We start from the raw sequence: 115,343 nt of genomic DNA, 5'->3' as shown, positions 1-115,343 counted from the left end.
CAGAAATCCGCATTGATCTAAAGTCGTTGGGGCTGGACCCAAGGCAGCTGGAGCGCAACGGGCTGGAGCTGGGGTCTGCGAAGACGTTCAACATCGTTGACCTGGGCAAGGACGGCTATGGCATGGTCCAGCTCAACGACACTGGCGCACGCGGCATCAGCTCTCCTAACCTTGCGCCACCGATTGAGCCCGGCCGCGCATTGACGCCTGCAGAGGCGGGCCACCCGGACCATGCCATGCATCAGCAGATCCGAAGCAAGGTGGAGCAGTTGGACGCCGAGAATGGCCGCACGTTTGACGCCACCAGTGAACGAATGACAGCCAGTCTGCTGACGCTAGCCAAAGACAATGGGCTAACCCGGGTGGACCACGTACTGCTCAGCGAAAAGACCGAGGATCTTCCTGCTGCACAAACGGTGTTCTTGGTGCAGGGCAGACCGGATGACCCCGCGAAATTGCGTGCGCATATGCCCACCGTCGAAGCAGCCCAACGCCCGGTACAGGAAAGCTTTTCGCAACTGGAATCCGTCAACCAACGCCTTGAACAAGACCGCGCGCGGGAACAATCGTTAGAACAGCAGCGTTCACAGGAACAGCAGCCGCTTGGGCCCACTCCGTCGCTGTGATGCGCAGGCTTAACACCAGAGTTAGGCCGAGCCGCGTAGCCAACAACATGGCAAGCTCTACCTGCTATGTTTGTTGGCGTAACGAAGCGAGTTCGGCTTGAACGAATTGTTAGCCCCCAGCGCGACGGACCAGTGTTGATGGATCTTGTCGATGATGGAACACCGCAATGACAAGAAACTCATCACCGTGAACGCGATAAACCATTGAGAACGGGAACCTGCGAAGCAAGACGCACCGGCAGTTACCCGCAACAGCAGCGAACGTTTCTGGGCTGCATACCGCTGCGGTTACGGTAGCATCCAAGGCCCAAGCAAACTCAAGGCCAAGTCCGGCAGCGCGAGACTCTTACCAGGCCTGCGCCTCAAGAGCCTCAGCCCTGGCTTGAGGCCGAAAGAGGGCACGCATTAGTGATTGCGCTGGAATAGCTCAGCGCGGACCTGATCCCAGGGCACCGCAGTCGCCGGGTCTAAGTCGTGCTCTTGCAACCGAGCTTGCACTGCCTGGAGCTGGGCGGGTGTCAACGCCGCAGACTCTGGACTCTCAGCAGCAATACTGTCCCAAATGTCTTCCACAAGCTGGATATGCTCGGCCGCGGAGAGCTTGAGGAAGTCCGGTCTGGGCTGGCGCATAGTGGGAAATATAGACCAATGCTCTTCTGGGGCTAACGCCTGAACTAAGCCGAGCCGCGAAGCGGCGTCGGCTTGAATGAATTGTCCTGATTAGCCCTGACCCTCAGCCATCAGTCGCAGGATCTGCGCCGCGCTTTGTGGATGCTGCTGTCACCTGAAGCCAACGAGGTAGCGTGATGAGCATCAATGCCGTGCAGTTTCAAGCGGGATTGTCGATGTCCGAGTTCTTCGCGTCCTACGGCACCGAGGCCAAGTGCTATCGCGCGCTCTACAAGTGGCGTTGGCCGCAAGGCTTTCGTTGCCCTGTTTGTGCCGGGCGCGTGCGCTCGCGTTTCAAGCGGAGTGCTGCGATCTACTCCCAATGCAGCGCGTGCCGGCATCAGACCAGCCTGATTGCAGACACGATGTTCGAAGGCGCCAAGCTGCCGCTGCGCACCTGGATGCTGGCGTTGCACCTGCTGACCTCGACCAAAACCAACATAGCCGCACTGGAGCTGATGCATCATCTGGAGGTGAACTACAAGAGCGCCTGGCGGATGAAGCACAAGATCATGCAGGTCATGGCCGAGCGCGAAGCCACGCGGAAATTGGCGGGTTTTGTGCAGATCGACGATACCTATCTCGGCGGCGAGCGTAACAGTGGCAAGGCCGGACGCGGATCAGAGAACAAACAAGCGTTCCTGATTGCGGTGCAGACCGATGCCACCTTCACCGCGCCGCGCTTTGTGGTGATCGAGCCGGTGCGCAGCTTCGACAACACCTCGCTGCAGGACTGGATTGCCCCGTCGTCTGGCGCCCGAATCCGAGGTCTACACCGATGGGCTGGCCTGCTTCCGTCGCCTGGAAGACGCAGGCCACGCGCACACCACGCTGGACACTGGCGGTGGTCGTGCCGCGACCGAAGCGGCCGGTGCGCGTTGGCTCAACGTGGTGCTGGGCAATCTCAAACGCGCCATCAGTGGCGTATATCACGCCATCGCGCAAGGCAAATACGCAAGGCGTTACCTGGGAGAAGCGGCCTATCGTTTTAATCGTCGATTCTGCTTGCGCGACATGCTGCCGCGACTTGCCACGGCCATGATGCAATCCAACCCATGTCCAGAGCCGGTTTTGCGTGCGGCGAGCAATTTTCATCGCTGAAAGTCAGGGCTAATCACATAATTTTTTGATACTATTGTCAAAATAGAAGTTCAAAGTGTATAGCGATGCGAACAATCAAAGAAATTGGAGTGGCGGTTGCTCGCCGGCGGCAGGATCTAAAAATTAAGCAAGGCGTCGTCGCGGAGAAGGCAGGAATTACGCAGGAATGTCTGTCGAGATTTGAACGAGGACGTACTCCCGAACTCGGGTCTCGCAAACTCCTCGCGGTCCTCGCTGTGTTGGATATGGAGCTTGAGCTTCTGCCTAGTTCGACCAATCCGATAGCTGGTGAACTAGGCTCAACTAGGCCTAGTAAAAAGAAAGGCAGGATAATGGACGAAAATTTCGCGAAATACCGACAAGGTGAGTCATATATTGATGATAATCAGGCTGGGGATAATCTCCGATCGGTCAATACGCTAGCTTGTAGAAAGCTGGAGATTCGAGGAGACGATCATGCTTTTCTCCGCGATCAAGTTCCACCGATGATTACCATTGACGACGCGGATATCTCTCTTGTCGATTTGTTCTGTGGAGCGGGGGGAATAACTCTCGGAATTGTGGAGGCTTGCAGATCGCTTGGCAAGACTATAAGAATTCCACTTGCAGTAGATTTCGAGAAAACTGCACATGCAGTTTACAAGGCCAACTTTCCAGCCGCGAATGCCATCGTTGCGGATGTGCGCAACATGTTCAATGACGACCTGGAAGCCAGCGAAATATCGACCATCGAGAGAGAACTGGCCAAAAGAATTGGAAAGGTGGATATTTTGGTAGGTGGCCCGCCTTGCCAGGGCCATTCCGACCTGAATAATTATTCACGCCGAAATGATCCTAAGAACGATCTTTATTTCGTCATGGCAAGAGCAGCAAAAATTCTCAAGCCAAGTGTCATTTTCATAGAAAACGTTCTTGGTGCCAAACATGACAAGGGTGGAGTGGTCGATAAAACAATCAAGGCACTCGCAGCGCTTGGCTATGCCATCGACATGGGTGCGGTCGATCTCATCGAAATCGGGGTGGCCCAACGTCGACGCCGCTTGGTGATCCTGGCAAGCCTCGGCTCTAATCAACCCGATATCAAAAAAGTACTTCAGAAATATGCCTTACCCTCAAGAGGCACTGCGTGGGCAATTAAGGATCTCGAATGTGCAGTGGCCGACTCCCTGGCAAATACCCCATCAACGCCATCCAAAGACAACAAAAAGCGTATTGATCATCTGTTCGACAACGAAGTCGAGGACTTACCTGATTCGCTCCGCCCCCCTTGCCACCAGCACGGCAACCACTCGTACAAAAGTGTTTATGGCAAGCTGAGTTGGAACGAGCCCTCACAGACGATCACAAGTGGGTTTTACAGCATGTGCATGGGGCGCTATGTCCATCCCTCGCAACGACGTACACTCACCGCTCGGGAGGCTGCAAGACTGCAATTCTTTCCTGATTACTTCTCGTTTGAGACGGCTGGATCCAGGACGGCAATAGCGAAACTGATTGGGAACGCTGTTCCTCCAAAATTGTCTTATGTTTTCGCCCACTCTCTGTTCGGGTATTGAAATGGCCAGCAAGTCAAAGAAGAAAAATTCGATAAAAAGAGTAGTAGGTTTATTTGCAGGCATAGGTGGACTAGAACTCGGATTCTCCAGGTCCGGCTATAGAACAGAAGTTTTGTGCGAGATTGACCCCGGTGCCCAACAGGTTCTGCGAGTCCAATTTCCTGGTGTGGATCTCATAGACGATGTTCGAGCTATAGACACTTTGGGCAATTGCGATGTCCTATGTGCTGGATTCCCTTGTCAAGACCTGAGTTCTTCTGGACAGAAGATCGGCATCAATGGTCATCGATCTTCTTTGGTCGATGAAGTATTCCGGATACTTACTACCAGCGAAGCCGAATGGGTCGTCTTAGAAAATGTTCGATTCATGCTTCACCTCAATGGAGGCGAGGCAATGGCGCGCATCGCTGATGGATTCGAGAAACTCGGTTACAACTGGGCATACCGTGTAATCAACTCGCAGGCATTTGGTCTGCCGCAACGACGGCACCGAGTCTACTTTGTAGCATCCAAACACGGCGATCCTCGTTCAGTGCTCCTTTCTGGCGATAGCAAAGAACGACAAGAGAGAAATCTCGAGATGTCGGTCTCCGATCACATCGGCTTTTATTGGACGGAAGGAACATACGCAATGGGCCTGTCCCGCAACGCCATTCCGCCGCTGAAAGCGGGCTCAACAATTGGTATTCCGTCCCCTCCCGCCATTTTTTTTCCGGACGGGCTAGTAGGAACTCCCGAGATCCGAGACGCGGAACGCCTTCAAGGTTTCGAAGCCGATTGGACCAAGCCTGCAGAGGAGGTGGTAAAGGCTTCGGCTCGATGGCGATTATTAGGCAATTCTGTGACCGTGCCTGTTTCGGAATGGCTGGCTACCAAGCTACAGAATCCAGAGCCCTACGATGCCAATAACGACCTCCCGCTAAAGGGCAAGTGGCCATCCGCAGCGTGGTCGGTTAACGGAAAGCGGTTTGAGGCATCCGCTTCGGATTGGCCTGTGGCAACGCGGTTCGTTGGCATCGGAGAATTTCTTGAACATGATGCTAAGCCTCTGTCTCTTCGCGCGGTCACAGGTTTCTTGAATAGAGCTTACAAGGGTAACTTAAATTTCCCACCTGGTTTTTTGGAAGCCCTTAACAAGTTCTCTCTAACGGCTATATAAAATGTCGCAAACTAATCAAGCACTTCTGAGTGGATTCAAAGATGCCATCTTGGTACTTCAGTCCGCTGATGCACGTAACAACAAAAAGGGTGACCAACTAAAGCAGTGGGTATCGACTAACTTTGGGGAAAGTGCACGGGTCAGTATAGTTAATAAAGCAAAACAAGCTGGAAATCGCGCCAAGGAACAATTAAGTCAGCGCGATGTGATAAATGTCATCTTCTTCGTAACAAATGATGATGCGTTCGATCCGCTGGTTCGTCACTGCAAATCCTTGTTTTATCCTGCTTTGCGAACGGTATTCTTCGCCTATGCTGGCGGTGCAGCCGGAGAACTCGTCCCCAAACTCCTCCTTCGAAATCCCAAAAAAGAAAGCAAACTCGCAAACTTCTATATGAGCGCATTCCCTCAGTTGAAAGTGGAGGATGTGGAGCTGGAAATGCCTGTTGCAGCATACGAAGAAGATATAGGCACTCATGAAGAATTGGTTGAAAATCCCATTGTTCCATCGTTACTGACCGATGAAGATCCAATAATTTTGGATGTCAAATCATTGCTTGATGATGACTATGCGGGAGTGATCTTCACTGGCGCACCAGGCACAAGCAAGAGCTGGTACGCCCGTCAAGTCGCACTTAAGATTGTCGATGGAAAAACGGCGAACTTGTTTTTCATCCAATTTCATCCGGGGTACCAGTATGAAGATTTCATTGAATCTTACGTACCAACAGAAGTCGGTGGATTTGCACTGGTGGACAAGATTTTCCTTAAAGCTTGCGACGCAGCACGCGAACAACCGGATGATAGCATCGTCGTAGTCATCGACGAGTTGAGTCGAACTGATGTTGTTAGGGTTTTCGGTGAAGCCTTGACCTATATCGAACGGGACAAACGAGATTTGGAGTTTCGGCTGCCCTCTGGCCGTATCTGTAGCATTCCGCAGAATCTAATAATCCTCTGCACCATGAACCCGTGGGACCGGGGCGTCGATGAGTTGGATCTTGCGTTCGAGCGACGTTTCGCGAAGATCCGTTTCGACCCGGATCTGGAACGCCTGCGAATCGAATTGCAGAAATCCTCATTGAGCGAAGAACGCCGCCAGCTCTTGGAACAGTTCTTCAGCAGGTTGGCTAATCATCCGAACAAGCTTTGTCGACTTGGCCATGCCTATTTCATGAAGGCGAAGACCGACGAAAGCCTGCAACGTCTTTGGGATCATCAATTGGTATTTCATTTCGAAAAAATCCTGAAAAATGATGAAGAGCAGCTTGGTATCATTCACTCTGCATGGAAACGTATTTTCCAAGAGCAGCCCCAACCGACATGAGGACTATTAAGGTCAAAGAGTACGACGAGATCGAGATTCCTTCGGATTTTCTTACTGCTAGCGGCGAACTATCCGCGTTTCCGGAAATATTGCAGAGGGACTACTTCTCTGTCCGCTTCAAGAAGGGAAAGCCAATTTTTCAAGCCGGAGGATACATTGGTACAATCCCAGTGAACGCCAAGTTTTCTCTGGAGATAATACCAAAGGTTCCGATCGCCAACCTAGAGAGGATTGTATTCTTTGCAAATTATGAACCTGTCATTCTCAGGAAGTTCAAGAGAAGATACAGCCCTCATCACTATTCATCAAAGGCGCTGAGCGAATTCCTCAGCGACTTCTTTCTTAGAGCAACGGAAGAAGTTTGCATGACAGGCTTGCTGAAACTTTATCAGCCGCGTTCTTCTTCTGGCTTCTCGCCCAAGGGCAGGATTGGTATGACACAGACCGTCCGTGCAAGAGCAAAGTTCCAAGACTCCCGCATGGTCTCGACCTGGCATGAAAGGACAGTGGACAACTCTGCAAACCGGTTCCTAAAGCATGTATTGCTAAGGATACTGGACAGCAAAGAATTGATGAGTAGCAAAAAACGCAAACGGGAGGTTGTAGAGCTACTGGATCACTTCACCATGATATCGACGGCGCGAGAAGAGGATTTGCTTGCCGACCAGATGATTGCAGATCACGAACAGCAGATTCCCTCTACCAAGGAGAGCTATTTAGACGCAATCTCACTTGGGAAGATAATCCTTCAAGGGAAAGGATTTAGTTTTTCAAGTTCTGGAAACATTGGCGCTAGCGCCTTGATATTAAACTTAGAGAAAGCTTTTGAAGGTTATGTATTGGCTGTGTTGGACCATTTCGATCTAGAAAGCCGCGGTCATCGGGTATTGGATGGAAATAAAGACGGAAAATTTGGCGGGAAGAAGCCTCTTTTCTCCCCTTCTCCACGAGGAATTTACATCAACAGACCGGTCGTTGCAACACCGGATATATTGATCAAGAGCGGGATGGAAAACGCCACAAGCCTGGTCATCGATGTAAAGTACAAATCCATTAAAAATTTGGCGGATCGATCTGATCTTAATCAGATAATTTCTTACGCATTGTCCTACGGTTCTAAACATGGTGTTCTTGTTCTCCCTGCCAATGAGCATTGTCCTTCAGGGCTTACTTGCCTGGGAGTTATCGCGGGAATCGAGTTTTTTCAGTATTTCATGAAGCTGGATGCTTTCGATATCGAAGAGGAGGAGTCCGCCTTGAGGCAGACGATTTTGGAATTATTGGAGATGAAGCTGCCTTAAGCTCAGTTAAAAATTTGATTGTAAATATCAAATCCTGCCAATTCGGTGATTGCCTACCCACTCGACTCCACTGGAGTTGCACTCATTTTGAGAAAATTTGCAAGCAAGGATGCGTTTAACTGCTGAAGGTGGGAAAGAATTAAATCTACAGCTTCATCGATAGGAACTTCTTTCCCATATCTGTATTTTCCTCCTCCACCGTCAAATAATCCCATTTTAGGGGAGATATGATTAACTAACCAGCATCTCGCAGTTTAATTAGCACTGCCGGGATGTCGCGCAATGTTGGCATTTGCGTTTTAAGCCATTAATCTTCTGGCGGCTTATCCAGTCGTCAGGTAGCATTATCTGTTGTGCGGCAGCAGCTGGGGGCTCACCATCCACAAATTGGAGAGCGCAAACAACATGAGCACCTGCGAGGAGTCCTTGGCCAGGCCGCGATAGCGGACCTTGATGTAATCGAACTGGCGCTTTATCACACGAAACGGATGCTCCACCTTCGCGCGCACTCTGGCTTTGAAGTGTTCCCAACGTTCTTCCCTAGCAAGCTAGCGTTTGTTATCACCGGCCGCCCGCGTCATCCGCACGTTGGAACGCATCGCAGCCCCGGCTATCCGGACAAGCTCCGTTTACTTTGTCGCGCTGGCCTTGGCCGAATGGGCTGAGTGCAAGGGCATCACCTTAGACTTCATCGAACGCTTCAACGGCAGCTACCGCCGCGGCGTCTTGGATATGTACATCTTACGCAAGCTGAGCGAGGTCCGCGAACAGACCGAGCAATGGCTGGCCGGCTAGAACCAACAGATACCGCACAGCAGCTTGAGCGGACTAACAGCGCCGAGTTCCGTGATCCACATCACCGCAGACCTCTATTTGTGGCTGGCACTGAATTGCGGTGAGTCGACACCATCCAACAACGCCTTATCCCGCACCGCACCCTTATCCGCACTGGTCGCCAGCAACGCGTACGCCTTCAACGCCGTGGTGACCTTGCGCGGGCGCACCTCCACCGGCTTCCAGCCCTTGGCATCCTGCTCGGCGCGGCGACTGGCGAGTTCTTCGTCGGACACCAGCAGGTTGATCGAGCGATTGGGAATGTCGATCAAGATCTTGTCGCCATCGCGTACCAGGCCGATCGCTCCGCCTGCGGCGGCTTCCGGCGAGGCGTGGCCGATCGACAGGCCCGAGGTGCCGCCGGAGAAGCGGCCGTCGGTGAGCAGGGCGCATTGCTTGCCCAGGCCCTTGGATTTGAGATAGCTGGTGGGGTAGAGCATTTCCTGCATGCCGGGGCCGCCCTTGGGGCCTTCGTAGCGGATCACCACGATATCGCCGGCCTTCACTTCGTCAGCGAGGATGCCTTTGACCGCCGAATCCTGGCTTTCGTAGACGCGGACATTGCCTTCGAACACGTGGATGGATTCGTCCACACCCGCGGTCTTCACCACGCAGCCGTCGCGGGCGATATTGCCGTACAGCACGGCCAGGCCGCCTTCCTGCGAGAACGCATGGGCGACATCGCGGATGCAGCCTTCGCTGCGATCGGTGTCCAGGGTGTCCCAACGCGTGGCTTGGCTGAAGGCAATCTGGGTGGGGATGCCGGCCGGGCCGGCCTTGTAGAACGTGTGCACCATTTCCGCGTCGGTCTGGGTGACATCCCACTGCGCGATGGCGTCGGCCAGCGTGCGTGCGTGCACCGTGGCCGCGTTGGTGTGCAGCAGGCCGCCACGTGCCAGTTCGCCGAGGATGGCCATGATGCCGCCGGCGCGATGCACGTCTTCGATGTGGTACTTCGGCGTGTTCGGCGCGACCTTGCACAGCTGCGGCACGCGCTTGGACAGGCGGTCGATATCCTGCATGCCGAACGGCACTTCGCCTTCCTGCGCGGCAGCGAGCAGATGCAGGATGGTGTTGGTCGAGCCACCCATCGCGATATCCAGCGTCATCGCATTTTCGAAGGCTTCGAAGGTGGCAATGCCGCGCGGTAGTGCGGTGGGATCTTCGCCGCCATACCAGCGGTGGCACAGTTCCACCGCCACGCGTCCGGCGCGCAGGAACAGCTGCTCGCGGTCGGCGTGCGTGGCCACCACGGTGCCGTTGCCGGGCAACGACAGGCCCAGCGCTTCGGTCAGGCAGTTCATCGAGTTGGCGGTGAACATGCCCGAGCACGAGCCGCAGGTGGGGCAGGCGCTACGCTCGAACTCCGCCACCTTTTCGTCGGAGGCGCTGTCGTCGGCGGCGATGACCATCGCGTCGATCAAATCGAGTTTATGTTCGGACAACTTGGTCTTGCCGGCCTCCATCGGGCCGCCGGAGACGAACACGGTGGGGATATTGAGCCGCAGCGCGGCCATCAACATGCCGGGGGTGATCTTGTCGCAATTGGAAATGCACACCAGCGCGTCGGCGCAATGCGCATTGACCATGTACTCGACCGAGTCGGCGATGATCTCGCGGCTGGGCAGCGAATACAGCATGCCGTCGTGGCCCATGGCGATGCCGTCGTCCACGGCGATGGTGTCGAACTCCTTGGCCACGCCGCCGACGCGCTCGATCTCGCGTGCGACCAGCTGGCCGAGATCCTTCAGGTGCACATGCCCGGGCACGAACTGGGTGAACGAGTTGGCGATGGCGATGATGGGCTTGTGGAAGTCGCCATCGCGCATGCCGGTGGCGCGCCACAGTGCGCGGGCGCCGGCCATGTTGCGGCCGTGGGTGGAGGTCTTGGAGCGATACTCGGGCATGGCGAATTCGACGGCTGATTGGCGAGCGGTGGCTGGCAATTAGAGCGCGTCGCAACTGTTGCTGCTGCAACCGTCGCGGCGCGTTCTGGTGATCCGGCACGTTAGCACGCAGCTGTTCGGCGCGGCCGTCATTGCAGCGTGCACGCTGCCGGGCGATCAGGCTGCAGTGGGCTGGTTCCAACGGACGTGGAGTGCGTTGGCAGCGCGCCCGGCTGGCGGCGTTCCGGTTAGGTTGCTCGGCAAATGTGGTTTTCTGCCAGCGCTGCACTTGCGTCGCGCCGCTAAACTGTGCCGATGTCTTCCACGCTTTCCTGCCGCCTGGGCTGCGCTGCCTGCTGCATCGCGCCCTCGATCAGCTCGCCGATTCCCGGCATGCCCGATGGCAAGCCGGCCGGGGTGGCGTGCGTGCAGCTGGACGCGCAGCTGGGCTGCCGCTTGTTCGGCTCGCCGCAGCGCCCGGCGGTGTGCGCTAGCCTGCGGCCATCGCTGGAGATGTGCGGCGCTTCGCGCGAGCAGGCGTTGACGATGCTGACGACCTTGGAGCGTGCGACGCAGCCTTGAACCGGTACGTCAACGCCAGGCGCGAGCCCGCCTCGCAGACCCTCAATCAATCGCCAGTCGGCACACCCAGATACTGACCCTTGAGCCGCACATAATGTTGCGCCGAATAATGCAGGCTCTCGATTTCCTTGTCGCTGAGCGTGCGCGCCAGCCGTGCCGGATTGCCCAGCCACAGTTCGCCTTCGCCAACGACCTTGCCCGGGCCGACCACCGCACCGGCGCCAACGAATCCGTAGCGTTTGACGGTGGCGCCGTCGAGCACGCAGGCGCCCATGCCGATCAGGCACAGGTCTTCGATGGTGCAGGCATGCAGGATGGTGCCGTGGCCGACGGTGACGTCTGCGCCAATCACGGTGGGATAGCCGGCCTTGTTGAACGGGCTATGGTGACTGACGTGGATGATGGTGCCGTCCTGCACGTTGGTGCGTGCGCCGATCTGCACATGATTGACGTCGCCGCGAATCACCGTGCCCGGCCACACCGAGACGTCATCGCCCAGGCTCACCTTGCCGATGATGGTGCAGGCGGGGTCGATATAGACGCGTGCGCCCAGCTGCGGGGTGTGGTCCAGGAACGAACGAATCGGGGTCACGGCACTCTCCGGCAAATCAGTGTGCCGCCCAATGCATGCACTGCTTGCATGATAACTGGCCGTCTGTGGGTGTGCGGAACGGGCAATGCGTGGTGGATGTACCGCGTGGCTGCGCATCGAGGCCATCAAGGCTGCAAAGACAGAGTGGTTACGCCTTCCCTTTGTAGTGCATGCGATGCACACGACGCAGGTGTTTGATTGCAGTCACCAGCAACGAACGCGTGAGCTTCGAAACGAAGCGGCGTGCCGGCCTGTCCGATAAGCGCACACCAGTGCAGGCACTCGTCTTGAACGCTGCCTGCGATCGGCCTAGCGTGGCCACGCACTGTTGCAGCGGCGTTGGTTTGCCACTGCATCGCAACGCTAGATGTCGTCGAAACTACTGATTCGTGTAACCGCGTCGGCTGCATCCATGGGCTCGATCTGCGCCGCAACTGTGCGGCGCCCTCGGGCGACCTGCATGCAGGTCGGCGCACTGCAGCAAGCACCCTTCTCCATCACAGGATTCACGCATGCCGCATAGCGCAGCAACACCCGCAAGCTTCGTGCTGCCGCGGATGACGCCCTTCCAGTGGAGAGCGGTGGCGGTCTGCGTGCTGCTCACCATGCTCGACGGCTTCGATGTGATGGCGATGGCCTTCACTGCGCCGCATGTGTCGGCGCAGTGGCAGTTGTCGGGCAAGTTGCTCGGCGTGTTGTTCAGTGCCGGCCTGGTCGGCATGGCGCTGGGGTCGTTGTTGCTGGCGCCGTTGGCCGACCGCATCGGGCGTCGGGCGATGATCCTGGTGTGCCTGGCGATCTTGACCGTCGGCATGGGCGCCTCGGCCTTGGCCAGCAGCGCGTGGCAACTTGGTGCGCTGCGTGCGTTCACCGGTATCGGGATCGGCGGCATGCTGGCCTGCGTTGCGGTGATCGCCGCCGAATACTCCACCGCACACTGGCGCAGCACCGCATTGGCGCTGCAGGCCACCGGTTATCCGATCGGCGCGACCCTGGGCGGTGCGATCGCAGCGTTGTTGCTGCAGCAGTGGTCGTGGCACGCGGTGTTCCTGCTTGGTGCGGCCGGGTCGCTGCTGTGCGTGCCATTGGTGCTGGCCTGGCTGCCCGAATCGCTGGAATTTCTGATCGCGCGTCGCCCGCCCGGTGCGTCTGCACGCTTCAACGCGGTGCTGGCCCGCATGGGCATGCCGCCGCTTGCCGAACTGCCATTGCCGCCGCCACAGGTTGCCGATGACGCGCAGGGCTATGCGGCCCTGTTCGTGCCTGGCTTGCGGCGCCAGTCGCTGCTGATCGCGCTGGCGTTCTTCCTGCTGATGTTCGCGTTCTACTTCGTGCTCAGCTGGACGCCGAAGCTGCTGGTTGTGGCCGGGCTGTCGGCGGAGCAGGGCGTGACCGGCGGGGTGCTGTTGAATCTGGGCGGCATTGCTGGCGGCGGGATGTTCAGCTGGCTGGCGGCGCGTGCGCGGTTGTCGCGGCTGACGGCCGGGGCGCTGCTGTTGTCGGCGCTGGCCATGCTTGCGTTCGGGCTCTACAGCACGGTGTTGAGCTGGGCGTTCGTGATCGCGCTGTTGACCGGTGCGGCCATGTTTGCCGCCATTGCCGGCCTGTATGCGGTGGCGCCGGTGGTCTTCGCGGCGGCGGTGCGCTCCACCGGGATGGGCTGGGCGATCGGCGTGGGCCGCTTCGGCGCGATTGCCTCGCCGCTGTGCGTGGGCATGCTGGTGGATGCAGGGTGGTCGCCGGCCACGCTCTACCTGGCCTGCAGCCTGCCTCTGCTGCTGGCTGCGGCGGCCGTGCTGAGCATGCGTCTGCCCCCTCGCTGAACCGCTCACGCTGCGTCAGCCAGGTGCCGCTAGCGGAGTCGACCGCGCCAAAGAAATCCACTGCACTGCCGATAACTCGTCAGACCCCCCATCCCTGTGGCGGGCTCTTCCGCGGATTTCAAGCAGACCAGCGCCGGCATGCTCAGAACCATCGACTCAGATCAACTCCGCCCCGGCATGTATGTCTACAAGCTGCTGGGCGCGTGGGTGCACCACCCGTTCTGGAAGACCTCGTTTCTGGTCGACTCCGACGATGTGGACAAGATCCATGGCAGCCGTATCGAGCAGTTGGTGATCGATACCGCGCGTGGATTGGATCTGGAAGCGCCGGCCGCAGCGCACGCAGCAGCGGATGCACCGCCCGAACCGGAACTGCCGGAGCCATCGGAGCCGCCCAAGCCTGCATGCACCTCCCGCACCGCGCGCACCAACAGCGTCACCGCACAGGTCGGCATCGAGTCCGAAGTGGTGCGTGCCCGCAAGATCTTCGAAGACGGCCGCGACATGGTCGAGGCGATGTTTCGCGACGTGCGGCTTGGCCGTACCGTCGACACCGAGGCGGCGATGCCGCTGGTGCAGGCCATCAACGATTCGGTGCTGCGGCATCCACAGGCCTTGATCAGCGTGGCGCGGCTCAAGACTGCCGACGACTACACCTACCTGCATTCGATGGCCGTGGCCGGGCTGATGAGCGGGCTGGCGCGTCAGCTGGGGTTGCCCGAGGCCCAGGTGGTGGAGGCGGCGATGGGCGGCCTGCTGCACGACATGGGCAAGGCGGTGACGCCGCTGGACATTCTCAACAAGCCCGGCAAGCTCACCGACGAAGAGATGGACATCATGCGCCAGCACCCGATGGATGGTCATCGCCTGCTGGTAGCTGGCGGTGTGCAGAACGCGGTGGTGTTGGAGATCGCGCTGCATCATCACGAAAAAATGGACGGCACCGGTTATCCGAATCAGCTGGCGGGCGAGAACATCTCGTTGATGTCGCGGATGGGTGCGGTGTGCGATGTGTACGACGCCATCAGCTCGGATCGCCCGTATAAACGGGCCTGGGATCCGGCCGAATCGCTCAAGCGCATGGCATCGTGGCAGGGGCATTTCGACCCCGCAGTATTCCAGGCGTTCGTGCGGCGGCTGGGTATTTATCCGGTCGGTTCGCTGGTGCGGCTGGAGTCGCAGAAACTGGCGGTGGTGATCGAGCAGACGGTCGATGCGCTGCTCAAGCCCAAGGTGCGCGTGTTTTATTCGGCCAAGCTGCGCAGCCATGTGCTGGTGCAGGACATCAATCTGTCGCGGCCGGACTGCCAGGACCGCATCGCGCAGATGGAAAGCCCCACCGATTGGGGCTTTCGCGATCTCGAGAAACTCTGGTTGCCGTAAGCGGTAGCGCCGCGTGAACACGCTGGCGAGCGCGACCATGCTGCGCTGCAGCTTGGCAATGTAGTTATGATCCATAACTATTCCGGAACGCAATCAATGCCGACCCGGATTTCATGCCCATGCCGTGCCTGGATCACCGCCGTTCCCTACGTGTTGCAGCTGCCGCACGCGGCTGCCATGCGCCGGCGCCGGCCGGCAGCTGGCCGGCTGCGCGGGTCTGCAGGCAGCAATGGGCAGCATCGGCAACGCACACGCCCGCATCGGTACCCCCGGCCACGTCTACAATGCAGCTCACGCCGCGGATCGGCGTTGCGGGCGGGGAGTGCTGCGCGCACCGGTCCGCCCGCTGCCATCGTTGCGAGAACCGTCATGTCCGTCACTGCCAATGCCGCACTGCTGCCCGATGCCGTCACCACGGTGGACCAGGCGCGCCTGCTGCGGTTGCTGGGCTACCGCATCACCCGCACCGAACTGCTGGTGCGGCGGATGTTTCAGGACTGCGTGGCGGCGTTCGATCTCAAGCCGGTCGATTTTTCGCTGCTGATGCTGGTGGACGGCAACCCGGGCATCAACCAGCGCCAGATCGGCGATGTGCTGCACGTGTCGCCGCCCAATCTGGCGATCGTGGTGGCGCGGCTGGTCAAGCGCCGCCTGCTGCGGCAGGTGCGTGGACGCCAGGACCGCCGCATGCAGCATCTGTCGCTGACCGCTGCCGGCGTGGCCTTGCTGACCGATGCCGAAGCAGAGGTGCTGCGCATGGAACAGCAACTCAGCGCGGTGCTTGGCAGCAGCGAAGCGCCGTTGCTGCGCGCACTCGACCGGCTGGATCGTCTCGACACGCAGTGATCCGCCGCTGCCGAGCCTGCGCTCGGCAGTACCGTCCCACCAATCTGACCATTGCACGTGCCGTGAGCGGCGCGGCGATCGCGCCTGCCTGACCGTTGCCACGTCCTATCTACCGCTGTTTCCTCTCAACGTTGGAGATGTTCGCAGTGAGTTATCTATCGGTTGTGCGCCACGTGGGTTGGCGTGGGTTACTGCAGTGCAGTGTCCTGCTCGGGGTGATGTCGCTGCTGGCAGCCGGGCCTGCGTTTGCGCAGGGCGTGCCGCAGAGTGCAACGCTGACCAATGGCATCAACACCGGCGGCACCAGCTTCTTCGACGGGTTCACGCGCACCACGCCGGGTTGGGCGGTGATCACCTATCTGCGTCAGAGTTCGCTGGATGCGATCAAGGACGCGCGCGGCAACGATGTGCCGGTGTTCGATAATCCGCGCATCGATTCCACGCTGTTGCTGACCCAGATCGCCTATGTCACGCCCTACAAGCTCTTTGGCGGCGCACTGGGCATCAATACGCTGGTTCCGCTGATCAACCTGGATGCCTCGTTCGGCCGCAACAGCGTCGCCACACTGCGCGATAACGGTGCAGGCGTGGGCGATCTGACGTTCGGGCCATATCTGCAGATGCTGCCGGTGATACGCGATGGCAGGCCGGTGTTTTCGCAGCGTTTCGAGATCGATGCCATCGCACCGATCGGCAAGTTCGATCGCGACCGCGACCTCAACCAAAGTGCAGGCTATTGGTCGGTGGTGCCGAACTACGCATTGACCTGGCTGCCGACGCCGAGCTGGGAAATCAGTGCGCGCCTGAATTACATCTACAACTTTCGCAGCGAGCGTCGTCCGAATCTGCCGCCCGGCTTCGAATTCCGCAATGGGCAGGCAGGCGATGCGGGCTGGATCAACTTCGCCACCTCCTGGGAAGTGGCACCGGATATCCATCTGGGCGTGAATGCGTATTACCTCACCCAGTTCCGCGATAACCGCACCAATGGGCAGCGCGTTGCAGACACGCGTCAAAGCGTGTTCTACGCCGGACCAGGCGGCTCATGGCGGCTGGATGCCAGCAACATCGTGTTCGCCAATCTCTATCTGCCGGTGGAAGTGAAGAACGCCGCCTCCGGCAACAACGTCAACCTGCAGTACGTCCATGTGTTCTAGTGCCGGCGTGGCCGGCCTCTTCGGAGAGTGGCAATGAATTTGCAGAACAAGACGATCGTGGTCACCGGTGTGGCCTCGGGTATCGGTGCAGAAGTCGCGCGGCTGGCGCGGTTTCATGGTGCCACCGTGATCGGCATCGACCGCACACCGGTGCAGATGACGCTGCATGGGTTTCACCAGGCCGACCTCGGCGACCCGGCCTCTATCGATGCGCTGGTGAATGCCTTGCCGGAGCGCATCGACGCGCTGGCCAACGTGGCCGGCGTCCCCGGCACCGCACCGCTCGAGCTGGTGGCACGCGTCAACTATCTGGGCCTGCGTCATCTCAGCCAGGCCTTGCTGCCGCGTATCGTGCCGGGCGGCAGCATCATCAACGTGGCGTCGATTCTGGGCGCCGAATGGCCGCAGCGGCTGGACCTGCATAAGCAACTGGCCGCCACCGACAGCTTTGCTGCCGGCAGCGCGTGGTTGGTGGAACATCCGGTGGCACACGACACCTGCTACCAGTACTTCAAGGAAGCGCTGATCGTGTGGACGTTGCTGCAATCGCGGCCCTGGTTTGCCGAGCGTGGCGTGCGCGTCAACAACGTCTCGCCAGGGCCGGTGTTCACGCCGATCCTGGGCGACTTTGCCGCCATGCTTGGCGAGGAACGCGTCAAGGAAGATGCCAAGCGCATGACCCGCCCGGCGTATGCCGATGAAGTGGCCGAGGCCATCGTGTTTCTTGCGTCCGATGCTGCGCGCTGGATCAACGGCATCACGCTGCCGGTTGATGGCGGGCTGGCGTCGACCACTCTGTAACTCCACCCCACAGCAGGAGGCTAGACCATGAATGCTCTCCCCAACGTTGCAGTATCCGCGCCCACCACCCCGGCGTGGCACGGCTGCATTTTCAATGGCGACTGGGTGCCCGGTAACGGCGGTACCTTGCAGATCTACGAGCCTGCCACTGGCAACCTGTTGCATGAAGTGAGCAAGGCCGATCTGTCCGATGTCGCAGCTGCGGTGGCGCAAGCCAAACATGCGCAGCGTGCGTGGGCCGCCACCGCGCCGCGTGAGCGCGCTGCGATATTTCACCGTGCCGCGCAGCTGATGGAAGCGCGCAGTGCAGAAGCCGCGCTGCTGATTGCGCGCGAAACCGGCGGCATCCTGCCCAAGGCACAGCGCGAAGTGAACGAATCGGTGGTGTTCTATCAGCAGGCTGCGGCGCTTCCGCTGCAGGCCGTGGGCCAGGTACTACCGACCGGTGCCGGTCAGCTCAGCCTGGCGCGGCATCTGCCATTGGGCGTGATTGCGGTGATTTCGCCGTTCAACTTCCCGTTGATCCTGTCGCTGCGTTCGGTCGCACCGGCGCTGGCGATGGGCAATGCGGTGGTGCTCAAGCCCGATCCGCGCACGCCGTATACCGGCGGCGTGATCATCGCGCAGGTGCTGGAAGAAGCCGGTCTGCCAAAGGGCTTGCTGCATGTGCTGCATGGCGATGCGCAGATCGGTCAGGCGCTGGTCGAATCGCCGGATGTGCCGATGATCGCCTTCACCGGTTCCACCGCTGCCGGCCGACGCATCGGCGAGATTGCGGGGCGGCACTTGAAGAAGGTTGCGCTGGAACTGGGCGGCAACAACGCAGTGATCGTGCTCGACGACGCCGATCTGGACAAGGCCGCATCGGCAATCGCGTTTGGCGCCTACATGCATCAAGGTCAGATCTGCATGGCCACCGGCCGGGTGCTGGTACAACGCAGTGTGGCCGAGGCATTGACGCAGCGTCTGGCCGAAAAAGCCCGTCATCTTCCCGTTGGCGATCCGGTCAGCGTCACCGTGGCGCTGGGCCCGATCATCGACCAACGCCAGCTGCAACGTGTGATCGACATCGTGCGCGACAGTGTTGCTGCCGGTGCGGTGGTCGAAGCCGGCGCGACAAACGAAGGTCTGTTCTATGCGCCGACCGTGTTGTCCAACGTGCGTCCGGGCATGCGCGCATTCGACGAAGAGGTGTTCGGCCCGGTGATCAACATCACCGTATTCGATACCGACGACGAAGCGGCGGAACTGGCCAACTACGGCGAGTATGGGTTGGCCGCAGGCATCATGTCGGCATCGGTGTCGCGTGCGATGAACCTGGGCGAGCAACTGTACATCGGCTCGCTGCATATCAACGACCAGACGGTGGTGGACGAAGTCATCAATCCGTTCGGCGGCACCGGTGCGTCGGGCAATGGCACCAGTGTCGGCGGCCCGGCCGATTGGGAGCAGTACACGCATTGGCAGTGGCTGACGATCAAGAACACGGTGCCGCAGTACCCGTTCTGAGCGGAGTGGCGCAACCGACTTGGAGTTGCTGAGAAAACCTCTCTAACGCTGCATTGATGGCTGCAGCGTGTTGGTTGCACCCGACTTCGTTTTTTTGGATGTATCCCTGGCGTCGTTTTCGATGCAGCCGAAAGCATGGCTAGTCGAGGGCGCGGTGCCCTCACCGCTCGCGGGACACGCCGCAAGTACGTCCATGTAGGCTCGGTGGCGGCATCCATGCCGCCACACGGTCCCGCAATCGGTGAGGACACCGCACCAGACTGTTGGTCGGTCGCTGGGTAAAAAGCTGAGCGCCTCACAAGTAGCGTGTCCTTGCTGGTGCGGGTCGCGGAACCACACGATAGCTAGCAAATCAGAAGCATGTCATGCATTGCTTGCAACCCTGCACACCGACACTCTCGACTGGTCCTTGCCCGCCCACCGTCGCGGGACCTTACGCGGCATGGATGCCGCGTAAGAGCCTACATGGACGTACTTGCGGCGTGTCCTGCGATGGTGGGCGGGCAAGGGCCCTGCAGCCAACCCGCAGATCAGCCGCTCTTAATCGCCAGCACGGAAGCGCGTCGGCGAGCAGCCGGTGTGGCGGGCGAAGTAGCGGCTGAAATACGCAGCGTCGAAAAATCCAAGGCTGGCTGCGATCTGTTGCACGCTCAGGCTGGTGTAGCGCAGACTGCGGCGTGCTTCCAGCATGATCCGCCGCTGCAGCAGGTGTAATGCCGAGGCCCCTGCCAGTCGCTGGCATAGCGCGTTGAGATGGCCCGGGGTCAGTCCCAATTGATCGGCGTAGCGGGAGATCGGCCAATGCGCGCGATAGTGCTGGTCGATCAGGGCCTGGTAGCCGCGTAGATGGCGCAATGCCGGATCGGCCTGCGGGCTTACCGCAGCTGCATCTTGTGCGCGTTCCAGTGCCGTGCGCGCGGTCCAGATCAACAGCTGCGCCGCAGCCGCCTGCAACGCGGCCTCGTGACCGATGCGCTGGCGCGCGTGATCGTCGGCAATGGTGGCGAACAACACGTCGAGCAATCCGCGTGCTTGATTGACCTGCAGCACCAAAGGCGCCGCTAATGCGCGCTGCAGCAGTGGTGTGGCACTGAGTGCACTGCGTACCAACGGCATGCACAAGGTGATGATGTGCCCGCGCACCTGTGGATCGAATCCGAAGCCGTGCACGCATAACGGTGGCAACCACACCACGGTTGCGCCGCGCACGCGTTGGCTGCGGCCATCCAGCTGCAGCGTTGCCGGCCCGCGCTGCACGTAGAGCAGCTGCGCCAGGTCTTCGTGGCGGTGCGGCACGATATGCCAATCGTGCAACCGGCTACGTGCGGCGATCGACTCCCAGTGCAATAACTCCGGCGCGTCGGCATGGTGCTCGCCGTACAGACCGAAGGCGGGAACAGGGGTGGCTGCAGCAATATCGGGCGCGCGTGTCGGCATCGTCGAAAAGTCCAAGCACTGCACGCAATCATCCCTTCAAAGCGCACGCTTGGCTACCGACACTGGCCTGCATCAGCCCGCTGAGGCAGGAGCATTGCATGCGAACCCAGGTTGCGATCATCGGCGCAGGCCCCTCCGGCCTGTTGCTTGGCGAGCTGTTGCTGCGCGCCGGTATCGATACCGTCATTATCGAGCGGCAGACGCCCGAGCACGTGCTCGGCCGCATTCGCGCCGGCGTGCTGGAGCAGGGCAGTGTGGAGCTGCTGCAGCGCGCAGGCGTCGGCGAGCGCCTGCAGCGCGAAGGCTTGTTGCATCATGGCTTCGAACTGTCGCTGGATGGCCAGCGTGAGCGCATCGACCTGCTGCGCGGCTGCGGGCGTGGCGTCACCGTCTACGGCCAGACCGAGGTCACCGCCGATCTGATGCAGGCACGTGCGCGTAGCGCTGCGCCGACCTATTACAACGTCCAGGACGTCACCCTGTGCGAGGTACAAAGCAATGCGCCCGCAGTGGAATTCACCCATGATGGCCAACGCCAGCGTATCGCCTGCGACTATATCGTTGGCTGCGACGGCTTCCATGGCATCAGCCGCGCCAGCATTCCGCCCGAGCGACTGCGCCTGTTCGAGCGCGTGTATCCGTTCGGATGGCTGGGTGTGCTTGCCGACACACCGCCAGTGCACGATGAGCTGATCTACGCGCGTCACCCACACGGGTTTGCGTTGTGTTCGATGCGCTCGCCCACACGCACGCGCTATTACGTGCAGGTGCCTGCCGATGCGCGTGTGGAGGCCTGGAGCGACCAGGCATTCTGGAATGAATTGCGCGCGCGGCTGCCAGACACCTTGGCTGCGCAACTTATCACCGGCCCATCGATCGAAAAGAGCATTGCGCCGTTGCGCAGTTTTGTCGCCGAACCGATGCAGTACGGTCGCCTGTTTCTGGCCGGCGACGCGGCGCATATCGTGCCACCGACTGGCGCGAAGGGCTTGAACCTGGCGCTGGCCGACGTCGGCTTGCTCGCACAGTTGTTCGAACGCTGGAACACATCCGGCGATGCCAGTGTGCTGCAGCAGTATTCGGCGCTCGCGCTGCAACGGGTCTGGAAGGCCGAGCGGTTTTCATGGTGGATGACCACCTTGCTGCACACCTTCGACGACGAAGATGCATTTACTGCGCGCATTCGCGCTGCCGAGCTGGATTATCTGCTGGGCAGCGAGGCCGGCCGCGCCACGGTGGCAGAAAATTATGCCGGTTTGCCGTTGGTGGAGTTGGCTGGCGAGTGATCTGACCAGGGCAGTCGACTCACCGCTGCGCGGCCGTCAGGCAAGTATTCTTGCTGCTCGGAATGGGCACGGATTCGTGCGTTGTGCGGTTTGCGCGCCACTCGAGCTCACACATCGGGGCGCTCCCGGCATGCATTCGCCATGCTTGGTAACACGACACGCATCACGTTAAGAGGTGATGTTTTTCTCACCATCCATTTCAGAGGTGCCCTGGTGCACTTTTAGGCGGCTAGCGGGCGAGCGGACGCGGCCGGTAGGCTGGCGGCGACGCGTAGACATCGCTGTGTGCAAGGGCGCGTCATTCCCCCAATCAGCGGAGCATCGTGCTGCTGCCTGCAGCGAGCGCAGTGCCCGTCTCCACCCAGGAGTGCTCCATGAAAACCCTGTTCTCCCGTGCCCTGTTACTGGTCATGCTGGTGGCGCCCGTGGCTGCGTTCGCGCAGACCGCAGTGACCGCCAATCCCAACCACCAGAAGATGCTGGTCGGTTCCACCTGGTTCGAAACCGCCAACAAGCGTCTGGTCTACGACTTCTGGCGCATCGTGTTCGAAGCCGGTCAGGTGCAGTACGCGCCGATGTACATGGACAAGAACTACATTCAGCACAACCCGAATGTGGCAAACGGGCGCGACGCCTTCATCGCATTTCTGACCGCCTTCGTGCCGCCGACGCCGGTGCAGGAACGCGTGCAGTTGCCGCTGGTGGCCATCACCGCAGATCGCGACCTGGTCACGCTGGTGTCGGTGCGCACGCTGCCGGATCCGCGCGATCCGAGCAAGACCTACACCACCACCTGGTTCGACATGTTCCGCATCGAAAATGGCCTGATCACGGAGCATTGGGATCCGGACACGATTGCCGGCCGCGCCAATACCGGCGGCCAGTAAGTGCTGCGGCATTGCAAGGCTGCAGCGTGCAGCCATCCAATGCGTAACTCACGCGAGTTGCCAACCTAACGTTGCGCCCACCTATTGGTGGGCGCAGTCGTTTCCATGGCAGCGTTTAGCTGATGCGGAAGCCCATCGTGGCTTCCACCGCTTGCTGCCAGCCGGCATACAGTTGTTCGCGCTTGTCGTCGGCCATGTTCGGATCGAACCGGCGATCCACTGCCCACTGCTTGGCGATCTCTTCGCGGCTGCTCCAGAAGCCGGTCGCCAGCCCTGCCAGATAGGCCGCGCCGAGCGCGGTGGTTTCGGATACTTCCGGGCGCAGCACCGGTACGTTGAGAATGTCGCTCTGGAACTGGGCCATGAAGTCGTTGGCGATCGCGCCGCCGTCGGCACGCAGCTCTTTCAGTTCGATGCCCGAATCGGCCTGCATTGCAGTGAGTACGTCGCGGGTCTGATACGCCATCGATTCCACCGCCGCACGCACGAAGTGTTCCTTGGTGGTGCCGCGGGTCAGCCCGAACACCGCGCCACGGATATCGCTGCGCCAATACGGCGCGCCCAGGCCGACGAAGGCCGGCACCAGATACACCCCGTCGTTGTCGCCTGCACGCTCGGCGTAGGCCTGCGAGTCGCTGGCCTTGCCCAGCATGCGCAGGCCGTCGCGCAGCCATTGCACCACCGAGCCGGCAACGAAGATCGAGCCTTCCAGCGCATATTCGACCTTGCCGTCGATGCCCCAGGCAATCGTGGTCAGCAACCCGGCCTTGGAGGCGACCGCCTTGTCGCCGGTATTCATCAATGCAAAGCAGCCGGTGCCATAGGTGTTCTTGGCCATGCCCGGCTCGAAGCAGGCCTGGCCGAACAATGCGGCCTGCTGGTCGCCGGCGATGCCCGCGATGGGCACCTGCTCGCCGTAGAAATACTGGGTCTGGGTCATGCCGTAGATTTCGCTGGACGAGCGCACCTCCGGCAGCATTGCCGCCGGCACGTCGAGCATCGCCAGCAGCTCGGCGTCCCACTCCAGCGTGTGGATGTTGTACATCAGCGTGCGCGAGGCATTGGTGTAGTCGGTCACGTGCACCTTGCCGCCGGTGAGATTCCAGATCAGCCAGCTGTCGATGGTGCCGAAGGCCAGTTCGCCTTTCTGCGCCCGCTCACGTGCGCCTTCCACATGGTCGAGAATCCACTTGACCTTGGTGCCGGAGAAATACGCGTCGATCAGCAAGCCGGTCTTGTCGCGCACCATCTGCTCGTGCCCGGCTTCCTTGAGCTGCGTACAGATGTCCTTGGTCTGCCGCGATTGCCACACGATGGCGTTGTAGATCGGCTGGCCGGTGGCCTTGTCCCACACCACTGCGGTTTCGCGCTGGTTGGTGATGCCGATACCGGCAATCGAACGCGCATCGATCTGCGCGTTGTTGAGCAGCTCAGTGATGGTGGTGTAGACGCTGGTCATGATCTCGCGCGGGTTGTGTTCCACCCAGCCCGGCTGCGGAAAGATCTGGCCGAACTCGCGCTGCGCCACACCGGCCACCTTGCCCTGGCGGTCGAACAACATCGCGCGTGAGCTGGTGGTGCCTTGATCGATCGCAAGGACGTATTGCTTTTCCATCGGAGATTCCTCAAACAATGCCGGCGCTGGCGCACGGCGAGAAAGTGGGTGGTGCACGCCGTTGTATGAGAGGCCGGTAACAACTCAAGACCTGCTCAACAGCGGCGCTGTGCTGTCAGTCGTGCAGCAGTGCGATTACTGCGGGTCGAGCGGCGGTTTGCCGCCCTGCAGATGTCGCACGCGTGCCGGCAGAAACGGCAGGATCAGCCACTGGTAGGCGAGCGCGCCGATGGGGCCGCCGATCAACGGACCGACGATCGGGATCCACCAGTAATTGTCCTTGGCCGGCAACGCGGCCTCGCCCCAACCGGCAAAGTAGGCGAACAAGCGCGGGCCGAAGTCGCGCGCCGGGTTCATCGCCCAGGCTTCCAGATAGCCCATCGACGCGCCCAGCGTGGCCACCAGCAGACCGATCATCAGCGCGCCGGAGTTGGCGGTCGGCGCGGCTTCGTTGAACTGTTCGGTGATGGCGAAGATGCCGAAGATCAGGAACGCAGTGATGATGATCTGGTCCACCAGCGCATGCATCGGCGTAACCGCCAGACCGGGTGCAGTGAAGAACACCCCGGCTGCGCCACCGGCTTCGCGGGTGAGCTGTTGCACCTGGTTGTAGTGATCGATCACCGGCCCGTACATCTGGTAAACGATGGCCGCGCCCAGAAATGCACCGATTACTTGCGCGCCCCAGTACGGCAGCACTTTCTTCCAGGAGAAATCGCGGAACAATGCCAGCGCCAGCGTCACCGCCGGATTGGCATGCGTGCCGGATACCGAGCCGGTGACATAGATCGCCAGCGTCACTGACAGGCCCCAGGCGATACACACGCCCCAGTAGGCGTTCTGATACGGGCTCGGGTCGTAGAGGATGTACATCGCTGCGACCGAATCGCCGAGCGCGATGATGATGAACATCGCCACCGCTTCGGAGATCAACTCACCTACGAGTTGGCGGCTCATGCGCGCGTGCTCATGGTTGTGACAGTGTCGATGCTGGTCTCAATGACGCAGGCAGGGTGGTGCGGCGCGCATGTTGGCGCGCAGGGGTGTTGGTTGGTGCTCATCTGGGTTGCCCTCCACGTGACTCAGGATGATGCTGGCGAATGCGCCAGGATACGTTGCCGAACGACCCGTCCTCGCCGGCAACGCTGTTCGATCAGGCCGGTACCACGTCCGCCTGCTGGACCGATTGCGTCTGCAGATAGTCTTCCAGGCGCTGGCGCCCGGCCGCATCGATGCGCAGACCGAGTTTGCTGCGGCGCCACAGGATGTCGTCGGCGGTCACGGCCCACTCGTGTGCACGCAGGTAATCCACCTCGGCCTGGTACAGATCGGCGCCGAAGTGCGTACCCAAGGCCGCGATGTCCTGCGCCTCGCCCAGCAGCTGCTCCGCGCAGGTGCCGTAATTGCGAACCAGCCGCTGTGCGGTAGGTGCCGGCAGCCACGGCCGTGCGCTGCTGACGCGTTCGAGCAGGCTGGCGATATCGCGCTGTTCGCCGCCCGGCAGCGCGTCGCCGCGCGCCGTCCACGCCGGCTTGCGTGCGCCTAGCGCATGCGTCAGCCGGTCGACCGCCTCTTCGGCGAGCTTGCGGTACGTGGTCAGCTTGCCGCCGAACACATTGAGCAACGGCGCGCCGTCGGTGAGCACTTCCAGTTGGTAATCGCGGGTGACTTCGGCGGCGTTGTCCTCGGCATCGTCGAGCAGCGGGCGCACGCCGCTATAGCTCCACACCACATCGGCGGGGCTGATCTGCTGCTGGAAATACAGGTTCACCGCTTCGCACAGATACTGCACCTCGGCCGCGTCGATCTTGGGCGTGGCGGGGTCGTCTTCGTGGTCGACATCGGTGGTGCCGATCAAGGTGAAGTCGTGCTCGTACGGAATGGCGAACACGATGCGCCGGTCCGGTTGCTGGAAGATGTACGCATGGTCGTGGTCGAACAGTTTGGGCACTACGATGTGGCTGCCCTTGACCAGGCGCAGCGCATGCTTGTGCGGCACCGCGGCCACCTTGTCCAGGAACGACACCGCCCACGGACCGGCCGCATTGGCCAGCGCACGCGCCTGCACGGTGCGGCGGCGGCCGTCGCGACCTTCGAGTTCGGCATACCAGAACCCGGCATCGCGCCAGGCACCGACACAGCGAGTGCGCGTATGGATCTGCGCGCCACGCTTGGCAGCGTCCATCGCATTGAGCACCACCAGCCGCGCGTCCTGCACCCAGGCATCGGAGTACACGAAGCCGGTGCGCAGCGACTCCTGCAATGGCTGGCCCACCGGGTGCGTGCGCAGCGACAGCCGGCGCGAGCGCGGCAGGCTGCGCTTGCTGCCGCCGAGATGGTCGTACAGAAACAGGCCGGCACGAATCATCCATGCCGGACGCAGATGCGGTTGATGCGGCAGCAGGAAACGCAGCGGCCAGATGATGTGCGGGGCCAGCCGCAGCAGCACCTCGCGCTCGGCCAGTGCCTTGCCGACCAGCGCGAACTCGTACTGCTCCAGGTAGCGCAGGCCGCCGTGAATGAGCTTGGTGCTGGCGCTGCTGGTATGCGCAGCCAGATCGTCCTGCTCGCACAGGCACACCGACAAGCCGCGCCCGGCCGCATCGCGGGCGATGCCGACCCCATTGATACCGCCGCCTATCACCAGAAGATCGTATATCTCGCCCATCGGTGTCTCCGTCCGGGCGCGCCACAAGAGCGAACCCAAGTTGTCATGTTCGAACATATTCGAACATCAAACCTTGTCGGGACGTGAAGGGACGTCAAACCCTTTTTTTAGGATAGGTTTCCGTTGGAGGACCTAGTGGAAGTGGGATTCTGATCGCTATTCTGGATCAGAAATGACGGTCTAGGAATGTGCGCTTATCGCAAACGCACAAAAACGAACAATCGGCTCAGCTGGCGTCGCCAGGGTTTGCCAGATGCACCCGGGTGCCGGCGTCGGCCAGCACCGCGGCCAGTTCCTGCGGCGGTGGTCGGTCGGTGAACCAGTCGTGCACCTGGGCGATCGCACCCAGCCGCACCATGGCGTTGCGGCCGAACTTGCTGTGGTCGGCAGCCAGCAGCACCTGCCGCGAGTGCTCGATGATGGCCTGGGCCACGCGCACCTCTTGGTAGTCGAAATCCAGCAAGGTACCGTCCAGATCGATGCCGGAAATGCCGATCACCCCGAAGTCCACCTTGAACTGCCGGATCAGCTCCACCGTCGCCTCGCCGGTCACGCCCTGGTCGCGCCCGCGTACCACGCCGCCGGCCACGATGACCTCGAAGCTGGGGTTGGCGCTGAGCATCACCGCCACGTTGAGGTTGTTGGTGATCACACGCAGGCCGCGGTGCTGCAGCAATGCGCGCGCGACCTCTTCGTTGGTGGTACCCAGGTTGATGAACAGCGAGGCATCGTCGGGAATGAAGCGGGCGACCTGTGCGGCGATGTGCTGCTTTTCGCGCGCCTGCAACGCCTTGCGCGCGGTGTAGGCCAGGTTTTCCACGCTCGAGGGCATGCTGACGCCGCCGTGATAGCGGCGCAGCACGCCGGCATCGCAGAGCAACGTGAGGTCGCGGCGAATGGTCTGCGGGGTGACGTCGAAGCGCGTCGCCAGCCCCTCCACCTCGGCAAAGCCCTGCTGCCGCACCAATGCCACCAATTGCTCCTGGCGCGGGTTGAGTGCCGGCGCCGGGACCGTCCTGTAGTGAGTCGACTCCATGCGCAGATGATCGCGCATGTGCGTGAGGATGCAAACACGGCTGCGTGCAAGCCGTAGCGAGCAGTCGTCGGGTGGGCGTGGACGGCGCGCGCAGAAACCGCAGTGTGCGCGTGGCACACGCCGCAGCGAGTGCCTGCCGCGCCTGGCTGATGGTTGGCGCAGCAGTTTTTGCTGCGCTCTCAGCCCAGCTCGCCGCGATATCCCGTATCGATACTGATGCTGCCACCCACCGCGCGCGAAACGCAGGCGCACAGTTTGCGGTTCTCGCGGCGTTGTTCGTCGCTGAAGAACACATCGCGGTGGTCGATATCGGCCGCGCTGTCCAGCACCTCCACCGCGCACAGCCCGCATTCGCCACGACGGCATTCGGCGATCAGCTCCACCCCGGCATCGGCCAGGGCATCCAGCATCGATTCGTTTTCCGCCACCGGCACTTCCAGGCCGAGCCCGGGCAACTTGACCACGAAGGCCTGCGCCGGCACCCGCCCGCTATTGCCGAAGGTTTCGAAATGCAGCCGCGCACGCGAACGCCCGGCGGCGTGCCAGTGCTGGCGCACCGCTTCGAGCATGCCCAGTGGCCCGCACACATACACCTCGGCATTGGGCGACAGGCGCGCCAATTCGGCGGCAAGATCCGGCTGCCCAGCGGTGTCGTCGCAATGCAGCTGCAGGCGCTCGCCGAGCAAGGTTTCCAACTCGTCCGCATACGCCATCGCAGCACGTGAGCGGCCAACGTACAGCAGGCGAAAAGACCGGTGGCGACGTGACAGCCGCTGCGCCATGCCGATGATCGGCGTGATGCCGATCCCGCCTGCGATCAACAGGATTTCCTCGCCGCTCTCATCCAGCGCAAAGTTGTTGCTGGGCGGCGAGATCTCCACCACGTCGCCGGGCTGCAAGGTCCACATATGCCGCGAGCCGCCGCGGCTGTCGGGCATCTGCCGTACCGCGATCTGGTAATAGCCATCGGAGCGCGGTTCGCCCACCAGCGAGTACGAACGCACATCGGGCCGGCCATGCAACTGCACGCGAAAATCCAGATGACTGCCCACCTCGAACGGGCGCGCCGCAGTGCCGGGATCGAGCACGATCTCGCGCACGCCCTCGCAGGCATCGGCAATGCTGACGACGTGGGCGCGGTGCCACTGGGTGTCTTTACGCATGGGGAACTCCGGGCAGAAGGGGGTGCTGGCTGCTGCCAGCGTTGGACGGATGGGCGCGGCCGATCAAGGCGCCACCGCGCACCTGGGTGATCGCCGCCGGGGTTTGCAGGACGTGGCGCAGATTGCGATGCGCAAGCCGTGCGTGCTCGCGCATCAGCGCTTCGGCACGCGCGCCCTGGCGGTATTCGATGGCAGCGATGACTTCGCGATGCTGGTCTTGCGCCAGTGTCAGAATCAGTTGCGCCTCGGCGCTGGTGGTCTGCGCCATGACCAGGCTATTGGGCGAGGCGAACGGTAACTGCAGCACACGGGTGAGTTCGCGGCCCAGCACATCGCTGCCGGCCATGGCCACCAGCAACGCGTGGAACTGCGCGTTGGCCTGCACATAGGCGGTGAAGTCGATGGCGTGCAGCGGCGAGCCGACGATGCCGTCGAGCGTGTCCAGCAACTGGCGAGCCTGAGCCAGCGATGCGGCGGATGCCCCGCGTTCGGCGGCCATGCGCGCGGCCAGGCCTTCGAGCGTGCCGCGCAGTTCGATCGCATCGTGCACATCGCGTTCGCTGAAGGCCTGCACCGCGTAGCCGCCGCCCGGCAGTGCGCTGGCCAGGCCTTCTTCGCAGAGACGCTGCAACGCGGCGCGCACCGGCGTGCGTGACATGCCCAGCCGCTGCACCACCGCCAGCTCGGACAGCCGCGCGCCGGCCGGCAGGGTGCCGTCGAGAATCAGTTCGCGTAGCGACAGCAGTGCGCGCGTGGTTTGCGCGGCACTGCTGCGAAACGGGGTGGTCGGTGACATGCGAACCTCCGTCGCGGTGCTTTAGCCCACCATGCGCAGCGACAATTCCTGCGCGCGCTGTTCCTGTGCGATCAGCCGATCGATCACGCGGCGCGCCCACATGCCGCCGGCATCGACGTTGAGGTTGTAGAAGGTGTGATCCGGATGCGCATCGATGGCGCGCTGTTGCGCTTCCAGCACCGCCTCGTCTTCGCCGAACACGCCGGTGACGCCGGCCCGGGTGAGCGTGGTCAGGGATTGGTCGTGCAGCGCGTAGTTGCGCATGAACGCCCAGAAGTAGTGGCAGGTGGTGTCGGTTTCGGGCGTGATGGTATTGAGCACGTAGCCGTTGACGCCCTGGCTGCGGTCGCCTTCCGGCGCACCGGTGCCGGCGATGGCCACACCGACATCGATGGCGATGGTGCCGGGCGCTTCGAAGCGGATGATCTGCCAGCGATCGACCTTGCCGTGGTAATCCAGATGACGCGCAATCTGGCTGGCCCAGAACGGTGGCGCGTCGATATTGCGCATCCAGCGCGACACCACCACCGAGCGGTCGCCGTGCATCACCTCGAACGGCGCTTCGGCGATCTCGTCCTGGCCGATGCTGGAGCCATGCACGAAGGTCTCGTGGGTCAGGTCCATCAGGTTGTCCAGCACCAGCCGGTAGTCGCACTTGGCGTAGATGGTGCGGCCGTCGCCGGCCCAGGCCGGGTCGTGCGCCCAATGCAGATCGGGAATCAGGCTGGTGTCGGCCTGCGCCGGGTCGCCGGGCCAGATCCACACATAGCGATGCTTCTCGGCCACCGGAAAACTGCGCACGCATGCGGACGGGTTGATGGTTTCCTGCGAAGGCATGTGCACGCAGCGGCCTTGCGTGTTGTAGACCAGCCCGTGATAACCGCAGACCACATCGTCGCCGCGCAGCTTGCCCATCGACAGCGGCACCAGGCGATGCCAGCACGCGTCTTCGAGTGCGATCACGGCCCCGGCGGTGCTGCGATACAGCACCACATCCAGGTTGCAGACCTTGCGCGGGGCCAGCGCGTGCTTGATCTCGTGGTCCCAGGCGACGGCATACCACGCGTTGAGGGGAAACAGCTGCTTGGACTGGGACATGACCGTGACTCCTGGGGTTTGTATACAACCTGGGGTGCGGATCGGCAGTGGTACGCCGGCTGGCAACCAGTTGACGCGCTTGCCAGCGCTGGCGTCTGCTTGCAAGCGAAGTTATGTATACACCGGAGACAATGTTGGAGCGTCAGTCGCCAAACGAAATTGTGCGATTATCGAATATGCACGCCGATAATCGGATTGACCGGGCTGTGCCGCTGCGCCTACCGTGACCGCACGCTCGCTGCGCAGGACTCTTGCAATGGCCCAAATCGTCTCCCTTTCAGAAGCGGTGTCCCAACTGATCGCTGACGGCGATTGCGTGGCGATGGAAGGTTTCACCCATCTGATTCCGCACGCCGCCGGTCATGAGGTGATCCGCCAGCGCAAGCGCGACCTGCGCCTGGTGCGCATGACGCCGGATCTGATCTACGACCAGCTGATCGGCGCCGGGTGCGCGGCGGCATTGCGGTTTTCCTGGGGCGGCAATCCCGGCGTCGGCTCGCTGCACCGGCTGCGCGATGCGGTCGAACATGCCTGGCCGCAGCCGCTGCAGATCCGCGAACACAGCCATGCCGATATGGCCAACGCCTACGTGGCCGGTGCCTCGGGCCTGCCGTTCGCGGTGCTGCGCGGCTATGTCGGCTCGGACCTGCCGCGCGTCAACGACAGCATCAAGTTCCTGCAATGCCCGTATACCGGCGAAACGCTGGCCACCACGCCGGCAGTCAATCCCGATGTCACCGTGATCCATGCGCAACAGGCCGACCGCCGCGGCAATGTGTTGCTGTGGGGCATCCTGGGCGTGCAGAAAGAAGCGGCGCTGGCGGCGCGTAAGGTGATCGTGACGGTGGAAGAGATCGTCGACACGCTGGACGCGCCGCCCAACGCCTGCATCCTGCCGCGCTGGGTGGTGGATGCGGTCTGCCATGTGCCCGGCGGCGCCGCACCGTCGTATGCGCATGGCTACTACGCCCGCGACAACCGCTTCTATCTGGCCTGGGATGCGATCGCACGCGACCGTGCGCGCTTTCAGGCGTGGATCCAGACGCATATTCTCGACACCGAGGATTTCGCTGCCTTCCAGCGCGTGCACGCGCAATCGCAGCTACAGGTGGCCGCATGAGCGACTACAGCACCAATGAAATGATGACCGTGGCGGCGGCGCGGCGCCTGCCCGATAACGCGGTGTGCTTCGTCGGCATCGGTCTGCCATCCACTGCCGCCAATCTGGCGCGGCTGACGCATGCGCCGGACGTCACCTTGATCTACGAATCCGGCCCGATCGGCGCGCGCCCGGACGTGCTGCCGCTGTCGATCGGCGATGGCGAACTGGCCGACACCGCCGACACCGTGGTCTCCACGCCGGAGATCTTTCGGTACTGGTTGCAGGGCGGTCGCGTGGATGTGGGCTTTCTGGGCGCGGCCCAGATCGATCGCCATGCCAACCTCAACACCACGGTGATCGGCCCGTACGATGCGCCGAAAACGCGGCTGCCCGGCGCCGGTGGCGCGCCGGAGATTGCGGCCAGCGCCAAGCAGGTGTTCATCATCATTCGCCAATCCACACGCAGCTTCGTGCCGGTGCTGGACTTCATCACCACGGTCGGGCATCTGGACGGTGGCGATGCGCGTCAGCGAGCCGGCCTGCCTGGTGCCGGCCCGACCGTGGTGGTTACCGACCTGTGCGTGATGGAGCCCGACCCCGTGACCCGTGAACTCACCGTCACCGCCTTGCACCCCGGCAGCACCCGCGAACAGGTGAGTGCGGCCACCGGCTGGTCGATCCGCTTCGCCGCCGATCTGGCGCAGACCACGCCACCGAGCGCTGCGGAATTGCAGGCGCTGCGCGCGCTGCAGGCGCGCACCGATGCAGCGCATGGCAAGCAGGCTGCGGGAGCCGAGGCATGAGCGAGGTCTATCTGATCGATGGCATCCGCACGCCGATCGGCCGTTACGGCGGCGCCCTGGCCAGCGTGCGTGCCGACGACCTAGGCGCGGTACCGATCGCTGCGTTGATGGCGCGTCATCCGCAACTGGAACCGGCGCTGATCGAAGACGTGTATCTGGGCTGCGCAAATCAGGCCGGCGAAGACAATCGCAATGTCGCGCGCATGAGTCTGTTGCTGGCGGGGTTGCCGTCTTCGGTGCCGGGTAGCACGCTCAATCGCCTGTGCGGGTCCGGGCTGGATGCGATCGGCACGGTGGCGCGCGGCATCCGCGCCGGCGAACTGGGGCTGGCGATCGCCGGCGGCGTCGAATCGATGACGCGCGCGCCGTGGGTGATGGGCAAGGCCGAGAGCGCATTCGCCCGCACCCAAAAGCTGGAAGACACCACGATGGGCTGGCGTTTCGTCAATCCGCGACTGCAGGGCGCCTATGGCGTGGAGTTGATGGGCGAAACTGCAGAGAACGTGGCGCAGCGCCATGCCATCGCGCGCGAAGACCAGGATGCCTTTGCATTGCGCAGTCAGCAACGCGTTGCCGCTGCACAGGCGGCCGGGTTCTTCGATGGAGAAATCACGCCGGTGACCGTGGCCCCACGCAAAGGTGGCGAGGCAACCGCTGTCGATCGCGACGAGCCCCCGCGCCCGACTACCACCGCCGAGATGCTGACCAAGCTCAAGCCGGTCTTCCGCCAGCCCGGCACGGTGACTGCCGGCAATGCCTCGGGCCTCAACGATGGCGCTGCTGCCTTGTTGCTGGCCTCCGCGCAGGCGGTGCAGACGCATGGGCTGACCCCGCGCGCACGCGTGCTCGGCTTCGCCTCGGCGGGTGTGGAGCCGGCCTTCATGGGGATCGGCCCGGTGCCCGCCACGCAGCGCTTGCTGGCGCGGTTGGGCCTGACCATCGAGCAGTTCGATGCGATCGAACTCAACGAAGCCTTCGCCGCGCAGGCACTCGCCTGCACGCGCGCGTTCGGGCTGGCCGACGATGCGCCGCACGTCAACGCCAACGGCGGCGCCATCGCACTCGGCCACCCATTGGGGATGAGCGGCGCGCGGCTGGCGTTGACCTTGCTGCGGCAACTGGAAGCCAGCAACGGACGGCTTGGCCTGGCCAGCATGTGTATCGGCGTGGGGCAGGGCGTGGCGCTGGCGATCGAGCGCGTGTAGTGCGCCCGTTGCAACCGCCGCTGCCGTTACCGCCACCCATAGCGCTCTCGACGCTTGCAGCGTTGACGCTAGCATTCTCGACCGCGCCGCAGCGCAACCGATGGAGATCCCGCATGCGCGACCCCAGCTCTGACACGCCAGTCGATCCGCTGCTCGGCTATCGCCGCACCCGGATCGGCACGCAGCCGGCGTATTTGCATCTTCCCTATGCATCCACCGCGTTGCGCGGCCCCACGCGCGCGCCGATCGACATCCCGGTCACGCTGTCGGAAGTCACCGGCCCGCGACTGGATCGGCTCACGCTGGGCGAGCATGCCGCCGATCTCACTGCCGGCTTTGCCGGCGAGCCGTTGGGCGAGCGCATCATCGTCTCCGGCCGCGTGCTCGACGAAAACGGCAAGCCGGTGCGCAACAGCGTGGTGGAAGTGTGGCAATGCAACGCGGCCGGCCGCTATCAACATGCGGGCGATCGGCACGATGCGCCGCTGGATCCCAATTTTCGCGGCACCGGCCAGGTGCTCACCGACGACCACGGCCGCTATGCGTTCAAGACCATCAAGCCGGGTGCGTATCCGTGGCGCAATCACTACAACGCCTGGCGGCCGGCGCATATCCATTTTTCGCTGCATGGCGATGGCATCGGGCAGCGCTTGATCACGCAGATGTACTTCCCCGGCGACCCGCTGCTGGCGCACGACCCGATCTACAACTGCGTGGACGATGCGCTGGCGCGCGAACGCATGGTGTCCAGTTTCGACTGGGAAAACGCGGTGAGCGAATACGCGCTGGCCTACCGCTTCGACATCGTGTTGCGCGGTCGCAAGCAAACGGTCTGGGAGTGAATCGATGAGCCTGCACACCACCCCGTCGCAAACCGTCGGCCCGTATTACCGGCTTGGGCTGGAGCCGCTGTATCGCGACCAACTCGCTCCTGCGCAGGCCACAGGCACGCAGGTGCAGATCAGTGGTTGCGTCTTCGATGGCGCCGGCACTCCGGTGGCCGACGCGGTGCTGGAACTCTGGCAAGCCGATGCGGCCGGCATCTATGCGCATGCCGCCGACACCCGCTTTGAAACGCATGACCCCAGCTTCGATGGCTGGGGCCGTGTGCCGACCGATGCGCAGGGGCGATTTTCCTTCAGCACCATCAAGCCAGGCCAGGTCGCCGGGCCCGACGGCAAGCTGCAGGCCGCGCATCTGACCGTGCTGGTGTTCATGCGCGGGCTGCTGCGCGGCGTGTCGACACGGCTGTACTTCGCCGACGACCGGCAACTGCGCAGCGATCCGATCCTTGCCCTGGTGCCGGCCGAGCGTCGCGCCACGCTGCTGGCGCAATCGCGCGGTAGTGGCAACTACGTGTGGGACATCCATATGCAGGGCGATGCGGAAACGGTGTTCTTCCATTATTGATCGCAGCATCATTGCGCGTTTGCCCATGCTGCGATGCGCGCGCGTGCGCACCGCGCATGCCAGTTGGCACTCCTGCGCATCGGTGCCATGCTGCCCGCACGTCAAGAGAGGCCATGCATGACTGCGACGTCTTCCCTGTTGGGATCCTTGTTTGGCGAGCCCGCGTGCGATGCGTTGTTCGACGACGCGGCGCGTGTGCAGGCGATGCTGGCGTTCGAATCCGCGCTCGCCCGCGCACAGGCGCAATGCGGTGTGATCCCGGCCGAGGCCGCGCAGGCCATTGCCAGTGCCTGCGACGTGCAGCACTACGATCTGGCCGCGCTGGCGCAGGCCACCGCACTGGCCGGCAACCCCGCCATTCCATTGGTCAAGGCGCTGACTGCGCGCGTGGCCGAACACGATTCGCAAGCCGCGCGCTGGGTGCACTGGGGCGCCACCAGTCAGGACGTCATCGATACCGGCACAGTGCTGCAGCTGCGCGCTGCGCTCGACCTGTTGCTACCGCGTCTGCAACACCTGTGCGCCGATCTGGCCGCACTGGCCGAACGCGAGCGCAACACCGGCCTGCCTGGTCGCACCTTGTTGCAGCAGGCGGTGCCGGTCACCTTCGGGCTCAAGGTCGCCGGCTGGCTGGATGCGTTGCAGCGCGCGCGCCACCGCCTGCAGGCCTTGCAGCGCGATGCCTTGGTACTGCAGTTCGGTGGCGCCGCCGGTACGTTGGCGTCGTTGCAGGAGCGCGGCCTCGATGTCGCCCAGGCACTGGCCACGACGCTGGCGCTGCCGTTGCCCGTATTGCCGTGGCACACCGCGCGCGACCGCCTCGTCGAGGTCGGCTGCGCCTTCGGCCTGTTGGCCGGCACCTTGGGCAAGATCGGCGGCGATGTGGTGCTGCTGATGCAATCGGAGGTCGGCGAAGTGTTCGAGCCTGCCGCTGCCGGCAAGGGCGGCTCCTCGGCGATGCCGCACAAACGCAATCCGGTCTCCAGTGTCGCCGCGATTGCGGCCGCCACGCGTGTACCCGGCCTGGTGGCGACCTTGTTCAGTGCGATGGCGCAGCCGCATGAGCGCGCCGCCGGGCAATGGCACGCCGAATGGGAGACCTTGCCGCAGATCGTGTGCCTCACTGCCGGAAGTCTTGCGCAGATGCAGTTGTGCCTGGCCGATCTGGAACTGGACCGCGAGCGCATGCGCGCGCATCTGGATAGCCATGGCGGCGTGTTGTATGCCGAAGCGGTGGTGTTCGCGCTCGCAGCGCAGCTCGGCAAGGCGCAGGCGCATGCGGTGGTGGAGCAGGCGGTGGCACGCGCGCAGGCGCAGCAGCGGCATTTGCGCGAGGTGCTCGCCGAGGATGCACTGGTCAGTGCAGTGCTCACGCATGCGCAACTGCGGGCGCTGTTCGATGTGGACAGCTGGCGCGGCATGTCCTCGGTCTGGATCGATCGCGTGCTTGCCGCTTCTTCTTCTTAGCTGAAGGTACTTCGATGGCCTATCTGCAGTTGCCCACGCACCGCCTGCACTATCGGCTGGACGGCACCGAAGGTCGCCCCTGGCTGACCTTCTGCAACTCGCTCGGCACCGACCTGCAGATGTGGGACTCGCAGATCGCCGCCTTTGCGCCGCACTACCGCATCCTGCGTTACGACCGCCGCGGCCATGGCGATTCGGACACGCCGCCCGGCCCCTACAGCGTTGGCGACCTGGGCCAGGACGTGCTGGCGCTGTGGGATGCGTTGCAGATCGCGCAGAGCGACTTCTGCGGCGTGTCGATCGGCGGCCTCACGGGGCAGTGGCTGGGCCTGCACGTACCGCAACGGCTGCGGCGGCTGGTGGTCTGCGCCACTGCGCAGAAGATCGGCAGCAGCGAGAGCTGGAACGCGCGCATCGCGCAGGTGCGCAGCGAAGGCCTGGCCGTGCTGGTCGATGCCACCTTGCAGCGCTGGTTCACCCCGCCGTTTGCCATCAGCCACGCGCACCGGCTGGGAATGATCGTGGCCGCGTTCGTGGCGACCTCGCCGGACGGCTACATCGCCTGCTGCCAGGCCGTGGCCAATGCGGACTTCCGTGGCGCGCTCGACACGCTGGCGCTGCCATTGCTCGCAGTCGCTGGCGAAGATGACCCGGTCTGCCCGCCCAATGATCTGCGCGAGATCGCCTCTGCCGCTCCGCACGGCCATTACGCGCAGGTGCCCGGCCGGCATATCTGCAATCTGGAGTCGCCGGCCGCATTCAACGCCACCGTATTGCGCTTTCTTCAGGCTGACTAAATCTGCTGTCAGCACGCCAGCGCTGCACGGCCGCTCCAACCATTCCCCACGCAAGAGAGATCCAATGCACGAAGACGAGCGTTACCAGGCCGGCCTGCACGAGCGCCGGCGCGTTCTCGGCGATGCGCATGTCGACCGCTCGCTGGCCGCACGCACCGAGTTCACCGAAGAGTTTCAGGAACTGATCACCCGCTACGCCTGGGGCACCATCTGGACCCGCGACGGCCTGCCCGCGCATACCCGCTCGCTGCTGACGCTGGCGATGATGGTGGCGCTGGGCCACGACGAAGAATTCAAGCTGCACGTGCGCGCCGCGCGCAACAACGGCGTCACGCCCGATCAGATCAAGGAGGTGTTGTTGCAGGCGGCGGTCTATTGCGGCGTGCCGGCGGCCAATCACGCATTCGCGCTGGCCAAACCGATTCTCGAAGAACAGGCCGCCGAAGGCTGAGCCGCTAGCATCGCGTCAGACACTCTGACGAGCGACAAAGCGAGCGAGCGAAGCCGAACCGGAACACGCTGCGCATGCCGGCAGCGCAACCACGCGTGTTGTGCTCGAGGCGCGAGCAGCAAGAGCGGCCAAAAAACGATTAAGCAGCCGCCAGGTGGGCACGTCGGTGCCCGGAATCGGCATGTGCCACTCGTACACCGCCAAGCATCGCAGGCAAGATGGCCGCTATCGGACATCACGTCCCAGGGAGATGACTCATGACGTTGCGCTTTGCCTGCCTGCCTGCTGATGCTGCTGATCGCCACCTGTGCACTGCAGGCGCAGCCGCATCCCGGACCGGGCACGCAGTTGTCGCAGGTTCGTACCGACGATGGCCAGACGCTGGCGGTGTGGTCGCGCGTACCGGCACAACCGCGTGGCACGATCCTGCTGGTACATGGGCGCACCTGGAGTGCGCTGCCCAATTTCGACCTGCAGGTTCCCGGCGAAGTGCGCGATTCGCGCTCGGTGCTGGCGGCCTTGGCGCAGGCCGGGTATGCCGCCTACGCGGTGGACCTGCGCGGCTATGGCGGAAGTGCGCGCGATGGCAGCGGCTGGAACACGCCGGCGCGCGCAGTGGCCGATGTCGCCGAGGTGCTGGCCTGGATCGCCCGCAAGCACGCGCACTTGCCGCCGCCGGCGCTGCTCGGTTATTCCAACGGCGCGCGGGTGGCGCTGCTGATCGGCCAGCAACACCCGCAGGCGCTGTCTGCGCTGGTGCTGTACGGCTTTCCGGACGATGTCGATGCAGCTCCCGATGCCACACCAACGCCAGCCCAGCCATTGCGCGCACGCACCACGGTCGAAGCAGCCGGCGAGGATTTCATCACCGCCAATGCCGCGCCCTCCGGAGTGCGTGCGGCCTACGCTGCGCAGGCGGTGTCGGCCGACCCGGTGCGCACCGACTGGCGTGCGATGGAGCAGTTCGCCTTCCAGCCCGAGCAGGTGGCAACGCTGCCGGTGCTGCTGCTGCGGGGCGTCGACGATCCCATCGCGACCCAGCCGGACAACGCCCACCTGTACGCACGCCTGCGCAGCGAAGATCGCAGTTGGGTCACGCTGCCGCACGCCGACCATGTGGCGCATGTCGAAGACACGCATGCCGCCTGGGTGGATGCGGTGGTCGGCTTTCTGCGCCGGCCGCGCTGAGCGTGTTCGACAAACCCTAACTCAACAACGCCCCCAGCCGCTGCGCCGCCTGCTTCAGCGGTTCCAGCAGCTGCGTCTGCATCGTCTGCAGGCTCACGCGCCCGGCCTGGGCACCGATGTTGAGCGCGGCGATCACCTCGCCACGCAGGTTGCGCACCGGTACCGCGATTGAGCGCAGGCCGATCTCCAGCTCCTGGTCGGTCAGGCACATGCCTTCGCGGCGCGCGCGTGACAGCAGCTCCAGCAGCGCCGATGCCTGGGTCACCGTGCGGTCGGTGCGCGGGCGCAACGTGGTGCGCTCCAGATACGCCTGCAAGGTGTCGCCGGGCAGGGCGGCCAGCAGCACCCGGCCCATCGAGGTGCAGTAGGCCGGCAGGCGCGTGCCCGGGCGCAGCCCGATCGACATGATGCGCACCGTCTCGGCGCGCGCCACGTACAACAGGTCGTCGCCGTCCAGCACGCCCAGCGAGCAGGATTCGTGCAGCTGGTCACGCAAGCCATCCAGCACCGGCTGCGCTGCCGCGGTCATCGACGAAGAGGCCGCATACGCACCGCCGATCCCCAGCACGCGCGGCAGCAGCACATAGCCGCGGCCCTGCTCGCCGACATAGCCCAGCTTGGCCAAGGTGTGCAGCACCCGCCGCACCGCTGCGCGCGAGATGCCGGTTTCCAGGCTGATCTGCGACATCGTCACCTCGCGCGCGTGCTGGGCGAACACGCTGAGTACCACCAGCCCGCGTCCCAGCGAGGTCATGAAGTCCGGGTCGCCCTGGGCAGCGGCGATCTGCTGCATCAACTCATGCGGCAGGCCGCGTTCGCTCCCGACTGCGGGCACGGCGGTGGGGCGTTTGCGGCGGCTGGCGGCGGGCTCGGGCATTGGGTCGCAGGTTGGACAGGTTCCCGCATGGTAAGCGCTCACGCCGATGCATGCCCCCGGTCGCAGCTTGTGCCTGGACATGTAATCGCTTCACCCTGCTTGCCGCATAATCGTCGCTGATTTGTTCCGGATCGGTCCTCTTAGTCCATGAAAACCCCCAAGGGCCTGCAACCGCTGATCGACGACGGCATCATCGACGAAGTGTTGCGACCACTGAAGAGCGGCAAGGAAGCATCCGTCTATGTGGTCAGCACAGGCGCCGACATCCTGTGCGCGAAGGTCTACAAAGACATGGCGCAGCGCAGCTTCCAGGCGCGCGTGCAATACCAGGAAGGCCGCAAGGTGCGCGGCAGCCGCCAGGCACGCGCGATGAGCAAGGCCACCAAGTTCGGCCGCCGCGAAGCCGAGACCGCGTGGAAGAACACCGAAGCCGAGGTGCTCTACCAGCTGATGGATGCCAGCGTGCATGTGCCCAAGCCGCGCGGCTATTTCCACGGCGTGCTGCTGATGGATCTGGTCACCGACGAAGCCGGCCACAGCGCACCGCGGCTGGGCGAGGTAGAGCTGGAACCGGAGCAGGCGCGCGTGTTCCATACCAGCCTGATCGGCGATGTGGTCAAGATGCTGTCGCTGGGTCTGGTGCACGGCGATCTGTCCGAATACAACGTGCTGGTCTCGCCCGAGGGGCCGGTGTTGATCGACTTCCCCCAGGTGGTCAGCGCCGCCGGCAACAATGCCGCGCGCGACATGCTGCTGCGCGACGTGCACAACCTGCGCGATTGTCTGGGCCGCTTCGCGCCGGAGTTGCTGGAAACCTACTACGGCGAAGAGATGTGGGCGCTGTTCGAAAAGGGCGAGCTGCGCCCGGACAGCGTGCTGACCGGACGCTTCAAGTTCGACACCCACCGCGCCGACGTACGCGCCATCCGTGCCTCGATCGAAGACGCACGCCAGGAAAATCTCATTCGCCAGCAAGGCCGTGAGGCAGCTGCGGAAGACGAAGATTAGCCAGCGGCTGTCGCGGCCCTATGCGGCGCGACACTGGCAACGGCACACACGGCGCGCTGCCAGCGTGCACTGTTCATGGGCAACGTGTCGGTGCGCGCTGAGCGCGCCGATGCCAGCGCGTGCAGATGCGATGCGGCGCAGCAAAAAAACCAACTGACGCTGATTGCGTGACTGTCGCACAAGCCCGCCGGGTTCCGCCCTTGCCGCCGCATGCAAGGCCAGTCAAGGGTTTTGCAGCGCTGCGGTGTGCATCAGGCAATGCCATTGAAATTATTTATGCAATTTAATGGTGATTGATCATAAGTATCTGGCAGACTCGCTCCTCGTCTCCTGGAGGGTCTGTCATGTCGTTTGATCCTGATGTCGTGCGCCTGTTTGCCCAGCTTCAACAATCCGGTCAACCGGCCATGGACACCCTGCCGATCGAAGGTGCGCGCGCGATGATGCGCGCGCTCGGCGCGCAGCTCGGCTTCCCGCGCGTGGAGATGGCGCAGGTACGCGATCTGCATGCCGACACCGCTGCCGGCCCGGTGCCGTTGCGGTTGTATCGCCCATCCGATCTTACCCCCGGCCCCGCCCCGACCTGCCTGTTCGTGCACGGCGGCGGCGGTGTGGTGGGCGATCTGGACTCCCATGACGACGTCTGCCGGCAACTGGCTGCGCGTGCCGGCTGTCAGCTGTTGGCGGTCGACTATCGTCTGGCGCCGGAACACCCTGCACCGGCCGGCGTGGAAGACGTGATTGCCACCCTGCAGTGGCTGGTGGCCCAGCCCGATACGGTTGGTGCCGACGTGCAGCGGCTGGCCGTTGCTGGCGACAGCATCGGCGGCGCCATGGCCGCAGTTGCAGCGCTGGCCGCGCGCGACGCCGGGATCGCGTTGCGCTGCCAGGTGTTGGTGTATCCGCTCACCGATGCACGCGAAGACACGGGGGTGTACCCGTCGCGATCGCACAATGCCGGACTGCCGCCGCTTACCGCAGAGGCGGTGCGCTTTTTCAATCGACATCTGTTGCCCGACCCCGCCATTGCACAGGACTGGCGCGTCTCGCCGATGCTGGTGCCCGATGTGGCCGGCGTTGCGCCCGCACTGGTCGTGGTGGGCGATCGCGACATGCTCTGCGACGAAGGACGCGCCTATGCCGAGCGGCTGCGTGCTGCCGGCGTGGAAGTCACCTTGCACAGCTTCCCCGGCATGATCCACGGTTTCATCAACATGGGCGGCGTACTGCGCGCCGCCGATGAGACGTTGGCGCTGGCGGCACTGGTGCTGCGCCAGCGTTTGCTGCCCGCCATCGGGCGGTGGGCGAGTGACTAGAAATTGAAGCGGAAGGTGGTCATCAGCACGTGGTTTTCGCGGTCCACTGCAGGGGTGTTGACGAACTGATTCAGATACCCGACATCGACATTGGAGATGGCGTTGAACTTCCAGTTGATACCGACGAATACGCGGTTCTGGTCGAGACCGCGTCGCGCGCCCCACTCGGTCTGATCGAGATTGACGAACAGTTCGTTGAACGCCACCCACGACAATTGCGGCGACAACGCACTGGGGCGCACGGCCCGGATCATCTGGCGTACCCGGTAACCTTCGTCGCTGAAACCTTCGCGGTGGCGTTGCTCCAGACGCGTGCGACTGGTAATGGTGATATTGGCAATCGGATCGAACTGATATTGAAACTGCCCCCACCAGCGATTTTCGCGATTGGAGGATTGCCCGGCCGGGTGGCTGATAATGGTGTCGTAGCCCATCCAGACACTGGCTTTGGGATTGAGCCGGTAAAACACGGCGGGGCGCAGAATCAGTTGGTCGAACTGCTCGCCTTCCTCGCGCCAGCGCGGATGGATATCCATGCTCCAGTACAGATTTTCGACCGGCAACTTGCCCTGGGCATACACACTTAACCAGTAACGGCCATCTTCTTCCGTATTGGCCATCGTCGGCGCGATGTTCGCCAGCATCAATAATAAAAGCGGGCAGGCACTGCGCAGAGTTGCCTTCAACATCGCACTCGATCTGTTCATGGATTAGAAAGTCGTCATAGTTGATCGAGCATAGCAACTTCCCCCGTGCCGCTAGAGGCCGCCGGACGAGCGGCAAGCCTACGCGTGCCGGTGGCTTCGTCTATGGCGACATGACATCGCATGCTGACATCTGTTGGCAACGTTTCGCGCGTCGGTCCACTGAGGGCGCTTGCACGCGCACCGGCGTGGGGCTCGCCGCAAGTACGTCCCTGTAGGCGCTTATGCGGCATCCATGCCGCATAAGGTCCCACGCCGGCACGCGCGCAAGCACCACCGACTGGTGTCGGTGACTGTGGGACAAGCGACGGCTGGTTGATTGATCTAGCTGTACGCGAGACCTTCGCTGGCGACCGAGTGGCAGCGCGATGGATGACCGACGTCATCGTGGAATCCGTCGGACGACGTGCTTGCCGAGCAGCGACGTAATCGATTAACTAACCACAAGCCCCTTACGCCACCTGGCTGCGCCGCGCGCGTTCCAGATGCACCAGCAGCAGCGAGATCGCCGCCGGCGTCATGCCGGCAATACGCTGCGCCTGGCCGATACTTTGCGGGCGCACGCGTTCGAGTTTCTGCTGCACTTCGATCGACAGGCCACGCACGCCGGCATAATCGAACCCTTCTGGAATCGGCGTGGTTTCGTGGCGTTGCTGACGCGCGATGTCGTCGCGTTGGCGGTCCAGATAGCCTGCGTATTTGACGCTGATCTCCACCTGCTCGGCCACCTGCGTATCGTCCACGCCCGGCCCCAGCGTCGGCACGCGCATCAGCGCGGCGTAGTTGAGCTCCGGGCGCTTGATCAGATCCAGTACGTTGGTCTCGCGGCTCACCGCCACGCCCAGGGTCTGGGCCACTTCGCGGCCCAGCGCATTGCCCGGGGTTGCCCACAGTGCCTGCAGGCGCGCGCTTTCGCGCTGCACCGCCTCCTGCTTGGCCGAAAACCGCGCCCAGCGCGCATCGTCGACCAGGCCCATCGCGCGGCCCACGCCGGTCAGGCGCGCGTCGGCATTGTCTTCGCGCAATTGCAGCCGGTATTCGGCGCGGCTGGTGAACATGCGATACGGCTCGGTGGTGCCGTGGGTGATCAGATCGTCCACCAGCACGCCCAGGTAGGCTTCATCGCGACGCGGCGACCACGCCGGCAAGGCCTGGACATGATGCGCGGCATTGAGGCCGGCCAGCAACCCTTGCGCGGCGGCTTCTTCGTAACCGGTGGTGCCGTTGATCTGCCCGGCGAAGAACAGCCCGCCCACTGCCTTGGTTTCCAGCGAGGCCTTGAGCCCGCGTGGGTCGAAGAAGTCGTATTCGATCGCATAGCCGGGGCGGGTGATATGCGCCTGCGCAAACCCGTGGATCGAGCGCACAAGCGCCAGTTGCACATCGAACGGCAGCGAGGTGGAGATGCCGTTGGGATAGATCTCGGTGACCTCCAGGCCTTCGGGCTCGACGAAGATCTGGTGGCTGGTCTTCTCGGCGAAGCGCACCACCTTGTCTTCGATCGACGGGCAGTAACGCGGGCCGATGCCTTCGATCTGCCCCGAATACAGCGGCGAGCGATGCAGCGCGCTGCGGATGATGTCGTGGGTCTGTTCGGTGGTGTGGGTGATCCAGCAGCTGACCTGGCGCGGGTGATCGCTGCGCTGGCCCATGAACGACATCACCGGCAACGGATCGTCGCCCGGCTGTTCGGCCATCACGCTGTAGTCGAGCGTGCGCCCGTCGATACGCGGCGGGGTGCCGGTTTTGAGCCGGTCGATCGAAAACGGCCGCTCGCGCAGGCGCGCGGCCAGCGTGGTGGCCGGCGGGTCGCCCATCCGCCCGGCCGCGTGCTGGGTCTCGCCAACATGGATCTTGCCGGCAAGGAAGGTACCGGCCGTGAGCACCACCGAGGTCGCTTCGAAGCGCAGCCCGGTCTGGGTGATGACCCCGCGCACGCTGTCGCCTTCGGTTGCGCCGTTGTGGATGAGTAGATCGTCCACCGCCGCCTGGAACACGGTCAGGTTGGGCTGCGCCTCGACGATGCTGCGGATCGCATTGCGGTACAGAGTGCGATCGGCCTGGCAGCGGGTGGCGCGCACCGCCGGCCCCTTGGAGGCATTGAGGGTGCGCCACTGGATACCGGCCAGATCCGCCGCGCGCGCCATCGCCCCGCCCAGCGCGTCGATCTCCTTGACCAGATGACCCTTGCCGATCCCGCCGATGGCCGGGTTGCAGCTCATCGCGCCCACGGTCTCGATGTTGTGGGTCAGCAGCAAGGTGCGGGCACCGGCGCGCGCGGAGGCCAGCGCGGCCTCGGTGCCGGCATGGCCGCCGCCGATCACGATGACGTCGTAGCGATAAAAAGAATCGGACATGGGCGTGGACTAGGAAGCGGAAGGAAGACAAGCGGCCGCGGAATTATCGGCTGAAGGGCGATTGAGGTCACTCAATAGATAAAAATGTGATGTTAATCACATTTTCGAACAGTGGTACTCAAGTTGGCATGTTCCGTGCGGATATCCCTACTGCACCCGTCGTGGCATTGCGACATGGGCGCAAGGCTGGAATTGGAACAGGGGCCAGCCGCGCGTGCGATGGGGTAGCGTAAGGGTCGGTAGTCGGGGGACTGCCGACCCTTATTTTTTCTGCGGTTGGCACCGCTGCCGCTGCCCTCTGCCAAGCTGATGCGGTCAGGGATTGCCAGGTTAAGCAAAGGACAAACGCATAAAGCCCCGGCATGCCGGGGCTTTATGCGTTGAAGGCGCCGATATCCGACAGGGCCGGAACAGGGGGGATCCAGATTTCCCTGTCGGACATCGACATAAGTCAGTCAGTGGAGCGCGTCAGGTCAAAAAATGACGTGGCGGGTCACACAGAGCATCTAGCTTGCAACCAAGTGCCGGCTGAACGCAAGCCCCCAATCTATCCATTTGTGGGCCGCGTCGCAGTCAGCAACTCAGGGGATCTGCTCACGGGTATTGCGGGGTGCTGTCTGCCGTTGAATCTGCCGGATCACCCCAGGCGGCGCACCGATGCGTGCCGGCGGCCGCGACGGCGGAGCGCCGGTTGCCGGTGGACGATTGGGCTGCTGCGGACGCGGGCTATTGGGGCGGGGACCGTTCGGACGCGGGCCATTGTGGTACGAGCCGTTCGGGCGCGGCGGCCGGTATTGTGGGCGCCGATCGTTCTGCCGGTAGTAGTAGCCGCCACCACCGCGGTAGACCGGATACACCGGGTAGTCGTACAACCCGATCGAACCGGCCCCATAAGGGTTGCCGTACGGATTGCCGTAGAAATACGGCGAGTAACCCGGCGGGTAGCGATACTGCACGGCGGGCGCGCCACGGTAATAGCCGCCCGACCCACCGCCGGTGTAGTCGTAAGTCGCGCAGCCGCTCAGAGCCAGTAGCCCGGCGGCGAAGATCAGACGGAATTTCATGGATGGTGCCCTCCTGCAACCATGGTGCCACTTTCGAACCGATGCATTGAATCGGTCCTTAACTGTGTCGCTATGTGGCGCTTTTTCATCGATCCAGCATGCGCGGGAATTGTGCGCGCAACCGTGAAGAGTGGGGGATACGTTAATCTTGCAGGCATGATCGAGACGGTTTCTCTTGCCCATTCCGACGTCCTGCAAGCCGCTGCGCGCATCGCGCCGCAGTGTGCGCCGACACCGTTGCTGACCTCGCACAGCCTGGATGCGCTCTGCGGCGCGCAGCTGTTCTTCAAGGCCGAACACCTGCAGCGCAGCGGTGCGTTCAAGTTCCGTGGCGCCTGCAATGCGGTGTGGTCGTTGCCCGAGGAACTGGCCGCGCGCGGCGTGGTCACGCATTCGTCCGGCAACCACGGCGCCGCCTTGGCGCTGGCCACGCGCACCCGTGGCATCGGTTGCCATGTAGTGGTGCCGGAGGGTGCGGTGGCCGCCAAGTTGGCCAATATTTCCCGGCACGGCGCCACGCTGTGGCGCTGCGCGCCGACCATCGCCGCGCGCGAGCAGCTGTGCGCGGAGGTGCAGGCCAGCAGCGGCGCGACGCTGGTCCATCCCTACACCGACCCGGCCGTGATCGCCGGGCAGGGCACCGCCACGCTGGAGCTGTTGCACCAGAGCGGCGGCCTGGACGTGCTGGTGGCGCCGGTCGGCGGCGGTGGGCTGGCTGCCGGTGCGGCCTTGGCGCTGCAGGCCGCGCCGGGTTGCGCACTGGTGCTGGCCGAGCCCAGCGGCGCGGCCGACACCGCGCGCTCGCTGGCGGCAGGCGAGCGCCTGGTCGATTTTGTCCCAGACACCATTTGCGACGGCTTGCGCGGCACCCTGGGTGCGCCGAATTTCGCGCTGTTGCAGGCGGCCGGCGCGCAGGTGATCACTGTGGACGATGCCGCGGTGGTGCAGGCGATGCGGCTGATCTGGCAGGTGCTCAAACAAGTCGTGGAGCCGTCCTCGGCGATTGCGCTGGCGGCGGTGCTGGCCGACCCGGCGCGCTTTGCCGGGCGCCGGGTCGGGCTGATCCTGTCTGGCGGCAATGTCGATCTGGACGCGCTGCCATGGGCCGCGGCGTGAGCAGGCGTTCGCGCGGGCTCGGCCTGTGGGGCTGGGGCTGGCGGTTGTGCATGCTGGCGGCGATCTGGCTGGTGGGCGTGGCGGGCTGGATCGTCTGGATCGGCGACCGCGACCAGGCCGCGCCGGCCGATGTGATCATCGTGCTGGGCGCGGCCGCCTACGACGCGCGGCCTTCGCCGGTGTTCGAAGAGCGCATCCGGCATGCGCTGGATCTATACGCGCAGGGCTATGCGCCGCGGCTGTTGTTCACCGGCGGCTTCGGCAATGGCGCACGCTTTGCCGAGTCGCAGGTCGCGCGGCGCTATGCGCTGCGTCACGGCATCCCGCCGGAAGCGATCGTGATCGAAACCGAATCACGCACCACCCGGCAGAACCTGCAGCAGGCGCGCGCGCTGATGGAGCGTCACGGCATGCACCGGGCCATCATCGTCAGCGACCCGCTGCACATGGCGCGCGCGCTGCGGCTGAGCCAGGAGCTGGGCGTGGATGCGCTGGCCTCGTCCACCCCCAGCACGCGCTTTCGCAGCTTCCACACCAGCTGGCGCTTTCTGCTGCAGGAGGTCTATTACTTCCACCGCGACCTGGTGGTGCAGGGCGCCTGATGCCGGGTCTGCAGTGTGCGATGACGTTGCAGTGCAAGACGCGCTCTATGATGCGGCTTTCCCAGCGGCAGGTTCGAGCATGAGCGAGAGCAATCGGCAACGCGCCACCGGCCTGGTCCAGGCCTATTACGAAGCATTCAACCGCGGCGAGTGGGACGCCATGTTGGCGTTTCTGGCCGACGATGTGGCGCATGACCTCAATCAGGGGCCGCGCGAGACCGGCCGTGCGGAATTCGCCGCCTTTCTGCAACGCATGAACGACAGTTACCGCGAGCAGTTGCGCAACATCGTGATCACCGCCAACGACGACGGCACCCGGGTCGGCGCCGAGTACGTGGTGCACGGGGTCTACCACACCACCGACGAAGGCCTGCCGGAGGCCAACGGGCAGACCTACGTGTTGCCGGGTGGTGCGTTCTTCGATGTGCGCGACGGCAAGCTCACCCGCGTCACCAACTACTACAACCTGCAGGAATGGATCGCGCAGGTCTCGCGCTGATTGCATCGACCGGCACGGGCTAGACCTGCGTAGGAGCGCACCTGGGCGCGATGAGGCGCTACCGGGAATGCCTGGTCGCGCCCGGGTGCGCTCCTACGTGGTTGGTGCGGTATTGCGGCCGGACCTATCCCTATGTAGGAGCGCGCTTGCGCGCGATGAGGCTTTCTCGGTAACGCTTCATCGCGCGCAAGCGCGCTCCTACGCGGGTGGTCCGGGGTTACAGCAACACGATGCCGACCACTACCACCACGAAGATGCCCCACTTGAGGATCTGGTACAGCGGGTTATTGCGTTCCTTCAGCGCCTTGGCCTTCAGGCGGCCAGCGTAGAAATAGCGGAACACGCGGTTGATGCCGCCGGTCTTGTCGCCTTCCTGATTGGGCGAGGCGCCGGCAGAGAGCAGGCTGCGGCCGACGAAGCGGTTCACCGCCGCCGCCCAGCGCCAGCGCATCGGCCGCTCGATATCGCAGAACAGGATGATGCGGTCCTGGTCGGTGTCGTTGCGCGCGTAGTGGATGTAGGTTTCGTCGAACATGGTCCACTCGCCATCGCGCCAGCTGTGACGCTGGCCGTCGACGTCGATGAAGCAGCGATCGTCGTTGGGCGTGGCCAGGCCCAGATGCAGGCGCATGGACCCGGCGAACGGGTCGCGGTGCGGGCGCAGTTCGCTGCCCGGCGGCAACTCGGCGAACATCGCCGCTTTCACCGTGGGGATGGACTTCAGCAAGGCGGTGGTCTGCGGGCACAGTTCGGACGCCGACGGGTGCGCGGTGCCGTACCACTTCAGATAGAAGCGCTTCCAGCCACGGCGAAAAAACGAGTTGAAGCCGATGTCGGTGTAGCCGTCGGCCGCGCGGATCTTCTGCATCTGCTGCAGGGCCACCGCTTCGTCGCGGATCAGCGACCAGTTGGCGCGCAACGGTGCCAGCTCCGGGAATTCCTTGCCGGGATCGATGAAGGGCGTGGTCGGCACCCGCGAACACAGATACATCAGCGTGTTGATCGGTGCCATGAAGGTGGAATGGTCCAGCAGCTGCCGGCTGAGCCGGTGCCGCACGCGACCGCGGTAATGGATGTACAGCGCCGATGCGATGAACAGCGCGATGATGAGCCACTTCAACATGGAGAAGGCCAATTAGGGAGCGGGGGCCGCAAACGCAAGAGCGGGATCAAAACGACGATGCAGCAGCCGGGCGCTGCCGGTGCTCGGAACCTGCATGTACTGCACACGTACACACCGGTTCCTCCGCGCCGTCTGCACGCACCCGACGACTGCTTGCCACGTTTTGCCAGCCACTCTGGTTGAGGCGTTGAACAAGGTGAGCCGTCACAGGAACATGCGGCCGTTAACGACTGAATTCTACCGGGTGTCGCCGCCGAGCCTGACAGGTCGGCATTGGCATCGGCCCAAGATTGTGTGTCTCACCGGCAGCAGGTGCATTGCGGCCAGCGATCTGTACCGCCGCTCAGTCGATGCGGCGGCGGATCGGGATCGAGGCCAACGGTACGCTGGCGATGTCGTGCCCTTGTTCGCGGATGGGCGCGCCCGGTGCCGGTGCCCAGGCGTGCGCGTAGATCACTTCCCAGGAGCTGGGCAAGGTGCCGTCGGGCCGCCGTAACGGCTCGTACGCGGCGCTGGCGGCGGCGAAGCGACCGCGTCCGGTCAGGGTGGCGCGGCGATCGCTGAGCGCGTTGGTGGCGCCCATCGCCCGCAGTTCGCGCATCAAGGCGGGCAGGTCGCTGTAGGTCAGCGTGAACAGGTCGCGGTCCAGCACCGGGTCGCGGAAGCCGGACATCAGCAAGGCATCGCCGAACTGCGCGATCGGCGGAAACCTGCTCACGTGCGGGGCCGGGTCGGCCTGGGCGAAGGCTTCGCGCAGTTCGATCAGTGTTTCCGGGCCGAAGGTGGAGCACAGCAACAGCCCGCCCGGGCGCAGCGCGCGGCGGAAGCCGGCGAACACCGCCGGCAGGTCTTCCACCCACTGCAGGCACAGATTGCTGAAGATCACATCCACGCTGCCATCGGCCACAGGCAAGGCGCGCGCATCGGCGCAGACCTGTGCGAACGGTTTCCACCAGCCCGCGGCCTTGCGCGCCTGGCGCAGCATCGGCATGGCCTGATCGAGGGCGATCACCTGCGCCTTGGGCCAGCGTTTCTTGATCGCGCCGCTGGCATGGCCGGGGCCGGCGCCGACATCCAGCACCACCTTGGGCAGCTGGTCGTCAAAGTAGTCGAGCGATTCGAGCAGGCGCGTTTCCGCTTCGCGCTGCAGTGCGGCGGCGGCGGCATAGCTGCTGGCGGCACGCGCAAAGGCGCGCCGGACGTGGCGGGGGTCGAAAGTGCTGTTCATTGCGGCGCTATTGTCGCCGCTGCGCGCGGCGGAGGGAATCGATGTGTGGTGTGGTGTGGCGTGGCAATCGGCCTGGAGAGCTCTGCAAGCGGTCGCTCTGCCAGCGACTGCGTGGCGACCGCGATGGACCGGCACTGCGTTTCGACAAGCCGAGTCGTGGCCGAAAACAACCGCGACCTCCGCTGCGGTCGCCACAACCTCCGCGTGGCCGACGCGCTCTAGAACGTGCCGGGATAGCTGCCGCCGTCGATCAGCAGGTTCTGCCCGGTGATGTAGCCGGCCTGCGCGCTGCACAGGAATGCGCAGGCAGCGCCGAATTCGTCCGGCTCGCCGAAGCGCCCGGCCGGAATGCCCGCGCGCTTGCGCTCGGCGACGTCCTCGGCGGTGCCGCCTTGCTGTTGCGCGATCGCGGCGAAGTTGCCGCGCAGCCGGTCGGTGGCGAACTGGCCGGGCAGCAGATTGTTGATGGTGACGTTATCGGCGACCGTGCTGCGCGCCAGCCCGGCGACGAAGCCGGTGAGGCCGGCACGCGCGCCGTTGGACAGGCCCAGGATGTCGATCGGCGCCTTCACTGCGCTGGAGGTGATGTTGATGATGCGGCCGAAGCGACGCGCGCGCATCGCATCGACGCTGGCGCGGATCAGTTCGATCGGCGCCAGCATGTTGGCGTCCAGTGCGCGCAGCCAGTCGTCGCGTTCCCACTGCCGAAAATCGCCGGGCGGCGGGCCGCCGGCGTTGTTGATCAGGATGTCGACCTGCGGGCAGGCGGCAAGTGCATCGGTGCGTCCCTGCGGGGTGGCGATATCGGCCACCACGCTGCGCACCTCGCCGGCACCTGGCAGCGCGCGCAGCGCATCGGCGGACTGCTCCAAGGCATCGCGCCCGCGCGCGACGATCACCACGTTGACGCCTTCGCTGGCCAGTGCGCGTGCGCAGCCCAGTCCGAGACCTTTGCTGGCGGCGCATACCAATGCCCAACGTCCGGCGATGCCCAAGTCCATGCGCTGCTCCCTCGATCAGTGAGTTGGCATGATCGGCGATCCGCTCACGGTACGGACGCAACGAAGCGTTGCAGCGCCTCACTCACTTGATCGGCGTGGCCGAGAAACGGTGCGTGACCGCCGCCGGCGATGGTGAGTGCTTGCGCGTGCGGGGCCAACGCCGCGGCGGCGTGCATGCCGGCTGCAGGGACCAGGCGATCGCGTTGGCCAGCAATCCACAGGCTGGGTTTGCTCAACTGTGGCAGCGCGCGGCGCAGGTCGGTGCGTTCCAGCAGGCTCAGGCCTTGTTGCAAGGCGTCGGCGGCTGGCTCGCCGCGCGCAACCAGCGTCTCGCGCAGGCTGCGCAGCTCGGCGCGGGCATGCGCCGAGCCCAGCGTGTCCAGCGCCAGAAAGCGCTCGAGGGTGCCGCGATAATCGCGCGACAAGTCCTGGCCGAATTGCACGAAGACCTCGCGTTCAACCGCCTCCGGCCAATCGTTGCCACGCACGAACCGCGGCGTGGCCGCGATCATCGCCAGCCCGCGTACCTGCGGTTGGGTGGCCGCGGCATGCAGCGCGAACAAGCCGCCCAACGACCAGCCGATCCACACTGCCGGCGGTGTGGCCGCAGCGATTGCGGCGACCACGTACGGCAGCGCCAATGGCGTGCTGTCGTCGCGGCTGAAACCGTGCCCGGGCAGGTCCACCAGATGCAGTTGATAGTGCGGCGCCAGTCGCTCCACCAGTGGCGCAAACACGCCGCCGTGCAGCGCCCAACCGTGCAGAAGAACCAGCGCAGGCCCGTGGCCAATGACGTCGATATGCATGCGCGCATTGTCGCCGATCGGCACGGATCGGCGTGCACAGATCCGCGCAGGAGGGGCGGTGAGTCTTGAGTCAGTGCATGGCGCTTGCGCGTGGCGCGTTGACCCTGGGATTCGAGCCAGTTCCGTTGCGTGCTCGCATGACCATGACCATGACCGCGCCAGCACCACTGATCCAGCAAGTGTCAGCTGGGCGTGGACTGCGCGCTCGGCACTGCAGTGGCCGGGTGGTCCATGCCACCCCGTGCACCGGCTGCGCTGCCCGGCGGTTGCGCAGTCGTTTGGATCGCCGCCCTCAGGCGGAGGCGCGCAGCGGTTGCCGGCTCACCACATCGCGGGCCTGCACCAGGGCTTCGATCAACGCCTGCACCTGTTGCGGCGTGTGCAACGCAGACAGGGTGATGCGCAGACGCGCCTTGCCTTCGGGCACGGTGGGCGGGCGGATCGCACCGATCAGAAAGCCGGCCTGTTCCAGCGCAGCGGACATCGCCATCACCGTGGATTCTTCGCCGCACAGCAAGGGCTGGATCGGTGTATCGGAGGCCATCAGTTCGAACCCATACCGGCGCGCGCCATCGCGAAAACTGCCGATCAATTCGGTCAGCCGCGCACGCCGCCAGTCGTCGCGCCGCGCCAGGCGCACGGCCGCCAGGGTCGCGGCGACCTGTGCCGGCGGCAGCGCGGTGGTGTAGATGTACGGGCGCGCGGTTTCGGCCAGATGGCGCACCAGCGCTTCGTCGCCAACGACGACCGCGCCATAGCCACCGAGCGCCTTGCCCAGGGTCACCAATTGCAGCGGCACTTCGGCCACGCCGAGCACCGCATCGGCAACGCAACCGCGCCCTTGCGGGCCGAGCACGCCCACGCCATGCGCATCGTCGACGTAGAACAGCGCTTCCTGCATGCGCGCGACCAGACTCAATGCACGCAGCGGCGCAACATCGCCATCCATGCTGAAGACGCCATCGCTGGCCAGCATCGCCGCGCCCTCGGGCGCACCCTTGAGCTGACGCATCGCACCTTCCACATCCAGATGCGGATACCGCCGCAGCCGGCAGCCGGCCAGCCGTGTGGCATCGAGCAGGCTGGCGTGATTGAGCCGGTCCTGCACGCAGACATCGTCTTCTTCGCTGAGCAAGGCCTGCTGCACGGCCAGATTGGCGATGAAGCCGCTGCCGAACAACAGCGCCGAGGGATAGCCGAGCCAGTCGGCGATCTCGCGTTCGAGCGTTTCATGCGCGGTGTGGTGGCCGCAGATCAGATGCGAGGCGGTGGCGCCGGCACCATCGCGCGCGGCGGCGTCCTGCAACGCGGCGACCACTTCGAACTGCTGCGACAGGCCCAGATAGTCGTTGGAGCAAAAACCGGTCAGCCAGCGGCCATCGATTTCCAGCCGCACGCCATCGCGGCGGCCCACCTGGCGCCGCACCCGGACCCGTTCCTGGGCCACACGCAACTTGCGCAGCGACGAAATCCGTTCGTGCAGATCGGGGCGAGCCATGGAGTCGTTCAACGGCGGGAAGGGCCGCTAGCGTAGCGTGCCCGGCTCAACGCGCCCAGCCGGCACCGACGACCGGTGCCGGCTGGGTGGAGCTGCGGTTACGCGGCGTGTTCGCAGGCCGCGTCGCGGGTGATGTCGGCATGCACGGTGCCAGGGTGGTCGTGGTCGGCGGCGTCCACGGTGATCTGCATAGGGCGCAGGCCCAGACGCTGGAACAGGGCCTGGTCGCGTTCGGTGTCCGGGTTGCCGGTGGTCAGCAGTTTTTCGCCGTAGAAGATCGAATTGGCACCGGCCAGGAAACACAGCGCCTGCAGTTCGTCGCTCATCGCTTCGCGGCCTGCAGACAGGCGCACCATCGACTTGGGCATGGCGATGCGGGCAACGGCAATCATGCGCACGAACTCGAACGGGTCCAGCTGCTGGGTGCCATGCAACGGCGTGCCGGCGACCTGCACCAATTGATTGATCGGCACCGAATCCGGATGCGACGGCAGCGTGGCCAGCGCCAACAGCAGGCCGACACGGTGCTCGCGGGTTTCGCCCATGCCGACGATGCCGCCGCAGCAGGTCTTCAGGCCCACATCGCGCACGTGCTCCAGGGTGTTGAGGCGGTCCTGGTACTGGCGGGTGTGGATGATCGAGTCGTAGTAATCCGGCGCGGTGTCCAGATTGTGGTTGTAGTAGTCCAGCCCGGCGTCCTTGAGCGCGCGCGCCTGGCCGGCGTCGAGCATGCCGAGGGTGGCGCAGGTCTCCAGGCCCATCGCCTTGACCTCGCGGATCATCGCGGCAACCTTGGGGATATCGCGCTCCTTGGGCGAGCGCCAGGCCGCGCCCATGCAGAAGCGCGAGGCGCCGGCGGCCTTGGCCTGCCGCGCCTTGGCGACGACTTCTTCGGTCTCCATCAGCTTCTGCGCGGTCACGCCGGTGTCGTAGCGCTGTGCCTGCGGGCAGTACGCACAGTCTTCCGGGCAGCCGCCGGTCTTGACCGACAACAGCGTGGAGACCTGCACTTCGGCCGGATCGAAATGGGCGCGGTGCACGCTGGCGGCGCGGTGCAGCAGCTCCGGAAACGGCAGATCGAACAGCGCCTGCAGCTCTTTGCGATCCCAGTCATGGCGTACGACAACAGACATCGGGGTTTCCTGACAGTCAGCGGCTTGGAAGGCAGGCAGTCTGGTGAGCATGCAAGAGGCTGTCAACTTCGATGGGGTGCGCTCGGTTTACAGGTGGCCGCAACGGGTGTTGCGGCTGCTGTTGCCGAGCGTGTGCCTGGTCTGTGCAGAGGCCGGCACTGCCGATTGCGATCTGTGCCCGGCATGCCGCGCCGCCCTGCCGGATCACGGCCACGCCTGCCTGTGTTGCGCGACGCAGTTATATGTTTCCGATGGAGCGCTGCGATGCGGACACTGCCTGCAGCACCCGCCGCCGCTGCAGCGCGTGCATGCGTGCTTCACCTATCGCTGGCCGGTGGATGGCTTGCTGCGGCGTTTCAAGTTTCATCAGGATCTACCGGCCGGTCGCTTGCTCAGCGAATTGATGGTCAAACGCTGTGCAGACTTGCCGCGCCCACAGGCGCTGGTGCCGGTGAGCCTGCATCGGCAGCGCCTGCGCCAGCGCGGCTACGACCAGGCGTTGGAGCTGGCCAAACCGATTGGCCGCGCGCTGCGGTTGCCCTGCCTGCCGTTATTGCGCCGCGTGCGGGCGACCGCACCGCAATCGGAGCTGGATGCGGACGAACGCCAACGCAATGTGCGGGATGCGTTCGTGGCGCGCGGCGTGTTGCCAGCGCATGTGGCCTTGGTGGACGACGTGATGACGACCGGTGCCACGCTGCATGCGGCCGCGCAGGCCTTGCGGCGCGCGGGTGTGCAGCGGGTGGATGCGTGGGTATGCGCGCGGGTGCCGTGAGGCTTGGCTGACGCGTTGTAGCCTGCACCGTGAGGCTTCGCCCGCACTGTTTGATGCGACTGGTCATCAAGTCGCGAGCCCACCTAAGTCATGAAAATGACGTGCCGAAGCGACGGCGTGACCGGGGATTGGCGGAGAGCGGCACAGGGATGTGTCGCGGCGGCGAGTCAGACAGGATGTCTGACCGAGCCGAGGAGCCGATTCCCGGTCGCGCTGTCGCATCCCACCGAAGCCGGCACCTGACAAGTGGAACCATGCCGTACCCCCAAACCCCGCTCCGCGCCCCAGCCCGCGTCTGCGACGTGGGCGCTCCAAGGCGCGCGCGCCAGTGGCGCGCAAACAGTGCCTTCTCGTCCCGGGCTTAACTCGCGACGCGATTGCCGCATCTGCCCGTCAGCGCAACGCCAGCGCCGCGGCGATGCCGACGAAGATCGCCAGGCCCACCCAGTTGTTGTGCAGGAAGGCGCGGAAGCAGGGGCCGCGTTCGCGGTGGCGGGCGAGGCGGAATTCGTAGGCCACCAGCAGCGCGGCGATGCCCAGCCCGGCCCAGTAAGCGATGGCAAGATCGGCACGTAGGCCCACCAGCACCAGGGCCGCGAACATCAATGCATACAGCACGCCTTGTGCAACCAGATCGAACTTGCCGAACAGGATGGCGGTCGACTTGCTGCCCATGCGGATGTCGTCTTCGCGGTCGACCATGGCGTACCAGGTGTCGTATGCGGTGGCCCAGAGGATGTTGGCCGCGTACAGCAGCCAGGCCAGCAGTGGCACGCTGCCTTGCACTGCCGCGAAGGCCATCGGGATGCCCCAGCCGAACGCCATGCCCAGATAGACCTGGGGCAGGTGGGTGTGGCGCTTGAGATAGGGATAGCTGGCGGCCAGAAACACGCCCGGCACGCTCAGCGCCACGGTCAGCCAGTTGAGGGTGAGCACCAGCGCGAACGCCACCAGCATCAGCACCACGAACACCCACAGCGCCTCGCGCCCGGATACCGCACCGGTGGCCAGCGGACGCGACTTGGTGCGCTCCACATGCGGGTCCAGCCAACGGTCGGCGTAGTCGTTGATCACGCAGCCGGCCGAGCGGGTCAGCCACACCCCGGCGGTGAAAACGAACAGCGTCCACAGCGGCGGCAGGCCATCGGCAGCCAGCCACAGCGCCCACCAGGTGGGCCAGAGCAGCAACAGGCTGCCGATCGGGCGATCGCCGCGGATCAACTTCCAGTACTGGCCCAGTCGCTGCGGCCAGGTCAGCGCGGCCGCAATGGGTACGTGTTCGACAGCATGCTTGCTCATGCCGCAAAGGGTAGCAGTGCGGCTTGGATGCGGTCATGCGCTGGCTGGTGGTCGAGCCACTTCGACGGATGCGCGCCGGGCGTGGCGCGGCTATGAGCCAATGGTCTGGGCGAAGATGGGCCGGCATGGCCTCGCCGCTGGCCGGGCAAGCACCGCGTGCTCCGGGCGTTCCCCACAGGCTGGACCCCGCCAGGGCCGTCACCTGGGCGCCTGTTCTGGCATAATGCGCGGCCAGGCGCTCGTAGCTCAGCCGGATAGAGTAGTGGCTTCCGAAGCCATTGGTCGGGGGTTCGAATCCCTCCGGGCGCACCAGATGGTCCCTCCAGGGACATCCAAGAAAGTCCAAAACCCCCGAGAAATCGGGGGTTTTTTGGTGCCTGCAGGTCCTGCTAGGTCCACCCGGTTCCACTGAAATCCAGGCTGATCGGGGGCATAGATGGGGGCAGCAGGCCCCAGCACGTATACGGATGCCCCCATGCCCCTAAGTGACGCTGCAGTACGTAGTGCAAAGCCCGCTACCAAGCCGGTGAGGCTGTTCGATGGCGGCGGCCTGTACGTCGATCTCCCCGAAAGGCGCCAGGCTCTGGCGATGGAAGTATCGATTCGGCGGCAAGGAAAACGCTTGGCACTAGGGATCTACCCAGGGGTCAGCCTGGCAGAAGCGCGAGCGCAGCATCTGGATGCATGCAAAGTCCTTCGGTCAGGCATCGACCCAGGGGAGAAGAGAAGACTCGACAGGCTGGTTGGCGTTGACCGGTCCCAGCTCAGCTTTGCGGTTATCACTGCGGAGCTCCTGGAGCTGCATGCCAAAAAGAATTCCGCCCTGACGATGAAGCGCAATGGCCGGATCGTTGAAAAGGACCTAAACCCCTATCTGGTCATAGGCCTATCGCTGAGATATCTGCACCGGAACTCCTGGCCGTCCTGCGCAAGATAGAAACGCGTGGTGCCATCGAGACAGCACATCGAGCGCGGGGTATTGCCAGTAGGTGTTTCGATACGCCATCACAGTGGGCAAGGCTGAGCGCGACCCGGCCTCCGATCTTTTGGGGCGCTAGAGACTCCAAAGGTGCAGAACTTCGCCAGCTTGACCGAGCCGACTGCCGTAGCGTCTTTGCTGCGGGCCCTGATGCGTATTTCCCAGCCTTCATGGAAAAGGTAGGCCGATGAGCGATAACACCATCAATGCTGCCTTGAGGCGGATGGGTTTTGACTCCAAAACGATGGCAGGTCACGGGTTTCGTGCGATGGCTCGTACAATCCTGGATGAGGTGCTTGGTTTCGGCCCCGACTACATCGAACACCAGCTGGCGCATGCCGTGCGTGACCCAAACAGCAGGGCATACAGCCGCACAGCTCATCTTACCTAGGGATGGTCTGATCAACGGCATCGGAGGATGAGCCTAACCACATCGACCAGGCTGACGGCGCTCAGATCCTCGATTTTTTTGCCGTTTCCGGCGCGTTTGCAGGGTGTTGCCCGGGTTACAGGCGCACGTTCCCCATCGTCGGCAGTAACTGCTTTCGCTTCATCCACAGGTTCGATAGCGCAAACAAGGTCAGCACCTGCGCGGTGTTCTTGGCCAGGCCGCGATAGCGGACCTTGGTGTAGCCGAACTGGCGCTTGATCACCCGGAATGGATGCTCCACCTTCGCGCGCACACTGGCCTTGAAGTGTTCCCAACGTCTTTCCCGAGCACGCTCGCGTTTGTTGCCGAGGGCTTGCATCGTCGAGGGCCTGGCGGCGATGAAGAATGCAGCCTTGCAGGCCTGCAGTTCTTCGCGTTTGTCCGCACCGGTGTAGCCGCTATCGCCGAACACGCTGTCTTCTTTGCCATGCAGCAACGTGTGCATCACCGTGACATCGGCGACGTTGGCGGCTGTGCAATGGACGTGGTGCACCAACCCGGAAAATTCATCCACGCCGATGTGCGCCTTCATCCCGAAATACCACTGATTGCCCTTCTTGGTCTGATGCATCTCAGGGTCGCGCGCGTTGTCGGCATTCTTGGTCGAACTGGGCGCCGCGATCAGCGTCGCATCGACGATCGTGCCCGACCGCAGGCTCTGGCCCTTGCGCGCCAGATGCGCGTTGACCGCTTCCAGCATCCGCGCGGCAAGGCCATGGGTCTCCAGCAGGCGCCGAAAGTTGAGAATCGTGGTCTCGTCCGGAACGTTGTCCAAGCCACCGAGCTGGGCAAACCGCCGCAAGGTCGGGATCTCGTGCAGTGCTTCTTCCATCGCCGGATCGCTCAGCGCATACCACTGCTGCAGCAGATGAATCCGCAACATCGTCGCCAGTGCGTACGGCTGCCGACCTGGCCGGCCCGATACCGGATAGTGCGGCGCGATCAGACCGAGCAGTTGCTGCCACGGAACCACCTGCTCCATCTCGGCCAGAAAGATCTCGCGCCGGGTCTGCTTGCGCTTGCCCAGGCCCTCAGCGTCACCGAACGTCAGTTGCATGGATCACTCCTCAACATCAGGCGGGTAGTGTCGCGTATCTGTGGTGCGTTGTTCAGAGGTTCCCTAGCGCCGAAGATGATGCAGACGTGGGCAGACTATCTGGAAGGCTTACGGACACAGATGTAGGCAAAATCACTGGAACTGACACCAGGTATTCAGCCCTGCCAAAGCTTTATGCCGACTCTCCAAAAAACAGTGTTAGATAAGTCCAAGGGGTAGGCAAAATATTAAGTTGGTGGGGGCTTTGATAGGCGGAAGAAGAACGTCAGCCCGGCAGCAATGGGGTGGACATGGGCCGCCCCATTCATAGGTGCTAATAGAAACAGACGATACAGGCGGTCCCGGTGCTACCGCCTCGATGTTCACATGTAATAAGTAATGGCTCTTTTAAGCCTTTATTTTTTTGGTCGGAACAATTACCACAACAAGCATTGGTTCTTTGGCTATCTCGTCGATCTCAAGCCTTCCGAGTGTTCGTCTATCCCTCCCGACTTTTCCTTCTCAAGTAGGCGCTCTGCCCGTTGATGCAGGATGTCCAAGAGCGATGCTACGCGAAGGAGAACGCTTCTGCGCGTGCGTGTGGGTATTAGTTCCACGGTCTTGGCGCATGGAGATAACTTAACTAGATCCTCAACAAAGCTCAGCTTGAGGGCACGCCCTGCCGCGTCGGCCTAGAATATATTTTTATACAACTCGATGGACATAATGATGTTGGCCAAGACTTCGGTAGTCGCATTCGCTCTGCTTGCAGCCTTGCCAGGATGCAAACGGTCATCTGACGAAAGCATATCCAGCCAGGCACCAGTCACAGGGACAGAATCCCAGAAGGTTCCGGCAGAATCAAAACCGACGTTTGACGTCAGCGAACTCGGTGCCCCGGCTGAAGCGTGCAAGAATTTTTATGGGTTCGTTAATGGGCAATGGGAAAAGGCGAATCCAATTCCACCAGACCGAAGCAACTGGGGCACGGTTCCTGCGTTGATGGAGCAAAGCCTTACCACTCAGCGTGAAATCGTCGAACAGGCAGCGAAGCAGGCAGGTGATCGTGCGGACCCAGTCGCTCGGAAGCTCGGGCTGCTTTATGCCTCGGGGATGGACGAGGCGGCCATCGAGGCAGCTGGTACCCGGCCGATTCGTCCCCAGTTGGCAGCCATCGCGGCGCTCTCTTCTGCTGAGGATGTTGCCTCCTACATCATGCAGCGTCACGCCGAGGGGGACGCACAGGTATTCAAGTTCAGCGCGCAGTCCGACCTCCATGATGCAAGCATGCAAATTGCCTTTGCGGATGAGGGGGGCTTGGCGCTTCCAAGCAAGGACTACTACAGCGCTCCCGACTATGCTGCCGTGCGCACCGCCTATCTCGCCTACATTGCAAAATCTCTTGAGCTCGCGGGTAGCTCCGCAGATGAGGCCAAGACCCAGGCAAAGGACGTTCTGGCGCTGGAAACGCGCTTGGCATCAGCGTCGCTGGCTCCGGTTGATCAGCGCAATCCGAAAAACATGTATCACTTCGTCAGCGTTGCCGAGGCGGACAAGGCAACTCCCCACTTTTCCTGGACGAAGTTTTTGGCAACCCAAGACGTGGAGGTGGGGAAGGGCTTCTCATTGTCCCAGCCGCGATTTTTCGCAGCATTTGACCGTGAACTGGCCACTGCACCTATAGCCCAGTGGCGCGCATATCTGAGCTTCCATGCCATTGATGCTGCATCCATGCAGCTCAGCAAGGCGTTTGTCGATAACAACTTCGCGTTCTATGGAAAAGCGCTGTCCGGGCAGCCGCAGCAGCAGCCCCGCTGGAAAAGCGTCTTGAGCGTCGTCAACGACTCGATGGGGGAGGGGCTTGGCCAGCTCTACGTCGCGAAGGTGTTTACGCCGGAAGCGAAACAGCGCGCAGCTGACTTGGTCGACAACATCCGTGCCGCGCTCAAGGTGCGTATCGAGCATGTCGAATGGATGACTGGGAAGACCAAGGCGAAAGCCCTGGAGAAATGGGAGTCAATGCTGCCGCGCATCGGCTACCCGGACACGTGGCGTGACTGGTCAGGGCTTGAGATCACTCCGGGGGCTTACTACCAGAACGTGCAAGCAGCAGCCAAATTCAACTACCGCTACAACATCATGCAGGTTGGAAAACCCACCGATCGCAAGCGCTGGGTCACGACGCCACAGACAGTCAATGCCTTCTATTCGCCGGGTGACAACTCTATTAATTTTCCCGCGGCCGTCCTCCAGCCTCCGTTCTTCGACCCTAATGCCGATGATGCGCTGAATTATGGTTCGGTCGGCTCGCTCATGGGCCATGAAGCCACGCATGGCTTCGATGACCAGGGAAGTCAGTTCGATGCCGCGGGCAATGGTACCAATTGGTGGGCGCCAGCCGACCGTGCTGCGTTCGAGCAGCGTGCTGAAGGGTTGGTCAAGCAATTCGATGGGTATGTGCCCTTGCCAAACCATCCCAAGCTGCACGTCAATGGAAAGCTGACCTTGGGCGAGAACATCGCAGACCTTGGTGGGCTTAACGTGGCCTACGATGCATTGCAGGCCAACTTGCGTAAGCATCCGGAGCGTGCGGTGAAGGTGGATGGCTACACCCAGGACCAGCGCTTCTTCCTTGCTTTCGCACGCAACTGGCGCTGGCTGACCCGTGAGGAAAGGCAGCTGGTTCAATTGGCTGCCGACCCACATGCCCCTGCCAAGGTGAGAGCGTTTGCAGCTCCCTCGAATATGCCTCAGTTCGCTGCCGCATTCTCGTGCAAGGCTGGCGATCCAATGGTGCGCGACGAAAAAGAACGCGTGGTGATCTGGTAAGTGGTCGCTGTCACTCCTAGCTGCCGGATCAGGCACGAATGACACAGGCCGTGTCTAGATAACAAAGGTTGTTGTGCGGTTGTCTCGTAATGCTCAGCAGCATAATGAATAGCAAAGGCCCGGATTTCCGGGCCTTTGACGCATCAGCTGGTTTACCGCAGTTGAGGCCTGGGAGGAGCATGTGAGCTCGCAGCGCACACAACTCCCATGGGTAGATCGGACGCACCAGATGGACCCTCCAGGGACATCCAAGAAAATCCAGAACTCCCCGAGAAATGGGGTTTTTTGTTGCCTGTAGGTCCGTGCGCGATGACCGGCCTGCCCGCCTCACCAGCGGCTCAGCGGCGGATGGGCGGGACTGCTTTCGTTTGCAGGCCTAGGCGTACGGCGCATCCACGGTCCGCCGGATGAGCTGTGGGCGATCATGGGTACGACGCGGTGATCGACGGGGCGACGTTGTCTGCGTTTCTGCTGGTGAAGCAGCTGTTATGTGGATCCACCTGCGTAGGTGCACCGCGCATCTACGCCGCGCGCGTCACCCCAGCCAGCCGGCACAGGCGGCTGGCTTGTTCTGGTCCGCGCAACTTGTCTGGGCCTTCTGGCGCAGGCGCGTCAGGACTGCACCGCCAGCCGGGCTCTGCTTGCTCCACGTCTTCAACGATGCTCCGACTTCCTCAAAGTGCTCGCGGTTTTCTTGCAGATAGCCATCGGATTGCCGCGTCAAATCCCCGATCACTCGGGTTGCAAGCGTCTCGATACCGGTACCGTCATCGGGGCTGAGGCGGATCAGCGCATCCAGATAGGTCATGCCCCGCTCCACGATGGTTCCCTGGCTACCGGTCGAATCGTAGGCCTTTTTGAACCATGACAGCGCAGTCTTTGAGTCACCGCGCTGCTCGGCCAGTATGCCCAGGTAGGGCATGTAGTAAGACGGTGTCTTGCTACGCGCCAACTCGGCCTGCATCAATTGAGCAGATCCTTTGTTATCGCCCACCAGAGCCAACAAGCCGGCAGCACTTGCAATCGTGGATTGACGCTCTTCATCAGTCTTCGCTTCCGTCACCGCCCATTGAACGCGCTGGTGCACGGTCTTGACGACTGCTGCGGGCAGCGGAGGTGGCGGTGTATTTCTTTCAGGTCTGGCCGGCTGGCCTTGCGCCAGGCGTGCAAGGTCGATCTCGGCATACGCAGTCCGCAGACGGTCAACAATCGGTAGCGAGGGATCGGCATAGGCCTGCGCCAACGCCTGATTGAACTCCCTGGACAATTCCGCACGTTTGCCCACATCGTCGGTCGCCGCAGCAATCAGCGTGGCGGCACCACGAACCAGTACCTTGAGATTGTTCCGGACTTCCGACGGGTCGGAAAGCACCGTTTGCAGCAATGTGTATGTTGCCTGGCTTGCGACGGGCTTCTGTTTTGTGACGACCACTGCCAGCAGCTCGAAGCGACGCTGCAAGGCCGGCTGCGGTGCCGCCTTTGCCAATGCAGCAAGCACGCCGGGCGCAGTCTTTGCATCTATCAGCTGGTCGTCCTGTAACCAGCTGTAGTTGCCGAGAAGGGTCCACTCCTCGGGCTTGAGAGTGTGTGGAGCTTTGAGCGCCCGTTCCAGGATCTGTTTTGTACTTGTGCTGGATTGCGCTGCCACACGCAGACTACCGACAAGCTCGGCAGTACTACTGTCGCCAACTAGCCGCGTGATTTCGCTGCGATCCGGGCGTAGCAAGATGACCGTGGGATACCCCTTTACGCCGAAGCGTTCGCCCCAGGTCTGCGCTTCTTCCAGGTCTGCGTCCAGATGCACCGCCACGAATTGCTGCGCCTGCGCGATGAATCCCGGATCCTTGAATGTGGTGGCCTTGAGCCGATTGCACGGTGGGCACCAGATAGCGCCCCAATACAACAGGAGTGGTTTGCCGGTTTTCTTGGCTTCTTCCAGGGCTTTCTCAACATTCCCCTCATGCCAGCTTATGGCGGGCGCCGCTGCGGGCCGCGTCGCTGCTGCGGGCGGCGCGGAGACCGCCGACGGCGTCGATCTTTCGCAGGCCGTGAGCGCTGCCAGCAAAGCGGAAAGTGCGATTAGCGTGGGGGACGGCGAACGAAACGACAGTGCCATGGGAAGCCTTTGCCTGACTGAGGTTGGCTGAACGCGTTTGTCTAAAAACACTTCCACGCCTGTAATTTTCTGAAGTGTTGCCTTTTTTGATGTTGCCCAGAGCGGAAGATGCGAACTGCGGTCACGCCGAACGCATCGTTGGTGGGAAGCGCATGCGCCAGAAGGGGATGACTCGGCCCACCCTTCGGTCAACCCTAAGCCGAGCGAAGCCCACGGCTAGTTCATCGAGCGTCTACAGCAATCACTGAGCCTGCTCGACATCCGGCCCTTGACTACGTAGTCATCGGCGGCCGCAAGAACGTCAGCCTGGCGGCAAGGAATGGGGATCGCGCTCCCTTTCGCAGCCGCTTCCCGCTACAGTGCGGGCCGTTTTGGCACGCATCCATTGCTTGCCCAGCGATCAGGCCGACGGAGCCGACCTGACACAGCCAACCGGCTGAAACGTTGCCAACAAGGCGAGCAGAAAGGACCGCGCGTGCCGATTTCTTGAAGGAAGTTGCTGTTGATGTTGTTCAGATGTTCGTTGTTTTTTTCGCTTGCGTTGATTGCTTCATCCGTTTTCGCACAAGAGCTCAGCGGCCGCGCGACGGTGACCGACGGAGACACCATCACCGTCGCTCAAAAGCGCATCCGTCTTTGGGGCATCGATGCCCCGGAAAGCGCACAGCAGTGCACAGCCAAGGACGGGCGCGCCTGGCCGTGTGGCCGACGCTCAGCCGCAGCGCTGGATAGCCATCTGCTGGACAAAACCGTGCGCTGTGAACCGCACGACATGGATCGCTATGGAAGGATCGTTGCGGAGTGCTTCGTCCAGGGACAGTCCCTCAACGGCTGGATGGTCCGCTCGGGTTGGGCAGTGGCGTATCGTCAATACGCCACCTCCTTCGTCGCAGACGAACGCATTGCCCAGCAGCAGGAGCGCAACATCTGGAGCGGGTCCTTTCAGATGCCATCGGACTTCCGACGCGCCAAACGCGCGTCTTCGGTGAAGGCGTCATCCCACGCAGCGACTGTTGTCATCGCGGGTTGCAAGATCAAAGGGAATATCTCTGGCAAGGGGAAAAAGATTTTCCACATGCCCGGTCAGCGCGACTACGAACGCACCTCCATTGCGACCGCCCGCGGCGAGCGGATGTTCTGCAGTTCCAGAGAAGCCTTGGAGGCCGGATGGCAGCCGGCAAAACGTTGATTCCACGTTGTTGCGCAAGCGCAGGTCATCACGCATGGTTGCAGCAAGTAGTGCCGCAAACGACGGCGTCCAAGCGCCAGCTCGCTGCAGTGGCTGGTGCCTCCGCCTCGCTTAGCAAAGCGGCCCGCTGCAGTGTCGCCGCAGCGGGCCGATGTTTTTTTCGGTTTGGCACGGCAGGGCGTAATGCGGCCCTGCCGTAGCTCAGATGCTCAGATCAGAGCATGTCCGGCGGCGGCGCGGTCGCCTTGGCGTGCTGCTTGCCGCGCGCATGTTCGATGGCGGTACGCAGCTTGCGCGCGGCGCCGGTGACGGCGGAAGCGGTGGTTTCGGCGCTATTGGTGGCCGCGATCGGCGGCAGGCCGGCGACGTGTGCCTCGATGCTGCAGGTTCGATCCGCCGCGCCGCCGCGTTGACCGTTTTCATCGCGTAAATGCACTTCGACGCGGGTGATGTCGTTGGCGAAATGCGCCAGCTGGGCGGAGCAGGTCTTCTCGACATGCTGCACGACAGAGGGGTCATGCGGCACGTGCTTGTCGGTCTGGATCTGAATCTGCATAGAGTGTCTCCTTCGCGGTCATCCGCTGCGTCTGCCGTAGCGGTGACTCGATTCTGCGACAGCGCACCGTTGCCGCGAGGTGACAAGCTGCACCGCGTTCATGCGCAGGTCGGGATGGGTGGGGCGTCCATCCTCTTGCGGCTGCCAGCTGTGCCGCGGCTGTCGCGCACGAACCGCCAATCGCGGAGTGCCAGTCCACACTGGCGAGCTCTGCCAGACTGAATCCTCACGGCAGCAGCGATCGGCTGTACCCGAAGCAGTGGATTAAGATGCCGTCACTGCGGTAGTCCGCGCTTGTCCAATGCCTGCCTGTGTCTGAATTCCGATTTGCTCTGGGTGCCCATCGCGGCGTGTTGCGGCGTGTGCTGTTGCTGGCTGCGTTATGGATGGTGTGCGTGGGCGCCGCAGTGGCGCAGGACGACGACACGCTGCTGGAGAACGCGCAGACCCAGCTGGACAGCATGCAGAAGGTGCTGAGCCAGGCCGACACCGGCATGGACAAGGCCGATAAGGACCAGCTCGGCAAGCTGACCGACGACGTCACCGGTGCGCAGCGGCAGGCGCAGGATCTGGTACGCACGCTGGAGCCGCCGCTGAAGGAACTCAACGTGCGGCTGGAGGGGCTGGGCGTCGCTCAAAAGAACGAGCCGACCGACTTGCGCGAGCAGCGCCAGTCGCTGACCAAGCAGCGCGATCGGCTGGATGCCGAGTTCAAGCGCGCCACACTGCTGGTCTCCAATGCCAAGGACCTGGCCGATCGGCTTGAACGCGAACGGGTGCAACGCTTCAGCGTGCAGCTCTCCACGCGTGTGGCCTCGCCGCTGTCGCCGACATTGTGGAACCAGATCGCACAGCAATGGCCTGACGATCGTGACCGTCTGCAGGCGCTTTCCGCCAAGACGGTGCAGATGGTGCAGGCGGGAACTGCAGCCAACGGCGTGGGCGGGCTGATCACCGCCGCCGTGATCGCGTTGCTGCTGGCACTCCCGATGCGGATCTTCCTGCGCCACCTGGGGCGCCGTTACGCAGCCTCGCGTGCGCCCGGCGGACGCCTGCGACGCTCCGGGCTGGCACTGTGGTTCTTGCTGGTCGGTACGCTGAGCCTCGGGATTGCGGCGTTCGTGCTGGTTGAAGGCATCCGCGCGCTCGGCGAGCTGCCGGACGATCTGGATCAACTGCTGACTGGGTTTGTCGCCGTCAGTCTGGTGGCCGCCTTCGTCGGTTCGCTCAGTGCAAGCCTGTTGATGAAGCACCAACCCAGCTGGCGCTTGTTTCCGCTGGACGATGCCACCGTCGACCGCCTGCGCGTGCATTGCCTGGCTACTGCCGCGGTGATCTGGCTCAGCGGCATGGCCGCAAAGATCAGTGAAGCCGCAGGCAGCAGCCCTGCGCTGACGACCGCCACCGATGCGGTCGCCGCGTTGTTGTATGCGGGGTTGATCCTGTCGGCGCTGGCCGGCCTGAGCCTGTCGTTGCGGGCGCAGGCGGCGACTGCGGGCGCGGTCGATCCCGACAGCGATGCGCCAACGCCGGTGGTGTCGCGGGGCGGCGGCTTCATCGTGCTGATTCGGCTGCTGGGCCATCTGGCGGTGATCTTCGCCCTGATATCGGCCTTGTTCGGCTACCTCAATCTGGCCTTGTTCGTGGAGCGGCAGATCATCTGGATCACCCTGATCTGCAGCCTGCTCGGTTTGCTGGTGGTGTTTGCCGACGATCTGATGAGCTGGATGTTCAATCCCGACGGCCGTTTCAGCCGCGCGCTGTCGCATGCGCTGAGCATCGGGAGCGGACGCCTGGTCCAGCTGGGGCTGTTGATGTCCGCAGCAACGCGGGTGCTGCTGGTGCTGTTGGGCATCGCAGTGCTACTGACGCCTTATGGAGCCAATATCAATGTGGTGACCGGCTGGGCGGAGAACATTACCCACGGCATCCCCATTGGCAAGGAACTGGTGATCACCCCCAGCGATGTGTTCAGGGCGCTGTGCGTGTTCTTGCTCGGCATGGGGCTGGTGCACGTGGTGCAGCAGTGGCTGCTCAACACCTATCTGCCCAAGACCGAGCTCGATGACGGTGCGCGCAACTCCATCAGTACGGTGGCGCGCTATCTGGGTTGGCTGATCGTGGCGATCTGGGGCCTGACCGCGCTGGGGCTGGATCTGAAGCGGCTGGCGCTGGTGTTGAGCGCATTGTCAGTCGGTATCGGTTTCGGTCTGCAGGCGATCACGCAGAACTTCGTGTCTGGCTTGATTCTGCTGGCCGAGCGGCCGGTGAAGATCGGCGATTGGGTGCGCATTGGTGACCAGGAGGGCGATGTGCGCAAGATCAGCGTGCGTGCCACCGAAATTCAAGTAGGCGACCGCTCCACCCTGATCGTGCCCAATTCGGAATTGATCACCAAAAGCGTGCGTAACATGACGCTGTCCAACCCGATGGGCCGGGTGCAGCTGCAGTTCTCGGTGCCGCTGGAAGCCGAGGTGGCCAAGGTGCGCGACATGTTGCTGGAACTGTTCGCCGAACACACCAAGGTGCTGGCCGAGCCGTCGCCGGCGGTGTTCATCGATTCGCTGGCCGGCGGCCACGTCAACTTCAATTCGTTCGCCTATGTCCGCAGCCCGCGCGATGCATATGGCGTACGCAGCGAGTTGTTCTTTGCGCTGCTGCAGCGGATGGAAACCGTGGGCATTGCGCTGCAATCGCCGCAGGAGATTCGTTTCAGCCGTGCGGGCGCGGCGGTGGCGCGCGATGCAGGCGATGGCACGCCTGCATCGGAAGACTGAGCCTGCGAGTGCACGCAGTGTGCGGGGATGGGCCCCATAGCCACGCCGTAGATCAGCTGCTGTACGACTGATCTATCCGCACTGTCCAACTGCTCCAAAATAACCGGGATGTCGATTCTTCGCGTTGTTTGGGTACAGTCAAACGATTAAGTCAAAAGTTTGGTTATTCGAGTCGAGTCGAGGGTGCGGTGCCCTCACCGCTCGCGGGACACGCCGCAAGTACGTCCATGTAGGCTCGGTGGCGGCATCCATGCCGCCACACGGTCCCGCAATCGGTGAGGGCACCGCACCAGAAAGTTGGTCGGCTGCTTTCTTAAAAGCTTGTTGGTTGCTCGGCTTGCGTTAGAAAGCTGATAGGACACGCCCTTACCCGAACAGTGAATGTCGCGCATTGCTTGCAACCGTGCAAAACGACACCCTCGACTGGTCCTTGCCCGCCCACCGTCGCGGGACCTTACGCGGCATGGATGCCGCGTAAGAGCCTACATGGACGTACTTGCGGCGTGTCTCGCGATGGTAGGCGGGCAAGGGCCCTGCAGCCAACAAGCAGATCAGCGGCTTTACAGCTGATCTATGAGCATCGTCCAATCACATCCTCCAATCGTTTCAAGACGACCGAGATCTCACGGTCTTGAAGTGACCGACAAAACGTCGCGCGCAATTGGCAACACGGTTATGGACGGTACGCTCAGAACCGGCATGTACGCGTGGTACATGCCGCATCGAGCAACCAGCGCTGAGCATCCGCATCGAGCAACAGCGGCGCACGCTTGATGGCCGCACAGCGCTGCAACTCAGGAGCGGTCTGCGACAGGTGTTTCCTTGACCAGTGCCAGATCGTCCACGCTGACGTCTTCGGTGTAATCCAGCCAGGCACGGATTTCCAGGTCCTCCACCGCATGTTCCAGGCCTACCGGCATGCGGATGCGTCCCGCCGCATCGGGCACTACCCATTGCTGGGCCAGCACCACCTTGCGCTCGGACGACACTGCTTCCACCCAGAACGCACGCGTGGGCCGGCGTTTTGCATACAGCTCCAGCATGTAGCGGCCGGCCTCGGTCTTGCGCGCAGTCTGGGTGAGCATGATCGGCTGACGCACGCGTGGGCGCGGGCCTTGTTGGCTGGTATCCAATGGCGCATCGACGGCGATGCCGCGGGTCAGGTCCGGATCGCGATACAGCTTCATGCTCTGCTGGCGGTCGACCACCAGTGCGCACCAGTCGCCGTCGGCCGAGCCGTCTTCGAATGCCGTGCAGCGATCCACATACGCCAGCGTGCCCTCGGTGTGTGTGCGATCGAACTGGCGCGAAGTGTTTTCCAGATACACCGTTTTCAGATTGGTGTCCTCGTCGTATTCCAGCAGCACCGGCGGGCGTACCTGCTGCACGCCCACCACCACATCGCCATTGCCGTTGATGCGCAGCATGCGTGTGCTGCGCCCGGTCCATAGCGTGCGTGCGTAGGCGAGATAGCGCGGGTAGTCCTTGCCGCTGTCGCGACTGGCCGCCACGCTGGCGCTGGGTGGCGCATCGCTGGCCAGCAGCGAACGGCCGAAGCCCAGCGTGCGCATACCCGGTTCCAGCAACTGCAGCAGCGTTGCGCCCGAATCCAGTGTGCTGCCGGCGCGCGTGACCACTTGCTGCGGCGCGATGTCCTTGCCCAGGAACAGCAGCAGGTTTTCGCGCTTCTGCTTGGCGAGTACATCGCTGAGATCGTTGGGCATCGCCAGGTGATCGGAGGCGATCACGATGATGGTGTTCTTGCCGTAGCGGCTGTTGCGAATGCGCGCGACCAGCTCGCCGATCAACCGATCGCTGCACTTGATCGCATGCAACAAACCGATGTCGCCCAGCGCGCTGTCGTAGTGCTGGCCTTTGCATGCCAGTGGCAAGTGGCCGGCAGGATGGTGGGTGTCCATGGTCAGCGTGGTGAGCATGAACGGCTGGCCGGCGCGCGACAGCGTCTGGAAGCTGTCCCAGGCATCGTCCAGCAGCACATCGTCGTGCACGCCCCAGGCGGAAAAATGTTTCGGCGCCACGCCCTTGTCGCGGAAGTAGCTGACGTCGTGCATCACATCGAACCCATGGCTGGACAGAAAACTGCCCTTGCCGGCAAAGCTGGCATCGGCACCACCAACGTAGTGATTGCGGTAGCCCTGATCCTTGAGATAGTCGCCCAGGCAGCGCGCCTCCGGCAGGAACAGGCCCATGCGGCCCATGCTGTTTTCATCGCCGGGCGCGGTGGTCAGCGGCACGCCGCACATCGAGGCGACCATGCCGGCAATGGTCCAGCCGCTGCCTTCGGTGGAGGTGAGGTTGCGCACGTCCACTGCTTCGGTGGCCAGCGCGCGCAGGTTCGGCATCAGGCCGGGAAACACGTCTTCGTCGAAGTAGGTGCGTTCCAGACTTTCGCCGTAGATCCACACGATGTTCTTGCGCTTCTGCAACGGCTGCTGCGGTACCAGATATTCCGGCACCACGGTGGCGTAATCCACCGGGCGCAACTGGTAGTACAGGCGCTTGCCATCGCGATACAGCGGGCTGACCGCGATGCTGACCAGCAACATCGTCACGAACGCAGCGAACACCGCACCACCACCGCGGGGGCGACGGAAACGCCGCACCTTGAGCAGCACCAGCGGGCTGAGCGACAGCAGCACCATGCCGATGAACACGGCGATGTAGCCGGAAAAATCGCTGACCCCGGCGCCGTCCATGTCGGCGCGCAAGTGGTACGGCGTTGCGGCGTTGATGCCATCGCCGCTGAGCCGGTCGACTAGGCCCCAGGCGCTAAGCAGCAGCAACAGCAACGACAGCAGGCCAGCCTTCAACCACGCCAGACGCGGCGAGGCGACCAACAACCAAAGCAACAGCAACAACGAGAACAACAACATCCAATGCATGCGGCAGCGTCCGTGGGGGAATGATGCGAGCGCGTACCGGACGCCTTGCTCGCCTGTCCTGTGCGCCACCTGCAATGTGACACCCGGATGACGGACTATGCCGCGCTGAAGCTGACTGAAATGTTTGCTGGAGCCGAGCGCCTGCCGCAACGCGGCGCAGCGCGCGCGCTGACGATCAGCTGGTCGCGGTGGCGCTCGCTGGAGATTCGCGGTCTCTGCATTCCGCACCTGGCGTGCTTCTCGCACATGGGCGACGTCTCGATAGCGCCACATCGCCCGACCGCTGGACGCAGCGGTCTTGGCAAGCGACGCCCGGTGGAGCCATGTCGCGCCCGGGTGCGCTCCTACGCGGGGGGGGGTTGTGTGTGGCGCTATCGGTGCCCGCGTTCCTCGCGTGCACGCACGCGGCGGTCGAAGAACAATGCACTGAGCACGATACCCAGACCCAGGAAGACCCCGAGCAGAAACAGCATCATTGCAATCGCCGGATAGCCCCACAGTTTCAAGCCGGTTTCGATGCGCATCATCTGCGCCGAGGCCATGATCAGCGCCGCCGTCACGATGCCGGCCGCCACCCGGTTGGCGATCTTCTGCAGGCTTTCCATCAGATGCGATTCTTCCAGCCCGGTGACGCGCATCTGCAGGCGGTTCTCTGCAGCCAGCGAGAGAATCTCGGACATGCGGCGCGGCCCTTCGCGCACCAGATGCTGCAGTTCCATCGCCTCGCTGGCCAGGTTGGCGGCGGACAGGGATTTTTTCAGGCGCGCACGCATCACGTGCTGCAGATGGCGCTCGACGATGCGGCGCGTATCCAGGGTGGGCGACAACGCGCGGCACACGCCTTCCAGATTCAATAGCGTCTTGCCGAGCAGGCTCAACTCCGGCGGCGTGCGCAGGCCGTTGGCGGTGGCGATGCGCACCAGATCCAGCACCACGCGGCCTTCGGAGGTGGTGTCGTGGGCGGCGTAGCGGGCGATCATCTGCCCGGTTTCGCGCTGGTAGCGGTCTTCGTCGTAATCCTCCAGCCGGGTGCTCAGCGCGATGGTCTCTTCGGCGACCTCTTCGCCGCGGCCATCGACGGCGGCGAACAGCAGCTTGAGCAAGCGCTCGCGCAGGCGCGGCGGCACGTGCGCGACCATGCCCAGGTCGAAGATCGCCAAGCGCCCGTCCTGCAGCACGCGCAGGTTGCCCGGATGCGGGTCGGCATGGATTTCGCCATGCACGAACATCTGGTCCAGATAACCCTTGACCAGCTCCGCGGCCAGGGTGTCCATCGGCTGTTCGGTGCGACGCAGGCCGGAGATCTTGTCCACGCGCACGCCTTCGGCCAGCTGCATGGTGAGCACCTTGCGGCTGCTCAGGTCCCAGATCGGTTGCGGGATCCACAGCATCGGAAACGGCTTGAGGTGCTTGCCGAAGCGCACCAGCGTTTCGGCTTCGTCCTCGTAATTGAGTTCGGCGCGCAGGGTCTTGCCGAATTCGCCCAGCCAGTCGGCAAAGCGCACGCGCCGGCCGATGCCGGTCAGCCGGTCGGCAGCGGTGGCAAAGCTCTTGAGCACATCCAGGTCCGAGCGCACCTGCGCGGCCACTTCGGGCTTTTGCACCTTGATCGCCACCGGGGTGCCGTCGCGCAAGGCGGCGCGATGTACCTGCGCCAGCGAGGCGCAGCCCAGCGGCACCGGATCGAAAAACGAGAAGGCCTTGTTGACCGAGACGCCGAGTTCTTCTTCGATGATCTGGCGGATGCGCTCCACCGGCACCGAATTGGTGTTTTCCTGCATGCGCTCCAGCGCGGTGGCAAATTCCGGCGGCACGATGTCCGGGCGCGTGGACAGCATCTGGCCCAGTTTGACGAAGGTGGGGCCGAGTGCCTCCAGATCGGAGACGAATTGGTCCGGGGTGCCTTCGGCAGGCACTTCGTACTCGTTGATCGCCGCCGGGTCCAGGTTCATGCCGGCAAACACGCCCGAGCCGCGATAGCGCAGCAACAGGCGCAGGATCTGGGTACGCCGGCTCATGCCGCCCACCACGGCGTTATCGGCCGGGATCGCGGCCTGGGCCGGCGTGCGGGAAGGATCGTTCGGACTCAAGGCCATCTCCGGCACTCGTGCAATCGCTGAGTGTGGCCAGCGCTGGGTGGTGACGTGGTGAATCCGACGCACCCCATCACCCCATGCGGGCGCTGGATCGGCGAGAATCCAGCGCCACCCACGAAGGACTCCCGCATGGCCGGTGCCAGCCTGTTCACCCTGCTCGACGACATCGCCACCCTGCTGGACGACGTTTCCATCCTGACCAAGGTCGCGGCCAAGAAGACCGCCGGCGTGCTCGGCGACGATCTGGCGCTCAACGCGCAGCAGGTGACCGGCGTGACCGCCGACCGCGAATTGCCGGTGGTGTGGGCGGTGGCCAAGGGCTCGCTGGTCAACAAGGTGATCCTGGTGCCGGCAGCGCTGGCGATCAGCGCGCTGGAAGCCTGGCTGCGCGGGCGCGGCTACAACGTGCCGCTGGTGATGCCACTGATGATGATCGGCGGCGCCTACCTGTGTTTCGAGGGTGTGGAGAAGCTGGCACACAAGTTCCTGCATAACGAGGAAGAAGAAGCGCAGCGGCATGCCGAACGCACCCGCGCGCTGGCCGACGAGAGCGTGGACGTGGTGGCGCTGGAGAAGGACAAGGTCAAGGGTGCGATCCGCACCGACTTCATCCTCTCGGCAGAGATCATCGTGCTGTCGCTGGGCGTGGTGGCCGGGGTGTCGTTCGGCCAGCAGGTCGCGGTACTGGTGGCGATCGCGCTGGCGATGACGATCGGTGTGTACGGCCTGGTCGCGGCCATCGTCAAGCTGGACGACCTGGGCCTGTACCTGAGCAAGAAGGGCGCGGCGTTGGCGGCACTGGGTCGCGGCATTCTGGTGGCCGCACCGTGGCTGATGAAGTTCCTGTCGGTGGCCGGCACGCTGGCGATGTTCCTGGTTGGCGGCGGCATCCTGGTGCACAACATCCCGGCGCTGCACCACGTCGTGCAGGACCTGACCAAGTCGGCTGGCGGCATGGGTTGGTTGGTCGATGCACTGGGCAACATGCTGGTTGGCGTGGTCGCTGGCGCGATCGTGCTGGGCGCGGTGATGCTGTTCCAGAAGCTGCGCGGGAAAAAACCGGCGCATTGACGCCGCGTCACGGCCGCCGGTTTGGGAGGCAACTCGGCGCCGGTGTGGCGTCGTTAGCTGGCGTCGGTCGAGCGCAATGGCAATGGCAAGGGCGATGACGGCGGCTGCCAACGATCCGCCAGTGACTGCCGGCCGTTTGCGAGTGCCCATCTGCACGATGGCGCCGCCGTTTCGGGCATTGCGTCACGGCGGCTGCGTACCTGACGAAGCGAGGTTCGTGATTCCGATGTTGCGCGCATCTTCCGGCGGTCGCCATTGCTAGGGTGTGCTTCGTGGGTGGTATCGGACTGTGCTGCATGACGGCAGCCTGACGTAGAGACCGGTCCACGACTGCCGCAGCGCGATGCAGGAGGGATGCGTGAAGAAAACGGCTGAGGAACAAGACAACACGCATGCGGCGCGGCTTGCCGTGCAGCGGACGGATCAAGCGCCCCAGGGAATGCCTGCAGCGGATCGGGATGCGGTACCGGTCGGCGGCTCTCTCGGCATTGGTCGGCGGCGCTTTCTCGGTTTGGGCTCGGCAGCAATGGCCGCGGCCATCGTGGGGGTTCCAGCCAGCGCAGCCACGCCCGCGAGCGCTCAGATGCGCGCGACCTGGATCACCAGTGTGTTCAATCTCGACTGGCCAAGTGCTGCGTCCGCACGGATCGTCGACCCTGCCGAACGCATCGCGGTGCAGCAGCGGGAATTGCTGGCAATCGTCGATCAGGCCCAGGCGCTGCATTTGAATACCCTGGTCTTTCAGGTCAAGCCCTGTGCCGATGCGCTGTACCGCTCGCGCATCCTGCCATGGTCGCCGGTCATGACCGGCGTTCTAGGCAAAGACCCGGGTTTCGACCCGCTGGCATTCTTGCTGCGGCATGCGCATGCGCGGGGCATCCAGGTGCATGCCTGGCTCAATCCCTATCGTGTTTCGACCGGCCTGGACCAGGCCACGCTGGATGCGTTTGCCACTGCGTCGAACGATTCGCCGCAGAGCGTGTATCTGCGCCACCCCGACTGGGTAGGCGTGGCGGCCAATCGGCTGGTGCTCGATCCCGGCATTCCGGCCGTGCGTCGCTGGATCTGTGGTGTGGTCGCCGAGCTGGTGGCGTTCTACCACGTGGATGGGGTGCAATTCGATGACTACTTCTACACCGAATCGGCGCAGTCTCCCCTCGACGATGCACAGACCTATGCCGCCCACGGGGCCGGATTTGCCGACAAAGGGGATTGGCGCCGCGACAACACCTATCGATTGATGCGGGAGGTGGCCAGGACCATTCGGGCGATCAGGCCAGGGGTGGCATTTGGGGTCAGCCCGGCCGGAGTGTGGCGCAATCGTCAGGATGATCCGTTGGGCTCGGACACACAGGCCGGTGCGCCCGCATTCGATACCGCTTATGCCGATACCCGCCGTTGGGTTCGCGAAGAACTCGTGGACTACATCGTGCCGCAGATCTACTGGCCGCTGGCACGCCAGGCAGTGCGCTACGACACCATCGCACGCTGGTGGGCGGACGCCGTGCGCGGTCGGCGCGTGCAACTCTATATCGGCATGGCGCTGTACAAAGTCGGCACTGCCAACGCACTGGAGCCGGATTGGACAGTGGACGGCGGTGTGCCCGAGATCGCCCGCCAGCTGGACGTGAATGCATCGCTGCCTGAGGTTGGCGGCTGCATGTTGTTTCGCCACGGATTTCTCGCTGCGGCCCAGACGCAGCAGGTGGTGGACTATCTCAGGCTGCGTTGGCAGAGCCCTTGAAGCGATTGGCGAGACGCCTGTCCAGCCAATGAGGCGACGGAGGGCGCTGACTCTGCTTGCCCCACGCAGGCGTCGGGTCCGGTGCGGGGACGCACCTGTCGGCACGTACCGCTAATCCGCGCTGATCACCCGGTTCTTGCCGGCCGACTTGGCGTCGTACATGGCGCGGTCGGCGCGGCGGATCACATCGTCCTGGGATTCGTCGAGATGGCGCAGTGCCACGCCGCCGCTGAAGCTGATGAACACGCGCACGTCGTCGTGCAGCAACGAGCGTTGTGCCAGCGCGCGCTGCAGGCGGATCACCGCTGCGCTGGCTTCGAAGATGGTGGAGTCCGGCAACAGCAGCACGAATTCTTCGCCGCCGAAGCGGGCGATGGCATCGGTGGTGCGCAGCACGGCCTTGGCAACGTCCACGGTGTGGCGCAGCGCGGCGTCGCCGCCGGCATGGCCGTGGGTCTCGTTGAGGCGGCGGAAGTCGTCCAGGTCCAGCATCGCCACGCATAGCGGCTGCCCGCTGCGCTGGGTGCGTGCGGCTTCGCGCTGGAACAGTTCTTCGAAACCGCGCCGGTTGAGCGCGCCGGTGAGCTGGTCTTCGCGCACCAGGCCGGCCACGTCCTTGAGTTCCTGTTCGAGCGAGGCGATGCGCTGTTCGGAATCTTCGACCTGGCGGCGAGCCGAGAGCAGTTCGTCGCGTGCGGCCAGTGCCTGCGCCTGCACCCCGGCGGTGTCCTGCAGCAGGTCCTGCAACAGGCGATTGAGATCCGGAATGCCGCGTGCGTCGCCGATCGCCTGCGAATAACCGGCAACGCGATCATGGTATTCGCCGGTGCTGGTGGCCATGCCGTCCAGCCGGTCGACGAAGGACACCATCATCTCGCGCATGGCGGTCTTGGAGTCGGCGATGCCTTGCTTGAGCAGGCCTTGCTTGTAGATGACCTCGCGCAAGGTGCCGCGTGCCTGTTCGATCGAGCCGACGTCCAGCGGGCCGGAAATCAGTTGCCGCACCACCGAGATCTGGCCCTGCAGCCAGCTGCGGTCGTCGAGCAGTTCGCCCACGTTCTCCAGCAACAGGTCGAACAGGCCGAGCAACAGGTTCTGTTGCTCGCTGGCATCTTCGGCGCGCAGGCCGATCTGGTGGCTCAGCTCGCGCAGCCGCTGTTCCAGCGTGATCAGCTCATGCCCCGGGCGCCAGTGGCGCAGCGCCGAGGCCAGTGTCTGCGCCTCTTCGGCCAGCTCCGGGCTGCGTTGCAGCAGCGTGGCCAGCGCGTTGCCCAATGCATGCCGCAGCAGATCGCGCAGCTGCTCGGCCTCGGTGCGGCCTTCGGCCAGCGAATCGCCGGTGTCGACGGTGCGGATGTACTTGTCGATCAACTGGCGCAGGCCGCGGCCGTAGCCAGGCCAGTCGCCGGCCGCGTAAGCCGCGCTCAGGCGCACGCCCATGTCGCCGAGTTCGCCGTGCAGGCTGGCGATGCCTTCGGCAAACGACAGCAACAAGGCCTCCGGATGCGACGCATGCGAGAACAGGCGCATCAGCAAGGCAGTGGCGGCGGCAGGATCGTGCGCGCCGGATTTGGTCTTGGCCGGCACCAATTGATGCGCCGCCAGGCCGTGCCCCCTGCGCTCGCTGTTCAGCACTGCCGGCAGGGCCGCAGCCGGGCGCGCGCTGTCCGCCCCGCCCCAGGGCAACAGGCGACGCAGCCCGCCACGTGGGCGGCTCGGGAGTTCAGGCTGGTCTGCCATGCGCCATGGGTCTCAAAAGTCGTAGTGCTATCGCTCGTTATCGGCGCGCAGGCGGGTGGCTTAAGCGGGCCAGACAAGAGTCCGTATGACCAGCATGCGCGCATCGGCCAGGCAGGGGCGCGACCAGTGCTGCGCGCGTGCGCATGAACAAGTCATACAAGTGACGGCGGGCGCCGCCGAAAGATCGCGCCTGCGGTGCATTGCAGTGCTGGTGCACCGATAGGGGCACGTCATTGCCCTGCAATGTGCGGCTTATGCCTGCATGCATGCGCAACCATGCGCAACGGAATGTCGGTTGTCGCAGAAAAGTCAGCACGTATTCACGCATTTTTTATTTGGTCGGGGTGTAGATTCATCTCCAAGGACAACGTGGAGTACGCGCGTCATCCCCGCTCCTCATTCGCAGCAGGTCGCCTGGCCGTAGTGGCAGACGATGGTTTCCGCTTCGCTGTTTTTCCGTCTCCACCCACTTTACGACGGACGTTTAGATGGTTGCCATGATGCCGCTGCACGCTACTACCGCACGCTTAGAGCGAAGCACGATGATCCCTACTCTGAAGAAGAGCGGGCGACCGCGCGATGCACGCGGGCGTTTCATCCGGCACCACGAGCGCCTGCCGGTCTCGTTGGCCGACACGCGTGGTGCGCTGTTCGTGGTGTCGGAGATGGCGGACTTCATCAAGGCCGGCGGTCTGGGCGATGTGGCCGCGGCGCTGCCACGCGCGCTGCGCCACCGTTACGACGTGCGGGTGTTGATCCCCGGCTACCGTGCGGTGCTGGCGCGCGCCGGCAAGGTGGAGATCGTCGGCCGGGTGTTGGCGCATGCTGCGCTGCCGGCCTGCGACATCGGCCGCATCGTGCAGTCCGATGGCCTGCCGATCTACATCCTGTTGTCCAAGGAACTGTTCGAACGCGACGGCTCACCGTATGTGAGCACCAGTGGTTCGGAGTTCGAAGACAACGCTATCCGCTTCGCTACCTTGTCGCATGCCGCCGCGCAGATTGCCGCCGGCCATGCGGGATTGGGTTGGAAGCCGCGCCTGCTGCACTTGAACGACTGGCCGTGCGCGTTGGCGGCAGCCTATGTGCGTTGGTCCGGCGGCACCACGCCGTGCCTGCTGACCATCCATAACCTGGCCTATCAGGGTCTGGTGCCGTATTCGATGGCCGCTGCGCTGGGCATCCCTGCCGAGCGGGTGGCCGAGCTGGAGTTCTACGGGCAGATGTCGTTCCTGCGCGGCGGCATCGTGCACGCCGACCACGTCAACACCGTCAGCGTCAGCTATGCCCAGCAGATCACTGGCCCGGCACAGGGCTGCGGGCTGGATCGCCTGCTGGCCGGTCGTGCGGCCAAGGGCGCGCTCACCGGTATCGTCAACGGCATCGACGCCAGCTGGGATCCGCGTACCGACGCACATCTGGATGCGCATTTCAGCGTCAATCATTGGCAGGGCCGTCAGGCCAACGCCGCGCAGGTGCGCAAGGCGTTCGGGCTGCGCGAAAGCACCGGCCCGTTGTTTGCGGTGGTCTCGCGGCTGGTGCATCAGAAAGGCCTGGACCTGATCTGCGAGGTCGCCCCGCAGATCGTGGCGGCCGGCGGCCAGATTGCAGTGATCGGCGGCGGCGAGCCGGAGATCGAACAACAGGTTGCCGAGCTGACCCGGCGTTATCCCGGCCAGGTCGGTGCCTTCATCGGTTTCGAAGAGGGCCTGGCGCGGCGCATGTTCGCCGGTGCCGACTTCCTGCTGATGCCCTCGCGCTTCGAGCCCTGCGGGCTGAGCCAGATGTATGCGCAGCGCTTCGGCTGCCTGCCGATCGCGCACGCCACCGGTGGCCTGATCGACACGGTGGATGACGGTGTCACCGGCTTCCTGTTCCAGCAGGCCAGCGTGGAAGCCTTGCGCCGCTGCCTGGAGCGCGCCTTCCGCACCTTCCGCCTGCCCAGCCTGCTGTCGGCGATGCGCCGTGCCGCGATGCTGCGCCCCAGCGGTTGGGATGTGGCCGGCAAGAAATACCTCTCCCTCTACGAACGCACCGCCGCCACTGCGCCCGCGCTTGCGACGGTGTCATGAGCGAACGGTTGGGCGTGCAGGGGCAGGAGACGGAAGCAGCGGCGGTGAGCATGGAAGAGGCGTCCGAAGTCATGCGGTGCGTGCAGGCGCTGGCCGATGGATTGCCCGCCGATGCCTTCGCGGTACTGGGCCCGCACACGCAGGCCGACGGCCGCCGCCTGGTGCGCGTGCTGGCACCCGGGGCCGAGGCGATGGGGCTGATCGATCCGCGCGGCAAGTTGTTGGCACGCATGCAGCCCGGCGCGATCGAGGGTGTGTTCGAAGGCATGCTGGCGGTGGAGGGCCCTTACCGGCTGCGCATCGTCTGGCCGGATGTGGTGCAGGAGATCGAAGACCCGTACGCGTTTGCCGCCACGCTGGATGAGTCCGTGCTGCTGCAGATTGCCGCAGGCGATGGCCAGGCGCTGCGCAGCGCCCTGGGCGCGCAGCATCTGCACTGCAACGATGTGCCGGGCGTGCGTTTTGCCGTGTGGGCGCCGCACGCGCAACGCGTGGCAGTGGTCGGCGACTTCAACGGTTGGGACCTGCGGCGGCATCCGATGCGCCAGCGGATTGGTGGTTTCTGGGAGCTGTTCCTGCCGCGCGTGGAAGCCGGTACCCGCTACAAGTACGCCATCACTGCCGCCGACGGCCGCGTGCTGCTCAAGGCCGACCCGGTGGCGCGCCAAAGCGAATTGCCGCCTGCCACGGCCTCGGTGGTACCGGGCGCTGCGGCGTTTGCGTGGACCGATGCTGCCTGGATCGCTTCGCGCGATGCGAGTGCGGCGCCGGCGCCACTGTCGATCTACGAAGTGCACGCCGCCTCCTGGCGCCGCGATGGGCATGACCAGCCGCTGGATTGGCCGGCACTTGCCGCACAACTGATTCCGTATGTGCAGCAGCTCGGCTTCACCCATATCGAGCTGCTGCCGATCACTGAGCATCCGTTCGGTGGCTCCTGGGGCTATCAACCGCTGGGCCTGTACGCGCCGACCGCGCGGCATGGCAGTCCGGACGGGTTTGCCCAATTCGTCGACGCCTGCCATCGCGCCGGCATCGGCGTGATCCTGGATTGGGTCAGCGCGCACTTCCCCGATGATGCGCACGGCCTGGCGCAGTTCGATGGCGCCGCCCTGTACGAACATGCCGACCCGCGCGAAGGCATGCATCGCGACTGGAATACGCTGATCTACAACTACGGCCGGCCGGAAGTGACCGCCTACTTGCTGGGCAGCGCGCTGGAGTGGATCGACCACTACCACCTCGACGGTCTGCGCGTGGATGCGGTGGCCTCGATGCTGTACCGCGACTATGGCCGCGCCGAAGGCGAGTGGGTGCCCAACGCGCATGGCGGGCGCGAGAATCTGGAAGCCGTCGCTTTCCTGCGCCAGCTCAACAGCGAGATCGCCACGCGCTTTCCCGGTGTGCTGACCATCGCCGAAGAATCCACCGCCTGGCCGGGCGTGACCGCGCCGATCAGTGAGGGCGGCCTGGGCTTTACGCACAAATGGAACATGGGCTGGATGCACGACACGCTGAGCTATATGCAGCGCGATCCGGCCGAGCGCGCGCAGCACCACAGCCAGCTGACCTTCGGACTGGTGTACGCGTTCTCCGAACGCTTCGTGCTGCCGCTCTCGCATGACGAAGTGGTGCATGGCACCGGTGGTCTGCTCGGTCAGATGCCCGGCGACGACTGGCGGCGCTTCGCCAATCTGCGCGCCTATCTGGCGCTGATGTGGGCGCATCCGGGCGACAAACTGCTGTTCATGGGTGCCGAATTCGGCCAATGGCGCGACTGGAATCACGACCAATCGCTGGACTGGCATCTGCTCGATGGCGCGCCGCATCGCGGCGTGCAGCAACTGGTGGGCGATCTCAACGCGGCCTTGCGTCGTGTGCCGGCTTTGTATCGCGGCACCCATCGCGCCGACGGCTTCGACTGGAGCGTGGCCGACGATGCGCGCAACAGCGTGCTGGCCTTCATCCGCCACGATCCCGATGGCGGCGTGCCCTTGCTGGCGGTGAGCAACCTCACCCCGCAACCGCACCACGACTATCGCGTCGGCGTGCCGCGTGCCGGCGGCTGGCGCGAAATCCTCAACACCGACAGTGCCCATTACGGCGGCAGCAATCTCGGCAACAGCGGTCGCCTTGCGACCGAGCCGATGGGCATGCACGGGCACGCACAACGCCTGCGCCTGACCTTACCGCCGCTGGCCACGATCTATCTGCAAGCGGAGAAATAACGATGAACGAGCGCAACGACACCCTGCCGGCATGGGGCGCATGGCCAGCGGGTGAGGGACAGGTGCGCTTTGCGCTCTGGGCACCGGATGCCAAGGGCGTGGATGTGGTCTTCGACGACGGCACGCGGGCTGCGCTGCAGGCGGGGCAGGACGGGTTTTTCAACGCGTTGATCCGCTGCGCCGCAGATGCGCGCTATCGCTACAGCATCGATGGCGGCGAGCCGGTGCCGGACCCGGCCTCGCGCTGGCAGCCCGAGGGCGTACACGGCCCCAGCGCCGTGCAGCCCAGCGATGGCTACGCCTGGCAGAACATCCAGTGGCAGGGACGGCCGTGGGACGAGGCGGTGATCTACGAACTGCACGTCGGCACCTGCGGCGGCTATGCCGGTGTGCAGGCGCAATTGCCGCAGCTGGCGGCAATGGGCATCACCGCGATCGAGCTGATGCCGTTGAGCGCGTTTCCGGGTGCGCATAACTGGGGCTACGACGGCGTGCTGCCGTACGCACCGGTGGAAGCCTATGGCACGCCGGACGAACTGAAGGCATTGATCGATGCCGCGCACGGGCATGGCCTGATGGTGTTGCTGGATGTGGTCTACAACCACTTCGGCCCGGACGGCAATTATCTGCACAGCTACGCCGGCCCGTTTTTCAACGAAGACAAGCCCACCCCGTGGGGCGCGGCGATCGATTTCCGCAAGCCGCAGGTGCAGCGTTACTTTCTCGACAACGCGCTGATGTGGTTGCACGAATACGGCTTCGACGGCCTGCGTCTGGATGCGGTGCACGCGATCACCCCGAACGCCTTCCTGGATACCTTGCGCGAGACCGTGCAGGCCAGTCTGCCGGCCGGTCGCCACGTGCATCTGGTGCTGGAGAACGAATTCAACCAGGCCTCGCAGCTGCAACGCGGCTACACCGCGCAGTGGGACGACGACTTCCACAACGCCTTGCATGTGTTGCTGACCGGTGAGGAGGAAGGCTATTACGCCGCGTTCGCCGATCAACCGACCCAGCATCTGGCGCGCGTGCTGGGCGAAGGCTTCGCCTATCAGGGCCAGCCGGATCCGCGTGGGCATGTGCGCGGCGAGCCCAGCGGTGGCCTGCCGCCACACAAGTTTGTGATCTTTGCGCAGAACCACGACCAGATCGGTAACCGTGCGCGGGGCGAGCGGTTGAGCGTGCTGGTGTCGCAACAACGCCTGCGCGCCGCACTGGCGTTGACCGCACTGACGCCGATGATTCCGCTGTTTTTCATGGGCGAACCGTGGGGTGCCACGCAGCCGTTCCTGTTCTTCACCGATTTTGGCCCGCCGCTGGACGATGCGGTGCGCGAAGGCCGTCGTCGCGAGTTTGCCCACTTCGCCGCGTTCGCCGACGAAGCGCAGCGCGCCACCATTCCCGACCCGAATAGCCACGCCACCTTCGCCGCATCGCGGTCGCCGATCGAAGACGCTGTGCAAGGCGAGGGCGCGCAGTGGACAGCATGGTTCACCGCCCTGCTGGGCGTGCGCCGCCAATGGTTGGTGCCAGGTCTTGCGCAAGCGCGCGCCGTGGGCGCCAGTGTGCTGGCCGAAGGCGCGGTGACTGCCAGCTGGGAGTTGCCGGGTGGGGTATGGCATATCGCCTTCAACCTCGGCACCTCTGCAGTGCCGATGCCGCCACTGCGCGGACGTGTGGCGCATGCTGAAAACGTCGCTGCCGATGCGCAGCAGTTGCCGGTCGATGGCTTCATCGCCTGGCATGAGGAGCGCGCATGAGTACGCGCGATCTGAGCAGGGCGGATCTGCACACGCTGGCCGCAGCGGCCGGGGTGATGGTGGATTGGGTGGATGCCAGCGACCAGCCGCGGCAGGTGTCCGAACAGTCGCTGCACGCGGTGCTCACTGCGCTGGAACTGCCTGCCGCCACCGCAGCGCAACGCGAAGACAGTCTGCGCCGCTGCAAGGCGCAGGCAATCGAGCCTGCACCGCTGTTGACCGTACAGGTGGCCGCGCTATTGCCCGTGTCGGTTACCCCTGATGCCAGCGGCCGTTGGGTGGACGACAGCGGCGCCAGCGAGCAAGCGCGTGCGGATGCGCAAGGACAGGTGCGCGCACCGCAGCGTTTCGGTTACTGGACGCTGCAGATCGGTGAGCTGACCCTGCAGGTCGCAGTGGCGCCGCAACGCTGCTTCAGCGTGGCCGATGCCTGCGGATTGCCGGCACCGCGTGCCTGGGGCATGGCGCTGCAGGTGTATTCGGCGCGCAGCATCGACGACGGTGGTATTGGTGACGCGTCCGGCACGGTGGAGTGGGTGCGGCATGCCGCGCTGGCTGGTGCCGATGCATTGGCATTGAGCCCGGTGCATGCCTCGCGCCCGGTCACCAGCGGCTACAGCCCGTATTCGCCCAGCGACCGGCGCTTTCTGGATCCGTTGCATGCCGCGCCGGTGCGCGTGCTGGGCGAACTGGCACTGGATGCAATCAACGAAGTGCCTGGGCTGCGCGAGCGTTTCGATACGCTGCACAACACTGCATTGATCGACTGGCCGGCGTCTGCGCAGGCCAAGTGGCAATTGCTGCGCCATCTGTACACACGCGTCGCAACCGACCATCCCGATCTGCTCGCCTTCCGCAACGAGGGCGGCGCTGCGCTGGAAGGCTTCGCAAGGTTTGCCGCGCAGGATTTCGGCGATGGCGATCCGCAGCTGCATGTATTCACGCAATGGCTGGCAGCACGCAGTTGGTCGGATGCACAGCGCGAAGCGCACGAGCGTGGCATGAAGATCGGTCTGATCGCCGATCTGGCCGTGGGCTTCGACCCGAATGGCGCCGAAGCGGCGGCTGCCGCAGACACCGTGTTGCGTGGCCTGGTGTTGGGCGCACCGCCGGATGCCTTCAATGCCGATGGCCAGCATTGGGGCATCGGCGCGTATTCGCCCACCGCATTGCGACGCAGCAGCTACGCGCCGTATATCGCGCTGCTGCGCGCGGTATTGCGCGACCGTGGCGGCATCCGTATCGACCATATTCTGGGGCTGTTGCGGCTGTGGGTGGTGCCCGAAGGTGCCAGCTCCAATGAAGGCGCGTATCTGGCCTATCCGCTGCACGATCTGCTCAATCTGCTCGCGCTGGAATCGTGGCGGCATCGCGCCATCGTGATCGGCGAAGACCTGGGTGTGGTGCCGCCCGGCATCCGCGAAGAACTGTCGCGGCGTGGCGTGATGGGCATCGATGTGTTGATGTTCACCCGCGACGACAACGGCGCCTTTGTGTCGCCGGCGTTGTGGCGGCCGGATGCGGTGGCCACCACCACCACCCACGATCTGCCCACCTTGACCGGCTGGCGCGAAGGCCGCGATATCGATTGGCGACGCAAGCTGGAACTGATCAAGCCCGCGCAGGCGAGCGACGATGCCGTCGCGCGCAGCAAGGATCTTGCACGTCTGGATGCGGCGGTCGAACACGCCGGCCTGAGCGCCGCGGACGACCCGCTGCTGGGCGCGCTGCGCTTCACCGCCACCAGCGTCTCGCCATTGGCCTTGTTGCCGGTGGAAGACGCGCTGGCGCTGGAAGAACAACCCAATCTGCCGGGCACCGTCGAGGTCCATCCCAATTGGCGCCGACGCTTGCCCGATCCCTTGCCGCATGCGCGCCTGAGTACGGCGCTGCAGGGCTTTGCCGAGGCGCGTCGCGTCGCGGCCGTTTCGGAACCGCATCCATGATCGATCTTCGCGCCACCGCCCGCCTGCAGCTGCATGCCGGCTTCACCCTGCACGATGCACTTGCGCAGGTGCCGTACTACGCCGGGCTCGGCATCAGCCATCTGTACCTGTCACCGATCGGCACTGCGGTACCCGGCTCCACGCACGGTTACGACAATATCGACCCGACCGTGGTCAATCCCGAACTCGGCGGCGAAGCCGCGTTGATCGCCTTGTCGCAGGCCGCGCGCGAACACGGCATGGGCTTGATTGCCGATATCGTGCCCAACCACATGGCCACGCACGTGGACAACGCGTGGTGGTGGGATGTCTTGCGTAACGGCCGCAGCGCCAAACATGCCGACTGGTTCGACATCGATTGGCGCGCCCCGGGCCGCGACGGCAAGTTGTGGCTGGCTGTACTGGATCGCCCGTATGCCACCGCGCTGGCCGAAGGGCTGATCACGCTGGTGGTCGAGGACGACGGCAGCGCGGCGCTGGCGCATTACGACCAGCGTTACCCGATCCGTCCGCAGACGCTGGACGTGCCGGAAAAAGCGGCACGTGCGCAGTGGTTGCGCGACTACAACGACGGCGCCAAACGCGGCGATGGCCGCCTGCACAAGCTGATCGAACGCCAGCCATATCGCTTGAACTGGTGGCGCGTGGGCAACGACATGCTCAACTACCGCCGCTTCTTCGATATCACCTCGTTGGTCGCATTGCGTGTGGAGCTGCCGGCGGTGTTCGACGCGGTGCATGCGTTGCCGCTGCGGCTGGTGGCCGAGGGCCATCTGGATGGCTTGCGTATCGATCACGTGGACGGCCTCACCGACCCCACCGGTTATGTGCGCAAGCTGCGCAGCCGGCTGGATGCGGCTGGCCGCCAGCGCGGACTCAAGCCCGGCACGTTGGCGCTGTATCTGGAAAAGATCCTCGCGCCCGGCGAAGCCTTGCCGGCCGACTGGCCCTGCGATGGCACCACCGGTTACGACTTCATGGACCAGGTGGGCGGCGTGCTGCATGACGCGGCCGGTTTCAAGCCATTGGCGCGTGCCTGGCAGAAGGTGAGCGGACGTAGTGGCGATTTCGCCCAGGAAGAACGCGCCGCACGCGACGAGATCCTGCGTGGCCCGCTGCAGACCGAGTTCAATCGCGCCGTGGGTGCACTGTCGGCATTGGCACGGCTGGACCCGCCAACGCGCGAGTTCAGCCCGCAGATGCTGGCGCGCGGCCTGTGCGTGTTGCTGCGCTGGTTCCCGGTGTACCGCACCTACGCCGGTGCCAAGGGCGTGACCGGCAGCGAGGCCGAGCGTTTGCGCGCCACCGCCGCGCGCGCGCGCGAGGGCATGCCGGAGTCGATCGTTGCGGCCGTCGATGCGATCGAGCGCTGGTTGCTCGACGATGCCGGCGCCGATCGCGCGCAGATCGCCTTGCGGCGCATCCTGCGTCGTCGCGTGGAGCAGTTGTCCGCACCGCTCAATGCCAAGTCGGTGGAAGACACCGCGTTCTATCGGCACGGCGTGCTGCTGTCGCGCAACGAGGTCGGCAGCCATCCGACCCACTTCGCCAATGAAGCGGCCGAGTTCCATGTGCAGAATCAAGAGCGCGCCAAACATTTCCCGCGTGCGCTGCTGGCCACCGCCACGCACGACCACAAGCGCGGCGAAGACCTGCGCATGCGGCTGGCGGTGCTCTCAGAGCAGCCGCGTTGGTGGATCGAGCAGAGCACGCAGTTCGATACCTTGACCGAGACACTGGAATCGCCGGCATTGGCCGGTGGCGACCAGCAGATGCTGTGGCAGACCCTGGTCGCCGCCTGGCCGATCGGCCTGGGCGCCGACCAGACCGAGCCGCTGGCTGCGTACGCCGAGCGCATCGCGCAATGGCTGCTCAAGGCAGTGCGCGAGGCCAAGCTGCACACCAGCTGGACCGATGGCTCGCCCGCTTACGAACAGGCCGTGCAAGCCACCGTGGAGCAGGTGTTGTGCAGCCGCGCCGGGCTGCCGCTGCGGCGTGCGCTGCTGCGCGCCAGCAACCACATCGCCGCCGCCGGCGCGCGCAATGCGCTGGTGCAAACCACGTTGCGCCTGACCGTGCCGGGCGTGCCCGATCTGTATCAGGGCACCGAAGGCTGGGATCTGTCGCTGGTGGATCCGGACAACCGCCGCCCGGTCGATTACGCGCAGCGCCAGCAATGGCTGGCGCAGGCGCGCGACTGGAACACGCTGCTGCGCAGCTGGCGCGATGGCGCGGTCAAGGCGCGTCTCACTGCGCTGCTGTTGCAGCTACGTGCCGAACATCCGGCGTTGTTCGCGCAGGGTGACTATCAGCCGCTCAACGTGGCGGTCAGTGGCGATGCGCAGGTGCTGGCGTTCCGTCGTCAGTACCGTGGCCAGTCGCTGGTGGTGGCGGTCACGCGACTGGGTGCCGGTGACCAGACCGAGGGCGATCTGCCGTTGCTGGTGCCGCCGGCACGTTGGGGTCAGGCGGCGTTGGCATTGCCGCAAGGCACATACCGTAATGTGCTCGATGGCAGCACGTTGCAGCCGCAGCAAGGCCGCCTGGCGCTATCCACGCTGTTTGCACGCGCGCCGGTGGCAGTGTTGACGACCCCCTAAGAGAACGTACGCAATGAACGATACGGAACGGCAGGCGCGACTTCGCCAGTTGGCACAGGAGATCTGGGAGGCCGAAGGCCGCCCGGACGGGCATGCGGCCCGTCATTGGGCCATGGCCGAGCGCCTGGTGGACGCCGAAGAACGCGCCGCCGAACAGGCCAACCCGCCCATCACTGCACGTCAGTAACGGTGCCTCTGTCATCTTGCATGGTGCACCCTGCTGGCCGCGCCATGCAGGGTTGAACGTGCAGCCGCACGCATTCGTATTCGCTCACTGGTTTTGAGTTCACCGTTTTCAGGAGTTACCGATGGCCACTCGCAAGTTCACGCAACGCTCGCGCATCCGCGAAGGCCGTCCCAATCCGCTCGGCGCCACCTGGGACGGGTTGGGCGTCAACTTCGCGTTGTACTCGCGCAACGCCACCCGCGTGGAACTGTGTCTGTTCGACGAGCGTGGCCGCGAGCAGGAGCGCCTGGCGCTGCCCGAATACACCGATGAGGTCTGGCACGGCTATCTGCCCGACGCACGCCCCGGCCAGTTGTACGGCTACCGTGTGCACGGGCCTTACGCGCCCGATGCCGGTCATCGTTTCAACCACAACAAATTGCTGCTGGACCCGTATGCCAAGCAGATCGTCGGCGAGCTCAAATGGGCGCCGCATCTGTTCGGCTACACCATTGGCCATCGCGACAAGGATCTGAGTTTCGACCGTCGCGACAGCGCCGCGTTCATGCCCAAATCCGCCGTGATCGACCCGGCCTTCACCTGGGGCCAGGATCGCCCGCCGCAGACGCCGTGGAATCGCACGGTGATCTACGAAGCGCATGTGCGCGGGCTGAGCATGCTGCACCCGGCAGTGCCGCCGGAAGATCGCGGCACGTTCTCGGCCCTGAAGACCGACGAGTTGATCGACCACATCAGCTCGCTCGGCGTCACCGCGGTGGAACTGCTCCCCGTGCACGCCTTCGTCGACGATCAATACCTGCTGGAAAAAGGCCTGCGCAATTACTGGGGCTACAACACGCTGGGCTTTTTCGCGCCGCAGGCGCGCTACATGTCCACGCGGACCGTGGCCGAGTTCAAGCAGATGGTGGCGCGCCTGCATCACGCCGGGCTGGAAGTGCTGCTGGACGTGGTCTACAACCACACCGCCGAAGGCAACGAACTTGGGCCTACGCTGTCGTTCAAGGGCATCGACAACGCCAGCTACTACCGCCTGGCCGACGATCGCCGCTTCTACATCAACGACACCGGTACCGGGAATACGTTCGATCTGACCAACGTCGGCGCATTGCGCATGGTGATGGATTCGCTGCGTTACTGGGTGCAGGAAATGCATGTCGATGGATTCCGTTTCGATCTGGCCAGCATCCTCGGCCGTGAGCGCTATGGCTTCGATCCCTCGGGCAGCTTTCTCGATGCGGTGCGCCAGGATCCGGTGCTGAGCCAGACCAAGTTGATCGCCGAGCCGTGGGATATCGGCCCGGGTGGTTATCAGGTCGGCAATTTCCCGCCGGGCTGGGTGGAATGGAACGACAAGTTCCGCGACAACGTGCGCGCGTTCTGGCGCGGCGACGGTGGGCAACTGGCCGAGTTGGCCACACGCCTCACCGGCTCGGCCGATCTGTTCAACCACAGCGGTCGCCGCCCCACCGCATCGGTCAATTTCGTCACCGCGCACGACGGCTTCACCCTGCGCGATCTGGTCAGCTACGAGGGCAAGCACAACTTTGCCAACGGCGAAGAGGGCAGGGACGGGAGCGACCACAATATCTCGGCCAATTACGGCGTCGAAGGCGACACCAACGACCCGGCGATCAAGCAGCTGCGCCGGCAGCAGATGCGCAATCTGCTCGCCACCTTGTTGCTCTCGCAAGGCACGCCCATGCTGCTGGCCGGCGATGAATTCGGCCACAGCCAGAACGGCAACAACAACGCGTATTGCCAGGACAACGAACTGACCTGGATCGACTGGACTGCCGCCAGCAAGGCCGCCGCCGCCGATCAGGCCGCGTTCGTGCGCCGGCTGATCCGCATTCGCCAGCGTTATCCGCTGCTGCATCGCGCACGCTTCTTCGATGGCAAGTTCGATGAAGCGCTGGGCCTGCGCGATCTCACCTGGCTGGCACCCAACGGCAACGAGATGGACGAAGCCGGTTGGCACGACCCTGAAGCGCGCGCGCTGATGCTGCGCCTGGATGGCCGTTCGCCGACCACCGGCCTGCGCGAGATCGCCGCCAACGTGAGCTTGCTGATGTTGATCAATGCCGCCTCCACCAGCGTGACATTCACGCTGCCGGCGATGCACGACGAACATTGGCGCGTGCTGGTCGACACCGCACGCCACGGCGGCCGCGTGGTGGCCGGTGGCAGCGAATGGAAGGCGCCAGCGCACTCGTTGACCTTGTTGGCGGTGGAGCGCGATCGCATCGCCAGCAGTGCGCGCATCGTGTCCGAGGGCGCACGCTGATGGCAGGAGCGCACTGATGGACGTGTTGTTGGCAGGGGCGACCGGTCTGGTCGGCAAACACGTCTTGCAGCAGTTACTCACTGACACGCGCTGCACGGGCGTGGTTGCGATCACGCGCCGGCCGTTGACGCAGATCCACCCCAAACTGCGCAACCAGGTGATCGACTTCGATCGCCTGGACAGCTGGACCGCTCCGCGCATGGAAGCGGCCATCTGCGCCTTGGGCAGCACCATGAAACAGGCCGGCTCGCGCGAAGCGTTCTATCGCATCGATCACGGTTACCCGATGGCACTGGCACGCGCCGCCTGCGCGCAGGGCACCTCGGTGTTCGTACTGAATTCGGCCGCCGGTGCCAATGCGCAGTCGCGGATTTTCTACAACCGCGTCAAGGGCGAACTGGAACGCGACCTGCGCGCAGTCGGCTTCCCCTCGCTGACCTTCGTACGGCCCGGTTTGATTGGCGGCGAGCGCGAAGAGCGGCGTACCGGCGAACATATCGGCAGTCTCATGCTGGGCGCGCTCGGCCCGTTGCTGCCACGCCGCTTTCGCATCAATCCGGCCGAACGCATCGCTGCGGCCATGGTGAGCGCAGCGCTGGCTCCTGCACGCGGCGAGCATAGTGTTGAGGCGGCAGAATTGGTGGGCTGACGAGGTGTCGCCGCCTCGTCACGCGATAGCCGATGGTTGTCCGTTTCCTCGTAGGAGCGCGCTTGCGCGCGATGAAGCGTTATCGATAACGCCTCATCGCGCGCAAGCGCGCTCCTACGGATGTACGTGCGGCTGAGAGACATGCTCCGCCAGCGCATGCAATGCGCTCAAACCCCCAACGACTGCCCGCCATCCACCGCCAGCACTTGCCCGGTGATCCAGCGCGCTTGCGGCGATGCCAGAAACAACGCCGCATCGGCGATGTGTTGCACCTGCCCGAACCCGCCGAATGGAATGCTGTCGCGGATGCGTGCATACAGTTCCGGTTCTTGGTCGCGACGCCGCGCCCATAGCCCATCGGGAAACTCGATCGAGCCTGGCGCAATCGCGTTGACGCGGATGCGCTCGCGCGCCAGTTCGGCGGCCAGCGTGGTGGTGTAGTAATTCAGCGCCGCCTTGGCGGTGGAGTAGGCGATCGCGCGCGGCGTAGGGCGCTGCGCGTTGATCGAGCTGATGTTGAGGATCACCGCCTCAGCGCTGTTGCGTAAGTGTGGCAGCGCGGCGCGATTGCAGCGCACTGCGGCCATCAGATCCACGTCCAGGCCGGCTTGCCAACTTGCATCGTCGTTGCCATGCCCATAGCCGGAGGCGTTGTTGATCACCACGTCCAGGCCATTCAATGCCTGCGCTGCAGCGTCCACATAGGCCTCGATTTGCACAGCATCCGACAGGTCGCAGGCGAAGGTGTGTACCGGTGCGCCATGCGGCGCCAACACGTCTGCGGCCTGTGCGAGGCCATCGGCATTGCGTGCGCACAGCGAGACGTGCGCGCCGTTGCGCACGAACGCGTCGGCAATGGCCAGGCCGATGCCACGGCTACCGCCGGCGATCAGGACACGTTGGTCGCGCGGCGCGAGTTGCGGGCGTGCTTCAGGAATGGGCATGGCGGGCACTCGATCGGAAACCGGCATTATCGAGCAGCTTGGTCATGACGCAGTGTTCGGCGCCATTGCGGTGTTGGACGTACCATCGCAGCTGCACCCAAAATCCAAAAGCGGCTAACAAAATTACTGCGTTCACCGCCAGACGCGCGCGGTCGGTGCTCAGAATCGGCATGTGCCACTCGTACACTCGAGTTCTGAGCGCGCTGTCCGCATGCCCCCGGCAACTGCTCGCTACATTTTGCTAGCCACTCTCAATCGCGGTGCGCAGCGCAGCGCTGCGAGCCACGTGGGAGCCATGCGCCGGCATCTGTCTGTGGTCGCGTGCGCTGTCATCTACATGCAGTGCGGCGCGCGCGTGGCCTGCGACGCAAGCCTCATCACCAACCATGATCAGCTCATGCGTTTTCGCTTGCTCGCCGCTAACCATTTGTTTACACGTTCGCGCCGCGCTGCGGGCACAACGTGCGGGTCATTCAGTGGGAGTTGCACATGGAAACCCATATCACCGTCATCGGTGCCGGCTTTTGCGGTACCGCGCTGGTTCGTGCGCTGGCGCAGACGGCCGACGCGCAGGTCCGCATCACTTTGGTCGGCGTGGCCGAGACCTTCGGCAGCGGCATTGCCTATGGTGCGGCGCGGACGGAACATTTGCTCAACGTGCGTGCCAAAGACCTGGGGATCGATGCGCAAGCACCCGGTGCATTCGCAGATACCCTGCATCTTGGCGATAGCGGGCGATTGGAATTCCTGCCGCGCCTTGCCTATGGCGATTATCTGCGCAGCGAGCTGGATACCGCGGTCAGCGGCGCGCAGGCCTCGATCATGCGGCTATCGCAAGAGGCGGTGGCAGTGGAGCGCGTGCGCAAGGGGTTTCGCGTGTTTCTGGCCAATGGCGATGCCTTCCATAGCGACCGCGTGGTGTTGGCGGTCGGTGCGCTGCAGCCGCAGGCGCTTGCCTGCATCGGCCCGCGCTTGAGCGTGCATCCGCGCTACATCGGGTGGCCGTGGCAAGGCGATGCCTTGGCGCAGTTGTCGCCCGACGACGACGTGCTGATCGTCGGCACCGGGCTGACCATGGTGGATGTGGCCTTGACCCTGCATACGCGCGGGCATCGTGGCCGGCTGGTGGCGATCTCGCGGCGGGGGCTGGCACCACAGGCGCATCTTCGTCAGCCAGGCGCGGCGCTGGAATTGCCGCCGCATCTCCAGCGCGCGCTCAAGGACGCCGACCTGCGTGGCCTGCTGCGCGGCGTGCGTCAACTGAGTGCGGTGGTCGACGATTGGCGGCGGGTGGTGGATGCTCTGCGCCCGCATCTGCAGCCGCTGTGGCAGCGTCTTGACCTGACCCAGCGGGCGCGCTTTCTGCGTCACTTGCGGCCGTATTGGGAAGTGGCGCGGCATCGGGTTGCGCCGGGCGCGGCGGAGCAACTGGCGCAGCTGCAGGCCTCGGGCCAATTGCAGGTGACCGCAGCACGCTTGCTGCGTGCGCGTTGGGTGCCCGATGGCGTGGAGGCGGTGATCCGCCCGCGTGGTGCTGCCGATGCGCAGACCGGCCACTACGACGCGGTGATCCGCGCCACCGGCTTGGATACCGACATCGACCGCACCAGCGATCCGCTGATCGCGGGCATGCGCGAAGCCGGCCTGTTACGTGCCGATCCGTTGGGGTTGGGTGTGGACACCGACGCGCAATTGCGGGTGCGCGATGGCGCCGGGCAAATCGTGCCGGGGCTGTATTGCGTTGGTCCGCTGTTGCGTGGGCGCTATTGGGAAATCACCGCCGTGCCGGAGTTGCGCGTTGCTACACGCGCATTGGCCGAGCGTCTGTTGTTGGGCGCGATGCCGGCGTTACAGCCGGAGCCGGAACATATGCCGCGCGAAGTCAATGCGCGTTTGTAGGTGGCCGTACCCTCACCCCAACCCCTCTCCCGACGGGAGAGGGGCTTTAAACCCTTCTCCCGTCGGGAGAAGGTGCCCCGAAGGGGCGGATGAGGGTACGAGCGCAGCCTCGTGAAGTTGGACGATGCGAGCAGCTTCGCTCCGTACCCTCACCCCAACCCCTCTCCCGACGGGAGAGGGGCTTTAACCCTTCTCCCGTCGGGAGAAGGTGCCCCGCAGGGGCGGATGAGGGTACGAGCGCAGCCTCGTGCGGTTGGACTATGCGAGTAGCTTCGCTCCGTACCCTCACCCCAACCCCTCTCCCGATGGGAGAGGGGCTTATCGCTCCTTCCAGCGGAATCTTGATCTGCGCGCGCAGGTATAGCCCTCATCTCGCCATCTCGCGCGGACTTCGCCAAACAGCGCAATCATGCAGCGTGATGCGTAGCGCACTGCACCGGTGCAGACAGGATTAGGTCATGTTGATCGGCCTGGGCTGATTACAGTCCAGGTCGCTTCATCCCCTCGTCCGCCTGGAGTCCGCCATGCCCCGTCTTGCTGCCACTGCCTTGCTCGCCACGCTGTGCGCTTGCGCGCTGCCCGCCTGGGCCAGCGAATCGCTCAACACCCGTGCTGAAGTGCTCGCGGCCCTGGAGGCCGGCTATGACGTCAGCCTGACCACCGATCTCGCTCGCTGCACGCCCGAAGAAGGCACCCCGGTGACTCAGACCCGCGGCGGCCGCCATATCGATGCCTATCGCATCACCGAGGACGGCACCGCCGCATTCTCCGGCTCGCATTTCACCGTGGCCAACGACGGCAAGCCGATCCAGCAGTTCATGCGTTATCAGCTGCGCCCGGATGGCAGCGTGCGTTTCACCACCTACATGTACGACCTGCCGGGTTTGCAACAACGTGGCCCGGTGCTGGCCTATCAATGCACGATCAACCAGGGCATCCGCTTCCACGCCGATTGAGTGCGTTTGCCCCCTCATTACCGAGAAAGCACATGTCCTCACGTCTGTATTTTTCACTTGCCATTGCAGTGCTGTCAGCCAGTGCAATTCCCGCATTCGCCACGCAATCGTTGAACACGCAAGCGAGCCTGATCGATGCGTTGGAGACCGGCCGCAATGTGGCGGTGTCGGTCGATCTGTCGCGCTGCACGGCCGAAGCGGGCACTGCATCCAGTCGCAGCCGCGGTGGTGTGCGCATCGGCGCCTACCGTCTTACCGCCGACGGCACCTTGGCGTTTTCCGACACCCAGTTCATCGCTGCCAGCAGCGATGGCAGGCCGTTCCAGCAGTTCCAGCGCTACCAGGTGCTTGCCGACAACAGTGTGCGGCTGACCACCTACATGTACGACCTGCCGAGTCTGCAGCAACGCGGGGCACTGCTGGCGTATCAATGCACGATCAATCAGGGCATTCGCTTCCACGCGCGTTGAAAACCCAATGCGTTGCGCGATGCCACTTGAGCGAGTGGCATCGCGTCGATGGCGCTACAGCATCGACATACAACCTGGTGACGACTACTGCACCGCAACCGCATCGGTGGCACCGGATTGCCAACCGCCGCCCAACGCCTTGAAGGTGGCCACTGCACTGCGTGCCGCATCGGTGCGTGCCTGCACCTGCGCATCGGAGGCACGCAGCAAGCTGTCGTCGGCATTCAAGACTTCGATCAGGCTGACCACGCCTTTCTCATAGGCCAGCGCCGATGCACCACGCGCCTTGCCCAGTGCATCCACACCTTGCGATAGCACCGCTGCCTGCTGCTCGCGTTTGACCAGTGCGGTCAACGCATTCTCCACGTCTTCCGTGGCGCGCAACACGGCCAGGCGATACGCCGCCAACTGCTCGGCTTCCTGTCCCTTGGCCTGTGCGATCTGCGCGTTGATGCGGCCGAAATCGAACAGCCGCCAGCGCAAACCCAGCACGCCGGCAGATTGGCTGGCATCGCTGGTGAACAGGTTGGCGCCGGAGATGGCGGTGGCGCTGCCGAGTAATCCGCTTAGCGAAAATTTCGGGTAGTACTCGGCCATCGCCACGCCGATGCGCGCGTTCGAGGCTGCCAGCCGGCGCTCGGCGACGATCAGGTCCGGGCGGCGCCGCAGCAGGTCGCCGGGCGTGCCCGTTTCGGCAATGCGCGGTGCAAGCGGAATGGGTTTGCTGGTGGCCAGCTCTGCACGATGCGTCCCTGGCGCAACACCCAACATCACGTCCAGTGCATTCATCGCCGCGACCAGGCCGCTTTCGATACCCGGCACCGATGCCTGCGCCTGTGCAAGCGCGCCTTGTGCCTGGTGCAGCTGCAGCTCGGGTGCGAGTCCTTTGCCATGCAGCAGCGTCACCATGGAGAGCAGGCCTTGCTGGGTGGCGACCTGGCGCTGCGCCACCTCCAGCCGTGCCTGCAGGCCGCGGATGCTGATGTAGATGTCGGCGGTCTGCGCGGCCACCGCCAGACGGGTGGCGGCTGCACCGGCTTCGCTGGCCTGGTAGTCGGCGAGTGCGGCCTGGCGCCCGCGACGCAGGCCGCCGAACAGATCCAGCTCCCAGCTCGCGCCCAGGTTGGCTTCGTAGGTGCTGGCATAGCGGTCGAAGTTGGGCGTGCTGTTGAGCACCTGGCCGAGCGGCGTTTCCAGCGACTGATAGGCGCGGGTCGCGTTGCCGCTGATGTTGCCCGAAGGCAGCAGTGCGGCCGTGGCGGCGGTCAGCCCGGCGCGGGCCTGGGTGACACGTGCGCTGGCCTGGGCCAGGTCCAGGTTCTGCGCCAGCGCCTGGGTGACGTAGCGGCTCAGGTCCGGGTCGTCGAAACCGGTCCACCAGGTCGATAGATCGGCCTGGGTGGCGGCCTGGCGCTGCTCGGCCGCTGCCTGGCCGAGATAGCGATCCGGCAGGGGCGCAGAGGGGCGGGTGTACTCGGGGCCAACGGCGCAGCCTGCGGCAAGACTGGCGGCGATGAGCGCGGCAAGGGTGCGAAGTGACGACATGACGGTACCGACGAAGGCAATGGCGGGCTGTGACTATAATACGAAATGGTCACTTTTGTGCGGATTGTGTTTGAGCGCTAAGCTGTTCGCATGAGCAAAGCATCCAGCTATCCCGTTTCAGGCCGTGGTCCGGCCGACCACGATGTGCGCGACCAGATCGTGGCAGCGGCAACCGAGCACTTCAGCCGCTACGGCTACGAGAAGACGGCCGTGTCCGATCTGGCCAAGGCGATCGGGTTCTCCAAGGCCTACATCTACAAGTTCTTCGAATCCAAGCAGGCCATCGGCGAGATGATCTGCACCAACTGCCTGCGCGAGATCGAGACCGAGGTGCGCGCGGCGGTGGACGAGGCCGAGCAGCCGCCCGAGAAGCTGCGGCGGCTGTTCAAGGTAATTATCGAGGCCAGCCTTCGCTTGTTTTTCCAGGATCGCAAGCTGTATGAGATTGTGACCTCGGCGGCGACCGAGCGCTGGCAGTCGGTGATCGCTTACGAGGTGCGCATCCAGAAAGTGCTGCAGGACGTGCTGCAGCAAGGCCGGCAAAGTGGCGATTTCGAGCGCAAGACGCCACTGGACGAGGCCACCCAGGCGATCTATGTGGTGATGCGCCCGTACATGAATCCGCTGTTGCTGCAGCACAGCCTGGAGCATGCCGACGAGGTGCCGCTGCTGCTGTCGGGTCTGGTGTTGCGGAGCCTTTCGCCCTGAAAGTCGATAGTGACTATTGACTGATATAGTCACAAGTCTCAAGATGCGAGCCTTCAACAGCACGCACTGGGATTTCCATGCTTCGCCGCCGCCTCGTTACCTCCACTTTCCTGTGTGCGCTGCCGCTGGCATTGATCGCCTGCGGCGAGGCGCCGCCGCCCGACCCCCGCACTGCGACCCCGCTGGTGCGCGTGGCCACCGTCGAAGAGGCCGGTACGGCAGCACGCAGCTTCTCCGGCACGGTCGCCGCGCGGGTGCAGAGCGATCTGGGCTTCCGGGTCTCCGGCAAGGTGCTGGAGCGGCTGGTCGATACCGGCCAGCGGGTCACGCGCGGGCAGCCGTTGCTGCGGATCGACCCGGTCGATCTCCAGCTCGCCGCACGCGCGCAGCAGGACGCGGTGGCAGCCGCGCAGGCGCGCGCGCAGCAGACTGCCGACGATGAGGCGCGCTACCGCGATCTGCGTGGCACCGGCGCCATCTCCGCCTCCGCCTACGACCAGATCAAGGCCGCAGCGGATGCCGCCAAGGCGCAGCTGAGTGCGGCCCAGGCGCAGGCCGAGGTGGCCCGCAATTCCAAGCGCTACAGCGATCTGTTGGCCGACGCCGACGGCGTGGTGATGGAAACACTGGTTGAACCAGGGCAGATCGTGGCCGCCGGGCAGCCGGTGGTGCGGCTGGCACATGCCGGGCGCCGCGAGGCGATTGTCCAGCTGCCGGAAACATTGCGCCCGCCGGTTGGCTCGGCCGCGCAGGCCACGCTGTTCGGCAATGCAGGCGTCACTGTGCCGGCCACGCTGCGTCAGCTGTCCGACAGCGCAGACCGGCTGACCCGCACCTTCGAGGCGCGTTACGTGCTCGACGGCGCATTGGCTGATGCCCCGCTGGGCACTACCGTCAGCATCCGCATTGCCGACGGCACGGCCGCCAGCACGCAGACCGGGCTGCAGGTGCCGCTGGCCGCGCTGTTCGATGCGGGCAAGGGGACGGGGGTGTGGGTCATTGCCGGCAATCCGGCCAAGGTGAGCTGGCGGCCGGTGACGGTGCTGGGCCTGGACGATGACCATGCCAACGTTGCCGGCAAGCTGGCGCGTGGCGAGCGCATCGTGGCGCTGGGTGCGCATCTGTTGCGCGAAGGTGAGCAGGTGCGGATTGCCAATACGATTGCGCCCGCCAGTGGCGCGACCAGTGCTACCAAGACCGCGAGCGCGGCAGGAGCGCAGCCGTGAGCGAGGGCCGCTTCAATCTCTCGGCGCTCGCGGTGCGCGAGCGCTCCATCACGCTGTTCCTGATCTTTCTGATTTCGTTGGCCGGCCTGGTCGCGTTCCTCAAACTTGGCCGTGCGGAGGACCCGGCATTCACTGTCAAGGTGATGACCATCATCACTGCCTGGCCGGGCGCAACGCCGCAGGAAATGCAGGACCAGGTCGCCGAAAAACTCGAAAAGCGCCTGCAGGAACTGCGCTGGTACGACCGCAGCGAAACCTATACGCGCCCCGGTCTTGCGTTTACGACGTTGACGTTGCTGGACAGCACACCGCCCAGCCAGGTGCAGGAGCAGTTCTATCAGGCGCGCAAGAAAGTGGGCGATGAAGTCGGCAACCTGCCGGCCGGCGTGATCGGGCCGATGGTCAACGACGAATATGCCGACGTCACCTTTGCGCTGTTCGCGCTGAAGGCCAAGGGCGAGCCGCAACGCTTGCTCGCGCGCGATGCGGAAAGCCTGCGCCAGCGCATGTTGCACGTGCCGGGCGTCAAGAAGGTCAACATCATCGGCGAGCAGCCCGAACGCATCTTTGTCGAGTTCTCGCACGAACGTCTGGCTACGCTGGGCGTCAGTCCGCAGGAGGTGTTTGCCGCGCTCAATGCGCAAAACGCCTTGAATGCGGCAGGGTCGGTGGAAACGCGCGGGCCGCAGGTGTTCATTCGCCTGGACGGCGCGCTCGACAGCCTGCAGAAGATCCGCGATACCCCGCTGGTGGTGCAGGGCCGCACCCTGAAACTGTCGGACATCGCCACGGTCAAACGTGGCTACGAGGATCCGTCCACCTTCATGATCCGCAGTGGCGGCGAGCCGGCATTGCTGCTCGGCATCATCATGCGCGATGGCTGGAACGGCCTGGAGTTGGGCAAATCGCTGGATAGCGAAGTGGGCGCGATCAATGCCGAGCTGCCGCTGGGCATGCGCCTGAGCAAGGTCACCGACCAGGCGGTCAACATCGACGCGTCGGTGGGCGAGTTCATGACCAAGTTCTTCGTCGCGCTGCTGGTGGTGATGCTGGTGTGCTTCGTCAGCATGGGCTGGCGCGTGGGCATCGTGGTGGCGGCCGCGGTGCCGCTGACACTGGCGGCGGTCTTTGTGGTGATGCTGGCCACCGGCAAGAATTTCGACCGCATCACGCTGGGCTCGTTGATCCTGGCGCTGGGGCTGTTGGTCGACGACGCCATCATCGCGATCGAGATGATGGTAGTGAAGATGGAAGAAGGCTACAGCCGTGTCGCCGCGTCGGCCTATGCGTGGAGCCACACCGCCGCGCCGATGTTGTCCGGTACGTTGGTGACGGCGGTTGGCTTCATGCCGAACGGGTTTGCCGCTTCCACCGCCGGCGAATACACCAGCAACATGTTCTGGATCGTGGGAATCGCGTTGATCGTGTCGTGGGTGGTGGCGGTGGTGTTCACGCCCTATCTGGGCGTCAAGATGCTGCCCGACCTGAAGAAGATCGAAGGCGGCCACGCCGCGATGTACGACACGCCGCGCTACAACCGCTTCCGCAATGCGCTAGCACGCGTCATCGCGCGCAAGTGGCTGGTCGCCGGCTCGGTGATCGGGTTGTTTGTCCTGGCCATCCTTGGCATGGGCATCGTCAAGAAGCAGTTCTTTCCGATCTCCGATCGCCCCGAAGTCTTGGTGGAAGTGCAACTGCCATACGGCACCTCCATCACTCAGACCAGCGCCGCCACCGCCAAGCTGGAAGCCTGGCTTGCCAAGCAGGACGAAGCGAAGATTGTCACCGCGTATATCGGGCAGGGCGCGCCGCGCTTCTTCCTGGCAATGGGCCCGGAGTTGCCGGATCCCTCCTTTGCCAAGATCGTGGTGCGCACCGACAACCCGCACGAACGCGATGCATTGAAGCTGCGCATGCGCAAGGCCGTCTCCGAAGGCCTGGCACCGGAGGCGCGCGTGCGTGTGACGCAACTGACCTTCGGCCCGTACTCGCAATTTCCGGTGGCGTACCGTGTCAGTGGTGCCGACCCGCAGGTGTTGCGCGGTATCGCCGCGCAGGTGAAGCAGGTCCTGCAGGACAGCCCGATGCTGCGCACCGTCAACACCGACTGGGGCACCCGCACACCAACGCTGCATTTCACTCTGGAGCAGGATCGTCTGCAGGCAGTGGGGCTGACCTCGACCGCAGTCGCTCAGCAGTTGCAGTTCCTGCTCAGTGGTGTGCCGATCACGCTGGTGCGCGAAGATATTCGCAGCGTGCAGGTGGTGGCGCGTTCGGCCGGCGAGACACGTTTTGATCCGGCACGCATCGCCGATTTCACCCTGGCCGGTGCCAATGGCCAACGCGTGCCGCTGTCGCAGGTAGGTAGCGTGGATGTGCGGATGGAAGAGCCGATCCTGCGCCGCCGCGATCGTGTGCCGACGATCACGGTGGGCGGCGATGTCGACGACCAACTGCAGCCGCCGGATGTCTCGGCTGCGATCACCAAGCAGTTGCAGCCGATCATCGACAAACTGCCCAGCGGATATCAGATCAAGGAGGCCGGTTCCATCGAGGAGTCCGGCAAGGCGACTGCCGCGATGCTGCCGTTGTTCCCGATCATGCTGGCAGTCACCTTGATCATCATCATCCTGCAGGTGCGCTCGATGTCGGCGATGGTGATGGTGTTCCTGACCAGCCCGCTGGGCCTGATCGGCGTGGTGCCGACCTTGATCCTGTTCCAGCAGCCGTTCGGCATCAATGCGCTGGTGGGCTTGATTGCGCTCTCGGGCATCCTGATGCGCAACACGCTGATCCTGATCGGGCAGATCCATCACAACGAGGCCGAAGGGCTGGACCCGTTCCACGCCCTGGTGGAAGCCACCGTGCAGCGTGCCAGGCCGGTGATCCTGACCGCGCTGGCCGCGATCCTGGCGTTCATCCCGCTCACGCACTCGGTGTTCTGGGGCACGCTGGCCTACACGCTGATCGGCGGCACGCTGGCCGGCACGATTTTGACCCTGGTGTTTCTGCCGGCGATGTATTCGATCTGGTTCAAGATCCGGCCGGAGAACAGCGGCGCACCGACGCCTGCCAAGTACGCATGAGTTGGGTCTGCGACGGTGGCGAAAGCCCCCGTCGCAGAGATCGCGTGGCAGTGTCGCTCGCGCGATTGCCACTCCACTGCCATTGCAGCCTTGCAGCGGCGCGGCGTCTCAGCGGCTTGACCGAGCTTCCGCCCGAAGGCCAGGGCCGGCACGCGTCGGGGAGGTTCCCGGCTTCGGTCGCAGTGCAGGCCCGAATCCCGCCCGGACAGCCGCCGATTCACCCAGAACGGCCGTGTGGCCTCACAATAGGCGGCCAGTTCCCAACCGATGTCGCCATGCGCAAGACCTACCAGCTCAACCTCGAAGGCAAGAACCGCGATCGTCTGCTGGAGTCCAGCAAGAGCGATATCCGCAAGTACATCCGCCGCGAGCGCCGCAAGGACTTGCCGGAAGGTGCGGATTATTGGGACTTCGACATGCGCTTCGGGGTGGACGAGGCCAGCGCCGCGCCGCTGCCGCCGGCCGAGCTGATCCGCTCGATCAATGCGCTCACCAGCGAAGGTGGCGAGCAGTTCTTTGTGGAAATCCTGCGCAAGCCCGGCAAGCGCATCCCGCGCGTGGAAGGCGATAGCGGCATGGGCGGCGAGCTGGATTTCGAGCAGGACTGAGTCTTCGCCGCATAGACGTAGCGGTGGATTGCTGCTGCGTTGGCAAGGGCAAGATTTTGCTTGGGCGTGATCAGCAACGCGGGTGGCCGTCACCGCGTGTTGCCTCAGCGGATCTAAAGACAGATCGCGTGGTCTACAAGAGGCACGTGTTCGGCAGCAACTGTCGGCTCAGTGCGAAGTCGCAACGCGCCAAGAGTGCACAAAACGGGTATTGACGCGTGCTGGACGCTGCCCGGCCTGCGCATGTGCTGCGTGTCTAAGCGCGGTTCCCGCGCCTTGTCCGCGTGACGACGGCGCGTTACACGTAACTCCCCGCTCTCAGTCCGGTTTGCCTGCGCGTGCTGCCGCTGCGCGCAGCTTGTCCTTTTTGCTTGGCCGTTTGCCCTTGATGCCGCCGTTGTCGTCCGGTGCGCGCGTGTCGGTGCTCGGCGTTTCTGTCGCAGGCGCATCTGTCGCCAGGGTCGGTTCAAAGCCGGCAACCACACTGGTCGGCACGCGCAGCCCCTGGCGTTTTTCGATCAGGCGCCATTGCGGCTGGCTCTCCGCAGTGACGAAGCTGATCGCCACCCCGCTGGCGCTGGCACGCGCGGTGCGGCCGATACGGTGGGTGTAGTCCACGGTCGAACGCGGCAGGTCGTAATTGACCACGGCCGGCAGCGCGTCGATATCGATGCCACGCCCGGCCAGATCGGTGGCCACCAGCACCTGCACCTCGCGTTGCTTGAAGGCGTACAAGGTGCGCTCGCGACGGCCCTGGCTCAACTCGCCATGCAACGGCTGCGCGTTGATGCCGGTCTTGGTCAGTTTTTCGGCGACCTTGTCGGCGGTGTGCCGGCTGGCGACGAACACCAGCACATGCGACCAGCCATGCTCTTGCAGCAGATGGCGCAGCAGCTGCGTGCGTTGGCCGGCGTCGACAGCGATGGCGCGTTGCTTGATCGCAGGTGCAGCGTCTGGCGTGGCGACAATGGTGATGCGCAGCGGGTCGCGCAGGCGACGCTTGGCCAGCGAGGCGATGCCGGGCGGAAAGGTTGCCGAAAACAGCACGCTTTGGCGCTGCGCCGGCAATAGCGCCAGGATGCGATCGAGCTCGGCGCCAAAGCCCAGCTCCAGCAGGCGGTCGGCTTCGTCCAGCACCAGTGTGGCGACCTCGCTCAGGCGCAGCGCGTTGTGATCGACCAGATCCAGCAGCCGGCCGGGCGTGGCCACCACGATGTCGGCACCACCGCGCAGGGCAAGCAGCTGCGGATTGATCGAACTGCCCCCGGTCGCCGTAACGATCTTGAGCCGACGCGGCAGATGCGCCACCAGCTGATGCAGCGTGTCTTCCACCTGCGCGGCGAGTTCGCGCGTGGGCACCAGCACCAGCGCGCCGAGCACGCGCGGGGCGGTCTCCGGGGCAAGACCGCGTTGCTGCAGCAGCGGCAGCGCATAGGCCAGCGTCTTGCCCGAGCCGGTCTGCGCCATCGCGATCAGATCGCGTCCCTGCAGCATGGGCGGAATGGCCTGCTGCTGGATCGGCGTGGGCGTGTGGTGACCGGCGCGGGTCAGCGCGGTGTCGAAGAACGGTTGCAGCTGCGGCGACAGCGAGAGATGGGAAAATGACATGCGCCGATTATCCAGGCATTCGCATTGCAATGGTCGGTAGCGCTTCATGCTAAGCGCCGATCTCGTCGAGGGCGCGGTGCCCTCACCGCTTGCGGGACACGCCGCAAGTACGTCCATGTAGGCTCGGTGGCGGCATCCATGCCGCCACACGGTCCCGCAATCGGTGAGGACACCGCACCAGAGAGTTAGTCGGTTGCGTTGTTGAAAACCATAAACACCGACCATCTCGACTGGTCCTTGCCCGCCCACCGTCGCGGGACCTTACGCGGCATGGATGCCGCGTAAGAGCTTACAAGGACGTACTTGCAGCGTGTCCCGCGATGGTGGGCGGGCAAGGACCCTGCAGCCAAGCCGCAGATCAGCCGCTCTAAGACTGATCTATGAGCACTGTCCAACCACTCCAAGACAAGAGAAGACAATCGAAATGTCGAGTCGTAGCGCCATTTAGATGTCGTCAAAAAGCTTGGATAGTCGAGCGCGCGGTGCCCTCATCGCTTGAGGACACGCCGTGAATCCGTCCCTTGAGGCTCGGTGGCGGCATTCACGCCTCCACACGGTCCCACGATCGGTGAGGACATCGCACCAGCCAACGTGGCCGTGTGCTGATGGGAATCACAAAGCCGGCTGCGCCCACATGGCGATGAGCGAGTGGTTTTGTGAGCCGCGCTTAGTTGGCCAACGCCAGATCGTCCAGCAGCGCACGCAGGAAACGTGCGGCTTCGCCGCCGGTGGCGGCGCGGTGGTCGAAGGTCAGCGACAGCGGCATCACCTTGTGGGTTTCCACCCCGCCCATGACCGGGGTGAGCTGGTAGCGCGCGCGGCCGGCGGCGACGATGGCCACGCACGGCGGCACCACCACCGGGGTCGCGTAGCGGCCGGCGAACATGCCGAAGTTGGACAGCGAGATGGTGTAGCCGCTGAGCTCGGAGGCGGCGATGCTGCGGTTTTCCACCTGCTGGCGCAGCCGGTTGACGCTCTCGCGAATGCCGTGCGCGTCCAGCATGTCGGCATTGCGCAGCGCGGGCACGAACAGGCCTTCTTCGGTATCCACCGCGATGCCGATATCCACCTGCGTATGCAGGGTGCGGCTGAGTGCCTCGCCGTCGAACCAGGCGTTGAGCGCGGGCACCGCCTGACAGGCACGCACGATGCCGCGCACCAGCCGCACGGTGACGTCGTTGCCGGTTTGCCATGCGTGGATGTCGGCATCGTCGTTGAGCGTGGTGGGCACCACCTTGCTGTGCGCATCGGCCATCACGCGCGCCATGTTGCGGCGCACGCCCTTGAGCTGCTCCGGCTGGCCTTTGGCGACCACGCTGGGTGATTGCGTGCGCATGGGTTTGCCGCTGGCAGACAGCGCTGAACGTTGTTGCGCATCGCTCGCTGCAGTGTTTGCGGTCTGCGTGTTTGCAGCGGCATGGTGCGCGCCTGCATTCGCGTTATTGCCATTGATCGGCGTGACCGACGCAGTCGCACGCGTCGCAGACACCGGTGCACTGCCGGCAGCGGCGGCCTGCTTCACATCGGCCATGGTCACGGTGCCATCCGGACCGGTGGCGCGTACCTGCGCCAGATCCACGCGCAGCTTGCGGGCGAGTGCGCGCACGGCCGGCATGGCGCGCACGCCGCCGACTGCAATGGCCTGCTCGCTCTGCACGGCATTGGAACTTTGCATCGCGCCGACCACGGTGCCGGCGTCATCGCGGTCGCTCTCGCCGTTGCTAGTGGAGTCGGCATCGGCGATCTCGCCGCCGTTATCGAAAGCGACCACGCGCGCCGTGTTGCCTGCGGCGCTGTCGCCGGTGCTGGGCGTGTGCGTCGGTGCAGGGCCGTGTGAGTGACCGGTGTCCTGACCATCGGCGCGCTGCGGCTGGGAAGCGTCCAGCGCAAACTGCGCCAGCACCGCGCCGGTGACGACGATGTCGCCGGCCGCACCGGCGAGTTTGGTCACGGTGCCGGAGAACGGCGAGGGCACCTCGACCACCGCCTTGGCGGTCTCCATCGACACCAGCGGGTCGTCCAGGCGCACGCTGTCGCCTTCCTTGACGAACCATTCCACGATGGTGGCGTCGGGCAGGCCTTCGCCCAGATCGGGCAGGTGGAAATTCTTGGCTTGGCTCATGGCAGATTCTCTTGCGCCGCAGGCAGCGGCGGCGTGGTGTCGTCGAGGAGTTCGAGGTCGGCGGCCGGCAGCCAGCCCTGCGTGCCATCGGCACGCTCGGACCACCACCAACCGCCATGTTCGTGATGCAGCAACACGTCCTCGCCCTGCATGGCAACGAGTTCGCGTGCGTCGTAATCGCGCAGGGCTTCGGCCAGGCCGTCGCCCAAGGGGCGCAGCCACGCCACCGGCGCCCAGCCGGCATGACCTTGCCCGGTGTTGACCCAGGCAAAGGCCGGCCATTCTTCATCGCGCACGCCGATCGCCACTTGCTGGCCGGCGTGGAAGCGAATCGGGTTGGCGACTCTGGCGTGGTGGTCGCAGAGCAGGCGGGCGCGCATGTCAGCCGGCGGCCACCGTGCGGCGGGCGGCGGTGACGATGCGCTCCACGCTCGGCAGATACTTCATCTCCAGCCGGAACAGCGGGATATGCGTGTCGTAACCGGTGACGCGTTCGACCGGCGCGAGCAGGTCGTACATGGACTTTTCCGCCAGCTGCGCAGCGATCTCCGCACCGAAGCCGGCGGTGCGCGGGGCTTCCTGCACGATCACGCAGCGGCCGGTTTTGGCCACCGACTCGGCGATGGTGTCGAAGTCCAGCGGGCGCAACGTGGCCACGTCGATCACTTCGGCACTGATGCCTTCGCCGGCGAGTTTGTCGGCCGCTTCCAGCGCTTCTTTCACCTGCGCGCCCCAGGTGACCAGGGTGACGTCGGTACCGTCGCGCAGCACGAAGCACACGTCCAGCGGCAGCGCTTCGCCATCGTTGGCGACCACTTCCTTGTACTGGCGATAGATGCGCTTGGGCTCCATGTAGATCACCGGATCCGGGTCGCGGATCGCAGCCAGCAACAGGCCATACGCGCGCTGCGGCGAAGACGGCAACACCACGCGCAAACCGGGCACGTTGGTGAAGATGGCTTCGTTGGCTTCGCTGTGGTGTTCCGGCGCGCGGATGCCGCCGCCCCACGGCACGCGCAGCACCATCGGGCAATGCAAGCGCCCGCGGGTGCGGTTGCGCAGGCGTGCGGCGTGGCAGATCAGGTGATCGACCATGGGATACACGAAGCCGTCGAACTGCGCTTCGGCCACCGGCTTCATGCCTTGCGCGGCCAGGCCAACGCTCAGCCCGGCGATGGTGGTTTCATCCAATGGCGTGTCCAGCACGCGCGCACTGCCGAAGCGCTGCTGCAGGCCGGCGGTGGCGCGGAATACGCCGCCGTTGACGCCCACATCCTCGCCCAGCACCAGCACCGCAGGGTCGTGTTCCAGCTCCCAGGCCAGCGCCTGGGTGATGGCTTCGATCAGGGTGATGGGCGAACTCATGGCAGTCTCTCCGCGCGTGGCTGCGGCGTTGTAAGGCGCACTGGCCTGCTGAGTGGCGGCGATGTGCGAATGGGTGTGCTCATCCATGACGGGCCTCCAGCGCCATCACTTCGGCGCGCTGGGCCAGCAACTCGGCCGGCGGGTCGCCGTAGAGATAATCGAACATCGCTTCGACCGGCTGCACCGGGGTGTTGAGATAGGCGTTGACCTCTTCGTCCACTCGCGCGCCGCACTCGGTTTTCCAGGCGGCTTCCTGTGCTTCGTCCCACAGGCCTTGCGCGGTGAGATAGCGGCGCAGGCGCAGCAGCGGTTCTCGCGCCCAGCCCTGCTTGACCTCTTCTTCGCCGCGGTAGCGTCGCGCATCGTCGGCGGTGGTGTGATCGGACAGGCGATAGGTCAGGAATTCGATCACCGTGCCGCCGTCGCCGGCCAGTGCACGCACGCGTGCCTGGCGCATCGCTTCGAGCACGGCAACCAGATCGTTGCCATCCACCTGCAGGCAATGCAGGCCGCCGGCCAGGCCTTTCTGCGCCAGCGTCTGCGCACCGGTCTGCGCCGAGCGCGGTACCGAGATTGCCCAGCCGTTGTTGATCACGCACAGGATCAGCGGCAGCTTGTAGGCGCCGGCCGAATTGAGCGCTGCGTAGAAGTCGGTCTTGGAACTGCCGCCATCGCCGCAGCAGGCCACGGCGACCTGCGGCTTGCCCTGTAGCTTGAACGACAGTGCGGAGCCTGCTGCATGCAGGCACTGAGTGGAAATCGGTACGCAGATCGGGAAGTCGATCGCCGCATCTGCATCGCGCGGATAGTCGCTGCCGCGCTCGTCGCCGCCCCAGTACAGCAATACATCGCGCGGGCGTACGCCGCGTTCGAACATGGTGCCGTACTCGCGGTAGCTGGGCGCGAACACATCGCCGCGGCGCATCGACGCACCGATGCCCACATGCGTGGCTTCGTGGCCCAGCGAGGCGGCGTAGGTGCCCAGCTTGCCGGTGCGCTGCAAGGCGACCGATTTGCTGTCGAAGGTGCGCACGAACAGCATGCGCTTGAACAGGGCGAGCAACTGTTGCGGATTGGCGGCATCGGCCGGCAGGTCGTCGCGGACCCATTGGCCGTCCGCGTCCATGTATTGCAGATATTCGATCTCGAACTGCGCGGCTACGCTCATTGCGGCGACACCTTCACCAAGAAGTTTCAAATGATATGAGTTGCGATGTTAAGGACCACGCAGCAAAAGGCTGTCCTGCACCGCAGCACACAATGATGCTGGGTTGCACAAAAAAAAGGGCGCGGACCAGGCCGCGCCCTTTGTCGCAGTTCAAACTGCGACGTGTTGCACTGCGATCAGCGGCGCCCGGCGCCTCCACCGATCGGAGTGACGATCAGCGCAGCATTGTCGGCCGGGTTGGCATCGGGCGAGATCGAACTGGCACTTGCCTGCACCCGCACCGCGCCTTCAACCGGGATCGGCTTGGCCGCCACGGTCAGCTGGAACGCGGCCTGCGCGCCCGGCTGCAGTGCCGCGGCGGTGCTGCACATGAAGATCGCGCTGCGCAACGACTGCAGTTGCTTGGTGCAACGCCAGCCGCTGGGCGGCACCAGCAGCGACAACGCCGACACCGTATTGCCCTCGATGCGCACATTGACGCCGGTGGCCGGTGCGTTGCCGCGGTTGTCCAGCAATACCCGGTAAGTGGCGTTGAAGGCGGTGGTTGGCAGCGTGGCGGGGCCTTCCAGACGCACTGCCAGATCGCTGCGCAGGCGTGGCTGCACTGCCACTGCGGCGGTGTCGGTGTTGTTGTCCGGCTGCGGGTCGGGCGTCTGAGAGGCGACCGAAGCGGCCAGGGTGAGGGTGCGTCCGGCCAGTTCCGCGCCAGCTTCAACCTGCACTGCGAAGCGCTGTGCATTGCCGGATGCCAGCGAGGCGATGGTGCAGGTGACCACCGTCTGGGTGCCGGTTTCCGGCGGTTGGCAGCTCCAGCCCGGTGCGGCGGTGACGCGTGGGCTCACCGCGGCATCGAAGGCCAGTGCCACCGCTGCAAACGCTGCGCTGTCAGGCCCACTGTTTTCCACATCCACGCTGAAGTCGATGCGCTCGCCTTCGGTGACTTGCGCGCGTGCGGCGTTCACCATCACGCCCAGGTCGGCGCGCAACGCTGGCGTCATGCGCAACAGCACGATGGTGGGATCGTGATCGGACAAACGCGTAGGCGTGTTGGCGTCGTTGCGCGCGGTGCCGGGGAAGTCCGCATTGATGCGCGCGTGGCCCACCGACAGCGAGGCGATGTTGGGTGCACGCATCAGCGCCTCGTTGGCGATGATGTGATCCAGCGACTGCACGTTGCCGTCGAAGGCGTACGAGTAGCTCTGATCGGGCGTGTTGAACCAGGTCAGGTCGGTGTAGTCCGGGTTGACCAGATCCACGCCATCGCCGTTCACCACGGTCTGCGCATCCGGCGCCGGCCTGCCGGTGACGGTGCCCATCGTATCCACATAGCCGTCGTTGAACTCGAAGGCGTTGAAGTCACCCATCACCAGCACCTGTTCGGCCGGGTCGAGCTGCTGACGCGTCTGCAGCAGACGCGCCAGATACTCGGCCTGGGCCTGGCGCTTGGCGCGGATGCGGGTGCCGGCTGCGTCGTCGGTCTCGGCGCCGTTGAGCGAGCGTTGATGCACCACAATGGCGGTCAGCGGCAGCACGCGGCCATCGGCCTGATGCACCTTGGCGGTGAGCACCAGCGGCGGGCGATCGTTGAGCAGGCTCACGCCGCCTGCCGGTTCGGTCCAGGTGGTGGTCTTGCCTTCCTGGGCGATGGACACCACTTCCACGCGCGGCACGCCGGCCGACACCGTACCGGTTTTGACCAGGAAACCGACGTCGATGCCGCCGACGTCGTTGCCTTCCTGCAGATAGGCCACGTATTGCGGATCCGGCTGGCCGGCTGCCACCGCATCGGTGTTGATGCGTGCAGCCAGCGTCTGCAGCACGCTGATGTTTTCCACTTCCACCGTGCCCAGGATGTCGGGCGTGTGCAGGTAGTTGCGGATCGCCAGCGAGGCCTTGTTGAGGCGGGCCTGGAACGCAGCCGGGGTGAGCACCGGTTCGCCGATCGCCGGGTCGTTCTGGTCGTCGAAGAAGCGCTCCATGTTGTAGGTGGCCACGGCCACGTCGTCGGCCTGCGGCAGCGGCGCCGGGCGCGGTTGGTCGGCACCGTTGCAGTTCACTTGCGGGGTGCGTTCCGGGTACAGCGTGTAGCGGCGGAAGCTGTAATCCAGCGGGCCGGTGACATCCAGCACGACGCAACCGGACGCCAGATCCAGCCGCTCGGCGCCCACGCCGGCACTGCCGACCGCGATCACTTCCGGGTTGGTGTTCCAGCGCGGCACCCCAGCAGGCGAGCCGGCCGGCAGCGGGTCGGGCAGTTGCACGCCCGGCTCGCGAAAGGCACGGGGCACACCGGTGACCACGGCATGGAACACGCCATTGCTGGTGGCAGTGGCGTTGGTCTCGTTGACGTTGCCGCCGGTGGGCGCATTGACGGTGAGGCTGGCGGCGGTGACGCGCATGCCCTCGAGTGCTTCGAGCTGGTCGTAGGCGCCGTTCGGGTTGGGGAAGTTCGCGCTCAACGCCACCGGCATCGGCAACGGGTTGCCGGTGGAATCCAGCAACACGGTCAAGCTGCCACCGATCTCGGTCAATGGCGGCTGGGTCGGGTCGGCAGTGGGCACGTATTCGATCACCGTGCCTTGCACGCGCACGCGGTTGCCGATGGCAGCGGTGTCCGGCGGGGCGCTGCCTGTGTAGACGTAGACGCCTTCGGACGTGGTCGGGTCGCCATCGGTTTCGGCATCCGCTGCCTGCAGGAAGAAGCCGGCGCTGCGGCGAGCAGTCACGATGCCCGAGGTGGCGGCCACCTGGCCTTCCAGCGGCGAACGCGCACCCTTGCCCTGGATGGCGTGGATCGGCAGCAGGCTGAAGTCGTCGTTGAGGATGGTGCCGGTGGCGCTCAACGTAGCCGGCAACGCGCCGGTGAGGCCGCTGATCTGCAGCGCAAAGGTCTCATCGGGCTCGGGCGTGGTGTCGCCCAGCACGTCCACCGCGATGGTGGCGCTGCGCTCGCCGGCGGCAATCTGCACGCTGGTTGCGGGCAAGGCCACATAGTCGCTGCCAGCCACGGCGGTGCCATTGGCGGTGGCGGCGGTGAAGCGCACCCCGCCCGCACCGGCCGGCTGGCTCAGGCTCAGCGTGAACACGAAGCTGCGGCTGCCGCTATTGCCTTCGGCCTGGCTGACATCGGCCAGCGTGGCGATCGGCTGGCCGCCGCCGCTGCACAGGCGTGCGCCGCTGGCGCTATTGCGCGGGGCCGGCGCGCCGGTGGCGAAATCGGCAGCGTTGTTGTCGGTATCGGTGCAGCCTTCGCCGCCGCGCAGCACCGCCAGCGTATTGCTGGGGGCCGGCGTGGGTGCATTGCCTTCGGCGCAGCTGGCATTGCTGCCGTAGCCGACCAGGTCGGCATTGCCGGTGGGGCAGGCGCCGCTCAACGCGGCAGCCGTGCTGCTCAGTGCCACCTTGCCGGCGGTACCGCTCATGGCGGTGGTGCCGGTGGCATCGGGCGTGGGCAGCGCGACACTGCCGCCGCTGCCATCGGCCTGCTTGACTAGGTAATAGCCGCCGGCCGGCACGTTGCCCGCCAATGGCGTGACCTGCCAGCTGCTGCCGGCGGCCGAGGCGTATTGCACCGACCAGCCGTCCAGGCTGACCGTGCTGCTGCCGGTGTTGTGCAGCTCGATGAAATCGCTGCGGAAGGTGGCACCGCTGTTGCCGCCACCGCCGTAGACCTGGCTGATGACAACCTGGGCATTGGCGTGGCCGGCAACCGCCAGCGCACAGAAAAGTAAGGCTGCACGACGCTGCAACACATGCATGAGATGAGAGTCCCCTGGTCCTTGAGACGTGAAACGCTCCCCTGGTCCGGCCACGTCCCTGGCCGGCAGCGCCGTTTGATTCTGCATGAATTTGCAGGCTTAGGTTGACCATATGGTTACACCGGCGCAGTGGCTGCGACCGGGCGGTCGCGCCCGCTCGCGTTTTTCAGCTGTGAAGGACCCGACGGTGCACGCCACAACACCGCACCGCGCAAGCCGAACGCGGCAGCAGCGCCGCAACCCAGTCGCAGGTGTCGGCAGCAGCGCTGAATCCCCAATCCCCAATCCCGCAGCGCTGGCTCTGCGTCAGCCGGGCCAGCGCTGCGCTACCCTTGCCTGCCCATCGTCAGCGCTACGCCATGCCCGTCGACAAGAACCTGCGTGACCTGGAACCCGGCATCCACACCGATCTGGAGGGGCGGCTGACCTACAGCGGTTATCTGCGGCTGGACCAGTTGCTGTCCGCGCAGCAGCCCTTGTCCGAGCCGGCGCACCACGACGAGATGCTGTTCATCATCCAGCACCAGACCTCCGAGCTGTGGCTGAAGCTGCTGGCGCACGAGCTGCGCGCGGCGATGGTGCATCTGCAGAACGATCAGGTCTGGCAGTGCCGCAAGGTGCTGGCGCGCAGCAAACAGGTGCTACGCCAGCTCACCGAGCAATGGTCGGTGCTGGAAACGCTCACCCCGAGCGAGTACATGGGGTTTCGCGATGTGCTGGG

87 protein-coding genes, 1 tRNA gene, 5 other RNA genes and 5 pseudogenes (2 of these 98 running past the window's edge) are annotated in these 115,343 nt (G+C 64.2%); 57 read left to right on the top strand and 41 right to left on the bottom strand.

Annotation, left to right across the window (positions count from 1 at the left end):
• Positions 1-626: pseudogene (locus NMB96_RS03795) on the top strand (XVIPCD domain-containing protein) (its annotated part extends 250 nt beyond the left edge of the window); the annotation flags it as partial.
• A gap of 405 nt (positions 627-1,031) precedes the next feature.
• On the opposite strand, the gene NMB96_RS23485 reads toward NMB96_RS03795, so the two are convergent.
• Positions 1,032-1,256, bottom strand: coding sequence for an addiction module protein (locus NMB96_RS23485; RefSeq protein ID WP_425520902.1), 225 nt, complete (start codon positions 1,254-1,256; stop codon positions 1,032-1,034).
• A gap of 176 nt (positions 1,257-1,432) precedes the next feature.
• On the opposite strand from NMB96_RS23485, the pseudogene NMB96_RS03790 reads away from it, so the two are divergent.
• From NMB96_RS03790 to NMB96_RS03770, 5 genes and pseudogenes are all read left to right on the top strand, one after another.
• Positions 1,433-2,396: pseudogene (locus tag NMB96_RS03790) on the top strand (IS1595 family transposase).
• A 65-nt stretch (positions 2,397-2,461) separates the two neighbouring features.
• Positions 2,462-3,952 (top strand): DNA cytosine methyltransferase, encoded by a 1,491-nt coding sequence (locus NMB96_RS03785; RefSeq protein WP_255086277.1) that lies wholly within the window; start codon positions 2,462-2,464, stop codon positions 3,950-3,952.
• Complete coding sequence (locus NMB96_RS03780; RefSeq protein WP_255086276.1) at positions 3,921-5,111, top strand: DNA cytosine methyltransferase; 1,191 nt, start codon at positions 3,921-3,923, stop codon at positions 5,109-5,111. Before NMB96_RS03785 ends, NMB96_RS03780 begins: the two co-directional genes overlap by 32 nt.
• Before the next feature lies 1 nt (position 5,112).
• Complete coding sequence (locus tag NMB96_RS03775) at positions 5,113-6,438, top strand: McrB family protein (protein WP_255086275.1); 1,326 nt, start codon at positions 5,113-5,115, stop codon at positions 6,436-6,438.
• The gene (locus NMB96_RS03770) at positions 6,399-7,739 is read left to right on the top strand and encodes an McrC family protein (RefSeq protein WP_255086274.1); all 1,341 of its coding nucleotides are present in this window, start codon (positions 6,399-6,401) and stop codon (positions 7,737-7,739) included. The genes NMB96_RS03775 and NMB96_RS03770 overlap by 40 nt, the downstream gene beginning before the upstream one ends.
• 344 nt (positions 7,740-8,083) lie before the next feature.
• Here NMB96_RS03770 and NMB96_RS03765 read toward each other — a convergent pair.
• A pseudogene (locus NMB96_RS03765) lies at positions 8,084-8,275 on the bottom strand (transposase); the annotation flags it as partial.
• 28 nt (positions 8,276-8,303) lie between these two features.
• Between NMB96_RS03765 and NMB96_RS03760 the strand changes: the two are divergent.
• Positions 8,304-8,628: pseudogene (locus tag NMB96_RS03760) on the top strand (integrase core domain-containing protein); the annotation flags it as partial.
• Here the strand turns inward: NMB96_RS03760 and ilvD are convergent.
• A complete protein-coding gene (ilvD, locus tag NMB96_RS03755; RefSeq protein WP_255086273.1) occupies positions 8,609-10,480 on the bottom strand; it encodes a dihydroxy-acid dehydratase in 1,872 nt (623 codons plus the stop codon). The pseudogene NMB96_RS03760 and the gene ilvD sit on opposite strands and share 20 nt — an antisense overlap.
• 294 nt (positions 10,481-10,774) lie before the next feature.
• Between ilvD and NMB96_RS03750 the strand changes: the two genes are divergently transcribed.
• Positions 10,775-11,041, top strand: a complete 267-nt coding sequence (locus tag NMB96_RS03750; protein WP_255086272.1) for a YkgJ family cysteine cluster protein — start codon at positions 10,775-10,777, stop codon at positions 11,039-11,041.
• A gap of 46 nt (positions 11,042-11,087) precedes the next feature.
• On the opposite strand, the gene NMB96_RS03745 is transcribed toward NMB96_RS03750, so the two are convergent.
• Positions 11,088-11,633, bottom strand: a complete 546-nt coding sequence (locus NMB96_RS03745) for a gamma carbonic anhydrase family protein (protein ID WP_255086271.1) — start codon at positions 11,631-11,633, stop codon at positions 11,088-11,090.
• A 512-nt stretch (positions 11,634-12,145) separates the two neighbouring features.
• Here NMB96_RS03745 and NMB96_RS03740 point away from each other — a divergent pair.
• The 6 genes from NMB96_RS03740 (at position 12,146) to NMB96_RS03715 (ending at position 19,152) form a co-directional block, all read left to right on the top strand.
• Positions 12,146-13,456, top strand: a complete 1,311-nt coding sequence (locus NMB96_RS03740; protein ID WP_255086270.1) for an MFS transporter — start codon at positions 12,146-12,148, stop codon at positions 13,454-13,456.
• A 138-nt stretch (positions 13,457-13,594) separates the two neighbouring features.
• Positions 13,595-14,839 (top strand): HD-GYP domain-containing protein, encoded by a 1,245-nt coding sequence (locus NMB96_RS03735; RefSeq protein WP_255086268.1) that lies wholly within the window; start codon positions 13,595-13,597, stop codon positions 14,837-14,839.
• A 369-nt stretch (positions 14,840-15,208) separates the two neighbouring features.
• Positions 15,209-15,685: a MarR family winged helix-turn-helix transcriptional regulator gene (locus NMB96_RS03730; RefSeq protein WP_006451709.1), complete on the top strand. Its 477-nt coding sequence runs from the start codon at positions 15,209-15,211 to the stop codon at positions 15,683-15,685.
• 137 nt (positions 15,686-15,822) lie between these two features.
• The gene (locus NMB96_RS03725; protein ID WP_023902274.1) at positions 15,823-16,842 is read left to right on the top strand and encodes a SphA family protein; all 1,020 of its coding nucleotides are present in this window, start codon (positions 15,823-15,825) and stop codon (positions 16,840-16,842) included.
• 33 nt (positions 16,843-16,875) lie between these two features.
• Positions 16,876-17,643 (top strand): coniferyl-alcohol dehydrogenase, encoded by a 768-nt coding sequence (locus NMB96_RS03720; protein WP_255086267.1) that lies wholly within the window; start codon positions 16,876-16,878, stop codon positions 17,641-17,643.
• A gap of 27 nt (positions 17,644-17,670) precedes the next feature.
• Entirely contained in the window at positions 17,671-19,152 is a 1,482-nt protein-coding gene (locus NMB96_RS03715) for a benzaldehyde dehydrogenase (protein WP_255086265.1), read from the top strand.
• Positions 19,153-19,692: 540 nt separating this feature from the next.
• Here NMB96_RS03715 and NMB96_RS03710 read toward each other — a convergent pair.
• The gene (locus NMB96_RS03710; protein WP_084217820.1) at positions 19,693-20,589 is read right to left on the bottom strand and encodes a helix-turn-helix domain-containing protein; all 897 of its coding nucleotides are present in this window, start codon (positions 20,587-20,589) and stop codon (positions 19,693-19,695) included.
• A 98-nt stretch (positions 20,590-20,687) separates the two neighbouring features.
• On the opposite strand from NMB96_RS03710, the gene pobA reads away from it, so the two are divergent.
• Both pobA and NMB96_RS03700 read left to right on the top strand, forming a co-directional pair.
• On the top strand, positions 20,688-21,875 hold the full coding sequence (gene pobA, locus NMB96_RS03705; protein ID WP_255086264.1) for a 4-hydroxybenzoate 3-monooxygenase: 1,188 nt from the start codon (positions 20,688-20,690) through the stop codon (positions 21,873-21,875).
• Positions 21,876-22,249: 374 nt separating this feature from the next.
• A complete protein-coding gene (locus tag NMB96_RS03700; RefSeq protein ID WP_255086263.1) occupies positions 22,250-22,762 on the top strand; it encodes a nuclear transport factor 2 family protein in 513 nt (170 codons plus the stop codon).
• A 115-nt stretch (positions 22,763-22,877) separates the two neighbouring features.
• On the opposite strand, the gene glpK is transcribed toward NMB96_RS03700, so the two are convergent.
• The 8 genes from glpK to NMB96_RS03660 form a co-directional block, all read right to left on the bottom strand.
• Positions 22,878-24,377, bottom strand: coding sequence for a glycerol kinase GlpK (gene glpK / locus NMB96_RS03695; RefSeq protein ID WP_255086262.1), 1,500 nt, complete (start codon positions 24,375-24,377; stop codon positions 22,878-22,880).
• Positions 24,378-24,512: 135 nt separating this feature from the next.
• On the bottom strand, positions 24,513-25,334 hold the full coding sequence (locus NMB96_RS03690; protein WP_104551346.1) for an MIP/aquaporin family protein: 822 nt from the start codon (positions 25,332-25,334) through the stop codon (positions 24,513-24,515).
• A gap of 196 nt (positions 25,335-25,530) precedes the next feature.
• A complete protein-coding gene (glpD, locus tag NMB96_RS03685) occupies positions 25,531-27,045 on the bottom strand; it encodes a glycerol-3-phosphate dehydrogenase (RefSeq protein ID WP_023902281.1) in 1,515 nt (504 codons plus the stop codon).
• Between the two features lie 226 nt (positions 27,046-27,271).
• Entirely contained in the window at positions 27,272-28,099 is an 828-nt protein-coding gene (locus NMB96_RS03680) for a DeoR/GlpR family DNA-binding transcription regulator (RefSeq protein ID WP_023902282.1), read from the bottom strand.
• Positions 28,100-28,110: 11 nt separating this feature from the next.
• Positions 28,111-28,200, bottom strand: a non-coding RNA gene (locus NMB96_RS03675) — sX9 sRNA.
• A 60-nt stretch (positions 28,201-28,260) separates the two neighbouring features.
• The gene (locus NMB96_RS03670) at positions 28,261-29,244 is read right to left on the bottom strand and encodes a PDR/VanB family oxidoreductase (protein ID WP_023902283.1); all 984 of its coding nucleotides are present in this window, start codon (positions 29,242-29,244) and stop codon (positions 28,261-28,263) included.
• Positions 29,237-30,040, bottom strand: a complete 804-nt coding sequence (locus NMB96_RS03665; protein ID WP_006449035.1) for a GntR family transcriptional regulator — start codon at positions 30,038-30,040, stop codon at positions 29,237-29,239. Before NMB96_RS03665 ends, NMB96_RS03670 begins: the two co-directional genes overlap by 8 nt.
• Positions 30,041-30,061: 21 nt before the next feature.
• The gene (locus tag NMB96_RS03660) at positions 30,062-31,138 is read right to left on the bottom strand and encodes an aromatic ring-hydroxylating dioxygenase subunit alpha (protein WP_023902284.1); all 1,077 of its coding nucleotides are present in this window, start codon (positions 31,136-31,138) and stop codon (positions 30,062-30,064) included.
• A 256-nt stretch (positions 31,139-31,394) separates the two neighbouring features.
• Between NMB96_RS03660 and NMB96_RS03655 the strand changes: the two genes are divergently transcribed.
• The 9 genes from NMB96_RS03655 to NMB96_RS03615 all read left to right on the top strand — a co-directional run bounded on the left by NMB96_RS03655 (position 31,395) and on the right by NMB96_RS03615 (position 39,561).
• The gene (locus NMB96_RS03655) at positions 31,395-32,258 is read left to right on the top strand and encodes a CoA transferase subunit A (RefSeq protein ID WP_183086618.1); all 864 of its coding nucleotides are present in this window, start codon (positions 31,395-31,397) and stop codon (positions 32,256-32,258) included.
• Entirely contained in the window at positions 32,255-33,043 is a 789-nt protein-coding gene (locus NMB96_RS03650) for a CoA-transferase subunit beta (protein ID WP_023902287.1), read from the top strand. Before NMB96_RS03655 ends, NMB96_RS03650 begins: the two co-directional genes overlap by 4 nt.
• Positions 33,040-34,248, top strand: coding sequence for a 3-oxoadipyl-CoA thiolase (gene pcaF / locus NMB96_RS03645; RefSeq protein WP_023902288.1), 1,209 nt, complete (start codon positions 33,040-33,042; stop codon positions 34,246-34,248). Before NMB96_RS03650 ends, pcaF begins: the two co-directional genes overlap by 4 nt.
• A 113-nt stretch (positions 34,249-34,361) precedes the next feature.
• Positions 34,362-35,090: a protocatechuate 3,4-dioxygenase subunit beta gene (gene pcaH, locus NMB96_RS03640; RefSeq protein ID WP_255086259.1), complete on the top strand. Its 729-nt coding sequence runs from the start codon at positions 34,362-34,364 to the stop codon at positions 35,088-35,090.
• Positions 35,091-35,094: 4 nt separating this feature from the next.
• Entirely contained in the window at positions 35,095-35,658 is a 564-nt protein-coding gene (gene pcaG, locus NMB96_RS03635) for a protocatechuate 3,4-dioxygenase subunit alpha (RefSeq protein ID WP_023902290.1), read from the top strand.
• A gap of 117 nt (positions 35,659-35,775) precedes the next feature.
• A complete protein-coding gene (locus tag NMB96_RS03630) occupies positions 35,776-37,125 on the top strand; it encodes a 3-carboxy-cis,cis-muconate cycloisomerase (RefSeq protein ID WP_255086258.1) in 1,350 nt (449 codons plus the stop codon).
• Between the two features lie 14 nt (positions 37,126-37,139).
• Complete coding sequence (gene pcaD, locus NMB96_RS03625) at positions 37,140-37,922, top strand: 3-oxoadipate enol-lactonase (RefSeq protein WP_255086257.1); 783 nt, start codon at positions 37,140-37,142, stop codon at positions 37,920-37,922.
• A gap of 64 nt (positions 37,923-37,986) precedes the next feature.
• Positions 37,987-38,373, top strand: coding sequence for a 4-carboxymuconolactone decarboxylase (pcaC, locus tag NMB96_RS03620; protein ID WP_104551337.1), 387 nt, complete (start codon positions 37,987-37,989; stop codon positions 38,371-38,373).
• A gap of 288 nt (positions 38,374-38,661) precedes the next feature.
• Positions 38,662-39,561, top strand: coding sequence for an alpha/beta hydrolase (locus NMB96_RS03615; RefSeq protein WP_255086255.1), 900 nt, complete (start codon positions 38,662-38,664; stop codon positions 39,559-39,561).
• A 16-nt stretch (positions 39,562-39,577) separates the two neighbouring features.
• Here the strand turns inward: NMB96_RS03615 and NMB96_RS03610 are convergent, their stop codons facing one another.
• Complete coding sequence (locus NMB96_RS03610; RefSeq protein WP_023902295.1) at positions 39,578-40,438, bottom strand: IclR family transcriptional regulator domain-containing protein; 861 nt, start codon at positions 40,436-40,438, stop codon at positions 39,578-39,580.
• A 147-nt stretch (positions 40,439-40,585) separates the two neighbouring features.
• Between NMB96_RS03610 and NMB96_RS03605 the strand changes: the two genes are divergently transcribed.
• Together NMB96_RS03605 and NMB96_RS03600 are read left to right on the top strand one after the other, a co-directional pair.
• Positions 40,586-41,446 carry a PA4780 family RIO1-like protein kinase gene (locus tag NMB96_RS03605; protein WP_023902296.1) on the top strand — a complete coding sequence of 287 codons (861 nt, stop codon included), beginning with the start codon at positions 40,586-40,588 and terminating at the stop codon, positions 41,444-41,446.
• 344 nt (positions 41,447-41,790) lie between these two features.
• The gene (locus NMB96_RS03600; RefSeq protein WP_023902298.1) at positions 41,791-42,762 is read left to right on the top strand and encodes an alpha/beta hydrolase; all 972 of its coding nucleotides are present in this window, start codon (positions 41,791-41,793) and stop codon (positions 42,760-42,762) included.
• Here NMB96_RS03600 and NMB96_RS03595 read toward each other — a convergent pair.
• From NMB96_RS03595 to NMB96_RS03585, 3 genes are all read right to left on the bottom strand, one after another.
• The gene (locus NMB96_RS03595) at positions 42,759-43,469 is read right to left on the bottom strand and encodes a DUF2490 domain-containing protein (protein WP_255086254.1); all 711 of its coding nucleotides are present in this window, start codon (positions 43,467-43,469) and stop codon (positions 42,759-42,761) included. The two genes, NMB96_RS03600 and NMB96_RS03595, sit on opposite strands and share 4 nt — an antisense overlap.
• A gap of 449 nt (positions 43,470-43,918) precedes the next feature.
• Positions 43,919-45,823 (bottom strand): tRNA uridine-5-carboxymethylaminomethyl(34) synthesis enzyme MnmG, encoded by a 1,905-nt coding sequence (gene mnmG, locus NMB96_RS03590; protein WP_255086252.1) that lies wholly within the window; start codon positions 45,821-45,823, stop codon positions 43,919-43,921.
• Between the two features lie 581 nt (positions 45,824-46,404).
• Positions 46,405-46,887: a hypothetical protein gene (locus NMB96_RS03585; protein WP_043888864.1), complete on the bottom strand. Its 483-nt coding sequence runs from the start codon at positions 46,885-46,887 to the stop codon at positions 46,405-46,407.
• Between the two features lie 156 nt (positions 46,888-47,043).
• Between NMB96_RS03585 and NMB96_RS03580 the strand changes: the two genes are divergently transcribed.
• From NMB96_RS03580 to NMB96_RS03570, 3 genes are all read left to right on the top strand, one after another.
• Complete coding sequence (locus NMB96_RS03580) at positions 47,044-48,003, top strand: pyridoxal-phosphate dependent enzyme (protein WP_183086619.1); 960 nt, start codon at positions 47,044-47,046, stop codon at positions 48,001-48,003.
• Positions 47,988-48,605 (top strand): YdcF family protein, encoded by a 618-nt coding sequence (locus tag NMB96_RS03575; protein WP_006451966.1) that lies wholly within the window; start codon positions 47,988-47,990, stop codon positions 48,603-48,605. Before NMB96_RS03580 ends, NMB96_RS03575 begins: the two co-directional genes overlap by 16 nt.
• A gap of 79 nt (positions 48,606-48,684) precedes the next feature.
• Positions 48,685-49,104, top strand: coding sequence for a nuclear transport factor 2 family protein (locus NMB96_RS03570; protein WP_023902303.1), 420 nt, complete (start codon positions 48,685-48,687; stop codon positions 49,102-49,104).
• A 217-nt stretch (positions 49,105-49,321) separates the two neighbouring features.
• Here the strand turns inward: NMB96_RS03570 and lpxO are convergent, their stop codons facing one another.
• Positions 49,322-50,227 carry a lipid A hydroxylase LpxO gene (gene lpxO, locus NMB96_RS03565; protein ID WP_023902304.1) on the bottom strand — a complete coding sequence of 302 codons (906 nt, stop codon included), beginning with the start codon at positions 50,225-50,227 and terminating at the stop codon, positions 49,322-49,324.
• A gap of 94 nt (positions 50,228-50,321) precedes the next feature.
• Here lpxO and NMB96_RS03560 point away from each other — a divergent pair.
• Positions 50,322-50,399: non-coding RNA, sX9 sRNA (locus tag NMB96_RS03560), on the top strand.
• A gap of 171 nt (positions 50,400-50,570) precedes the next feature.
• On the opposite strand, the gene bioC is transcribed toward NMB96_RS03560, so the two are convergent.
• The 6 genes from bioC to bioB form a co-directional block, all read right to left on the bottom strand.
• Positions 50,571-51,455 carry a malonyl-ACP O-methyltransferase BioC gene (gene bioC / locus NMB96_RS03555; RefSeq protein WP_104551520.1) on the bottom strand — a complete coding sequence of 295 codons (885 nt, stop codon included), beginning with the start codon at positions 51,453-51,455 and terminating at the stop codon, positions 50,571-50,573.
• 218 nt (positions 51,456-51,673) lie between these two features.
• Positions 51,674-52,456, bottom strand: coding sequence for an SDR family oxidoreductase (locus tag NMB96_RS03550; RefSeq protein ID WP_023902307.1), 783 nt, complete (start codon positions 52,454-52,456; stop codon positions 51,674-51,676).
• Between the two features lie 44 nt (positions 52,457-52,500).
• Positions 52,501-53,262, bottom strand: a complete 762-nt coding sequence (gene bioH, locus NMB96_RS03545; protein ID WP_043889650.1) for a pimeloyl-ACP methyl ester esterase BioH — start codon at positions 53,260-53,262, stop codon at positions 52,501-52,503.
• 156 nt (positions 53,263-53,418) lie between these two features.
• A non-coding RNA gene (locus NMB96_RS03540) (sX9 sRNA) lies at positions 53,419-53,495 on the bottom strand.
• A gap of 59 nt (positions 53,496-53,554) precedes the next feature.
• Positions 53,555-54,760 carry an 8-amino-7-oxononanoate synthase gene (gene bioF / locus NMB96_RS03535; protein ID WP_023902309.1) on the bottom strand — a complete coding sequence of 402 codons (1,206 nt, stop codon included), beginning with the start codon at positions 54,758-54,760 and terminating at the stop codon, positions 53,555-53,557.
• Positions 54,761-54,858: 98 nt separating this feature from the next.
• Entirely contained in the window at positions 54,859-55,893 is a 1,035-nt protein-coding gene (bioB, locus tag NMB96_RS03530; RefSeq protein ID WP_023902310.1) for a biotin synthase BioB, read from the bottom strand.
• 49 nt (positions 55,894-55,942) lie between these two features.
• On the opposite strand from bioB, the gene NMB96_RS03525 reads away from it, so the two are divergent.
• Complete coding sequence (locus tag NMB96_RS03525; protein ID WP_023902311.1) at positions 55,943-56,668, top strand: ComF family protein; 726 nt, start codon at positions 55,943-55,945, stop codon at positions 56,666-56,668.
• A gap of 393 nt (positions 56,669-57,061) precedes the next feature.
• On the opposite strand, the gene ubiA is transcribed toward NMB96_RS03525, so the two are convergent.
• The gene (gene ubiA / locus NMB96_RS03520; protein ID WP_023902312.1) at positions 57,062-57,967 is read right to left on the bottom strand and encodes a 4-hydroxybenzoate octaprenyltransferase; all 906 of its coding nucleotides are present in this window, start codon (positions 57,965-57,967) and stop codon (positions 57,062-57,064) included.
• Between the two features lie 235 nt (positions 57,968-58,202).
• Here ubiA and NMB96_RS03515 point away from each other — a divergent pair.
• The 3 genes and pseudogenes from NMB96_RS03515 to NMB96_RS23480 form a co-directional block, all read left to right on the top strand.
• Positions 58,203-58,279 (top strand) — tRNA-Arg (locus NMB96_RS03515).
• A 124-nt stretch (positions 58,280-58,403) separates the two neighbouring features.
• On the top strand, positions 58,404-58,904 hold the full coding sequence (locus tag NMB96_RS03510) for an Arm DNA-binding domain-containing protein (RefSeq protein WP_152025494.1): 501 nt from the start codon (positions 58,404-58,406) through the stop codon (positions 58,902-58,904).
• Positions 58,880-59,331: pseudogene (locus NMB96_RS23480) on the top strand (tyrosine-type recombinase/integrase); the annotation flags it as partial. The gene NMB96_RS03510 and the pseudogene NMB96_RS23480, both read left to right, overlap by 25 nt.
• A gap of 121 nt (positions 59,332-59,452) precedes the next feature.
• Here the strand turns inward: NMB96_RS23480 and NMB96_RS03500 are convergent.
• On the bottom strand, positions 59,453-60,433 hold the full coding sequence (locus NMB96_RS03500) for an IS5 family transposase (protein ID WP_183086593.1): 981 nt from the start codon (positions 60,431-60,433) through the stop codon (positions 59,453-59,455).
• A 705-nt stretch (positions 60,434-61,138) separates the two neighbouring features.
• Between NMB96_RS03500 and NMB96_RS03495 the strand changes: the two genes are divergently transcribed.
• Positions 61,139-63,241, top strand: coding sequence for a M13 family metallopeptidase (locus NMB96_RS03495; protein WP_043889651.1), 2,103 nt, complete (start codon positions 61,139-61,141; stop codon positions 63,239-63,241).
• A gap of 535 nt (positions 63,242-63,776) precedes the next feature.
• On the opposite strand, the gene NMB96_RS03490 is transcribed toward NMB96_RS03495, so the two are convergent.
• Positions 63,777-65,357, bottom strand: coding sequence for a thioredoxin family protein (locus tag NMB96_RS03490; RefSeq protein ID WP_043888868.1), 1,581 nt, complete (start codon positions 65,355-65,357; stop codon positions 63,777-63,779).
• 505 nt (positions 65,358-65,862) lie between these two features.
• Between NMB96_RS03490 and NMB96_RS03485 the strand changes: the two genes are divergently transcribed.
• The gene (locus NMB96_RS03485) at positions 65,863-66,546 is read left to right on the top strand and encodes a thermonuclease family protein (RefSeq protein WP_255086926.1); all 684 of its coding nucleotides are present in this window, start codon (positions 65,863-65,865) and stop codon (positions 66,544-66,546) included.
• Between the two features lie 214 nt (positions 66,547-66,760).
• Here the strand turns inward: NMB96_RS03485 and NMB96_RS03480 are convergent, their stop codons facing one another.
• Complete coding sequence (locus NMB96_RS03480) at positions 66,761-67,102, bottom strand: HPF/RaiA family ribosome-associated protein (protein ID WP_006451224.1); 342 nt, start codon at positions 67,100-67,102, stop codon at positions 66,761-66,763.
• A 353-nt stretch (positions 67,103-67,455) separates the two neighbouring features.
• Here NMB96_RS03480 and NMB96_RS03475 point away from each other — a divergent pair, with 353 nt between their 5' ends.
• The gene (locus NMB96_RS03475; protein ID WP_255086925.1) at positions 67,456-69,879 is read left to right on the top strand and encodes a DUF3772 domain-containing protein; all 2,424 of its coding nucleotides are present in this window, start codon (positions 67,456-67,458) and stop codon (positions 69,877-69,879) included.
• 638 nt (positions 69,880-70,517) lie between these two features.
• Here NMB96_RS03475 and NMB96_RS03470 read toward each other — a convergent pair.
• From NMB96_RS03470 to NMB96_RS03460, 3 genes are all read right to left on the bottom strand, one after another.
• Positions 70,518-70,595, bottom strand: a non-coding RNA gene (locus tag NMB96_RS03470) — sX9 sRNA.
• Positions 70,596-70,673: 78 nt separating this feature from the next.
• A complete protein-coding gene (locus tag NMB96_RS03465) occupies positions 70,674-72,782 on the bottom strand; it encodes a phosphoglycerol transferase I (protein WP_255086247.1) in 2,109 nt (702 codons plus the stop codon).
• Positions 72,783-73,153: 371 nt separating this feature from the next.
• Positions 73,154-74,878, bottom strand: a complete 1,725-nt coding sequence (locus NMB96_RS03460; RefSeq protein WP_255086246.1) for an ABC1 kinase family protein — start codon at positions 74,876-74,878, stop codon at positions 73,154-73,156.
• 129 nt (positions 74,879-75,007) lie between these two features.
• Here NMB96_RS03460 and NMB96_RS03455 point away from each other — a divergent pair, with 129 nt between their 5' ends.
• Both NMB96_RS03455 and NMB96_RS03450 read left to right on the top strand, forming a co-directional pair.
• Positions 75,008-75,949 (top strand): DUF808 domain-containing protein, encoded by a 942-nt coding sequence (locus NMB96_RS03455; RefSeq protein ID WP_168959108.1) that lies wholly within the window; start codon positions 75,008-75,010, stop codon positions 75,947-75,949.
• 439 nt (positions 75,950-76,388) lie between these two features.
• Positions 76,389-77,693 carry a glycoside hydrolase family 10-like protein gene (locus NMB96_RS03450; RefSeq protein ID WP_255086924.1) on the top strand — a complete coding sequence of 435 codons (1,305 nt, stop codon included), beginning with the start codon at positions 76,389-76,391 and terminating at the stop codon, positions 77,691-77,693.
• A gap of 111 nt (positions 77,694-77,804) precedes the next feature.
• On the opposite strand, the gene NMB96_RS03445 is transcribed toward NMB96_RS03450, so the two are convergent.
• Positions 77,805-79,433: a GGDEF domain-containing protein gene (locus tag NMB96_RS03445; protein WP_255086244.1), complete on the bottom strand. Its 1,629-nt coding sequence runs from the start codon at positions 79,431-79,433 to the stop codon at positions 77,805-77,807.
• Positions 79,434-79,921: 488 nt separating this feature from the next.
• Here NMB96_RS03445 and glgA point away from each other — a divergent pair, with 488 nt between their 5' ends.
• The 8 genes from glgA to NMB96_RS03405 all read left to right on the top strand — a co-directional run bounded on the left by glgA (position 79,922) and on the right by NMB96_RS03405 (position 93,159).
• Entirely contained in the window at positions 79,922-81,505 is a 1,584-nt protein-coding gene (gene glgA / locus NMB96_RS03440) for a glycogen synthase GlgA (protein WP_006449759.1), read from the top strand.
• A complete protein-coding gene (locus NMB96_RS03435) occupies positions 81,502-83,733 on the top strand; it encodes a 1,4-alpha-glucan branching enzyme (protein WP_255086243.1) in 2,232 nt (743 codons plus the stop codon). The genes glgA and NMB96_RS03435 overlap by 4 nt, the downstream gene beginning before the upstream one ends.
• 2 nt (positions 83,734-83,735) lie before the next feature.
• Positions 83,736-85,493, top strand: coding sequence for a malto-oligosyltrehalose trehalohydrolase (gene treZ, locus NMB96_RS03430; RefSeq protein WP_023902326.1), 1,758 nt, complete (start codon positions 83,736-83,738; stop codon positions 85,491-85,493).
• A complete protein-coding gene (locus tag NMB96_RS03425; RefSeq protein ID WP_255086241.1) occupies positions 85,490-87,439 on the top strand; it encodes a 4-alpha-glucanotransferase in 1,950 nt (649 codons plus the stop codon). The genes treZ and NMB96_RS03425 overlap by 4 nt, the downstream gene beginning before the upstream one ends.
• Complete coding sequence (treY, locus tag NMB96_RS03420) at positions 87,436-90,039, top strand: malto-oligosyltrehalose synthase (protein WP_255086240.1); 2,604 nt, start codon at positions 87,436-87,438, stop codon at positions 90,037-90,039. Before NMB96_RS03425 ends, treY begins: the two co-directional genes overlap by 4 nt.
• 13 nt (positions 90,040-90,052) lie before the next feature.
• Entirely contained in the window at positions 90,053-90,226 is a 174-nt protein-coding gene (locus tag NMB96_RS03415; protein ID WP_255086239.1) for a DUF2934 domain-containing protein, read from the top strand.
• 121 nt (positions 90,227-90,347) lie between these two features.
• On the top strand, positions 90,348-92,510 hold the full coding sequence (gene glgX / locus NMB96_RS03410; RefSeq protein WP_023902330.1) for a glycogen debranching protein GlgX: 2,163 nt from the start codon (positions 90,348-90,350) through the stop codon (positions 92,508-92,510).
• A 16-nt stretch (positions 92,511-92,526) separates the two neighbouring features.
• Complete coding sequence (locus NMB96_RS03405) at positions 92,527-93,159, top strand: NAD(P)H-binding protein (RefSeq protein WP_255086237.1); 633 nt, start codon at positions 92,527-92,529, stop codon at positions 93,157-93,159.
• A gap of 167 nt (positions 93,160-93,326) precedes the next feature.
• On the opposite strand, the gene NMB96_RS03400 is transcribed toward NMB96_RS03405, so the two are convergent.
• Both NMB96_RS03400 and NMB96_RS03395 read right to left on the bottom strand, forming a co-directional pair.
• Positions 93,327-94,103 carry an SDR family NAD(P)-dependent oxidoreductase gene (locus NMB96_RS03400; protein WP_023902332.1) on the bottom strand — a complete coding sequence of 259 codons (777 nt, stop codon included), beginning with the start codon at positions 94,101-94,103 and terminating at the stop codon, positions 93,327-93,329.
• Entirely contained in the window at positions 94,090-94,275 is a 186-nt protein-coding gene (locus NMB96_RS03395; RefSeq protein WP_152025496.1) for a hypothetical protein, read from the bottom strand. The genes NMB96_RS03400 and NMB96_RS03395 overlap by 14 nt, the downstream gene beginning before the upstream one ends.
• On the opposite strand from NMB96_RS03395, the gene NMB96_RS03390 reads away from it, so the two are divergent.
• The 4 genes from NMB96_RS03390 to NMB96_RS03375 all read left to right on the top strand — a co-directional run bounded on the left by NMB96_RS03390 (position 94,274) and on the right by NMB96_RS03375 (position 97,428).
• A non-coding RNA gene (locus NMB96_RS03390) (sX9 sRNA) lies at positions 94,274-94,350 on the top strand. The two genes, NMB96_RS03395 and NMB96_RS03390, sit on opposite strands and share 2 nt — an antisense overlap.
• 242 nt (positions 94,351-94,592) lie before the next feature.
• Entirely contained in the window at positions 94,593-96,002 is a 1,410-nt protein-coding gene (locus tag NMB96_RS03385; RefSeq protein WP_255086234.1) for an FAD/NAD(P)-binding protein, read from the top strand.
• 524 nt (positions 96,003-96,526) lie between these two features.
• Positions 96,527-96,958, top strand: a complete 432-nt coding sequence (locus tag NMB96_RS03380; protein ID WP_006448758.1) for a VirK family protein — start codon at positions 96,527-96,529, stop codon at positions 96,956-96,958.
• Positions 96,959-96,990: 32 nt separating this feature from the next.
• The gene (locus tag NMB96_RS03375) at positions 96,991-97,428 is read left to right on the top strand and encodes a VirK family protein (RefSeq protein WP_255086231.1); all 438 of its coding nucleotides are present in this window, start codon (positions 96,991-96,993) and stop codon (positions 97,426-97,428) included.
• 84 nt (positions 97,429-97,512) lie between these two features.
• Here the strand turns inward: NMB96_RS03375 and NMB96_RS03370 are convergent, their stop codons facing one another.
• Positions 97,513-98,973 (bottom strand): efflux transporter outer membrane subunit, encoded by a 1,461-nt coding sequence (locus NMB96_RS03370; RefSeq protein ID WP_255086229.1) that lies wholly within the window; start codon positions 98,971-98,973, stop codon positions 97,513-97,515.
• A gap of 90 nt (positions 98,974-99,063) precedes the next feature.
• Between NMB96_RS03370 and NMB96_RS03365 the strand changes: the two genes are divergently transcribed.
• The 4 genes from NMB96_RS03365 (at position 99,064) to NMB96_RS03350 (ending at position 104,601) form a co-directional block, all read left to right on the top strand.
• Positions 99,064-99,681: a TetR/AcrR family transcriptional regulator gene (locus NMB96_RS03365; protein WP_255086227.1), complete on the top strand. Its 618-nt coding sequence runs from the start codon at positions 99,064-99,066 to the stop codon at positions 99,679-99,681.
• Positions 99,682-99,758: 77 nt separating this feature from the next.
• A complete protein-coding gene (locus NMB96_RS03360) occupies positions 99,759-100,907 on the top strand; it encodes an efflux RND transporter periplasmic adaptor subunit (protein ID WP_023902337.1) in 1,149 nt (382 codons plus the stop codon).
• The gene (locus NMB96_RS03355; protein ID WP_183086624.1) at positions 100,904-103,993 is read left to right on the top strand and encodes an efflux RND transporter permease subunit; all 3,090 of its coding nucleotides are present in this window, start codon (positions 100,904-100,906) and stop codon (positions 103,991-103,993) included. The genes NMB96_RS03360 and NMB96_RS03355 overlap by 4 nt, the downstream gene beginning before the upstream one ends.
• 275 nt (positions 103,994-104,268) lie before the next feature.
• Positions 104,269-104,601 carry a DUF6172 family protein gene (locus tag NMB96_RS03350; RefSeq protein WP_023902339.1) on the top strand — a complete coding sequence of 111 codons (333 nt, stop codon included), beginning with the start codon at positions 104,269-104,271 and terminating at the stop codon, positions 104,599-104,601.
• A gap of 318 nt (positions 104,602-104,919) precedes the next feature.
• Here NMB96_RS03350 and NMB96_RS03345 read toward each other — a convergent pair whose 3' ends face one another.
• The 6 genes from NMB96_RS03345 to NMB96_RS03320 form a co-directional block, all read right to left on the bottom strand.
• Positions 104,920-106,209 (bottom strand): DEAD/DEAH box helicase, encoded by a 1,290-nt coding sequence (locus NMB96_RS03345; protein ID WP_255086223.1) that lies wholly within the window; start codon positions 106,207-106,209, stop codon positions 104,920-104,922.
• 667 nt (positions 106,210-106,876) lie between these two features.
• On the bottom strand, positions 106,877-108,331 hold the full coding sequence (locus NMB96_RS03340) for a dihydrolipoamide acetyltransferase family protein (protein WP_255086222.1): 1,455 nt from the start codon (positions 108,329-108,331) through the stop codon (positions 106,877-106,879).
• Positions 108,328-108,711, bottom strand: a complete 384-nt coding sequence (locus tag NMB96_RS03335; RefSeq protein WP_006448748.1) for an SH3 domain-containing protein — start codon at positions 108,709-108,711, stop codon at positions 108,328-108,330. Before NMB96_RS03335 ends, NMB96_RS03340 begins: the two co-directional genes overlap by 4 nt.
• Before the next feature lies 1 nt (position 108,712).
• Positions 108,713-109,783 (bottom strand): alpha-ketoacid dehydrogenase subunit beta, encoded by a 1,071-nt coding sequence (locus tag NMB96_RS03330; protein WP_255086221.1) that lies wholly within the window; start codon positions 109,781-109,783, stop codon positions 108,713-108,715.
• Entirely contained in the window at positions 109,776-110,864 is a 1,089-nt protein-coding gene (gene pdhA / locus NMB96_RS03325; protein WP_255086219.1) for a pyruvate dehydrogenase (acetyl-transferring) E1 component subunit alpha, read from the bottom strand. Before pdhA ends, NMB96_RS03330 begins: the two co-directional genes overlap by 8 nt.
• Before the next feature lie 176 nt (positions 110,865-111,040).
• Positions 111,041-114,622, bottom strand: coding sequence for a lamin tail domain-containing protein (locus NMB96_RS03320; protein ID WP_255086217.1), 3,582 nt, complete (start codon positions 114,620-114,622; stop codon positions 111,041-111,043).
• A 359-nt stretch (positions 114,623-114,981) separates the two neighbouring features.
• On the opposite strand from NMB96_RS03320, the gene NMB96_RS03315 reads away from it, so the two are divergent.
• Positions 114,982-115,343, top strand: partial view of a tryptophan 2,3-dioxygenase gene (locus NMB96_RS03315; RefSeq protein WP_043888876.1) — the start only. The gene runs 532 nt beyond the window's last position; only the first 362 of its 894 coding nucleotides appear in the window; its start codon is at positions 114,982-114,984; its stop codon lies off the right edge, out of view.

This window comes from Xanthomonas hortorum, assembly GCF_024339125.1.
GTDB lineage: Bacteria > Pseudomonadota > Gammaproteobacteria > Xanthomonadales > Xanthomonadaceae > Xanthomonas > Xanthomonas hortorum.
Note: the sequence above shows the minus strand (reverse complement) of the source record. Positions and strands in the feature narration are given on the sequence as shown.

Bases quoted from the DNA above. Each gene is read 5' to 3' on its own strand.
- NMB96_RS23485 (WP_425520902.1), bottom strand. From the start codon at position 1,256: ATGCGCCAGCCCAGACCGGACTTCCTCAAGCTCTCCGCGGCCGAGCAT.
- NMB96_RS03785 (WP_255086277.1), top strand. From the start codon at position 2,462: ATGCGAACAATCAAAGAAATTGGAGTGGCGGTTGCTCGCCGGCGGCAG.
- NMB96_RS03780 (WP_255086276.1), top strand. From the start codon at position 3,921: ATGTTTTCGCCCACTCTCTGTTCGGGTATTGAAATGGCCAGCAAGTCA.
- NMB96_RS03775 (WP_255086275.1), top strand. From the start codon at position 5,113: ATGTCGCAAACTAATCAAGCACTTCTGAGTGGATTCAAAGATGCCATC.
- NMB96_RS03770 (WP_255086274.1), top strand. From the start codon at position 6,399: ATGGAAACGTATTTTCCAAGAGCAGCCCCAACCGACATGAGGACTATT.
- ilvD (WP_255086273.1), bottom strand. From the start codon at position 10,480: ATGCCCGAGTATCGCTCCAAGACCTCCACCCACGGCCGCAACATGGCC.
- NMB96_RS03750 (WP_255086272.1), top strand. From the start codon at position 10,775: ATGTCTTCCACGCTTTCCTGCCGCCTGGGCTGCGCTGCCTGCTGCATC.
- NMB96_RS03740 (WP_255086270.1), top strand. From the start codon at position 12,146: ATGCCGCATAGCGCAGCAACACCCGCAAGCTTCGTGCTGCCGCGGATG.
- NMB96_RS03735 (WP_255086268.1), top strand. From the start codon at position 13,595: ATGCTCAGAACCATCGACTCAGATCAACTCCGCCCCGGCATGTATGTC.
- NMB96_RS03730 (WP_006451709.1), top strand. From the start codon at position 15,209: ATGTCCGTCACTGCCAATGCCGCACTGCTGCCCGATGCCGTCACCACG.
- NMB96_RS03725 (WP_023902274.1), top strand. From the start codon at position 15,823: ATGTTCGCAGTGAGTTATCTATCGGTTGTGCGCCACGTGGGTTGGCGT.
- NMB96_RS03720 (WP_255086267.1), top strand. From the start codon at position 16,876: ATGAATTTGCAGAACAAGACGATCGTGGTCACCGGTGTGGCCTCGGGT.
- NMB96_RS03715 (WP_255086265.1), top strand. From the start codon at position 17,671: ATGAATGCTCTCCCCAACGTTGCAGTATCCGCGCCCACCACCCCGGCG.
- NMB96_RS03710 (WP_084217820.1), bottom strand. From the start codon at position 20,589: ATGCCGACACGCGCGCCCGATATTGCTGCAGCCACCCCTGTTCCCGCC.
- pobA (WP_255086264.1), top strand. From the start codon at position 20,688: ATGCGAACCCAGGTTGCGATCATCGGCGCAGGCCCCTCCGGCCTGTTG.
- NMB96_RS03700 (WP_255086263.1), top strand. From the start codon at position 22,250: ATGAAAACCCTGTTCTCCCGTGCCCTGTTACTGGTCATGCTGGTGGCG.
- glpK (WP_255086262.1), bottom strand. From the start codon at position 24,377: ATGGAAAAGCAATACGTCCTTGCGATCGATCAAGGCACCACCAGCTCA.
- NMB96_RS03690 (WP_104551346.1), bottom strand. From the start codon at position 25,334: ATGAGCCGCCAACTCGTAGGTGAGTTGATCTCCGAAGCGGTGGCGATG.
- glpD (WP_023902281.1), bottom strand. From the start codon at position 27,045: ATGGGCGAGATATACGATCTTCTGGTGATAGGCGGCGGTATCAATGGG.
- NMB96_RS03680 (WP_023902282.1), bottom strand. From the start codon at position 28,099: ATGCGCGATCATCTGCGCATGGAGTCGACTCACTACAGGACGGTCCCG.
- NMB96_RS03670 (WP_023902283.1), bottom strand. From the start codon at position 29,244: ATGCGTAAAGACACCCAGTGGCACCGCGCCCACGTCGTCAGCATTGCC.
- NMB96_RS03665 (WP_006449035.1), bottom strand. From the start codon at position 30,040: ATGTCACCGACCACCCCGTTTCGCAGCAGTGCCGCGCAAACCACGCGC.
- NMB96_RS03660 (WP_023902284.1), bottom strand. From the start codon at position 31,138: ATGTCCCAGTCCAAGCAGCTGTTTCCCCTCAACGCGTGGTATGCCGTC.
- NMB96_RS03655 (WP_183086618.1), top strand. From the start codon at position 31,395: ATGGCCCAAATCGTCTCCCTTTCAGAAGCGGTGTCCCAACTGATCGCT.
- NMB96_RS03650 (WP_023902287.1), top strand. From the start codon at position 32,255: ATGAGCGACTACAGCACCAATGAAATGATGACCGTGGCGGCGGCGCGG.
- pcaF (WP_023902288.1), top strand. From the start codon at position 33,040: ATGAGCGAGGTCTATCTGATCGATGGCATCCGCACGCCGATCGGCCGT.
- pcaH (WP_255086259.1), top strand. From the start codon at position 34,362: ATGCGCGACCCCAGCTCTGACACGCCAGTCGATCCGCTGCTCGGCTAT.
- pcaG (WP_023902290.1), top strand. From the start codon at position 35,095: ATGAGCCTGCACACCACCCCGTCGCAAACCGTCGGCCCGTATTACCGG.
- NMB96_RS03630 (WP_255086258.1), top strand. From the start codon at position 35,776: ATGACTGCGACGTCTTCCCTGTTGGGATCCTTGTTTGGCGAGCCCGCG.
- pcaD (WP_255086257.1), top strand. From the start codon at position 37,140: ATGGCCTATCTGCAGTTGCCCACGCACCGCCTGCACTATCGGCTGGAC.
- pcaC (WP_104551337.1), top strand. From the start codon at position 37,987: ATGCACGAAGACGAGCGTTACCAGGCCGGCCTGCACGAGCGCCGGCGC.
- NMB96_RS03615 (WP_255086255.1), top strand. From the start codon at position 38,662: ATGCTGCTGATCGCCACCTGTGCACTGCAGGCGCAGCCGCATCCCGGA.
- NMB96_RS03610 (WP_023902295.1), bottom strand. From the start codon at position 40,438: ATGCCCGAGCCCGCCGCCAGCCGCCGCAAACGCCCCACCGCCGTGCCC.
- NMB96_RS03605 (WP_023902296.1), top strand. From the start codon at position 40,586: ATGAAAACCCCCAAGGGCCTGCAACCGCTGATCGACGACGGCATCATC.
- NMB96_RS03600 (WP_023902298.1), top strand. From the start codon at position 41,791: ATGTCGTTTGATCCTGATGTCGTGCGCCTGTTTGCCCAGCTTCAACAA.
- NMB96_RS03595 (WP_255086254.1), bottom strand. From the start codon at position 43,469: ATGAACAGATCGAGTGCGATGTTGAAGGCAACTCTGCGCAGTGCCTGC.
- mnmG (WP_255086252.1), bottom strand. From the start codon at position 45,823: ATGTCCGATTCTTTTTATCGCTACGACGTCATCGTGATCGGCGGCGGC.
- NMB96_RS03585 (WP_043888864.1), bottom strand. From the start codon at position 46,887: ATGAAATTCCGTCTGATCTTCGCCGCCGGGCTACTGGCTCTGAGCGGC.
- NMB96_RS03580 (WP_183086619.1), top strand. From the start codon at position 47,044: ATGATCGAGACGGTTTCTCTTGCCCATTCCGACGTCCTGCAAGCCGCT.
- NMB96_RS03575 (WP_006451966.1), top strand. From the start codon at position 47,988: ATGGGCCGCGGCGTGAGCAGGCGTTCGCGCGGGCTCGGCCTGTGGGGC.
- NMB96_RS03570 (WP_023902303.1), top strand. From the start codon at position 48,685: ATGAGCGAGAGCAATCGGCAACGCGCCACCGGCCTGGTCCAGGCCTAT.
- lpxO (WP_023902304.1), bottom strand. From the start codon at position 50,227: ATGTTGAAGTGGCTCATCATCGCGCTGTTCATCGCATCGGCGCTGTAC.
- bioC (WP_104551520.1), bottom strand. From the start codon at position 51,455: ATGAACAGCACTTTCGACCCCCGCCACGTCCGGCGCGCCTTTGCGCGT.
- NMB96_RS03550 (WP_023902307.1), bottom strand. From the start codon at position 52,456: ATGGACTTGGGCATCGCCGGACGTTGGGCATTGGTATGCGCCGCCAGC.
- bioH (WP_043889650.1), bottom strand. From the start codon at position 53,262: ATGCATATCGACGTCATTGGCCACGGGCCTGCGCTGGTTCTTCTGCAC.
- bioF (WP_023902309.1), bottom strand. From the start codon at position 54,760: ATGGCTCGCCCCGATCTGCACGAACGGATTTCGTCGCTGCGCAAGTTG.
- bioB (WP_023902310.1), bottom strand. From the start codon at position 55,893: ATGTCTGTTGTCGTACGCCATGACTGGGATCGCAAAGAGCTGCAGGCG.
- NMB96_RS03525 (WP_023902311.1), top strand. From the start codon at position 55,943: ATGCAAGAGGCTGTCAACTTCGATGGGGTGCGCTCGGTTTACAGGTGG.
- ubiA (WP_023902312.1), bottom strand. From the start codon at position 57,967: ATGAGCAAGCATGCTGTCGAACACGTACCCATTGCGGCCGCGCTGACC.
- NMB96_RS03510 (WP_152025494.1), top strand. From the start codon at position 58,404: ATGGGGGCAGCAGGCCCCAGCACGTATACGGATGCCCCCATGCCCCTA.
- NMB96_RS03500 (WP_183086593.1), bottom strand. From the start codon at position 60,433: ATGCAACTGACGTTCGGTGACGCTGAGGGCCTGGGCAAGCGCAAGCAG.
- NMB96_RS03495 (WP_043889651.1), top strand. From the start codon at position 61,139: ATGATGTTGGCCAAGACTTCGGTAGTCGCATTCGCTCTGCTTGCAGCC.
- NMB96_RS03490 (WP_043888868.1), bottom strand. From the start codon at position 65,357: ATGGCACTGTCGTTTCGTTCGCCGTCCCCCACGCTAATCGCACTTTCC.
- NMB96_RS03485 (WP_255086926.1), top strand. From the start codon at position 65,863: ATGTTGTTCAGATGTTCGTTGTTTTTTTCGCTTGCGTTGATTGCTTCA.
- NMB96_RS03480 (WP_006451224.1), bottom strand. From the start codon at position 67,102: ATGCAGATTCAGATCCAGACCGACAAGCACGTGCCGCATGACCCCTCT.
- NMB96_RS03465 (WP_255086247.1), bottom strand. From the start codon at position 72,782: ATGCATTGGATGTTGTTGTTCTCGTTGTTGCTGTTGCTTTGGTTGTTG.
- NMB96_RS03460 (WP_255086246.1), bottom strand. From the start codon at position 74,878: ATGGCCTTGAGTCCGAACGATCCTTCCCGCACGCCGGCCCAGGCCGCG.
- NMB96_RS03455 (WP_168959108.1), top strand. From the start codon at position 75,008: ATGGCCGGTGCCAGCCTGTTCACCCTGCTCGACGACATCGCCACCCTG.
- NMB96_RS03450 (WP_255086924.1), top strand. From the start codon at position 76,389: ATGCCTGCAGCGGATCGGGATGCGGTACCGGTCGGCGGCTCTCTCGGC.
- NMB96_RS03445 (WP_255086244.1), bottom strand. From the start codon at position 79,433: ATGGCAGACCAGCCTGAACTCCCGAGCCGCCCACGTGGCGGGCTGCGT.
- glgA (WP_006449759.1), top strand. From the start codon at position 79,922: ATGGTTGCCATGATGCCGCTGCACGCTACTACCGCACGCTTAGAGCGA.
- NMB96_RS03435 (WP_255086243.1), top strand. From the start codon at position 81,502: ATGAGCGAACGGTTGGGCGTGCAGGGGCAGGAGACGGAAGCAGCGGCG.
- treZ (WP_023902326.1), top strand. From the start codon at position 83,736: ATGAACGAGCGCAACGACACCCTGCCGGCATGGGGCGCATGGCCAGCG.
- NMB96_RS03425 (WP_255086241.1), top strand. From the start codon at position 85,490: ATGAGTACGCGCGATCTGAGCAGGGCGGATCTGCACACGCTGGCCGCA.
- treY (WP_255086240.1), top strand. From the start codon at position 87,436: ATGATCGATCTTCGCGCCACCGCCCGCCTGCAGCTGCATGCCGGCTTC.
- NMB96_RS03415 (WP_255086239.1), top strand. From the start codon at position 90,053: ATGAACGATACGGAACGGCAGGCGCGACTTCGCCAGTTGGCACAGGAG.
- glgX (WP_023902330.1), top strand. From the start codon at position 90,348: ATGGCCACTCGCAAGTTCACGCAACGCTCGCGCATCCGCGAAGGCCGT.
- NMB96_RS03405 (WP_255086237.1), top strand. From the start codon at position 92,527: ATGGACGTGTTGTTGGCAGGGGCGACCGGTCTGGTCGGCAAACACGTC.
- NMB96_RS03400 (WP_023902332.1), bottom strand. From the start codon at position 94,103: ATGCCCATTCCTGAAGCACGCCCGCAACTCGCGCCGCGCGACCAACGT.
- NMB96_RS03395 (WP_152025496.1), bottom strand. From the start codon at position 94,275: ATGCCGATTCTGAGCACCGACCGCGCGCGTCTGGCGGTGAACGCAGTA.
- NMB96_RS03385 (WP_255086234.1), top strand. From the start codon at position 94,593: ATGGAAACCCATATCACCGTCATCGGTGCCGGCTTTTGCGGTACCGCG.
- NMB96_RS03380 (WP_006448758.1), top strand. From the start codon at position 96,527: ATGCCCCGTCTTGCTGCCACTGCCTTGCTCGCCACGCTGTGCGCTTGC.
- NMB96_RS03375 (WP_255086231.1), top strand. From the start codon at position 96,991: ATGTCCTCACGTCTGTATTTTTCACTTGCCATTGCAGTGCTGTCAGCC.
- NMB96_RS03370 (WP_255086229.1), bottom strand. From the start codon at position 98,973: ATGTCGTCACTTCGCACCCTTGCCGCGCTCATCGCCGCCAGTCTTGCC.
- NMB96_RS03365 (WP_255086227.1), top strand. From the start codon at position 99,064: ATGAGCAAAGCATCCAGCTATCCCGTTTCAGGCCGTGGTCCGGCCGAC.
- NMB96_RS03360 (WP_023902337.1), top strand. From the start codon at position 99,759: ATGCTTCGCCGCCGCCTCGTTACCTCCACTTTCCTGTGTGCGCTGCCG.
- NMB96_RS03350 (WP_023902339.1), top strand. From the start codon at position 104,269: ATGCGCAAGACCTACCAGCTCAACCTCGAAGGCAAGAACCGCGATCGT.
- NMB96_RS03345 (WP_255086223.1), bottom strand. From the start codon at position 106,209: ATGTCATTTTCCCATCTCTCGCTGTCGCCGCAGCTGCAACCGTTCTTC.
- NMB96_RS03340 (WP_255086222.1), bottom strand. From the start codon at position 108,331: ATGAGCCAAGCCAAGAATTTCCACCTGCCCGATCTGGGCGAAGGCCTG.
- NMB96_RS03335 (WP_006448748.1), bottom strand. From the start codon at position 108,711: ATGCGCGCCCGCCTGCTCTGCGACCACCACGCCAGAGTCGCCAACCCG.
- NMB96_RS03330 (WP_255086221.1), bottom strand. From the start codon at position 109,783: ATGGATGAGCACACCCATTCGCACATCGCCGCCACTCAGCAGGCCAGT.
- pdhA (WP_255086219.1), bottom strand. From the start codon at position 110,864: ATGAGCGTAGCCGCGCAGTTCGAGATCGAATATCTGCAATACATGGAC.
- NMB96_RS03320 (WP_255086217.1), bottom strand. From the start codon at position 114,622: ATGCATGTGTTGCAGCGTCGTGCAGCCTTACTTTTCTGTGCGCTGGCG.